Raw genomic sequence first — 90,600 nt, forward strand, 5'->3', positions numbered from 1 at the left:
CATGAGGCGGTCGTTGATCTCGGGCGGTCGCACGTGAATGCTGACCATGTCGGGAATCGCCCCTCGCCGATCGGTGCCGCGCGATCGCGGCAGGCGTTTGTTGCGGTGCTGGCGCAGGCAGGCAATCAGTTCGCGGCGCAACTCACCGCGAGGCTGGGCGTAGATGGCGTTGTAAATCGTTTCGTGGGACACGTGCAGACTCGGATCGTCGGGGAAGGTGCGCTTCAGGGTAGCGGCAATCTCCTGAGGCGACCACTGGCATTCGCGCAAGCGCTGGCAAACGACACCCCCAAAGAACCGAATCGCGTGCGAGCTTCAACGGCGGTCGGGCGGCTTGCCGTCGGGCGTTGCGAGACGCTTGGGCTACACGTGGGCAGTACAGACCGTTGGTCTGCGCGTTGCGGGCCAACTCGCGACTCAACGTCGAGGGTGCACGATTGAGCTTGCGGGCGATCGCCCGCAAGCTCAATCCCTCGTCCCGCCAGAAATCGATTCGCATACGTTCTTCAGGTTGCAGTTGTTGGTACGTGCTCTTTGCCATTCGCGGACTTTACCGGCTGGCGAGAGTGTTGCAGTTCAGATTTGAGGCCGCCCTGGCTTCATTTTTCGATCACCGTGGTGTCGTCAAGTCGATCGATCAAGCGTAGATCGTGCGTCGCGTATCTGTCGCATAGTCGACGCAAATCGGGCGGCAGCGCGTTGGAGAGTTCGCGATTTAGTGCGCATGCCGGGAATGTAGCTCTCGCCGCGTTTGTCGATGCCTTGCCGGCGCGCCGCTCGCCCAACGTGGTTGCGCGATGCGGGCGGGCAGCTATCGCCGGAGGCTGTCGGTGGGTTTGACGTCGCGGATTTCGCGGCGGGTCGACCGGAATGACGACGGACCTCGTCGCGTTGCTTGGGATTGCCTTCGGTTTACGTTTTCGGGCTTGGACGATCATTGGCCATCAGCTGGCCGGACCTGCACAGGTTGGCATCGCGACTGCCTCAGTTCGAGCGCTGCGAACGATGGGTGGATTGATCGGTGTTGCGGTGACCGGCGGGCTAACCTACGCCGAGGGAAGAATGCGCTTTGATGCCCGTATCGTCGCCAAGCTGCCGAACGGCGAGCACATGACCTTTGAGGGATTTCCCGGGCTTCGCCTTCAGGTTTCCGCGAGTCGCAAATCGTGGACGTATCGCTACAAATCGCCGGTCGACGGCCGCATGCGGCAGGTGAAGCTCGGCGAGTGGCCCGCGATGGCATTCGCTACAGCGATCTCCGTGTGGGAAAAGAGTCGTGCCGAGCGCGATTCTGGCGCCGAGCTTTCCGTTCCACGTCGAAAGCGGGAAGAGGCGGCTGCTCGTCCGTCACCGACCAGCTACACCGTCAGGGAACTGTGCCGCGACTATCTGGAAGGTCATGTAGAACCAAATCGGAAGACGAAGGGAGCAGTCGAGGTCGCCCGTATATTCAAGGCGATGCTGGGGCCTATTGCAGACGCTAGCGCGGCGACCATCACACGCGCCCAGGCGTTCGATTTTCTCGATTCATATAGGTCGACGCCTGTTCTCGCGGCGCGCCTTCGCATGGAGCTTGGTGGTGCCTGGAACTATGCGCTTGATGCCGGGCGCCTTCCCGACACCACTGCGAATTGGTGGAAGGATGTTTTAAAGGGGCGATTGAAGAGCAAGGGCCGCAAGGTCGAGGGAAAATACACGGGGACGCAGAAACGAGTGCTCTCGGTGGATGAACTCGGCACATTGATCCGCTGGCTGCCGAATTTCAGTTTGACTGTCGCTGATGCGCTGACGCTCTATCTTTGGACCGGCACGAGGGGTGGCGAGATCGTCGCCATGGAGAGTTCCGAGGTGGCGGAGGAAGCGGACGGTCTTGGGTGGACTATCCCGAAACACAAGACCAAGGGGTTGCAAAACGAGAGGGCAACGGATCTGCGCGTGCCGCTCATAGGTCGTGCTGAGGTTGTTGTGCGACGGCGCCTCGATCAGGCGAAGGGAACCTTTTTGTTTCCTTCGTCGCGCGGAACGGCGATGGACCAGACCGTGGTCCAGCACGGCGTCTATTATCATCAACCATATTGCAAGATCGCGCCGAAACATGACCGGCCGCGTTTGCCGGTCACGCATTGGTCAGCCCATGATCTTCGACGTACATCTCGGACTCTGCTTGCAATGCTGGGATGTCCCAATGAAATCGCCGAGGCGGTCCTCGGTCATGTACAGCCTGGAATCATCGGCGTCTACAACCGACACACGTATGACGGCGAACGGCGCGAGTGGCTCACGCAGTTGTCGCTTCGATTGGAATCTATCGCAGTGACGTATCCTGCTGGAGGTACACCGCGCGTCGATTGCCAGGCTTGAACTGGCAAGACATTCGTGTATTTAGGTCAATATCCCGAATACGCCAGGTATGCTCGAAGGACCATGACCCGCCTGGGGATCGGGCGTTGCGGCCGATATTGGATTGCCGCTGAGCCCAATATGGGTAGGATGGTGGGTAGGAGGCTATCTGCAACTGCGGGAGTCTTACCTGGCGGGGCTGCGCGAGCGATCGTTGTAGTCGGCTGCCTTCCGCCAAGGCTCCCGACAATCTCCCGATGAAACATGGGTAGCGGGTTGGGTTTTGTGGGTAGGAAAGGAGAACGACATGTCGGGACGACACTTGCATCGGCTTAGCGCACTGCGCGGTGTCTCCTCGACCGTGCAGTTGTCAATGGCACATGCGTCTGAGCGGCCGGAACGAGACCGCATCACTTTTTTGTGCGCGGCTCTGCAGGCGCGAAGCGAGGCGCACGCCTTTCGAGATTCGCTGCCACCGCTTCGCGTTGGTTTGCACCGCCGATCAGCATTTCCTGTTCGGCGGATTCGGCCAGCAGAGTCGCTGCCGCGTCGCCGCGCGAGGCCACCTGCATCAGATGCTTCGCGGCGCGAATTGCGTCGGGGCTCTTCTGCGCGATCTCCCGTGCGGCGTCGAGTGCGAGCGCAAGGGGATCACTGGTCACGCGCGTGGCGAGCCCCAGTTCGACGGCTTCCGCGGCCCCGACGATACGTGCGGTATAGATCAGTTCGCGTAACCGGTCGTCGCGGATCAGATCGCGAGTGAGCACCATGCCGCCCATATCGGGGACGATGCCCCATTTCGTTTCCATCATCGAAAGGCGGGCGTCGGGCGCCACATAGCGCAAATCAGCGCCCAGCGCGAGTTGCAGCCCTCCGCCGTACGCCACGCCGCGCAAGGCGGCAATGACTGGCACGGGCAGTTCGCGCCATAGCGTGCAGAGATACTGGAAATCGTTGCTGACGCCGTGCGTTCGTTCGACCAGCGGCGTCTTCCCGCTCGCTTGCGCAAGTGCGGCCATGCTCTCCAGGTCGAGGCCCGCACAGAAGGCTTTGCCATTTCCCGAAAGCACGATCGCGTGCACGTCGGGCGCCTTCGCAAGATGTTCACCCACCGCGATGATTGCGTCAAACATGGCGGGATTCAGTGCGTTCATCTTCTCGGGGCGGTTCAGGCGCACATCGGCCACGCTATCCGCGATCGTGATATTGACCAATGCGCTGCTACCGATACTGCTTATGCTCATGGCGTGGCTCCTGATTGCTTACCGTGTTGGATGTCTAAATTAACTGCGCCGTGTCGTGAAGCTCGAAGGCGTCGATTGCTTGTGCAGTTGCCCTGGCTTGATCCTCGAGCAATCGCGCGGAAGCTGTAGACCCCTCAGCCAGCGTGGCATTCTGCTGAGTCCTCCTGTCCATCAGCGCGACCGCTAGCCAATTTGATCGATGCCCCGGCTTTTCTCAATGGAAGCGGCGGCGATCTCGTGCATGATCTCGGTAACGTGAGATATTGAAACGCTGAGTTCCTGCATCGTTACACCGGCATCGCTGGCCAACTCGCGCCCATACTGAGCTGGCTTACAGGCGCATCGATTCATTCCCGAGGTTATGCGGTGCGCAGGGGCATTGACGTCGCGCTCAGATAATTGCGGAGACGCCGCCGTCGATCGCCAGCACTTGGCCGGTAATGTGCTTGCCTGCATCCGACGCAAAAAGGGCGGTCGCGCCCTTCAGATCTTCTTCGTCGCCGAGTCGCTGGAGCGGCGAGCGCGCCACCAGTGAACCATTCGCGCTGTCTTCGAGAAAGCCGTGGGTGAGCTTGGTGGGAAAGAAACCAGGCGCCAGCGCATTGACGGTGATGCCATATTGGCCCCATTCGCCAGCCAGCGTGCGCGTGAAGTTAATCAGCGCACCCTTCGAAGTGTTATAGGCGAGCGTTTGCATCGTTCCCGGTGCATTGCCGCCAAAACCGGTAATGGAGGCGACGTTGATGACGCGTCCATACCTTCGGGGAATCATCGTGCGCTTTCCGATCTCCTTGGATAGCAGAAAGACGCTGCGCACGTTGAGGTTCATCACCTTGTCCCACGCCTCGGGAGGATAGTCTTCCGCCGCGGCATTCCAGGTAGCTCCCGCGTTGTTGACCAGAATATCGATGTGCCCGATCTGTGCGAGCACGGCATCGACCAGCGGCGTAATCGATTGCTCGTCGCCCAGATTCGCGGAGATCGAGCTGGCGTGAATGCCCTTCCGCGTGAGATGCGCCACCGCTTCGTCGAGGTCTGCCTGCTTGCGTGACGTCACGACGAGCCGTGCGCCTTGCTCGCCGAGCGCTTCGGCAATTTGAAGCCCGAGGCCGCGTGAGCCACCCGTCACTAACGCTGTCTTGCCGGTCAAATCAAACAGCTGCTGCACTGCTCTCATGCTGGAGCTCCACTCGGTTGTATCGGATCATTAAATGAGAATGAACGCGTTCGACGTATAGTGGTCCGGGTTAAGGACCGTCCTGGCAGGCCAAACCGTATGTGCCTTCGCGTCAGAACCACTCGATCGCCATGGTGAGCGGTGTCGTTTCCACGGGATCGAGGACGGCAAGCCAAGATTCGACCTTGGGCATTTCCCAGCCAAAGTAATAGTCGCAGCTTGCAAGCTTTCCGCGATAGAAGTCACTGTTCGCGGTATCGTCCATAAGCTGCGCGGCCGCGATAGCCTGATCGAGTAAAAGCCATCCGACTACGACGTGACCATATGCTTCGAGATAAGGTGCGGCGTTAGCCAACCTCAGGTCAATGTCTTCGAGGCAATTAAGCTTCTCGGTGACTTCACTAAGCCGATTCCAGATTGCACTCAGCTTTTCGGCGTGTGCCTTAAGGGACGCCGTTGTCGAGGCAGTCGCGATCGTCTCGAACACGCGTGCTTGGAGCAGACGTACGGCAGCCCCATCGCGAATCTGTGTTTTTCGCCCGAGCAAGTCGAGCGCGTGGACGCCGAAGGTACCCTCGTGAATGGGGTTGAGCCGGTTGTCCCGATAGAACTGTTCGACGTTGTACTCACGCGTGTAGCCGTAACCACCATGGACTTGGATGGCAAGGTCGTTCGCCGCCAAGCCCCATTCGGACGACCAGCTTTTAACGATCGGCGTGAGAAGATCCAACAGCAACTGGGCATCTTCGCGCGCTTTGACATCGTCCAGCGAATGAACGTCGTCGTTCAGTTTCGCCGCGTAGAGGCACAACGCAAGCGCGCCGGACGCGTATGTCTTCTGTGCGAGCAGCATCCGACGGACGTCGGCATGCTGCACGATTGCCACCGGCTTCGTGGCCGGATCGCGTTCACTGCGCAGGCGGCCTTGAAGGCGGGTCTTGGCGTAATCGAGAGCGTGAAGAAAGCCGGTATAGCCGAGTGCGGCTGCACTCAGGCCGACGGTAATCCGCGCCTCGTTCATCATGTGGAACATATAGGCCAGTCCCCGGCCCGGTTCTCCCACGAGATCGCCAATTGCACCTGCCTCGCCGTCGGGTTGATAACGGCCTTCTCCGAAGTTCAGGAGGCAGTTCACTGTGCCCCGGTACCCCATCTTGTGGTTGATACCGGCCAGGGTAACGTCGTTACGCTGGCCCAGCGTGCCGTCCGCATGGAACAGACGGCGCGGAACGGTGAAGAGCGAAATACCTTGCACCCCTGGCGGTAGTTTCCCGTCTTCGTCGGGAATCTTCGCCAGCACGAGGTGGACGATGTTCTCCGAAATCTGGTGATCGCCACCGGAGATCCACATCTTGTTGCCGAAGAGCCGGTAGCGACCGTCTGCAGAGGGGACCGCCTTCGTGCGGATATCAGCGAGGCTGGAGCCAGCTTGCGGCTCAGAGAGGCACATCGTACCGAAGAATCGGCCCGCGGCCATGCCGTCGATGTACGGCGCCACTTTGTGGCGATCTCCATACGTCATGAGCAGGTTGGCGTTGGCGATCGTCAGAAACGCGTACCCGGCCGTACCGGGATTGGCGGCCATCAGATAGGCCATGCCCGCACGTTCGACAACGGAAGGCAGGCTCATGCCGTTCCACTCCGATGGGAAACCCGCCGAAACGAGGCCCGCTTCGGCAAATGCCTTCAGCGCCACTCCAACTTCGGTATTGACGGTGACGTGCTCGCCGTCAAACGAGGGTTCTACGTGGTCGTTCTTTTTGTTATGCGGCGCGAAAAGCTCCGAGGCCAGCTTGCTATAGACGTCGAGAACCGATTCGTAGTCGAAGCGGTCCTGCCCTGCGTATCGGGCTCGCTGGCTGAGCGAATCAATACGCAGCCAGTCGAACAGAATGAAATCGAGGTCTCGACGCGAGAGAATCAGATTGCTTGACATGGTGTCCAATGATGGAGGTTCATGCGGGGCCGGTCGATGCCGTGAAACTGGCGGTAGCTAGCCGGCCGTCGGCCCTGCAATCGGCTTAGACGTTGGCAATAATCACCCACTCGCCGACGAGTGCGGGTTTTACTTTCTGCTCGGTTTCGACGGAGACGTTCACAGTTAGCTGGTAGCTGTTTTCGCTGCGGCGGGTGATCGCTTTCAGACCAAATCGGCCTCTGATGTGTTCGCCGCTCCTCACGGGGCTGACGAACCGCAGGCTGTTGAAGCCGTAGTTCACGGACGAGGTTGTACCCGCAAGCTTCGGGATGATCCCGGCGGACATAGCCGATAACAACGACAAGGTCAGAAACCCGTGTGCGATCGTCCCGCCGAATGGGCCAGTGCGGGCCGCCTTTTCGTCCACGTGGATGTATTGCCAATCCCGAGTCGCATCAGCAAAGGCATTAATGCTCTCTTGGCTTACCAGTATCCAATCGGATACGCCCAGTTCCTTTCCCTCTAACGCGGAGAATGCTTCCAGAGTCAGTGTGTTCATCGCCAGCTTCCCAATTGCAGTGCGACAAGACGCGGATAAGCGCCGTGAAAGCGTTTATGCGCGAACAAGTTCCGCTCCAGCACTCTGCATAGAGAAGCCGGCCTTGGAAAGTTCGACATCGCCCTGAACAGAGCCCGCCGCAGGGACGATTTCACCGTGACGGTCCAGGATTTCCGGCAGGCGCTGCGCGAGCTCATGGGTGACGTCGTCACCCATGCCGAGATGAAGGCCTGGTGTCAGCGTGATATTGGCAGTTTCGAAGCTGCCGGCGCCGGCGCAGAGAATCATACGCGTGGGGGCGTCTTCGCCGACGAGAACACCGATGGCAGGGCTGACCGCGGCAGGCGAGAGTGCGTCGAGCATCGCCTGCGGCATGAGGCCCTCGAGCATGCGCGTGCCGGCGGTGGGCGCAATGCAGTTGACGCGGATATCGTACTTTGCGCCTTCGAGCGCGAGTGTTTGCATCAGGCCGACGAGCGCGAGCTTCGCTGCACCATAGTTCGCCTGCCCGAAATTGCCATACAGACCCGACGAGGAAGTCGTCATGACAATGCGTCCGTATTTCTGTTCACGCATCAGATCCCAGACCGCCTTTGTGCAATTGACGGCCCCCATCAGGTGGACTTCGAGGACGTCGCGGAAATCCGCCAGCTCCATCTTGCTGAAGGTCTTGTCGCGCAGGATGCCGGCATTGTTGACCAAAATGTCGACACGGCCCCAACGCTCGACGGTGTCGTCAATCATTTTCCGAACGGCTTGGAAGTCAGTGACCGACGCGCCGTTGGCAACCGCTTCGCCCCCGAGTGCCTTGATTTCTTCCACGACCTTCTGAGCAGCCGACCCCGAGCCGCTCTTGCCGTGGACATCACTACCCAAATCATTGACCATGACTTTGGCGCCCAAGCGCGCCAATAACAGCGCATGTTCACGTCCCAGCCCTGCGCCCGCGCCGGTAACGACGGCGACCCGATTGGTCAAATTGATTGTCATGGTACGAACCTATGGTGAGAAGTCGACGTGCACTGGCCTGAAGATTGGCCAGCTCTCAAATATCCATCCGATCTTCGCGCCATCGAGCCAGGTAATGAGGTCAACGCTAGGCCAGCTCTCATTCGGAGAGTCAATCTCAGCGAAAACTGCTCGTTTGTACCAATTTCAAAATGATAGATGACCGGTGAATAACGGCACGCAATTGTGCGCGCCGATGCATGAATCGTAGGCGCACATCAAACGACGGTCAACACATTTATGATCGTTTGTACGAATTTATGGCGTGCCCGAATGGTCTACCGGGCATGCGGCTGAAGCCCCAGCCAGAATTCCGAGCGCACTTGGGAGATCGCTAGAGAGTCCGCGCCGGTGGAGAGCAGTCGAACCGCGATGCCGTTGTAGAGTGCGCATGCCTTCAGTGCATCCGCCGGTTGCGTGCGGACATCGGTATGCGAGAGCAGGCGAAGCCACCCGCGGGTCCTGTCGATGAACCATTTGCCGACCATACTTCTATGCGCCGGCTGGCGGGCGGCTTCAACCTCGACAGACAGCGTTGCTATGTTGAGTCCACTGTATTGAGTGACCTCTCGCACAAGAACCGCCGCACTGAGGTCGACCACTTGCTCGAACGACAGGGGGCGTGGGTCGATTTGCGACACCCCCTCTCGATATCGCGCTTTGGCCGCCTCATAGAGTTCTTCTCTGGCCGCGTCAACGAGCGTCGATATGGGCTTGAAGTAGTTCGCAGGCGTGCCCGCCGCGAGCCCGGCCTCAGCGGCTACCGCGCGACCGGTCACGGCGGCGGCACCCTGCGTCGCCATGATGCGCTTCGCGGCGTCAAGCAGTTGCTCTCTTGTCTCACGGGCTTTGCGGCTTTCAGTGGCGGGCGCAATGGGCGGTGCGGGTGGCAGTGAATCGATCAGGGCTGGATCCAGGCCCATCCTCAGTGCCGCTTCGGCTTGCTCTGGGGGTAAGCCCAGTGGCACCACGATGAACAGCAGACCAACAGTGCGGTCGATGGCGGTCTGCACGTCGAGCGGATCCGTGCTGGCGCCCAGCACCGCAAAGATCTCGGTCCAGATCTCTTGAAGATTGGCATACCACGTTCGTGCGAGTGCCCGCGTTTCGGGGTGGCGGGCGCACGCCAGCAAGATCTCGCACCAAGCGATCGTGAGTAGCCGGTCCTTGCCGGTCGCACGACGCAACAGACGTGCGAAGAACGCTTCCAGGGAGACACGTCCCTCGACTTGCGCAAGTTGCCTTGCCGCGAACTGGTGGAATCTGTCCACATAGTTCGTCAATAGCGATGCGGACGCATCGGCTAGCAAACTGTCTTTCGAATCGTAGTAGTAGGTGGTCGAGGCAAGGGAAACGTTGCCGCGCTCTGCAACGGCACGATGGGTCACACCCGCTTCGCCCACCTCGCCGAGCAGTTGTACCGTCGCTTCGGTCAGCCGTTCCTTGGTCGCGAAAGAGCGTTGTTGCTTCGGGGTCTTGGACGTTGAACCGGTGGCGGGCATGTCGGCGAGGCAATGAGAATAGGGGCGCTTGCTGCTGACGGATTGTACCTCGGCAAGGCTGCCCGCCTCCTGGGGGAACGGGAAGGCGGAAACAACGAAACGCTCCTTTATCTAGGGAAAGCCCGCGATTGACGGAAAGGTGTCAGGGGGCCTAATCTCGTTCGATCTTAGCATTGTTAAGATTGAAGGCAAGCTGCTGGATGCCGGTGAGGGAAGACCTCTGAAGCAGGGCTGGCTCCATAGAGATCACGCAATCAGATAAGGATCACCATGAGCAAGGACATCGTTATTTGCGCGCCAGTTCGTACGGCTATCGGCAGTTTCGGAGGCTCGCTGAAGAGCACATCGGCCGCGATGCTGGGTGCGCATGCCATTGCTGCGACGCTGCGCCGCGCCCGACTCGATCCCGAGCGAGTGGACTCGGTCGTGATCGGCAATGTCGTGCAAGCCGGCAACGGGATGAATATCGCGCGGCAAGCCGCCATTCATGGGGGCTTGCCCGTGACAGCTCCCGCGATGACGGTCAATCGGGTGTGCGGTTCGGGCGTGCAGGCGGTGGCGACGGCCTATGCCGAAATCGCAAGTGGTCTTTCGCGGCTGGTTATCGCTGGCGGGACCGAGAACATGGAGCGAGCGCCGTACTTATTGCCCGGACTGCGTTCCGGGGCGCGCATGGGCAACACGGAGGCCGTGGATTCGATTCTGTTCGACGGACTGAACGATGCATTTTCGGGCAAGCATTCGGGCTGGCACACCGAGGATCTCGTGCTGAAATTCGGGATCACGCGCGAGGCCCAAGATGCATTCGCGGCGCAAAGCCAGCAGCGTTTCGCCAAAGCCAAGGCTGCCGGCTGGTTCGAAGCCGAGATCGAACCGCTGACGGTGAAGGGGCTCAAGGGGGCCGCGATTCAGTTCTCGGAGGATGAAGCCAACCGGCCCGAAACGACGCCTGAGACGCTTGCCAAACTTAAGCCGGCCTTCCGTCCGGATGGGACGATTACCGCGGGCAATTCTCCCGGCGTGAACGCGGGTGCTGCCGCGATGATCGTTTGCGACGAGAACGTGGCTCGCGCGCACGCGTTACAGCCTATGCTCACGATTCGCGGTATCGGCATCGCAGGAGTCGAACCGGGCTTGTTTGGACTTGGGCCGCTTCCTGACGTGCGGCTGGCACTCGGCCGGGCAGGGTGGAATGCGCAGGACGTTGATCGTTACGAGGTCAATGAGGCCTTTGCCGCCGTAGGGATCGCCGTGCGTGACGAGCTCGGCATCGATCCGTCGAAATTCAATATCGATGGCGGCGCGATTGCACACGGACATCCAATCGGCGCCACCGGCGCGATCCTCATCACGAAGGTTGCGCACGCGCTCGAGCGCACCCGCGCGCGCAAAGCGGTGGTTTCGCTATGCATTGGCGGTGGACAGGGGATCGCCCTGTGCCTGGAGCGATGCTGACTTCAAAGGTAGTAGCTGCGCATTGGCTGCGTGTTGGCCGCCGCCTTCGGCGCGGCTGCAGCGGCCGGGGCTTGGCGTCGTCTGCCGGAATGCTAAACAATAGGAATTTCTCATGAAGACACGTATCACCGAACTCTTCGGCATTGCCTATCCGATCATCCAGGGAGGCATGCACTATGTCGGGTTTGCGGAACTCGCCGCCGCCGTCTCCAATGCAGGCGGCCTTGGGCTTATCACGGGATTGACGCAGAAGACACCTGAACTGCTCGCCAAGGAGATTGCCAGATGCCGGGATATGACCGATAAGCCGTTCGGTGTGAACCTGACCTTTCTGCCTTCCTTTTCCGCGCCGCCGTACCCCGAGTACATTGCCGCCATCGCGGAGAGTGGCGTGCGGATCGTCGAGACGGCCGGGCGCAGCCCCGAGGAGCATATGCCGGCCATGAAGGCGGCCGGCATCAAAGTGGTCCACAAGTGCACGTCGGTTCGACACGCCTTGAAGGCTGAACGCATCGGTTGCGACGCCGTAAGCGTGGACGGCTTCGAGTGCGGGGGGCATCCGGGGGAAGACGACATACCCAACATGATTCTGTTGCCGCGGGCCGCTCAGGAACTCAAAGTCCCGTTCGTGGCTTCAGGGGGCGTGGCCGACGGACGGGGCCTTGTCGCGGCACTGGCGTTGGGTGCCGACGGGATCAACATGGGTACGCGTTTTGTTGCCACCAAGGAAGCGCCTGTGCATGAAAGCGTCAAGCAGGCGATTGTCGGGGCAACTGAACTCGATACGAGACTGGTCATGCGCGGCATGAAGAACACTGAGCGCGTGCTCAAGAATGCCGGTGTCGATCGTCTGCTGGAAATCGAGCGGGAGAAGGGTGACAAGCTCGTCATCGGCGATATCTACGAGCAGGTGGCGGGCGTCTACCCCAAAGTGATGGTCGAAGGGCAGATGGATGCGGGCGCGTGGAGCTGCGGCTTGGCTGCCGGCCTGATCAACGATATACCCACGGTCAAAGAACTCATCGAGCGGATCGTGTCGGAGGCGGAGAAGTTGATCCACGGCCGCCTGACGAGCGCGCTCCCCCGGTCGTCAGAAGCGGGCGCTGTGGCGACGCTTTGATAGGATGCGCTGGAGCGGCCGTGCAAGGGCCGCTCCGTTTCAGCAGGCTCCCCCCACCCTTCACCCCTGAACCGCATCTAGCGGGATAACCCGGATTGTTCTTAATCTTAGCGGTGATAAGATTAGGTTACGTTGCTCCTATTCAGATGTCGTCGGAGCGTGGTCTTCCGATAGTGCTGCGGTGAAGGGGAATATCGTGGATAAAGGCGAGCGGTCGTTGCGCCTGCTGGTTCAGAAGTGGTTGGCGCTGGCTTCGGCGAAGCCGGCGAGGGTGACCAGAGGCAATTGTCGCGAGGGCGGCCGGTATGTGTCGGTCGAGGTGCACCGCCCGTCGGGACCTTTGGTGATCCTCTTTTTTCAAGCGCCTGATGGCACGTGGAGCGTGGTGCCGTCTCAGCCGCAATACCAATGTCTTAAAGCCGCGTAATGCCAATTGCGCGGCGTCTTGAGCCGGCTAGCATCTTGGCGATGCCGGCGTGGGCGCCAGTGGTGCCTCATCGTAGAACACCCTTCTCCGTTGCATGAGCTCGACTCGTTACCGAGTCTTTCGGTTCGTGGGGTCGCGGTCGAGAAGCCGCTTTCCAGCCGGCCCGAGCTGGCTTGCGATGGTGGCCAGGCTCTTCGGGCCAGCGGCGATGCCGTTCAGCAATAGCGAAATAGAGAACGGGAGCGCCATTTTTTTGATATCCATTTTGTATCCCCAAGTGGGAATGCGATCGTTCAGCAGCAGCATCGCGAGGCCATGCTCGACGGACCACGCGGCGTGAACCACCAGATCCAAGTCGTTTTGCGCCCATCCCTGGGTGCGCGCGTAGTCGCAGACTGCAGACGCAAACAAGTCGAACGACGACATGACCGACTCGACCAGCTCTTTAGCGTCTTCCCGTTCGAGGATTCGCGGCCCGACCATCAGATTGAACAGTCCCTTGTGCCGCTCGGCGAAGTCGACATAACACTCCATCGTTCGGTACGTCCGTTGCAGCGGATCTGCCGTGGATGCGGCGATTGCGCTGCGTAGCGCGGCCAATTCGGTGAAGCCGTTCGCTGCGATCGCTGCGAGCAAGCCTTCCTTATCCCCGAAGTGATGAAACGGTGCCGCGACCGACACCCCCACCGAGCGCGCTACCTCGCGCAGGCTCAAACCTTGAAGCCCTACCTCCTCGAGTACGCGGCGGCCCTCGGTGATCAACGCGTTGCGCAAGTCGCCATGGTGATACGTGGGCGCGGGCGCCTTGGGCGGCCGCGACGTTTTCCTGACGGCACCTGTCGCGCGCTTCGCCGAGGAATTGATCGGCTCAAGTGCAGTAGGGTCAGCGGTAGCCTTTTTCTTTGATTTATCCATGACGAAAAATGTCTGGGCATTTCTGCCGAAGGAGTGCGCATCTTGACCGACAGCGTTCGAAGAACGGCTCCTCGCCAGTCGAGCGGATGGGTTGAATCTTAGCATCGGTAAGACTCCCAGACCAATGCTCGCGGCTTTCCGTATGAGCAAATAAAACAAGGAGAGGCGCGGTTGTTTAGGGAAAGCCCGTGGTTGACGTCGGTCTACCGAAAACCTAACCTTCATCCAATCTTAGCAGCGATAAGATACTCGAAAGACAAGGAGAAATCGGATGAGCGAGGACATTGTTCTTAAGGAAAAGCACGGGTACGTGACGGTGCTGTCCATGAACTACATGCCGTACAACCTAATGAACGAGACGTTGCTCGCCCCCTTGGTGGCGGCGATGCGTGAGGCTGTCGAAGCAGGCAGCCGCGCCATCGTGCTTCGCAGCAACTTGAGGCACTTCTGCGCAGGTGCGGACGTCGACCAATTCAACGGTCTCATTCAAGCCGCCAAAGGGTTCGAGCCGGAGGGGCAGGCAGGCAGTGCAGAGGAGGCGATGACGCCCATCGATGTACTGAGCGCGTTCGAATCGCTTCCGGTCCCGATCGTGGCGAGCGTCAACGGCGCCTGTCTGGGAGGGGGGCTTGAATTGGCACTCGCTTCCGACTATGTGATCGCGGCGAGATCGGCCAAGCTCGGTTCGGTCGAAAGCGCGCTGGGATTGAATCCACTGATGGGCGCGATCCAGCGGCAGGTACAGCGCATCGGTCTCGCACGTGCCAAGGAGATGTCGATGCTCGGACGCCGATACGACGCGGAAACACTCGAACGGTGGGGCCTCATCAATTTGGTCGTTGCGGACGACGACCTGGAATCGGCAACCCTTTCGGTGGCTCAGGAATTCGCAAATGGGCCGACGGTTGCGCATAGGGTAACCAAGCAGATCGCAGCCATTGCAGCCAACGAGGGTGTACGGGCGGCTGACTTGGCGATGGGCGAATTGCAGAAGGCGATTTGGGCATCCCGGGACGTCGAGATCGGGCTCAAGTCCTTCCTGGCGGAAGGACCCGGCATGGCTAAATTCGAGGGGTGCTGATCATGGCCGGACCACTGCAAGGGCTGAAGGTCGTCGATCTGTCGCGCGTATTGGCGGGGCCGCTGTGTGCACGCACGTTGGCCGACCTAGGCGCGGAAGTCATCAAAGTCGAACCGCCGCGGCCCGATGTCTCGCGCTTTTCCTTTCCCTGCACCGATGGCATGTCGGGCTACTACGCGCAGCAGAATGTCGGCAAGCGCAACGTCAGCATCGATCTCAACGTGCGCGGCGCGCGCGAACTCGTGTTGAAGCTCTGCGAGGATGCGGACATCTTTGTCGAGAACTTCCGCGCGGGCACCCTGAAATTCTTTGGACTCGACTACGAGGAAATTTCGAAGATCAACCCGAGGTTGATCTACGTGTCGATCTCCGGGTATGGCCAGGCGGGACCCTGGGCATCACGCATGGCCTATGCGCCAACCGTGCAGGCAGAGATCGGCTTCACGCACAACACATTGCGCCACTATGGCGATGCGCTCGCCAGGCTGAGACCCGACCCGCTATCGCATGCCGATGTCTATGCGGGCCTGCAGGCCACCATTGCGGTGCTGGCCGCTGTGCATCGGAGGGAGGTGACCGGGCACGGTCAGTACATCGACGTCGCAATGGCTGCCGTCATGATGGCGATCAATGAGCGCGCGCACGTAGACATTGCGGGCATCGATACGGGCGCGGAACCGGCCATCCTCGGCGCCACCGATGGCGCATTCTTTGTCGGCCCGCAGGGCGAGCGTTTCCTCACGCCGGCAAGCCTGGTCGGGAGCCTGACGTTCACGCAGTATCTGCGTGCGATGCGCCGTAATGATCTCGGAAGCGATCCCCGTTTCGCGACTGCGGCACTTCGTGCTCAGAACTACGACACGCTTCATGCCATCGTCCAAACATGGATGTTGACCTTTCGCGACATGGCCTCGCTTGATGCCCAGCTGGACGAGTCGAAGATCGCGATCGGTGAGATCCGCACCATGCAGGATGCGGCGGAAACTGAATGGGCGGAGTACTGGGGCGCCGTCATCGACGTGCCTGACCGCCACGGCGGCACCTATCGCCTGCATGGGCGGCCATGGCGATTCTCCTCGGACGAGCTGGATGCGCCGTCCGCTCCTGCATTTCGCGGCGAACACAACGCCGATGTATTCGCTGAGCTGGGCATGAGCATGTCGGAGATCAATGCCTTGGTCGAGGCGGGGGCCCTGGTCGAGCACCCGCATCAACGTCCGAGCGTGGAGAGCCACGTATCGCCAGCCACGTTGGCGGCCGATGCGGCTGCCGGCACCGTCGCGGCATGCGCTCAATAGGCAACGTCATGAATCAAGCGATCGATCATACCCACGACCCGGCTGCATCCAGTTGGGTGGATGGCGCCCATTCGCCGAATACGGAATTCCCGATTCAGAATCTGCCGCTCGGCGTATTCGAGTACGGCCTGTCGACGCAGCGCCGGATCGGTGTGGCAATCGGCGACCACGTTCTGGATATCGCCGCTGCCGTGGATAGCAACCTGTTACCCGAGCTGGCCGAGTTCGCAACCGAGTTGCGCATGACGGACCTCAATGCGCTGATGCGGCATGGCCGCCGTGCGAGCGGCGCACTGCGGCACGCCCTGTTCGGGCTGTTGCGGGCGGACAGCCAGCAAAAGGAGGCGGCCGCCACGTGCCTGCGTCCCATGCGCGAGGTGCGCATGCGGCTACCCGTACAGATCGGCGACTTCACAGATTTTTTCACGTCGATTCACCATGCGCGTCGCGCTGGGGAATTGATGCGGCCCGATATGCCCGTGGCGCCGAACTTCAGGAACATGCCGATCGCCTATCACGGCCGTGCGTCCAGCGTGGTCGAGAGCGGAGTCCCGTGTGTACGGCCCCGCGGACAAACCGCGCCTGCCGAGGCGGCGGTGACGGCGCAGCGGTACGTGCCCACCCAATCGCTCGACTTTGAACTTGAAGTGGGGTGTCTGATCGGGCGCGGCAACGCTCTGGGATCGACGATTTCAATCGACGAGGCCGAGGACCACCTGTTCGGGCTCTGCCTCGTCAACGACTGGTCGGCGCGCGATATTCAGTTCTGGGAAAGCTACCCCTTGGGGCCGTTCCTGGCCAAGAGCTTCATGACGACGGTGTCGCCGTGGCTGGTCACGCTGGAGGCATTGGCGCCTTTCCGCGTAGCGGCGCCGGCTCGGGGCCCGGAAGACCCGCCGCTGCCGCCTGCGCTCACTTCGCCGAGGCATGCGGCCGAAGGGGCGATTTCGATCTCGCTCGAGGTGCATCTACAGACTGCCGAGATGCGGGAAAAGGGTTTGGAGCCGGTGGTGCTCACGCGTCCGCAGTTCAGTGAGCAGTACTGGACGCTGACGCAGATGGTCGCCCACCACGCCAGCAATGGATGCAACCTGCGCACGGCGGACTTGCTGTCCAGCGGAACCGTCTCGGGCATCGAACGTGAGAACAGCGGCTGCATGTTGGAACTCACCGACGTGGGCAAGACGCCGCTGCGCTTGCCGTCGGGGGAAACGCGCCGCTTTCTTGAAGACGGCGACATCGTTTGGCTGCGCGGCGTCTGCCGTCGCGACGGCTACAAGTCCATCGGTTTCGGTGCATCGACTGCGCAAATTGAGGGGGCGAGATGACGCGGCAACCAGTCACCATTACGGTCAACGGCGCACCGGTAAGCGCAGTCATCGAGCCGCGAGAACTGCTTGTGCATTTTCTGCGGGACCACGCGGGCATGACGGGAACGCATATCGGCTGCGACACCTCGCAATGCGGTGCCTGCACGGTTCGAATGGACGGTAAGACAGTCAAGTCGTGCACGGTCCTGGCGGTTCAGGCGCAGGGGCACAGCGTGACGACCATCGAGGCCCTGGGCACGCCGAAGAACATGACGCCGCTCCAACAAGCTTTCACCGAAATGCACGGGCTGCAATGCGGCTTCTGCACGCCCGGGATGATCTTCGCCGCACAGGCGCTGTTGGATCGGGTTCCCAACCCGAGCGAAGATCAGGTACGCGACGCATTGCACGGCAATCTGTGTCGCTGCACCGGGTATCAAAACATCGTCGATGCGGTTCTGCTGGCCGCGAGCCGTCGCAATGAGGCGGTCGGCGCATCCGGCAAGCCGCAAGAGGGGACGCTATGACCAAGTTCGATCATGCAGCGACACCGACACGCTTCGTCGGGCAACCGGTGATCCGCCGCGAGGATCCGCGGTTGCTGACCGGTCGCGGGCGGTTTACCGACGACATCGCGATCGACGGGTTGACCTGCGCAATGGTTTTGCGCTCGCCCCACGGACACGCACGAATCAAATCGATCGATACTTCACCGGCGCTCGCCATGGAAGGCGTGGTAGGCGTGTTGACCTATGCGGACCTTCGCGGCAAGGTCGGCGACATCCGACCGAATTGGGTTGTGGGGGACGCGAAGGTTCCACCCCATCCTCCGCTTGCCGATGACCGCGTGCGTTATGTCGGCGAAGCGGTGGCGTTCGTGGTGGCTGAGACACGCCAGCAAGCGGCCGATGCGCTCGAAGCCATCATCATCGATTACGACGTGCTGCCGGCCGTGGTCGACGAAGAGGCCGCGCTCGAGCCGCAGGCGCCGCAGCTGCACGACAACGTGCCGGGCAATCTGATCGGTGTGTACCGGGCAGGCGGCGGCAATTATGCTGCTGCGGCCGCCTCAGCCTACAAGCTGGTCAAGGTGCGGCTGGTCAACAACCGGCTGATTCCGAGCCCGATCGAGCCACGCGCGGTCCGGGCGGTGTTCGACACGAATGACGACAGGCTCACGATCTATCTGCCATCGCAGGTTCCGCATATGTCCCGGCGCTGGCTAGCGGAAACGCTGGACTGGCCGGAGCACAAGATTCATCTTGTCGCGCCCGATATCGGCGGCGGGTTCGGGGCCAAGATGCACTTTTACGCCGAGGAGATCCTTGTTGCATTCGCCGCGAGGCATTTCGGGCGGCCTGTCGGCTGGACCGAGACGCGCAGCGAGGCGCACATGGCGACCACCCACGGCCGTGCACATATCGAATATATCGAAGCGGCCGTCAGGAAAGATGGGCGCGTGCTCGGCATCAAGATGCGCTCGTTGGCCAACCTCGGTGCCTATCTGTCGAACATGGGAACCGGTATCCCGACCATTAACACGGTGTCGTTCGCGTGCGGAAACTACGACATACCGGCGCTCGACGGCGAGATGCGCCTGGTGACGACGAACACGACGCCGGTGGACGCATACCGCGGCGCCGGTCGGCCGGAGGCCAGCTATCTCATCGAAAGAACGATGGACGCAGTCGCGGCCGAGCTCGGCATCGATCCGGTCGAGCTGCGCCGGATCAATCTGATCCGAAAGCATCAGTTTCCGTATCACCCGTACGAGCATCCCGTTTTCACATGGGACACCGGTAACTACGAGGGTTGTCTCGAAGCCGCGGTGAAAGCCATCGGTTACGGCGAATGGCGTGAGCGGCAGGCCGCCTTGCGTGCGCAGGGGCGCTATGTGGGCATCGCTGTCACCTGCTACATGGAGATGGTCGGCATGGGCAGTTCGATCGCGCTCAAGTGGATTGGATTCGATCGTGGCGGGTGGGAAAGCGCGCTGTTGCGTGTCCATTCCGATGGCAAGGTGACGCTATTCACTGGTTCGATGCCGCAAGGGCACGGACATGCCACGTCGTACGCCCAGATCGTGGGCGACGCCCTGGAGTTGCCGATGGATCATATCGACGTTGTCTACGGCGATACCGATCGCGTCCCGGCCGGGCATGGCACGTTCAATTCGAGGTCCATGCCGGTTGGCGGCTCGGCAGCGCATATGGCGGCCAAGAAGGTGATCATCAAGGCCACGGCGATCGCGGCTGAAATGCTCGAAGCGAAACCCGAAGAGGTGCGCTATACCGCGGGAGCGTTCTTTGTGAGTACACAGCCCGAGCGCTGCGTCGAATTCGCACGGGTCGCGCGCATGGCATACGTGAGCTCAGTTCTGCCGCATGGCATGGATCCGGGCCTGGAAGAAACAGTGTTCTACCAGCCGGAAAACGGCGTCACGCCGTTCGGCAGTCATGCCGCCGTGGTGGAGGTCGACATCGAAACCGGCGTCGTGAGCATTCTCGACTACGTCGCCGTCGACGATATCGGCAACATCATCAATCCGTTGTTGTGCGATGGGCAAATGCACGGCGGCATAGCACAGGGCATTGGCCAGGCGTTGTATGAGGGCGCCGAATACGACGAAAACGGACAACTGCTGACGGGGTCGCTACTCGACTACGCGGTGCCCAAGTGCGAGCAGATTCCACGGATGCGCACCCGCTATCAAGTCACTGCGACGCCATTGAACCCGCTCGGCGTCAAGGGTGTTGGCGAAGCCGGTTGCGTGGGCGCGCCGACCGTCATCGTCGGCGCAGTTTGCGATGCGCTCAAGGAATTCGGCATTACCCACATCGATATGCCGTTGACACCGCCGAAAGTGTGGCGCGCCATCCGCGCCGCATCGGCAGAAAAAGGAGGCCAGCGTGATTCCGCGTGCATTTGACTACGTGCGTCCGAGCAGCGTGTCGGAAGCAATTGCCTTGCTGACCGGAGGGGGCGAGGGCACCAAGTTGCTTAGCGGCGGGCATTCGCTTCTCCCGATGATGAAGCTGCGCCTCGCGGATCCGAGCACGCTGGTCGACGTCAGCGAGTTAGCCGATCTCCGTGGCATCACGATCGGCGCGAGCGAGATCGTCGTCGGCGCCGCGACCACTCATGCGGAGCTCGAGCACCATGCCGAGCTGGCCAGCGTCGCACCGATGTTTGCGGTCGTTGCTCACCAGATCGCAGATCCCACGGTGCGCAACCGCGGGACGCTCGGCGGCTCTCTTGCGCACGCCGATCCTTCCGCGGATTGGCCGGCCGCCATGCTAGCCCTGGACGCGACGATCGACATCGTCGGTGCAAAGGGACCGCGTTCGATTGCGGCAGATTCATTCTTCAAGGGTCTCTTCGAAACCGATCTGGCTTCCGACGAAATCATAGTGCGGGTGCGCGTTCCGGTGGTCACCGCCCAGCGTGTTGCGTATCGCAAGTTTCGCCACCCTGCGTCAGGCTACGCGGTCGTCGGCGTGGCGGTTGCCCTCGGCATGCAGGCGGGGCGATGCACAGGAGGGCGCATTGCGGTGACAGGGTTTGCCGACCACGTCTACCGCGCGAAAGAGGCTGAGGTAGCGCTGGCTGGATATACAGGACAGTCGGAGCAGACCGGACATTTGCTGGATTTGGCGTTCGACGGGATCACCGCGCTCGAGGATCGCTTTGCGGATGCGGATTACCGGACACAGCTCGGCCGAACGATGCTGCGGCGGGCACTGGCTGACGCGATATCGACGGATGGATCTCATTGATTTCCGCGGGAGAAACGAATGGAACTGACTGGGGAAAGATTGATCCCTGCGCCGATTGCTTCGACGTGGGAGGCATTGAACGATACGGAAGTGCTGAGGTCGTGCATTGCCGGATGTGAGTCGCTGGAACGGGTAGAGCCCGACGTGATGATGGCTGTACTCGCGGCCCGGGTCGGGCCCGTTAGTGCGCGCTTCAAGGGAACGGTGAAATTAAGCGACGTGCAAGCGCCGAATCGCTATGTATTGTCTTTCGAAGGACAAGGCGGAATCGCCGGCTTTGGCCGAGGCTCGGCGGACGTCCTCCTGACGGAGCGCGGCGATCATACGCTGCTGCGTTACTCGTCCCGGGCGCAGGTCGGGGGACGCCTGGCACAGGTCGGTTCGCGTCTGATCAATGCCGCCGCATCGAAGATCACGGAAGACTTCTTCTCCGCGTTCGAAGCGCGCTTGGGACCGGCAGGGGGCGATGCGACCGCCGATGATATCGATGCCGGCCACAAGAGCGGTGAGCCCAAGACGTTGCGGCTGATCGCGGATACTTCAGCTGCGCGGACGGCTGACCTCGCGTCGGTGCTCGAGGCTGGAACGCGTCCGAAACGGATCGAGCAAAAGGACATCCGAGATGAGGTGAAGGTTGAACCTTCAAGGGAGAAACACTCCGCGAAACCGCGTCGCATCGATGCCGGTACAGCGGTGAAACTTGTCGGAGAACAATTGATTCCGGCGCCGATTCTCCCGACCTTCAATGCGCTCACCGATCACGAGGTGCTCAAGGCATGCATTCCCGGGTGTCAGTCGTTGGATCGGGTGCGGTTGGATACCTTGGCAGTCGTCCTCGCGCCGCTCGGGCCGCTGGGTATGCGGTTCGGGAGCACGCTTCGAATCAGCAACGTCCACATGCCGACACGGTACACCGTGTCGTTCGTCGGGCAGCGGGGGACAACGGGCTCGGCCACCGTCTCCCTGATCGATGAAGGCTCGCGGACGCGCGTGCGATATGAGCTGCACGCCGAGGTTCGCGGTTACGTTGCGAAGGCCGGATCAAGGGTGATCGAGGCGATCGCGTTAAGGATCGGCAAGGCCTTCTTTTCGGCGATCGAGGCGCAGTTGCGGGCGTCAGTGGAGCGCATGGCGGAGGAGCGATCTGACGTTCCTGGCACACATCGATCGCCGGACGCCAAAAAATTGTGGGCTTTGATGGCGCTAAGCGCGGCCGCAGTGACTGCATTCGCGCCGTGGGTTCATTGATCATGGACGCCGACGATCTGCACGTCTTGCGGACCTGCGTCGCTTGGCTCGAAGGGCAGCACGCAGTCTTGCTGGTTACCGTCGTCCGTACGTGGGGATCGTCGCCCCGTCCCATCGGCGCAATGATGGCGTTGCGCGATGACGGCCGTGTGGCCGGATCGGTTTCGGGCGGTTGCATCGAGGACCACCTGATCGCCGCCGTGCAGGAAAGCGGTTTCGATTCGTTGGTCCCTGATGGGTTGCCGTGCTCTGTCAGCTTCGGTGTTGCGGCGGAGGAAGCTCACAAGTTCGGCCTGCCATGCGGCGGAACGCTGCAACTCGTGCTTGAGCCATTGGCGGAACGCAGTGCGGTCGCGCAATTGCTGAGCCGGGTGTCGGCGGGGCAGCTGACGCGTCGCCGGCTCGACATGTCGACCGGCGCAGTGGAGATGAGCGTCCCGATCCACGTAGCCGAGCTCAGCTTCGATGGCCGCTATCTCGATCAGGTAATAGGCCCGGCCTTTCGGCTGCTTGTCATTGGAGCAGGGCAGTTGTCTCAGTACCTCTGCGAATCGGCGATCGGCCTAGGCTTCGACGTCACGATCTGCGATCCGCGCGCCGAATACGCCGACGGGTTCGAGGTGCCTGGCGCGACGCTATTGCGTTGCATGCCCGATGACGCGGTACAGGCGATGCAGCTCGACGAGCGATGCGCCGTCGTCGCCTTGACTCACGACCCGAAGCTGGACGATCTGGCGTTGATCGACGCCTTGAAAACTCGCGCGTTCTATGTCGGTGCGCTGGGCTCGCGAGCCAATAACGCGCTACGGCGCGCACGCCTCAAAGAGTACTTCGATTTGGCCGACGAACAGTTGGACCGGCTGCGCGGGCCCGCCGGCATTTACATCGGCAGCCGTACTCCATCGGAGATCGCGCTGTCGATTCTTGCCGAAATCGTGGCGACGAAGAATGGCGTCGAGGTGCCGAGCTTGCTTTTGGTGGCCGGTGCGAAAGAGGCCAGGACCTTGCCGGCGTCCCCCCATGTTTGCGCTCCTCGCTGCGATGCGGCTTAGCGCAATACGACGGCCGACTTAAGAGTGCAACACGAGGAAGCTGCCCGGACAAGGCATTGAGGCATGCCTTGCGGTCAGTCACATACATAGACGGAGATAGGTGGAGACACATGATGGAACGCAGCCAGAAAATCACTGCACTGCTCACGGGGTTATCGATTGCTTGCGCATGCGTCAGCGCGCGAGCCGACGAATCGGAAAACGGCCAAACCGACGAATTCTCGAATACGGTGAAGCTCGGGGTGGCTCTCGCCCGTTTCAACACTCAATCGGGTGATCTATCGGGGCCGCCGGGTACCACCCCTCCCGGTGTTCAGGTTGGTTTAAAGAACCCGACCATGGTGGCGTTCAGCTATCAACGGTGGCTGTCCAATCACTGGTCGATCATGTTCCAAGGAGGTATTCCGCCGACCGTGCATATGCAAGGAGCCGGCAGTGCAGCGGGATCGGGGGATATTGCCACGGCCAAGGTCTGGTTTCCGGCGCTGTTTGCAACGTACACCTTCACAGACTTCCATGGAATTCGGCCTTACGTAGGGCTCGGTGTGCACTACACATTCATGACGAACGGCAGTGTCACGTCCACCTATACGAATGCATTCCACGGGACGTCCAGTTCGATCAAGTTTAAAGATGCTTGGGGACCCGTCGCGAGACTCGGAGCGGAATATCTGATCACCAAGCGTTGGGTGCTCGATCTCTCGTATATCCACTACTGGATGAAATCGACCGCCACGATCACCACGGCCACCCCCGGTTTCGGCAACATCTCCCGAACCATCGATGTCAAGGCCAACCCCGACGTATTCGGTGTGATGATCGGATACCGGTTCTGACGGCGCCCGCCTCACATGCTTGATTCCGGGCCAACGAAATAGAAATGACTCAATCAGATTAAGGATCACCATGAGCAAGGACAGCGTCATCTGTTCCGCCGCTGACACCATGTCGCGCTATCCGAAGAGCCCGGTAATGGGCCAGATGATGAGCCAGCCGCTGCTCATCTCTAACATCATTCAGCACGCGGACCGCTATTTTGGCGGTAACGTGATCGTGTCACGGTCGTCCGGGCGCGACTTTCATCGGTACACCTATCGCGACTGCCACCGGCGTTCGCGCCAGATGGCCAATGCACTCGAGGGTCTGGGCGTACGCATGGGGGATCGCGTGGCCACGCTGGCGTGGAATGGATACCGGCATTTAGAGTTGTATTACGCGATTTCCGGCTCAGGGGCGGTGATGCACACCATCAATCCACGCCTGCACGCTGACCAGATTGCGTACATTGCGAATCATGCGGAAGATCAGTATCTGTTCTTCGATGCCGCCTTCCTGCCGCTAGTCGAAGCGTTTGCTGAGCAATGCAAGACGATCAGAGCTTTCGTGATGATGTGCGAGCGCGCAAGCATGCCGGTGAATAGTAACATTGCTAACCTGCTGTGTTACGAAGATCTCATCGCGCAGGGCTCAGACAGGTACGAATGGCCGAAGTTCGATGAGCACTCCGCCTCGAGCTTATGCTACACGTCGGGCACGACAGGCAATCCGAAGGGCGTGTTGTACTCCCATCGCTCTACTATTCTGCACTCCTACTCCTCGGCGATGCCGGACGCATTGTGCGTCTCCTCGCGCGATGTCATCGCACCTATCGTACCGATGTTTCATGTAAACGCCTGGGGCCTCGCGTATTCCGTGCCTATGGCGGGGGCCAAGCTTGTCCTTCCCGGTGCCGCGCTCGATGGAAAGTCGATCTATGAGCTTTTTGAGCAAGAGGGCGTCACGTTCTCCACCGGCGTGCCCACTGTTTGGCTGGGCCTGCTTACGTACATGAGTGAGAACAATCTGAAGTTCTCAACGCTCACACGCGTCAACATCGGCGGCGCAGCTTGTCCTTCTGCCATGATCAAGACGTTTCGTGACGAATTCGGCGTGGATGTCTGGCACGGATGGGGAATGACCGAAATGTCACCGTGCGGGACCATGTCCACGCTGCAGAATCGCCACTTGCCACTTTCGCAGCAGGAAAAGGATGCTGTTATCGCCAAGCAGGGACACGTGCTGTTCGGCGTCGATATGAAAGTCATCGGCGATGACGGCAGCGAACTGCCGTGGGATGGGGCGGGTTCCGGCCATCTTTTGGTCAAGGGTCCCTGGGTCGTCAACAGCTACTTCAAGGGCGAAGGGGGCGACGTGTTGGTGGACGGGTGGTTCCCTACCGGGGATGTCGCAACGATCGATGCGGATGGCTACATGCAGATCACCGACCGTAGTAAGGACGTCATTAAGTCCGGGGGCGAGTGGATCGGCTCCATCGACCTGGAAAACATCGCGATGGGGCACCCGGCGGTGCATCAAGCGGCATGTATCGCTGTAGCTCATCCCAAGTGGGAGGAGCGCCCGGTATTAGTCGTGGTGAAGAAGCCCGGCATGGAAGTCAGCAAGCAGGAGTTGATCGGATTTTATGAAGGCAAGATCGCCAAATGGTGGACGCCGGACGACGTGATATTCGTCGAAGAGCTGCCGATCGGCGCAACAGGTAAGGTGCTGAAGAACCGTATTCGAGAGCAGTTCGGGGGCCTAGAGCGACCGACGGCCTAAGTGCCGACCCTGTAACGGATGCAATGACGACTATTTCGATTACACATCAAATCATACCGGTCGATGTGGAGCATGTTTGACCAAGCTCCGCGTGCGCCGGTACTTATAAATAGGAATGCAAAATGAAAGAAGCAGTGATCGTATCGACCGCGCGTACGCCTATTGGTAAAGCATTTCGCGGATCGTTAAACAACATTAAATCGCCAACGATGCTCGGCCACGCCATCCGCCATGCCGTAAGCCGTGCCGGTGTTGACAGCGAGGAAATCGAGGATATCGTTATCGGGTCTGCGCTGCCCGCCGGAACCGCGGGAATGAACCTCGCGCGGATCGCCGGGGTGGCTGCAGGCCTTGGCGTCGGTGTGGCTGGGCAGACCATCGATCGCCAATGCGCGTCCGGATTAATGGCTATCGCCACTGCGGCCAAGCAGGTCATGATCGACGGCATGGATGTCGTGGTTGCAGGGGGGCAAGAGAACATCTCGGCATTGAATGGTCCCTATATCGAGTGGGTTTATAAGGAGCGGGACGAGAACGCCATTCGTAATGCTGACCATATGTACATGGCGATGTTGCAAACGGCCGAGGTCGTTTCGATGAAGTACGGCATAACTAGAGAAAGGCAGGACGAGTATTCGCTGCAGTCCCAGCGGCGCACTGCGGCGGCTAAGGCAGCGGGGAGATTCGATGACGAGATTGTCCCCATCACGACCACGATGAAATCCTTGGAGAAGGCAACAGGTGCCGTGTCGTACAGAGAGGTGACACTGTCCGAAGATGAGGGAAACCGTCCTGATACGACGCTGGAGGGGCTCGGCGGACTGAAGCCGGTGGTGGACGGCGGCGTCGTCACCGCCGGAAATGCCAGCCAGCTGTCAGATGGCGCATCTGCATGCGTCGTCATGGACGCACAACTTGCCGAACGACGCGGTCTTGAGCCACTGGGGATCTATCGTGGCATCGCCGTAGCGGGCCTTCCGCCCGAGGAAATGGGCATCGGTCCGGTCTTTGCGGTTCCTAAGCTGCTGAAGCAGCATGGCTTGAGAGTCGACGATATTGGGCTTTGGGAACTGAACGAGGCCTACGCATGCCAGGCGATCTACTGCCGTGACGTGCTCGGCATTGATCCCGATACGTTCAATGTCAATGGAGGAGGGATTTCGCTCGGACATCCCTACGGGATGACGGGATGCCGTCTCGTTGGGCATGCCCTAATCGAAGGGAAGCGACGGGGCGTGAAATATGTGATCGTCACCATGTGCGTCGGCGGTGGCATGGGCGCAGCCGGCTTATTTGAAGTCGCGTGATAGTTCCGGGCGCCTTCATGGAAAACCGGTTGCCGTTGCGGCTTGCGTATCCTCCGCATGGGCCGACGCATAGGCGGCTCGGCTGGTACGAACTAGAACCGACCCACTCCTAAGCGCGGCCGATATGGTGTGGACGGTAGAGGACATCGGTCTTGGCTGCGCCGGCGTGCAAATCAGCGAAGCGGCGCATGGCCAGTCAGGGCAGATATAGGCTGCGAATACGCCTTCAGCCCGGGCGGCGGCTACAGGAAGCGCACCTATGGTGGAGGGCTGATTGACGACGAGCAGCAGTCGACCGTGAGTCTTGAGTTCGGCGATGAGGGCGCGCGGATTGGCCTCGTCGTCTGGCGGCGATAATCAAGCCGGGCTTGCTGGCCAAAGCCCCGATTATCGGGGCGTGAAGACAGTAACGGGGCCGAGAGAAAACTGCTGCCGTGGAAGCACGGGCGGGGAGGCTCAAAGCAGAAAGTACGATCAAGTCGACGGCGGCGGCGATGTAACTATATTCAATATGGACACCGGTCGTCCAACAACCTTCTGGACATTCAGCTTGCCATGAACAGGTTCTCCTCATCACCCCGACCGTCCCCGTTCCCCATGGAACATGAGATTCGTGTCCAGATCGTCAACGCAGCCACGGATTACTTTAGTAGGTACGGTTATGAGAAGACGACCGTTTCAGACGTCGCGAATGCAATTGGCTTCTCGAAATCGTATATCTACAAGTTCTTCGAGTCGAAGCAGGCTATCGGTGAGGTGATCTGCGCGAACCGGCTTTCCGCCATCGTGGTTGCAGCTCGTGACGTCGTCGCCGAGTCGCACGCTGCGACCGTAAAATTCAGCCGCTTCTTCACGATCTTGGTTATGGCCAGCAGCGAACTATTCTTCGCCGACCGCAAGCTTTACGACATCGCTGCCGTCGCCGCAGCCGAATCCTGGCCGTCCGTTGGAAGCTATGAGGCGCAAATTCGGGACATCTTGACGCAGATTGTCCGTCAGGGGCGCGAATCCGGTGAGTTTGAGCGCGAGACCCTCCTGAACGAGACGGTGAACTCGATGTTGCTTGTGATGAGGCCCTACTTTAACCCCCTGATGCTGCAGTACAACCTCGATTCTGCGGTAGATTCGACGATACAACTTTCAAACCTCGTGCTGCGTAGTCTCGCGCCGTGATCAGTCTCGCGACGTCGTCGGGGTGAGACACGCGAGGCTGGCCACGCTTGATGCGGAGTGTCGGCAAACCCGTCAGAATGTCGCGATGACCGCCGGACGTGCCGGGCGCGCATCATCGTGCTAGCCACCCGGCGTCGCTTTACCATTAGGCAGCAATGTTTTCAGATAGGTCGCCACGTCGGCGATCGCCGCGTCGCGCCTGCGCATTACCTCCAACGTGCGGGCCCGTCTCAACGCAACCGTCGTCGAAGCAAAAAGGGAACGCCGGTCGCTTCGTTGACCAGCTCGCCGCGTTCGTTCTCGAAGATGCGGCATGCCCGCACCCTTTACGACGATAGTGGGCATGGCGTACGGCATGTCGAACGCATGCGATGCGTGCGGAAAGGCTGTCATGGTGGCGTCTCTGCCAGCCTTTTGCAGCCGCTCGACGTAAGTCGCACAGGAAGACAAGACTTTGGTGAATCCCGCGCATCCCGACGCCATGCGAATCGTCGTGACGCTATGCCGCGATCAATTTGCGGTAGGCCGCAGGGATTACGCCGTCTCCGAGAGAACGTCAGCTTTCGCGCCCAACTTCCGTGGTATCTCCAATCGCAACAATCGCTCCAGCCTCGAAAGACTCTCGCCGTAACCGATGCGTCGATCGGCGCGTTACGTAAGGCGGCCTGGGCCTAGCGGTGTAGCCGTGGGATCGAGAATCGGCAGGCTGGCGCTGGAATCGGCGTGCCGTGCGTCGAATCCAGCGTTTGCCCGTCAGGCGCCGTCCGCATCACGCGATAAGTACTTTCAATCCCTTGGCTTCGAGGTCGTGCCGGTATGCGTCGGGGATTCCGGAATCCGTGACGACCGTGTCGAAATTGTCCACTCCGGCAAAGTTGCACGTCGACACCTTTCCGAACTTCGACGAATCGACGAGCAGGATTCGCTCGACGCTCGATTGCATGGCAGTCTGTTTCCACGAGCAGTCTTCAACGTAGCTGCACGTGAGGCCGTGTTTCAGCTCATATCCCGTCGCGCCGATGAAGGCCTTGTTTGCGCGATAGCGCTGCAACGCCTGAACTGCATCGGGCCCGGAAAATGTATACGACTTCGGAGACAAAACGCCGCCCAGCGAGATCACGGTCGTGTTCTCGCGCTTTGCGAGGACGTTGATGGTGTTCAGGCTATAGCAAATGAAGGTGTATGCGCCGTCGGCTGGCAGGCTTTCGGCGAGCTGCTGAATGGTCGTGCCGGAGTCGAGGATGACGACGTCGCCGGGGCTCAGCAACTTGGCGGCCGCGTTAGCGATTCGCTTCTTCTGCTCCGCATGCTGACTTCGTTCCGTTTGTGCGTTGTAGCTCGCAGTCGCCCCGGCGTTCTCCAGGGATGCGACTCCACCGTAGACGGCCCGCAATTTGCCCGTGTCCGCGAGCTCGCGAACGTCACGGCGGATCGTCATTTCAGATACATCCAGCGCCTTGGCGAGATCCCCGATGCTCATGAAATTGCGGGCGCCGACCATCTCGAGGATGTGATCCGTCCGTTGCGTTTTGCTCGTCATATCGTGACTGTGCCCTATGGATGTTCCAACCGGGTGCTGTCGGCGTACTGCCTGGATCCTTGCCCATAACGCGTATCGTCCGGAGCAAAATGTTAAAACAGCACGCCGAAATGTGCGACATCGAACATTTTAACGTATTTGTTGGTGGACTGTGTAAGGAATTCGATACCGTTCCGTCCGCTCGGCTTCCGCGGTTCTGAAGGCGCGAGCCGGGTGTCGCGACCGGTGCACCTCTGCGGCGAGACGCTTTTCCGCGTTTCGAAGCGGCCCGCAGGTCGTGCCTGATCTGGGCGCGGCCTTCTTTCCGCCGGACGCCGCTGCGTCGCACACGCAGCCGTCGGCTCAGCGCAAATCGGGATGCTGTCCGATCTCGCTGTCGATCAATCGTCGCGCCGCATCGACGAGTTCGCGCTTCAGGTCCGCACTGCCGTATGTCAGCGCGGACGCATAGGCGCCTTCCATCAACAGCGAAAGCTGGTTGCCCAGGCGAACCGGGTCTCCGGCGCCGAGATCCCGGCACAGCGCATGCAACCGGCTACGGACTTCCGACTTGTTGGCGCACGCAATGGCGGTGCCGGGATGTTCGCGATCGGGAAACTCCGTCGCGAGGTTGACGAACGGGCACCCGCGGAATCGCGGGCTCGAGATCAAACCGGCAACGCCCGCGAACAATGCATCGATCTGCTCACGCGTGCGGCCGACATGGGCGGCAACGATCGCATCCCACCACACCCAGAAGCGGCGGTTCTGCTCGTCGGCGAATGCCGCGATCAGTTCATCCTTCGACGCGAAGGTGCGATAGAGCGACGACTTCGACACGCCCGAGCGTTCGAGCACCGCGTCGATGCCGATCGCGCGAATCCCGTGCTGATAGAACAGCTCGATCGCGGTCTCGACCAGCCGCTCACGCGCGGAAGGCTCGCCGCGCCTGGGTGCGCCGCGTCTTGTGGTCGTGCTCGTCTTGCTCACCGGATTCTCCGCGCAATTGTGGTTGACAAAAGTACACCAGACATCCATTCTGAGTAAAGGAACAGATCAGTACCTTTATCGGGCAGGCCACGGCACCCGAATTAATGCCATCACGGATCGGAGCAGCGAAATGACGACAGCAGAGAAGGCGGCGGCAAACAAGGCGTTGGTGCTGGAAGCGATTACGGGCGTGTTCGTCGACCGCGATCCCGCCGTGCTCGACCGGTTGTTCAGCGATGACTATCGACAGCACAACCCGCAGCTTCCGAACGGAACGGCCGCGATCAAGGCGCTGTTGGGCAAACTGCCGGCGGATTTCAGGTATGAGCCGGGGCTCGTCGTGGCGGAGGGCGATTACGTCAGTATCCACGGTCGCTATGTCGGCTGGGGACCGGAACCGATGGTGGCCGTCGACATATTTCGCGTGGATAACGGCAAGGTCGCCGAGCATTGGGACGTCATGCAACAGGAGGTGCCTGCGACACAAAGCGCGAACGGGAACAGCATGTTGACGTCGGTGCAGGATTAGCCGAGCGCGGGAGCAGGCCGTCGCCGTCGCCTGACGGCACGGCGATCGGTCCGACTCGCGGTCGGCAGGCCGCGGCGCGCTACCTCGACCGTCATGGAGGAGCAGGTGGCTGGATGGGGGCGTCGCGTGCTGCGGCGTTTCATACCGCATCGACGCAGCACGCCTCTTGCAACTCGCCGCCGCACTACGCCGTCAGCGCGTGAAGGGCCGGGTAGTCGGTATAGCCGTCGGCGCTCGCGCCATACACCGTCGGCCAGACGACTTCGGCCAGCGGCGCATCGATCGCGAAGCGTTCCGGCAGGTCCGGATTGGCGATGAATGCGCGGCCGAATGCCACCATGTCGACCAGCCCCGCGCCGATGAGCCGATTGCCGTTCGCGCGGTCGAAATCGACGTTGGCGATGATGTTGCCGCGGTAGAGGTCGCGGAAGTGGCGGAACATGCCGTCGCCGGCGAGCCCCGCCAGCGGCGTTGCCGACAGGTCCGACATCGCGCCCATCAGCAGCAGATGCGAAAGGTCGAATTCGTTGAGCCTGCCGATCACGTATTCGGAAGTCGCCAGGGTCTCGTCGGTTGAAACGAAGGCGCCCGTCTCGGACGTTGCCGGGCCGGTCTTGATGCCGGTCCGATGCGAGCCGGCCACTTCGACGACGGTCTCGACAACTTCGAACAGGAAGCGCGCACGGTTCTCGACCGAGCCGCCGTATTCATCCGTGCGCAGGTTGGTGCGGACGTTGAGGAACTGGTTGAACAGGTAGTGATAGCCGCCCTGGATCTGCACGCCGTCGAAGCCGGCCGTGATCGCGTTGCGGGCCGCCCGGCCGAAATCGGCCACGGTGCGGCGGATCTCGTCCTTTTCCATCGCGCGCGGCACGACGGTGTCCTTGCGGCCGGACGCGGTGACGCTCTGCTGCCCGGGGTTGACCGCCGACGCAGACAGCGGCGCCTTTCCGTCATGAAAATCCGGATGCCCGATCGAACCGGTATGCCAGAGTTGCGCAACGATGCGGCCGCCCGCGCGATGCACGGCATCCGTCACCAGCCGCCAGCCGCGCACCTGCGCGTCGCTCCACAAGCCGGGAACGTCGGCCCATCCGAAACCGGCGGGACTCACGAACACGCCTTCGCTGATGATGAGTCCCGCGGACGCGCGCTGCGCGTAGTACTCGGCATGCAGCGCGGTCGGCGCGTGCTCGGGATTCGCCGCGCGCATCCGCGTGAGCGGCGCCATCGCGATGCGGTTGGGTAGATCAAGCTCGCCGATGCGGATCGGTTCGAGCAACGGCTGGTTGTCCTGCTTCTTCATTTAGTGCTCCTGCAATGTAAAGGGCGTCGCGCGCTTATTCGGTATGAAAATCGATGCTGCGGATGTCGATGGACACGAGCAGCGGTTCGTCGATCTTGTCGCTTGCATCGTCGTAGGCAAAGACGCGGCGCGCCATCGGCACCATCACGCCGCGGACATTGCGATAGCCGCACGCATAGTTGGCACCGCGCGCTCCGCCCATCACGTCGACCGTGTAATCGTGGCGGCGCAGCAGTCCCTCTTCGCCAAAATAGGAAACCTGCTCGCGACTGTGGCTCGCGATCGCATCCGGGAACGTGACTTTCAGGCGCCGCCAGGTCTCGCCGTTCTCGTGCCAGTCCGGCAGTTCTTCCGTATGGAAGCCCGGGCTGGCGTAGAGGAACGGAATGGTCAGGTAGGTCCACAGCGCGTAGCCGGTGAAGTACAGCGCATGCAGGCGATCCCAGCGGGTTTGCTGCGTGTGGCCTCGATAAGTGTCGCGCGGCGCGCGCCGTGTTTCGAGTTCATCGCCATTCACGGTGCCGATGCCGACGGCGTCCGGCTCGAACGTGCCGCGCCAGCCGCCGGCCGGCGACACGATGGCGACGTGCTGGCGCCGCAGATCGCCGACGAGCTCGATCCCATGGAACAGGCCAGGCTGTTCCTTCAGGTGCCAGACGGCGCCACCGATGTCGAGTTCCGCCGAAACCGTGCGGAATCTGTTCCAGTTTTCAATCCCGCCGTGGGCCTGGATCGCCTGTTCAAGCAGCGTACTCATTGCGTCCTCCGTGTGTCGAGCGGTCGCCGCATGCGCGTCAGCGCTCGTCGCCGAACGTGTCGCCGAACATCGGATAGCCGCCGGCGGATTCGCCGCGCACCGCTTCGTCTTGCAGCACATCCCAGTGTTCGACCAGTTTCCCGTCCTCGATCCGCACGATATCCACGCCGATCAGTGCGGTCGGCGACGCGGAGTGGCTGTAGCGGCTGTGGATCCAGACGAACTCGCCGCCGGCGGCCACCATGTCGTATTCGAAACGCACGTCGGGCATCGAGTCGACGAGGCCGAACAGACCATCGCGGCCTGCCGGTACGACCCGGCTGTGCTGGATGTAGGTGTCGGACCAGAACTGCGCGGCCTTCTCGTAATCCTTCTTGTTGAACAACGTGTCGAGCGCGTCGAGCACGAGCGCGATGTTCTTGTCTTCCAGTTCCTTGATCATGATTTGGACTCCGATGGTTTTGGGTGTCGTTCAGTTCAGGGATGGTCCGGAACGACACGCCAGGGTGAGGGTGAACGCAACTCCGATACGGCTTCTTGCCGCGAACTCGGAGCGCTTGCCGCAGTCAAGCGACGGGAATCGGGTTCTCGACGATGAACTGATTGAATTGCTCGACGAACGCGTGTTCGTTCGGCCCCGCGTTGTCGCGCAGCGGCCTGGCAGCCTCGACGACGACTTCGGTCGTCGCGGTTTCCAGCAGCTTCAGCGTTTCCGCGACGAACGCGTCGACCGGCATCGCGCGAGGGTCGCCGCTCTTGTGCACGAGATCGGTATCGACCCACGGCGGCGCGATTTCCAGCACGCGCACGCTGGTGTCGCGCAGCGCGAAACGTTGCGACAACGTGTACGAATGGATCGCGGCCTTGGTCGCCGAATAGAGCGCCGTCGCGGCGAGCGGCACATACGCGAGCACCGAGCTGTTGTTGATGAGCGTCGCATCCGGCTGCTGCTTCAGATGCTCGACGAATGCCGCACTCACGCGTACCGGCCCGAGCAGGTTCGTGGTGACGAGCTTGACAGCCTGTTCGTCGTCGAGCGGGCCGCCGGCATCGTCGAACGGCATGATGCCGGCGTTGTTGATCACGACGTTCAGCGTCGGATAGCGCGCGATCAGTCGCGCGGCGACCGTGCGAATCTGCGCGGCGTCCCCGACATCGAGCTCGACGGTGTCGATGCCCGGGTTCTGCTTCGCGACCTCGTCGAGCAGTGCCTTGCGGCGGCCGGCGACGATGACCTTGTTGCCGAGCCGGTGAAACGCTTCCGCCAGCGTGCGGCCGATGCCCGACGTGCCGCCGGTGATGAAGATCGTGTTTCCGTTGAGTTTCATGATGCGCGCTCCTGGGTGGGTGGAAGGCAGTGACATGCATTCGCGGCTGTCAGCCGCCCGCGAGATGGCGTTGGAGGAAGCCGCCGACGGCGAGCAGCACGGGCGCGTGCGTCGCGATGCCGGCGCGGGTCGTGCCGGCGTAGCGCGCACATTCCGTCGGCACGCCCGCGGCGATCAACGACGCGGCGTAATGTTCCGCTTCGAGATGCAGTGGATCGTGCTCGACTGTCGCAATGAACGTGGCCGGCAGATGGGTCAGGCGGCGCGATTCGAGCGGCGCGGCGTACGGATGCACGCGCTGCGACAGCGTGGGCAGATACGCGCGGTAGCTGGCCGTCAGCGTGTCCATCGCAGGTGTCGCGTGGACGGCCGACTGCCCGATGCGCGTCATGCTCGGATCGAGCAACGGCGCGAGCAGCACCTGCGCACGGACGCCCGCGGTGCCGCGGTCACGCGCAATGGCGGCAAGGCCCGTGGCGATGTTGCCGCCGGCATCGTGGCCGGCGACGGCCATCTGCCGCTTGTCCGCGCGCCTGCCCCTGGCTTCCGAGCATGCCCACTGCAGCGCGCGATACGCGTCTTCCACCGCATGCGGGAAAGGAAAGGCCGGCGCGAGCGAGTAGCCGACGGACAAGACCCACGCACGCGCATGCGACGCGAGCGTCTCGCAGACGACATTCGTATCGTCGAGCGAGCCGGCGGTGAACAGGCCGCCGTGGAAGTACAGGACGATCGACAGCGGATGCTTGTGCGTCGACGGCCGGAAACTGCGCACATCGATCGGTTGGCGATAGCCGTCGATGCGAGCATCTTCGACCAGCAAACCGGAAAGGGAAACGGTAGACATACCAGTCAACGCAGTGCGTTCTCGTTTGCTTGAACAATGAACGCATTCTGGTTGTTACCGCAAAGCGGATAAATCGCGTACTTGCCTCAACAGTGTTCTCTCGACGAGAACAATGCTTCGCCGTTGCGGGGCGGGGCTCGCTTACGCGATCGGCGCTTCGCCGTCGCCCGGCAGGTCGACCATGTCGTCATCGTCGACCTCCGCGCTCGCCGGGCGGTACCATGCTTCGGATTCCAGGCTGCCATGCAACGACGGGTTGTCGCGAAAGAGTTCCGCGATCCAGTCGATGAATGCGCGGACGGTGGCGGACAGATGGCGGTTATGCGGATAGACGGCGGAAATGGGTTGCGGCGGCGGCTTCCATTGCGAAAGGATCTCGACCAGCTCGCCCGATTCGAGGTAGGGCTGCGCGAGGAAACGGGCGCTCTGGGCGATCCCCAAGCCTTTCAGCGCGCCGACGGTCCAGGCTTCGAAATCGTTCACCGCAATGGCGCCGCGCATCCTGACTTCGACCGCCTTGCCATCGACTTCGAACGTCAGCGGTGCGATTCGGCTCGTGCGGCTCCAGTAGTAGTTCACCGCACGGTGATTGGCGAGTTCGTCCAGCGTCTGCGGCGTGCCGGCGCGGTCGAGATACGCGGGACTCGCGACGGTGATGCCCTGGTACATGCCCACCCGCCGCGCGACGAGCGACGAGTCCTGCAACGCGCCGATGCGCAGCACGCAATCGACGCCTTCCTGGATCAGGTCGAGCGGCTTGTCGCCGAGGCCGAGCATCAGGTCGATTTCCGGATAGCGCTCGTTGAAATCGCTCAACGCGGGCATCACGGCGATGCGCCCGAGCGCACCCGGCATGTCCACGCGCAGCTTGCCGCGCGGTGTGCGCTCCTTGCCGAGGAACGAATTCTCGAGATCGTCGATGTCCGCGAGGACGCGCACGGACCGCTCGTAGTAGGCCGCGCCGTCTGCCGTGAGGTTGAGGCTGCGCGTGGTGCGCTGCAGCAGGCGGGTTTTCAGGTGCGCTTCGAGGCCCTGGACGATGACGGTCACGCGGCCGCGCGGCATCTCCAGCGTGTCGGCCGCGCGCGTGAAGCTCTTCGTCTCCACGACGCGCGCGAACACTTTCATGGCCTGCAGGATATCCATTTGCCCACACCTCATCGAGACTGCGCGTCGACCATGCACACGACCGCCAGCGCGCGGCGGGCGCGCTCGCGGCAGAGGTTGGCGGGCGCGTGAGGCGTCGATCGACGTTGCGGCGCAACGTGCGATGCGGTTTCGCCGGTACGCCCGGCGAGCCAGTCTATATCGGGGCAAAAAATGCCGCCAGAGGCTCGTGCGGACCGGTTACCCGGTCGCGCGGCCGGTGGCGACAACCTGTCTCATGCCGCGACGGGCTCCTCGGCGTAGGCCGGATAGTCCGTATATCCGGCGTCGGTACCGCCGAAGAAGGTCGCGCGGTCGTACGCGTTCAGCGGCAGCTTGCGACGCAGACGCTCCGGCAGGTCCGGGTTGGCGATGAAGTGCCGGCCAAACGCGACGAGATCGGCATCGCCGGTCTGCAGGATGGCTTCGGCGCTGTCTCCATCGAATCCGCCGGCTACGATGATGGGCCCGTGGAAGCGCGCGCGGAGCATCTTTGCGGCGACCGGGTTCTGGTCACGTGTCTCGTCCTCCGACGCACCGGCGATGCGCGGCTCGATGAGATGCAGGTATGCAATGCCAAGCGTGTCCAGCTCCGACGCGACGTAGGTAAACAGCGCGTGCGGGTCGCTGTCGGACATGTCGCCGAACGAGCCGCTCGGCCCCAGACGAACCGCGACCCTGTCCGCACCCCATATCGGGATGACGGCGCGCGCGATATCAAGCAGAAGACGCGCACGATTGGCGATCGGGCCGCCGTATTCGTCGGTGCGTTTGTTGCTGCCGTCCTGCAGGAACTGGTCGAGTAGGTAGCCGTTGGCGGAGTGGAGTTCCACGCCGTCGAAACCGGCCTTTACGCCGCGTTCCGCAGCCGCGCGGAAATGCTCGACGATGCCGGCAACTTCCCCGGTGGTCAGTGCGCGGTTCGGCGTGTTGGGGACCCAGCCGGCGTCGGTATGGGCGACGCCGCTGTGCGGCACTTCGGACGGACCCACGGGGCGTGCGCCATCGGGTTGCAGATCGGCGTTCGACTGGCGGCCCGCATGGTAAAGCTGCAGGAAGATCCGGCCGCCCTTCGCGTGCACGGCGTCGGTCACGACTTTCCAGCCCGCAATCTGGCTGTCGTCGTAGAGGCCGGGCGCGCCGAGATAGCCGTTGCCGTTCGGCGCGACGATCGTGGCTTCGCCGATCAGAAGCGCGCCGGGCGAAGTGCGCTGCGCGTAGTACTCCGCCATCAGCGGGCCGGGGCGAGCGCCGGTTTCGGCGCGCATGCGGGTGAGCGGGGCCAGAACGACGCGGTGCGCGAATTCATGCGGCCCGACCGCGATTTTTGAAAAGAGCTTGGACATTGTCATTCTCCACGACAGGGTAGTCGGAAAGGACCTGATGAACTTCGGCCGAACATGCCGACGACCGGCGACGTCTGGCGACAATGTAGAGGTCGACCGGCGCAAGAAAAACGGCCCGGCGGTTCACTCATCCCGGACCTGCGTGTCCGCAATCGCCGGGGCACGCCCGGCGGCCGCCGGCGTTCGGCGTGCCGGTCATTGTTCCGTGGGGGAGAATTGTTCTGTCCTTTTGCGTGGATTTATTCGCTGAACGTCGGCACCGATAATTCGAGCCATTCTGCGCGGCGCGCCGCGGTTCGAACCGTGACGCGGCTGTGTTCCGCAGGATCGAACCAAGACTCCTCTTTTTCGGAGATGCGCTGTGACGACCCAGATGGATACCGCCTCGCGGGATTCGATTCATCGCGACCTGTCCGCCGCGACCGGGCGCACGAGCGGCGCGATGGATCGCATGAGCGGCATCGCGATCTTCACCCGCGCGGCAGAGGCGTTGAGCTTTGCCGAGGCGGGGCGCCAGTTGGGGATCTCCGCGTCCGCTATCGGCAAGGCTGTTGCACGGCTCGAGGCGCGCCTCGGTCTTCGATTGTTTCATCGCAGCACCCGCAGTGTGCGTCTCACGCCTGAAGGCGAACTCTTTCTGGCGCGGTGTCAGCGCATCCTCGGCGAGATCGCCGACGCGGAGGCCGAGCTGGCCGTTTCGCGCGCGACACCCACGGGCCGCCTGCGCGTGAGCGTTCCGCTGGTCGGCATGCTGTTGATGCCGGTGCTGGCGGCGTTCATGCGCAGGTATCCCGAGGTGCAGCTCGACATCGACTTCAGCGACCGCATCGTGGATGTCATCGAGGACGGTTTCGACGTGGTTCTGCGAACCGGCGAGGTGGTCGACTCGCAACTGACCACGCGCACGCTCGGCCATTTTTCCCATGTCGTCGTGGCGTCGCCGGCGTACCTGGCCACGCATGGCACGCCGGTATCTCCGGAAGACCTGGCCGAGCATGCGTGCCTGCAACATCGCTTCCTGCGAACCGGACGCCTGCGGCCGTGGTCGTTCATGCGAGACGGTGCGCCGTTCGAGGTCGAGCTTCCTGCCACGGCAATCGCAAGCGCGGTCGGACCGCTCATCGCATTGACCGAGGACGGGCTCGGCCTTGCCAGCCTGCCGGACTTCTCGGTGCGCGCACAGCTCGCCAGCGGTTCGCTCGTGGCCGTGCTGCAGGACTTCACGGCAGACCGCATTCCGTTTCGCGCGCTCTGGCCGTCGGGGCGCATGATGCCGCCGAAGGCGAGAGTCTTCGCGGATTTTCTGAGCCAGCGCCTTTTCCCTGACACCGGGGAACGCGCGACATCGCTGCTCGCGTGAGTGCGTCATGACCATCAATCGGGTGAATCGAGAAGGAGCGAGAACGCCGCAGTGATCGGTCTTGCGCGATCGCAGGAGTTCGGGCCGTCCCGGGAGCCCGGGGCCGCATTCGTGATGGATTGCGGCTCGATCTGGATGGCTGTCGTCCCGACGTAACGAGGGCTCGTGTATCTGTGCTGGATTACGCGGCTGTTTCGCCACGCACCGCCGGAAGTGGCGATCTGAACGGGGCCGGCATCCGGTCCCGGTATTGGAAAAACCGCCGTGCCGGCCGGGCCGGCGAACTACTTGCGGCTGCGCGGCGCTCGCCTGGCTTTTGCCGGCGGCGGCGCGCCGTCGGCATCAGCGGCCTCCGGCGCCACCAGCTCTTCCATCAATGCCAGCATGCGCAGGCAGAATTCGTTGCCGGCCGAGCGCTCGGCTTCCGAAAAATGCGCCATCGCGGGGGCGATCGACGATTCGTTCGCCAGTTTCACGACGGCCTTGTCGACGACGTCGAGCCCTTTCCGGGTCAGGCGCACGATGAATCCGCCCGCATGGCCCGGGTCCGGTTGACGCTCCACCATCCCGAGGCTCGCGAGCCGGTCGATCTTCTTGGTGATGGCCCCCGACGTCACGAGCAGCGCGCGGTACAGATCGGTCGGCCGTTTCGCGTACGGGTGCCCGCTGCGGCGCAACGCGAGCAGCACCCGCATGTCCGACCCGCTGATGCCCCACATGCGTTGGCACATCTTGTCGAACGACTGTTCGACGAGCGTGCCGATCCGCATCAAGTAGATCGCCATCAGGAAATTCGACAGATCGAGATCGCTGTGCTCGTGCTGCCACTGCAGCGTGATGAGTTCGATCAGGCTGTTGCGCGGCAGACTCGCCTTCGGCCTCGATTCAGCCGGTGCCGACGGTGTTTTCGTGCCGGGTCGGCTGCGGGCGGGCTGCTTCGCGTCTGCGGTGCTCATCTTTATGGCTTCCTTGGAAGGGCATCCGCCCCGATCGATCGGGGCAGGTGCGACCGGCGTCGCTGCCGCCATTGTACGGAAGTTACCCGGTCGCACGTTCTTCTGTATCGCTACGCGGCCAGCACGGCGGTACGCAGCATGTCGGCGACCTGCCGCTGGGCCAATGCGGCGGCATCGACCTCGCCGCGCATGCCGTAGAACGTGTGCAGCATGCCCGCATAGCGCACGCAGGCCGTCGGTACGCCCGCCTCCGCGAGCTTGCGCGCATAGGCTTCGCCGTCGTCGCACAACACGTCGCACTCGGCGGTGATGACGAGGGCCGGCGGCAGGTCCGCGTGGCTGTTCGCATGGAATGGCGACAGCGTCCACACCGATGGCGACACGCCGTGATCGAGCGCGTACTCGCGAAACGCATGCGCGACATCCGCGCTGCGCTGCAGGAAGCCTTCCGCGTAAGGCGACTGCGACGCGTGGTGTTGCTCGGCGTCCGTGGCCGGATACACGAGCGCCTGCGCGAGAACGCGCGGCCGGGCATTTTCCCGCGCGAGCAGACACACGGCGGCGGCGAGATTGCCGCCGGCCGACTCGCCGAATACCGTCAGGCGCTCGGTCGGCAGCCCGTGCTCGTGCCCGTGCTCCGCGGCCCAGCAGGTGGCCGTCCATACGTCCTCGAGCGCGGCCGGGAACGGATGCTCGGGCGCGAGCCGGTAGTCGACGCTGATCACGGCCAGACCGGCGTCGTTGGCGAGGTGCCGGCACACGGCGTCGAAGCTGTCGAGATCGCCCATCCGCCATCCGCCGCCATGAAAGGCCAGCGCCACGCCGGCGGCGCCGTCGGGATGGTAGATCCGCACCGGAATGCCGCCGCCCGGGCCCGGAACCGCGACGTCGAAGACCTTGTCGATGCGCGGGCCGGGCGCCCGCGTGGCGGTGCGTGCGGCGATGCCGGCGCGTGCTTCGTCCGCGCTCATCTGTGCGAGGCTCGGCCGCCGGGCGGCCGACTCGGCGAGCGCGCGCAGCGACGGATGGAGCCGCTCGTACGGGGTGGGCTCTTTCATCGTGCTCATGGCGTGGGCGTTGCCGACGGGGCAAACGTGATCGCGGGAATGGCGGCCTTCACGCTGAGCCCGCCATCGACCGTGACGATCTCGCCGGCCATGTGCGCACTCAGGTCGGACGCGAGGAACAGCAGGTGTCCGGCGATTTCCGCCGGGGTGGCCGCGCGGCCGATCGGGATTGCGTCGCCGACGCGCGCCCAGGTCGCCGCATCCAGCCGCTGGTTCAGTCGCGGCGTGCGCACGAACCCCGGCGACACCGCGTTGATGCGCACGTTGTACGGCGCGTACTCGACGCCCGCGCAGCGCACGAGGTGATGCAGCGCCGCCTTCGAAGCCGCATACGCGACCTCGCTGGGTACCGCGCGATCGCCGGCGAGCGAGCCGACGAACGCGAACGTGCCGCCGCCGTCCGCCTTCATCATCTCCCCGCCGATCTGCAGCGCGAGATACGCATGACGCACGACGATGTCGAACTGCTGGTCCCACGATGCATCGTCGACGGCGGCCAGCGGCTTGATGCCGGCGACGCCGATGATGTCGACCACGCCGTGGATGCGGCCGAATTGCTCGCGCGCCGTGTCGAACACGCGCTGCATGTCGTTGCGCGACGTGGCGTCGGCCACGCACGGGATGCCGTCGACGGCCTCGGCGATGCGGCGGGCAAGGGTTTCGTCGCGGTCGACGCAGAGCACGCGTGCACCGGCCTGGGCGAGTGCGTAGGCCGTCTGCTCGCCGATGCCCTGGCCGGCGCCGAGCAGGACGAAACCGCGTCCGTCGAGGCGCAGCAGGGACAGGTAGTCCGGCGTGTGGCTGCGGGTGGAGTCGTTCGTCATCAAGGTTCTCCTTACGCTTCGGCGGCTTCGATGGTGTCGCGATGCGCGGGCAGCAGGTCCTGCCACGCCGCATCGTCGGCGAGTGTCCGGTCGCACGCGCTGACGCCGCGCAGATCGAGCCCGAGCGCGGGCGGCTGCTCGTCGTTCATCACACGCTTGACGGCTGCCAGCAGTGCGCGGCGCACCCGCACGACGGCCTGGTCGGCGGGCACCAGATGCTCGCGCGAGCGGTCGTAGAGCGGGCCCTGGGACAGCCCGATCGTCGCGTCCTCGACTTCGACGCCGCGCAGCCCGGTCCAGTTTTCCTTCATCCGCTCGCGGCTCTGGCCGAACGAATCGGCCCAGCTCGCGTTGAACGTGCAGTTCTTGCGATCGTAATACTTCGGGTCGTCGAGGCCCAGCAGCTCGATGATCTTCTCCTCGGTGACCGGCGATTCGCCGTGTACGACGATGTAGGTGCTCGTGTGCATGTCGTCTTCGGGCACTTCGAGCACGGTGAAGAGGAACGCCGGCGCGGGAATGATGCGACCGTACGGCACGATGAACGGCACGACACGCGCGTTGCGCACGCCCGGCTCGTCGGTCTTGCGCAGTGCGACATAGTGAAAGCCGAACGCCGTGTCCTCGATCTTCAGCGACGGCTCGAGGTCATTCGATGCGAGTGCGGCCGGATTCACGACGTCCGGATTGCGTGTAAACGAGTCGTCCTTCCAGCCCGGCCGCGCCATGTTGGTGTGCAGCACGCCGACGTGCGAGCTGTCCTCGCCGCCTTCGACCAGCTGCAGGTAGTTGCACGCGACATTGATGCGCAGCACGACGCGGTGATCGGGCGCCGCGTCCATGAACGCGTAGCGCGAGAACGCGGGCTCCAGTTCCTTCGGGCCGACGTAGGCCCACACGATGCCGCCCGCCTCGCGCACCGGGAACGCGGGTGCCGTCATCCGAGCCGCATACTTCGGGTCCGCATGGTTCGGTGTTTCCAGCACCGCGCCGGACACGCTGAATTTCCAGCCGTGATACAGGCAGCGGATGCCGCCTTCCTCGACGCGGCCGAGCGCGAGCGATGCGCCGCGGTGCATGCAGAGCTCCTCGAGCAGGCCGACCTGGCCGTTCGAGTCGCGGAACGCGACGTACTGTTCGCCGAGCAGGCGTACGCGCAGCGGTGCGCAATCGGGCGCCGGCAGTTGCGCGGACGTGCAGACCGGGTGCCAGTAACGCCGCATCAATGCGCCGCCGGGCGTGCCCGGGCCGACGCGGCACAGCATCTCGTTATCGTCGTGGCTCAACATATCGAACTCCTGTTTCGAATGGGGTTATGTATTGCGGTGCGTGCGTGCGCTCGAGGATGAAACGATCCGGTGATGCGGAACCAGCCGCCGCCAGTCGTCGCCGGGGCCGATCTCGCCGGACACGCCGATCGCGCGGCCCGATTCCGCGCGCAGCGCCGGAATGTCCTGCTGGTCGCGCGCCGCACGCGCACACGCGAGCAGCGTGCGATGAAGGCGGCTGATCGCGAGATCCGCCGTCGACAGCATTTCCCGCGACCGGTCGCGGATCGCGCCGCTCGAGATGCTGCACGCGGCGTCTTCCTGCGTGATGCTGTCGAAGCCGGTGAAGTGGCCGTCGCGCTGCGCGCGGCGATCCTGACGGTAGCCGTTGACGAACGACATCGCAGCCGGTGAGTCGCAGGTGTCGAGCGTCATTCCGTATTTGCGCAGCGTCGGCTCGTCGAGGCCGACGAACTGGAGCTGCGCGCTGCGCAGCGGTTCTTCGCCGACCGGCTTCTCCGCATCCCACCACACGTGGAAGAAGTAGCAGCGCTCGTCGTTGATCGGCACGGCGGCGAGCCACACGTCGCCGTTCGCGTTCGCGATGAAGCTCGGTGCGATGAAGGACGTGACGCGGGCGATGCGATTGTCTCCGGCCTGGCGGATCGCGACATAGTGAAAGCCGAAATCCGTCTCGTCCGCCTCGATCGTCGGAGCGGCATCGAACTGCATGTGCGTGATCTTCCCCGCGTAGTCCAGGTCCGAATCGTTGGTCCGGGCCAGCGCGGAGCTGTGCAGCACCGTGAGATGCGACGAGTCGACCAGCCCTTCGATCACCTGCACGAAGTTGCAGTTGACGATCGCGCAGGCGTTGATCCGATGGGCATCCGGCAGATCCATGAACGCGCGGTGCGGGAACGGCGGCGCGTTGCCTTCGGGGCCGAGGTAAGCCCACATCAGGCCGCCCGCTTCGCGTACCGGATACGTTCGGCCGCGGATGCGCGCCTTGAACTTCGGATCGGGAACGTTCGGCGTGTCGAGCACCGTTCCGTCCACCGCGAATTTCCAGCCATGATAGATGCAGCGCAAGCCGTCGCCGTCCGCGCGGGCGAGCTGCATCGACGCGCCGCGGTGCAGGCAGGCTTCGTCGTAGAGGCCGGGCCGGCCGTCACGGTCGCGCCAGACCACGAAGCGTTGCCCGAGCAACTCGATCGCTCGCGGGTCGCCGTCCGGCTGCGGAAGATCGGCAGACTGGATCACCGGCAGCCAGAAGCGGCGCATCGCATCGCCCATCGCGGTGCCCGGGCCGGTTCGGCACATCAGTTCGTTATCCTGCTTGGTCAGCATGTTGAGTTCCTCGTTTCAGTGTTCGGCGCGGTGGCATCAGAGTTCGAGCACCAGCCGCGCGGTCTTCGCACGCGAGCAGCACGGCATGAAGCTGTCGTTGCGCGCCTTCTCTTCGTCGGTGAGATACAGATCGCGATGGTCGGGCACGCCTGCGAGCACACCGGTCATGCAGGTGCCGCACACGCCTTGTTCGCACGACAGCGGCAGATTGAAACCCGCGTCCAGCAGCGCATGTGCGGCAGTCTGGCCGGCCTCCACCCTGATCACTTCGCCGCTGCTCTGAATTTCGATTTCGAACGGGCTGTCTTCGTCGGATGACTCGACAGGCGGCCCCGCGAAGTATTCGCGGTGCAGATGCGCTTCGTCCCACCCGAGCGTGCGCGCGGTCTGCAGGATGTGATCCATGAAGCCCGTCGGCCCGCAGACGTACAGATGCTTGTCGGCCGACGCCGGACCGATCGCGGCGCGGGCATCGAGGTGCTGGTCGGACGGGCCGTCGTCGACGTGAACCTGCACGCGCGTGCGGGGCGCGTCGATGGACGACATGCGCTCCACGCGGTCGACGAATGCCATCCGTGACAGCGAGCGCCCGCAGTAGTGCAGCGCGAACGGCCGGCCCTCGCGTACCAGCTGCTGCGCCATCGCGAGGAGCGGCGTGATGCCGATGCCGCCCGCGAACAGCAGCGAGCGCTCGGGGCCGCGATGCAGCGCGAAGTGGTTGCGCGGCGCGCTGATCGACAGCGTATCGCCGGCGCGCACGTCGTCGTGCAGGCTCGCGGATCCGCCGCGCGAGTCGGGGTCGCGCAGTACACCGATACGGTAGCGCGATGGCAGGTCGGGCAAGTCGTACAGCGAGTACTGCCGCACGATGCCGGAAGGCAGCTGCACGTCGATATGCGCACCCGCTTCGAAGTCTGGCAACCGGTCGCCGGATATCGGCGCGAGGTCGAAGCCGACGATGCCGTCGGCCAGCCACGTCTTCGCGGTGACGCAGACTTGCAGCGATGCGTTCGACGGGGAGATGTTCAGTTCCATGATGACCGCTCGTATGAAATGGAGGGCGCGCGTGCGTCAGGCCGCGACGGCAAGGCGGCGCCGGATGACGACCGGCGCCGCGCCCAGTTGTTGCTGAACGAGCCAGCGCGCGAGCCCCTGGTCCATCACGCGCACATGCTCGGGAAACCACCCGGCCAATGCGCGGGCAAATGAACGGACGACTTCCGGCCGCCCGTCGGCCAGTGCGGCGCGCACCTCGTCGGTCGACTGCAGCACGGCCGCGTGCTCGTCGATATGGCAGCCCGCGGACGCGTAGGCCGTCTCGCGCATCGCGGCATCCTCGTCCGCGAAATGGCTGCGCGCGTGCGCGGCAAAAGCATCGAGCGCGCGTCCGAGATCGTCGTCCGGCGTCATGAGCAATGCGTTCACGCATGCGACGAATTCGTGGTGCGTGTCGTCCATCGCGCCATGACCGAGCGCGTAGTCGTCGCTCCAGACGAAGCCGGCGGCTTCCGCCGGCGGCGGCACAGGCCCGTTTCGGGCCGCCGTACGATGATCTTCCGATGCCTTCATTCTCATGCCTCGCTCAATGAACTCGATCAGACGAATTATTGTTGTCTTCCACGGAAGATAAATTGTGGCGAACCGGAAGTCGAGGTAGGGAAAACTATGACGCCCGTTAGTTTCCTTCGATAGCCCCGTGTGCGGGGCGTGTCGGGTCAGCGTAGGGGTAACCCACGATCCGTCGATCGGTTGACATGGAAGATGCGAGATTACTATCTTCCATGGAAGAAGAGAATTACATGGAGGTTGAAAATGAGGCGGTGGAAAAATGGGTTTGGAGAAGGGTTGGTGCGCGGCAAGGCGATGTGTCTCGGACTTTCGACGCTAGCGATGTTGGCATCGGGAGCGTCATATGCGCAGTCGAGCGTGGCGCTGTACGGGATCATCGATACCGGCGTCGAATACATCACGAACGTCGGTCCCCAGAAGCAGAGCGTGGTCAAGGTGCCGCAACTCACCGGTTCGCTGCCGTCGCGATGGGGCATACGCGGCAAGGAGGATCTCGGCGGCGGCCTGAGCGCCGTCTTCGTGCTGGAGTCGGGTTTCTCGCCGGGGCAAGGGACGCTGAACCAGAGCGGCCGCCTGTTCGGCCGGCAGGCATACGTCGGGTTGTCCGGGCGCTGGGGCACGCTGTCGTTCGGTCGCCAGTATTCGCAGATCTACTGGGCGATACCGGGCGACACGATGGGGCCGAACATCTACGCGGCGGGGCTGCTCGACACGTATCTGGCACAGGCGCGTCTCGACAACACGATCGTCTACAGCATTACGGCGTCCGGCTTCACCTTCGGCGTCAGCTATTCGCTCGGGCGGGACGCGGTCGCGCCCGCGGCCGCCGGCGGATGCGCGGGCCAGTCGCCCTCCGATTACCGCGCGTGCAAGACGATCGCCGCAATGCTGAAGTACGAGTCGGACAACTGGGGCATCGCGACCGCGATCGACCGCAACAATGGCGGAGGCGGCACCGGCTCGCCGCTGCCGAGCAGCTCGCAGACCGACACGCGGGCCGTCATCGACGGCTATGTGAAGTTCGGCACCGCAACGATCGGCGGTGGCTTCCTGCACCGTATCAATCACGGAGAGCTCGCACCGGGCGTCGTCGATGCGAACAGCAACTACTGGTGGCTCGGCGCGACCTATCTGCCGGTGCCGAGCGTCGTCCTCGACGCGCAGTTCGGCCACCTCACCGTGAGCGGGCACGATGCCGGCGCGTCGGTCATCGCGGCGCGCGCGATGTACCTGCTGTCGAAGCGCAGCTCGGTGTATGTGACCGCGGGGCGCATCTTCAACCAGCGCAATTCCGTGCTGACGATCGATGGCGGCACCGCGGGCACGTCGTCGTGGCCGGCCGCCGGCGTGGATCAGACCGGCGTGATGCTCGGCATCCGTCATATGTTCTGAAGGAACGGCGCGCGCGTTGCGGCGCGTGCGCCGGTGATGATCATTGCCAGTTCGCACGACCGACGCGGGGGCTCGGCAAACTGCTTCCTTGGATGACAAATGCCGGAAGCGTGTGGTGAATCCGCGCAGGGTTCTACGCCATTCCATCGGAATGGAGTTCGAGATGTCCAGTTTTTCCCAAGAAAGATGGGATGTTTTGCGTATTTCATGTTCATGGAAGATCAGGCCAAGTTCGCATTGACGTCTTCCGGGGAAGATGAAATGATGGTTTACGGGAAAGGCGGCCGAGCGCCACGCACGGCGATCCTTGCGCCACCGAAACTCTGGAGACACGCATGAAGATGGAGACTGGAACACCCGGGCCGGGTGCCGACCCGACGCTGCCGGTCGGTGGGCTGTCCTACGTCCGGGGCATCACCGATTCCGCGTTGAGTGAACTCACGGTTCCCGCGCTGCTCGCCGATACGGTGAAGCGCCACGCACAACGCCCCGCGGTCGTGTTCCGCGAGCAGGGTGTGCGCTGGAACTGGCAGGCATTTGCCGACGAGGTCGATGCGATGGCGGCCGGCTTGCATGCAATGGGCCTGCGCCGGGGCGAACGTATCGGCATCTGGTCGCCCAACCGTTTCGAATGGACGGTCACCCAGTTTGCATCCGCCCGGCTCGGCCTGATTCTGGTCAACGTCAATCCGGCGTATCGGCTCGCGGAGCTGGAATATGCACTGAACAAGGTCGGCTGCAAGGCCATCGTTGCGCCCGAGTCGTTCAAGACGTCGCGCTACCTGGACATGCTGCAGACCCTTGCCCCCGAACTGCGGCACTGCGAGCCCGGCGAACTGCATGCGGCCCGGCTGCCCGCGCTGCGATGGGTGATCCGGATGGAGGATGTGCCCACCGCGGGCATGCTGACGTATCGGCAGGTGCTCGCGCGCGGCGCCGACGTGTCGAAGGACGAGCTCGATCGGATTGCCGCGACGCTCGACGCCAACGATCCGATCAACATCCAGTTCACGAGCGGCACGACCGGTGCGCCCAAGGGCGCGACGTTGACACACCGGAACATCGTCAACAATGCCCGCTTCGTCTCCGCGGCCATGAACCTGCGGGAAGCCGACCGACTGTGCGTGCCGGTGCCGCTGTATCACTGCTTCGGCATGGTGATGTCGGTGCTGGCGTGTACGGCGAGCGGCGCGTGCATGGTCTTTCCGGGAGAAGCGTTCGATCCTCTCGCCACCATGGCGGCCGTAAGCGACGAGCGCTGCACGGCGCTGCACGGCGTCCCGACAATGTTCATCGCGCAGCTCGATCATCCGGATTTCGCCCGGCACGATTTCTCCAGCCTGCGCACCGGCATCATGGCCGGCGCGCCGTGCCCGATCGAGGTGATGAAGCGGGTCGTCGCGAACATGCACATGACGGAGGTCACCATCGCCTACGGCATGACCGAAACCAGCCCGGTCTCGTTTCAGAGTGCGACGGACGATCCGCTCGACAAGCGCGTGTCGACGGTCGGTCGCATTCAGCCGCATCTGGAGTGCAAGGTCGTCGACATGGACGGGAACCTCGTGCCCGTCGGTCAGACGGGCGAGCTGTGCACGCGCGGCTACTCGGTCATGCTCGGCTACTGGGACGACGAAGGGCGCACGCGGGAATCGATCCGCGATGGCTGGATGCACACCGGCGACCTCGCGACGATCGACGCGGACGGCTACTGCAACATCGTCGGGCGCGTGAAGGACATGCTCATTCGCGGTGGGGAGAACGTCTACCCGCGCGAGATCGAGGAATTCCTCTTTCGCCATCCGAAGGTGCAGAGCGTGCAGGTGTTCGGTGTACCGGACCAGAAGTATGGCGAGGAGATCTGCGCGTGGATCGTGCTCAAGCCGGGCCAGGATGCGTCCGAGGACGAGATCCGCGCGTTCTGCCGCGATCAGATCGCGCACTTCAAGATCCCGCGTTATATCCGCTTCGTCGACGACATGCCGATGACGGTGACCGGCAAGGCGCAGAAGTTCGCGATGCGCGAAAGCATGATCCGCGAACTCGAGTCGCACGCACGCGGCACGAACTGAACCCCGCACCATCCCCCATCAAGGAGACAACACATGACATCCGTCCGTTTCGAGCGCCACGGCTCCGTTGGCCACATCGTGCTTGCCAACCCGCCGCTCAACCTGATTGCCGCGGCGTTTTCCGAACACCTGAGCGACGCGATTCACGCAGCCAGCGAATCGGATATCCGCGTGCTGCTCGTGCGCGCGGAAGGTCCGAACTTCAGCCAGGGCGGCGATATCCTCGACTTCATCGACAAGGAGTTCAACGCGTGGCGGACCTTCATCAGCGACATGCATCACAGCTATCGCAAGATCGAGGCGCTGCAGATTCCGACCGTATGTGCCGTGCGCGGCCGCGCGTGGGGCGGTGCATTCGAGCTGGCGCTCGCATGCGATCTGGTCGTGGCGGCGGAGAACGCGTCGTTCCGCTGCATCGAGCCGTCCGTCGGCACGATCCCCGTGTGCGGTGCCGTTCAACGGATCGCGGAACGGGCAGGGCCGGCGCGTGCGGCGCGCTACGTGATGTTGAGCGAGATCATGACGGGGGCGACGGCCGGTGATCTCGGCATCGCCGCATTCGTGGTGCCGGAAGGCGACGTGGAGCAAGAGGCGCTCGATCTGGCGAACCGGCTCGCGAACGGGCCGACGCGCTCGTATGCGGCGATTCGCGCGCTGCTGAAGGCCTGGGCGGCGGGCGGTGTGCCGGGCGCCGACCAGGTGGTGCTCGATCTCGGGATGCCGCTGCACAACACCGAGGACGCGCGGCGCGGACGGACGGCGCGCGTCGAGGCGATGAAGCGCGGTGTGGAGCCCGAACCGGTAGCCTTTTACGGCCGCTGATACGCGCACTTCGCGCGCAGGCCGAGCCGGTGCGGGAAGCAGCGCTATCGGGAACGATTCAGTGCTTCGAACCCTTCGACGAGCGCGTCGAGCAGATGACGAACGGCGGGGACCATCCCTCGCCGTGTCGGAAAGATCGCATGCACGAGCCCCGGCGTCGTGGAGAGTTCGGGCAGCAGATGCAACAACCGGCCGGCCTGGATGTCGGCCGTCACCAATTCCCGCGGCAGCAGGACGACACCGACGCCGCGCATTGCGGCTATCCGTAAGCTGGCTAGATCGTCGGTCACCAAGCGCGGCCGATGTGCAAAGGACATTTCCCGGCCGTCGGCCGAGACGAGATTCCAAACGTACTTCTCTGCGCCGCTGCCCATCGAGAGCGTCGGCCAGTCCTTCAGCGATTCGAGCGACGTCGGGGGCCGATGGCGTGCGACCAGCGCCGGGCTGGCGACCAGGATGTGTACCGACAGGCCCAACTGACGGACGGCCAGATCGGTGTTTTCCAGCGGCGGCAGCCTGACCCGCAGCGCGAAGTCCAGACCTTCCTCGACCACGTCCACACGGCGGTTGGTCGCGTCGACCCGCACCTGCACCTGCGGATTGCTTTCGATGTACCGCGCAAGGATTTCGGACACGCCGGAACTGAGTAGCGCGACCGGACAACTGAGGCGCACGGTGCCCTGCGGCTCGGCGCGTGTGCGATCGACGATGTCTTTCGCAGCGTGCGATTCCGCGACGAGCGCAACGCAATGTTGGTGGAACTGTCGGCCGGTTTCCGTTAGCGACAGACTGCGGCTCGTGCGATTCAGCAGTCGCACACCCAACTCGTCTTCCAGCGCGCGGATTCGCCGACTGAGCTTCGACGTCTGCGCGCCCAGGCTGCGGGCAGCAGCCGTAAAGCTTCCATGTTCGACCACTTCCGCGAATAGCCGGAGATCGTTGAGGTCGGTGATTCGATTCATGGACACGGCTCCACTGAGTGAGATCGTTCTGTCAGGAGCAATGATACGTTGCGAAGCAGGAGATATGCAGACGATCGTTGCGAAAATAGCATTCTCACATGGCTCGGCGCTGCACGGAGGTCGATGTGGCTGACCGGGAAACGGCTCGCGCGGCGAGCGACTGGAAAAGGACGGAAACATGCTCACCCATCGACGCTGGACATCACTGGACGCACGAGCCAGCGGCTGGCTGCGCGCGAAGCACCATTTCGCGGTCGGTGCGGACGGCAATCCCGAGCATCGCGCGTTGGGTCCGCTGATCGTCTGGAACGACGACGAGATTGCCGTCGGCGCGGGTTTTCCGATGCACGGCCATCGCGACATGGAAATCATCACGTATGTGCGTCAGGGCGTGCTCGGCCATCGGGACACGCTGGGCTCCGATGGAACGATCGACGCGGGCGACGTGCAGGTGATGAGTGCCGGCACGGGCATTCGCCATGCCGAATTCAATATGGGCGACATCCCGCTCAAGCTTTATCAGATCTGGCTGCTGCCGCGCGTACGCGGCGGGATGCCCGGATGGGGAACAAAGCGTTTTCCGAAGCACGATCGGTCCGGCCGCTTCGTCGTACTGGCGAGCGGCTTTCCCGACGACGAGGGTGCGCTGGCGATCCGTGCAGATGCGCGTGTGCTCGGCGCGACGCTGAAGGCGGGCGAGCAGATCCGGCAGCAATTGAGCGCGGCTCGCCGTGCGTATCTCGTGGTTGCGTCCGGAAGCGTGGCAGTGAACGGCGAACGCGTGGGGCCGCTCGACGGCGTCGTGATCGCGCATCTGGCGGCTGCAGACATAGCCGCTCTCGAAGATTCTGAGCTGGTGCTGGTGGACGCCGGCTGAGTGCCATTCCTTCTCAGTCCACCTGTTCATGTCATTTCAGGAGTTGATCGTGGATCGTTACAAGTTTCTTCCGTTGCTGGGCCGCATGCTGATCGGTGCGCCGTTTCTCATGAGCGGCTTGAGCAAGCTCGGTGCGCACGATGGAACCGTCGCATACATCGCGGCCGCGGGCCTGCCCGCACCGTCTCTCGCGTTCATCGCCGCCGTGCTCGTCGAGGCGGGCGGCGGCCTGTTGTTGATGTCGGGCTATCGCGCGCGCATCGTCGCGCTGGCAATGGCGGTCTTCTGCTTGGTCACCGCGGTGTTCTTCCATCACAACTTCGCGGACCAGAATCAGATGATTCACTTCCTGAAGAACGTGATGATGGCCGGCGGGTTGCTGCAGATCGCCTACTTCGGCGCAGGCGCGTTCAGCCTCGATGCGCGTGCATTGCGTGCGACGTCACGCACGGTCACGGCGTAAAGCGGACGACGCGACGGATCGAGTCGATCACCGGGCCGACCACCTGGATCGGCTCGCCCACGCCGGTGTCTCCAGCTCGTTGCCGCCGCGACGCGGGAAGTGCCGTGTCAGCTCCGTGCAGGCACCAGGCCCGCCTGACATGCCTCGGCGCATCCTCGCGTCGAGGCCGCTATTCCGCCCCGGAATGATTGCTATTGCCTCATGGCCTCTACCGAGCAAGCAACGGCAAAGCCAATATGGCCACACCCCATACCTTGTCAGGATGATGTCATGAGCAAGCTTTTCAGTCGTACGAGAGTCGGTCATTTCGATTTGCAACACCGCGTGGTTCTTGCTCCACTCACGAGAATGCGGACCGAGCCGGGCAACGTTCCGGGCGATCTCATGGTCGAGTACTACACCCAGCGCGCGACGGACGGTGGCCTGCTCATTTCGGACGCGACGGCGGTGTCGCAGCTCGGTATCGCGTACGTCGATGCGCCCGGGATCTACACCGACGAACAAGTCGACGGCTGGAGGCGAGTAGTCGACTCCGTTCATGCCAGGGGCGCGCGCATCTTCCTGCAGTTGTGGCACGCGGGGCGTCAAGCGCATCCCGCCAACACCGGCGGAATCACTCCGGTTGCGCCGTCGGCATTGCGTTCACTGGAGCATGCCGCGATTCGCGACGAGAACGGTCAGATCGCCGAGGCGGAACTGATCGTGCCGCGCCCGCTCGAAACCTGCGAAATACCCGCTATCGTCGAGCAGTTCCGTCGCGGCGCCGAACTTGCCAAGCGGGCCGGCTTCGATGGCGTGGAACTTCATGGCGCGAACGGCTACCTTTTCGAGCAGTTTCTCCTCGACGGCACGAACCACCGCACTGACGAATATGGCGGCTCGATCGAGAACCGCGCACGGTTCCTGTTCGATACGCTTGACGCGGTCGTTTCGGTTTGGGGGCCCGGGCGCGTCGCGGTTCGCCTTTCGCCGAGCGGGACCTACGGCACCATGTCCGATAGCGATCCGCATGCGACCTTCGGTCATGTCGCGGAACGCCTGAACGGTTACGATCTCGCGTACGTCCACGTGATCGAACCGCGTATTCGCGGCACGATGGAGCAGGCGACCACCGACGCGGATGTGTCCGCGAAGGACATCCGGCGAATCTATCGTGGCACGATCATTGCCGCCGGCGGCTTCACCGGCGAAACCGCGGAGCGGATCGTCGTGGATGGTCACGCGGATCTCGTCGCGTTCGGCCGGCTGTTCATCTCGAACCCGGATCTGCCGCAGCGGCTGCGTACCGGCGCCCCGCTCAATCGCTACGATCGAACGACGTTCTATGGGGGTGACGCGCGGGGCTATACCGATTACGGATCGATCTCCGAAGGCATTGCAGCCTGAGCGCATGCGCGGGCCGGGGAGTGCGATACCGGTATGGCTCGCGTGCGTCGCGTCCGCTTCCCGCGCGATAATTCCGATCGCAACCGGAAGCGGTCCGCCGCGTACAACGACCTTCACCGATCTGCCTCGCCGAATCCATCATGACGATCGACTCCGACTGGCTCAGCCGCTTCATGGCGCTCGTCACGGTCACGGGAAACCTCGAAATCCGTTGCGCGTTCGGTGCGCCGTGGGCCGTCGCCTACGAGCGCTCGCCGGCGCGCGAGATTCCGTACCACGTCGTGCTGCGCGGCCGCGCGATCCTCGAGAATCCCGAAGACGGCACGATGCGCGAACTCGGCAGCGGCGACATCGCGCTGCTGCCGCACGGCGCCCCGCACCTGCTGCACGACGGCAGCGGCCTGCCGCCGGTGCCGGCGGTCGCGCGGCCGGGCGGCCATGTGCTGATCGGCGAGAACGCGGGAACGGGCGAGCGGCTGGACATGCTGTGCGGGCGCTTCTACGTGGCGCCGCCGCATGATCGTCTGATCCGGCGCCACTTGCCACCGAACCTCGTCGTGCGTGCGACGCCGGACGGCGGCACGGCCGATCCGGCCGGCTCGCTCGACGCGGCCGCACGTCTGAGCGCGCTCGTGGAGCTGATGCGAGCCGAATCGCTCGCCCAGCAACTGGGGGGCATCGCGATCCTGAACGCGTTGTCTGCGGCCTTGTTCGCGCTCGCGCTGCGGGCCGTCAGTGAGTCGGGCCACGCGCCGGCCGGTCTGCTTGCGTTGGCCGGCCATCCGCGTCTCGCGCCGGCGATCGCTGCGATGCTCGACGATCCCGCGAAGCCGTGGACGCTGCCGGAACTCGCGGCCCGCTGTAGCATGTCGCGCGCGACGTTCATGCGTCACTTCCAGGCGAAGCTCGGGCACTCGGCGCTCGATCTGCTGACGGATATCCGGATGAGCGTCGCAGCGAATGCGCTGCGCAGGCCGTCGGCGAGCGTCGAGGCTGTCGCCGGCGATGTCGGTTACCAGTCGGTCTCGGCATTTCGCCGCGTGTTCACGCGCTGGATGGGCATGACGCCCGGCGATTGGCGGCGGCAGGCGTTCGACGGCGCGGCGCCCGCCGATCCGTCTGACAAACTGCACGGCGACGCCGCAGCCGGCGCCGGATAGAAGCGGCCCATGTGCGGGCCGCCGCGGTGTAGCGCAGAGCACGGTTCGCGGCGACAGGCATTATTGCCGCAGCCCGATGGGCCGGCGGCGCGCGCGACGATCGCGGCGTACTACAATTTGCGCCGACGCCCCCGAACCTGGAGATGCAGCCGATGGACCGCCTCGCGGCAATGGAAACCTACGTCAGCGTCGTGGAAGCCGGTTCGTTCTCGGCCGCGGCGAAGCGGATGAATCTCGGCCAGCCCGCGATCTCGAAGTCGATCGCGCAGCTCGAGGCGCGGCTCGGCGCGCGCCTGCTGCTGCGCTCGACGCGCGGGCTCACGCCGACCGACGCCGGCCAGCGTTTCTACGAACATGCGAAGCGCGTGATCCGCGAGGCGGATGAGGCCGAACACATCGTGCGCGATGCGTCGTCGAGCCTGTCCGGCAAGCTGCGCATCAGCGCGGCCGTGTCGTTTACCTGCCTGCATGTGCTGCCGCTGCTCGACACATTTCTGAGCCGTCATCCCGATCTGGAGATCGACCTCGTGCTCGACGACCGCAACATCGATCTGCTGGAAGAGGGCACCGACGTCGCGCTGCGCATGGGCACGCTGATCGACTCGTCGATGATCGCGCGCCGCATCGCACGCAGTCCGCGGCTCGTTGTCGGCACGCCCGCGTATTTCGAGCGGGCCGGTGTGCCGAATGCGCCGGCTGAACTCGCGCGCCACCAGGCGATCGTCTATTCGCAGCGCGGCGGCGGGGAAGCGTGGTCGTTCAGCCGCAATGGCACCGAAGTCGCGGTGGCCGTGTCCGGCCGGTTGCGGGTGAGCGCGGCCGAAGGGATGCGGACCGCCGTGCTGTCCGGCATGGGGCTCGCGGTCGCGTCGCGCTGGATGTTCTCGCCGGATCTCGCATCGGGCGCGGTGCAGGCCGTGCTGACCGATTGGGAATTGCCGCCGATCGACCTGTGGGCCGTCTTCCCGGCCGGCCGGCTCGTGACCGCGCGTGCGCGCGCTTTCGTCGAATTCGTCGAGCAGGTGCTCGCCGGGCAGGACGTCGCGCCGGCGGCCTGAAACCGTGCATCGCGCGCGCGGTTGCGCGCGCGTCGTTCAGAACGGTGCCTTGCCGATCGACGCGCCGCCGTCGACGTAAAGCGTCTGCCCGGTCATGAACGCTGCGTCGTCCGACAGCAGGAACGCGATCGTCGCCGCGATTTCGTCGGGGCGGCCGAATCGCCCCATCGGTACCGCGGACAGATAGCGGCGCTCGCCTTCGCTGCCCGGCGCATTGTTGGCACGGAACAGTTCGGTTTCGGTCGGCCCCGGTGCGACCGCGTTGACCGTGATGCCCGTGCTCGCGAGCTCCAGTGCCCACGACCGCGAGAAGCTCACGAGCGCGGCTTTCGCGGCCGCGTATGCGGTGCGTTGCACGATGCCGAGCACGGTCAGGCTCGAAATGTTGACGACGCGCCCCCAGCCGCGCTCGCGCATGCCGGGCAGCAGCGCCTGCACCGTCTGGACCGCCGGGTGGAGGTTCAATCGCAGCACGTCGTCGAGGTCAGCAAGCGTCACATCGCTGATCAGTTGTGGTCGAACGAGGCCGACGTTATTCACGACGCCGTCGATCGCGTGCCGCCGCAGCAGCGCGGCCAGGACGGCATCGGTCGCTGCGCGGTCGCCGAGATCGACGCGGACGAGCTCACCGGGAAAATCCGCGTCGTCGCGCGCGAGGCCGATCACATGGTGGCCGCCGCGCACCAGACGTTCGGAGAGGGCGCGTCCGATCCCCTTGGTCGCGCCGGTGATGAGAAAAGTGCGTGAAGTCATGAAGGAATCCGTATCGATGGATGAACTCGAACGCGCCGCTGGTGCGTCGCTCACGCGTGCGTGGCGTTTTCGATCACCGGGAACATCTCCGACGGATCGGGACGATGCGTATAGTCGGGATTGACTTCCGAATACAGCACGATCCCGTTCTGGCCGATCACGTAGCGCGCGGGCATCGGCAACGTCCAGCTCGGGTCGTTGTTGAAGGCCGGCAAATCGTTCTTCAGTGCCTTGTACAGGTCGACGAGATAGTCCGGCAGCGCGAAGCGCAGCCCGAACGCGGCGCCCGTCTCGCCGTTCACGTCGCTCAGTACCGGGAAGCCGAGCTGGTTGGTGCGGACCGACTTGCGGCTGTTGACGGCCGTCTGCGGCGAGATCGCCACCACGTTTGCGCCGAGCTCGCGGAGCGCCGGCAGCGCTTCGTTCAGTGCCTGCAATTCGAGGTTGCAATACGGGCACCATACGCCGCGATAGAACGTGACGACGAGCGGCCCTTTGGCGAGCAGGTCCGCCGACGATACGTCGTTGCCGTCCTGATCCTTCAGGCGGAACGTCGGTGCGAGGTCGCCGGCTTTGATCGCGCGCGCGGCCTGGCCGCTGGCAATCAGCTCGGCCGTCGCGCGCTCCATGATCGGGTGGATGTCGGGCGGTGCATTGTACGGCGGCTTGCCCGCCTTGAAGTCGGCCTTGAATGCGTCGAGTTTGTCCTGGAGCGACATGGCGAATCTCCTGTGTGTGGAAGGAGCCGGTTGGTCCGGCCGGCGAGCGGTGGCTCGTCGTGGAACCCATCTTCGTCGACGCCCGAGCGTGTCGGTAGCAGGGCGGGGTGAATAACTCCCATTCCCGGCAGGCATGGGGGTGTCGTGACGTTTGTGGGCGCGCGATGCCGGGTAGCTGTCGAACGCGCGCGCCCGTCGCGGCGAGGCAGGTGGGAACGGGCATCCGGCGACGGGCGTCCGGCGACGGGCATCCGGCGACGGGCGCGATTGATGCCGTGGCGTCGAACCGCGTCCGGACCGGATGCCGCTACCGCTTACTTCACGGGCGGGAAATCGACGACTGTGTCGTTGATGCGGTTGAACGTGTTGGTGAAGATCGTCAGCGCGATGGCCAGCGAGATTTCGGCCAGCTGCGTGTCGGTGTAGCCGGCTTCGCGGATCGCGTCGACATCGTCTTCGGAGAGCGTCCCGCTCGTGCGCTGCAGGGCGGATACGAAGCGGATCAGTGCATCGCGCTTCGGGTCGCCGGTGTTCGCGTGGCCCGAGCGGATCGCGCGCAGCGCATCGGCCGATAGCCCGGTCATCTTGCCGAGGAGGTTGTGTGCGGCGACGCAGTAGTCACACCCGGTCTCCGCGCTGACGAGCAGCTTGATCGTTTCGAGATCCTGCTTGCTCAGCGAGCCGCCCGCGAGCGCGCCTTCGGCATTGAGCACGGCGGCGAGCGCGTTCGGCGCGAGATGGCCGACGGCGGCGAACAGATTGGGGACGGTTCCGCCGGCGATCTTGCGGACTTGTGCGTAGACGTCGGCGGTGGCACCGGTAGCGGACTCGACGGCGGGGATGGCGATGCGGCTCATGACTGGCTCCTTGATCGGAAAGTAGAGGCCCGTTGGTTCGGGGTGACTCCACTTTAGAAGCGCAGGCTGATCCGGATAAGCCGCAAAAGTCGCATTTCGATGCTCAAAAAGATCAAAGGCGGCGGCGCAGGCTCATGGCAAGCGGTGCGCCCGGCGTATCGTGGTCGTAGTACGGGATTCGCGAAGTGTGCCGCCGCGCGGCCTTGGCCGATTCATGTCGTGACCTGGGCCCGGAATCTCGCGGGAAGGGGGCCGATCACTCCGGCTGATGATTTGGAACACGCGTTGACTGGGATCGATTCGACCGCAGCCCGGGTTTGAAGAACGGCTTGCTGTCCGGGTTCATTGCGGTTCTGGAGACGCGTCGTCATCGGGTGATGACGGAAAGCGCTCGCGTTGCTCCGCCCATTTCAGCATCGCATCCAGGGCAGGGCACAGAGCCTGTCCCCAATCCGTGAGTCGGTACTCGACCTTCGGCGGCACCTGCGCATAGAGCTTTCGCGAAACGATTCCGTCGGCTTCCAGTTGCCTCAGTTGCTGCGCCAGCATCTTTTGAGAAATACCGGGAATCAACTTCTCGAAATCAGAATAGCGTTGCACTTTCCCGCCGAAGAGATGGAAAAGAATAATCAATTTCCATCGGCCTTCGAGCAGCTGGATCGCTTGTTCTACCCCCAGCGCGGCAGTCGCTGGCGTGTATTCCTTTCCCATGGTTCAGTAGCTTACTTTTCAGTGCGTTCTTGTGGAATGGTTAGTCTATGACGAGAATACCCGGCAGGATAGCTCACAGCGAGAATGCAGCCATGATCCTTTCACTACCGGATTCAATTCGCACCTACTTCGATTTCAGCAATGGCTCCGACACGGCTCGGGCGGCTCAATGCTTCACGCAGGACGCGGTCGTCGTCGACGAGGGGCACACGTACCGCGGGCACGACGCGATCGAGTCGTGGAATCTCGAGTCGCGGAAGAAATACGCGTTCACGGTCGAGCCTGTCGCCGCTTCCGGAAGCGGCGAGCGATTGACGATTGCGGCCCGGGTTGCCGGCAACTTTCCCGGCAGCCCGGTGCAACTCGACCATGTGTTCGATCTGGCGGGCGACAGGATCAGCGCACTGGAGATCCGCTGATGTCGATGACTTTGGAATTGAAGGACAAGCGTGTGTTGGTGACAGGCGGCACCATGGGTGTCGGAAAGGCCGTCGTCGGCTTGTTTCGCGAACTCGGCGCGCGGGTACTCACCACGGCGCGAAAACAACCGGCCGATACGCCGGCCGACATCTTCGTCGCGGCGGATCTCGCGACGGTCGAGGGCTGCGACGCCGTGGCCCGGGCAGTGCAGGAAAACTTTGGCGGCGTTGACGTCATGGTCCACGTCGTGGGCGGTTCAAGGGCACCGGCCGGAGGCTTCGCCGTATTGGGCGAAGACGAGTGGCAGAACGAGTTGAACCTCAATTTGTTGCCCGCCGTCCGACTGGATCGCGCATTGTTGCCGGGCATGCTGGCACAACGCGCGGGGGTCATCATTCATGTCACGTCGATCCAGCGCGCGCTTCCGTTGCCGGAATCGACCACGGCCTATGCGGCGGCGAAGGCCGCGCTTTCGACCTATAGCAAGAGCTTGTCGAAGGAAGTCTCGCGCAAGGGCATTCGTGTCGTCCGGGTGGCGCCCGGGTGGGTCGAAACCGAAGCCGCGGTCGCTTTCGCGGAGCGGCTCGCCGAGCAGGCGGGCACCGACTACGAAGGCGGTAAGCAGATCATCATGGATTCGCTTGGCGGCATTCCGCTCGGACGGCCATCGACGCCTGCCGAAGTGGCGAATCTCATCGCGTTCCTGACGTCCCCGCACGCTGCGGCGATTACAGGAGCCGAGTATGTGATCGATGGCGGCACGATTCCGACTGCATGAGCATGCGAGCGCGTATCGACAACAACGGACGATAAACGAATGATCGACAAGAGACCGGTCACTCGCTGCGAGTGGGCTGACGGCGATCCGCTGATGCAGGCGTATCACGACCACGAGTGGGGCGTGCCGATTCGCGACTCGCGTCTCATGTGGGAAACGCTGATGCTTGAAGGATTTCAAGCCGGGCTGGCCTGGATCATCGTGCTGCGCAAGCGCGATGCGTTCCGCAATGCGTTTGCGGGCTTCGATCCGGCGACGGTCGCCCGCTACGGTGAGCACGACATCCTGAGGTTGATGGCCGATCCTGGCATCATCCGCTCCCGGGCAAAGATCGAGGCCACGATTCGCGGAGCGCAGATTTACTGCGAAATGGAAGGTCGGGGCGAGCGCTTCAGCGACTTCTGTTGGTCATTCACCGATGGCAAGAGCTTGCAGGGGGATGGGAAAAGCTGGATATCGCGTTCGCCTCTTTCCGAGCGAATCTCGAAAGATCTGAAGAAAAAGGGATTCAAGTTCGTCGGGCCGACCATCGTGTACGCATGGATGCAAGCCGTAGGCATCGTCAACGATCATTCGGCATGCTGCTACAGACGGACGGCAGCCCGTCATAAAGCAGTCAGTTGACGAACGGCCCGGCGAAACGGCACAGCCAATGTGGGGCGTGCCGGCGATGCAGCGTGTCGACAGGATCGTGCCGATCGCACTGCCTGGCGCCATGGGCGGTCATGTCCCGCTCAAAAAACACTATCGGTCGGACGGGCGCTTGGACATCGATGACGCCGCGTCTCGACGCCGTCCCGACTGGCGGGCAGCGCTGACCAGAATGACGTCACGCGCCATGGCTGCCGGCAGATCTGCCTTCAGCAACTCGATCCACGCGTGCGTCTTTGCTTCGAGAAACTTGCGTGATGGCATCAGCACATAGACGCCGACGTCCGGCGAGCGCCATCGCGGCATGACGTGCACGAGTTCGCCGCTGCGCAACGCGTCGACTACCGCGAAGCCCGGCAGCAGCGCAATGCCCAGCCCGCGGCATGCCGAATACAACACGGCCTCGGGATGATCGCCCACCAGTGGCCCTTCGGGCTCGATCGAATAGCTGGCCTTTCCGTCGGTCAGCTCCCAATGCGGCGTCGTGGATGGATTGACGAGGCGCAGGCAAGCATGGCGAGCGAGATCCTCGGGGGTCTTGGGCGAGCCGTGGCGTTCGAGGTAGTCGGGCGCTGCGCACAGCACGCCGTGAATCGCGCCGAGCTGCTGCGCCACCATGCTGGAATCCGGCAGCTTCCTTGACAGATAGACACTGACGTCCACCCCCTCGGCCAGCAGATCCGGCACATATTGCGACGCACTGTATTCAACCGTGACAGCCGGATACATCGCGCAATACTTTGCCACGAGCGGCACCACGTAGCGGTCGCCGAAACTCGCCATGCACAGCACGCGCAATCGGCCGGTCGGTTGAATACGTGCTCCGCTTGCTTCGTCTTCGGCTTCAGTGACCAGTTCCAGGATGGTGCGGCACTGATTGGCGTAGCGCTCGCCGGCACTTGTGACCGAGAGACGCCGGGTCGTCCTCTGCAGCAGTTTGGTCTGCAAACGGTTCTCCAGCTCTGAAACGAGCCGCGACACCTGCGCGGTCGTGAGCCCCATGTGTTCCGACGCAGCCGTGAAGCTTCCGGCGTCCACGACCCGCAGGAATGCGGTCATCGCGTGGAGTAACCCATAGTCGAGATTTTTGCGCATGACGTAACAATATTTCGGATCTGGCCGTATTTTTGCAGAATATCCGAAAAGTTAGGATCAGCGCATACGGTGTTGCACGCAGTCCGGCGCGGTGCGGTTCGATGCTGGTCGAGGCCGTCATCCAGGCCCCGCAGTATCGCAGTCGGTCGAACGTTTCCACCTACGGCGATCAGGATATGTATTCCTGATCAACCTGAAAAAGGTCCGCCACCTGGCGTGACGCTGAACGATCGGAGTCCTGTATGCCAATGACGCACGTTTCGATGCGCAAGGGAAAGTCGCCGCAGTTTCGTACCGCGGTTATGAAGGGAATCCACGCGTCGCTGCAGGCAGCCCTCGGGGTTCATCCGCAGACGTTCTTCATGACCGTCACCGAACATGAGGACGCCGATTTCCTCGCGAACATGACGTTTCCGTTCGAGCGCAGCCCGGGTCTCCTGCTGATCCAGATCACGCTGACCGCCGGGCGCGGCGCCGAGGACAAGCAACGCTTTTACCAGCACCTCGTCGAGACGCTGCAGTCCGATCCGGGCGTCGAGCCCGCGGACGTGTTCGTCAACCTCATCGAAGTAGCGAGCGAGAACTGGTCGCCCGGCAACGGGCTCGCCGGCCGCAATGCAGTGATCCGGGGCGACAACGCTCGCACCACCCCGGACGCCAGCTGACGCACATGCGTCGATTATTTTTGTTCACTCATCCTGGAGTCATCATGTCCAAGCCGTATGCCGTTCCTTTCTCGCCCCGCGGTCTGTCGAGCATCGCACCGCCGCCGCCGTGGCACTACTCGGGCGACTTTCTGCTCGTCGAGTTCTGGGCCGATCCTGCTGCTGTGGCGGCCGTGCTGCCGAAAGGGCTGACGCTCGACCCGGCATCGCCCGGCCACGCGACAGCGCTTTTCATCGACTGGCAGTTCACCGGCGAGAACGATGAAATGCTTGACCCGGCGCGCTACCAGTACCGCGAATTCTTCGTGCTGGTCGACGCGATCTACGATGGCAAGCCGGTTTCGTTCTGCCCGTACATCTTCGTGGACAACGATTCGGCGATCATGCGCGGCCTGATTCAAGGCTTCCCGAAGCGCTACGGGCAGGTGCATCAAACGCGCTCGTTCGCGGCGCCGAGCCCGGCGGCCGCACCGGTGGCAGCGGGTACCCGCTTTGGCGCGACGGCGTCGACGGCAGGGCAGCGCATCGCGCGGGCGGAGGTCAAGCTGCAATCGGTGGTGGAAGACGTGTCGACGCTCAGCATCGCCGGGAGACCGGTGGTGAACCTGCGGTACTTCCCGCGTCTTGCCGCGGGTCAACATGACGCGCCGGCAGTGAACGAGCTGGTGCTGTCGGTGACGGACAACGCGCAGATCGCGAACGTGTGGGCCGGGGAGGGCAAGCTGGTGTTCCCGCTCGTGGATGGCGAAGAGATTTCGGATCTCCAGCCGCTGCGCGTGGGTGCCGGCTTCCGCGGGTCGCTGGCTTACAGCGTGACGGATCTGAAGCTGCTCGCTGACAACACGAAGTAACGCGCCGGTTGAGTCGGGATCGAGACGCTCGGCGATCGGTGTTGGGGGCGCGCGTGCGGCGAAGCTTTGCGTGGACCGCGTTCAGGCGGCGCAATTCAGTGCCTACGATGGCCCCCGCTTGACCGACACGCGCTTGATCTCGACCAGCGAGCCCGTATGTGCGAGCACACGCAGTGCGCGTCTCTCACGACAGCGGGTTCGAAGCCGTGGATTCAAGGAATTTTCCGACTTCATGCCTGAGAAGTACGTCGGCCGACGTATCGCCTTGATTGGGGATGCTGAAGCGCTGGCGAGGCCCCACATAGGCTTGGGAACATCAAAGGCCGCGGGAGATGCAGTTGCGGCGCTCGCGACCGCTCTTGAGACTTCATCGTCGGTGGACGCTGCGCTTGTACGGTACGAGCAGGCACGCCTTTCGTCGGCGAGAGCTCTCGTCCAGCGCAGTATCGATATTGGTATATCACTTGCGCTGGCCGATGAGGCAAACGCGTGATGGCTGAATGTGTCACCACGCCATATGCGAAAACAGTTCCGACTGCGCAGTGAGCAGATTATGTTTGTATCTGCTTCATCTGCTGATCGAATGCGGCGGGGTCGAAATAGTCACGCCATACGGTAATGATGCCGTTCTCTATGGTCAGCGTACCCATCACCGGAAGCGTGATTCTTCCGCCGCGTTCGTGAACGAAGACGTCGATACGCTCGTTCAGTACAACGTTGCCGTTCGCGGCAATTTGTGTAACCTTCCAGTCTACGGTGAAGGTGCTTCCAATGCCGAAATCCTTGTGGAATTTACGCACATTCTCACGTCCAGTGATGTCGGGGAAAGGCACGTTATCGTAGAGCACGTCCTCCGCTAGCATTGAAAGTGCCTCGTCGATTCGATTGGCACTCCAGCGATTAAAGAATTCGATTGCGACTTCGATAGGTTTGGCTAGCATGGTTTCTCCGAAGCGAGCGCGCTCGAATCGCATCAACAGTCGATTCGATTGGCGCGCCGTTACGCGGTAGCCCGCGCAAGTTGTGAAGTTAGGCTTTGCTGAAGGCCAGCAGTTCGGCGTTAAGCACGTCCGCATTTGCAGTCGGCATGCCGTGCGAGAATGTGCTGCATCGTCTGAAACGTGGGTTGCGGATCAGCCGAACTTCACGAGATTGAGAGATGGCAAGGGGCCGCCGGGGAATTGAACAAGGCGCACCCATCGCGAGAGAGCCCAGGTCAATGCCGAAAAAACCAAGTCGCTCAATCAATGCACCGACGACGTGCTTGGCTGCCAAATCGTCGCCGGAATAAAACAACACGCGCTTGCCTCCCTCACTTGAGGGGTCGCCAGACAACAGGTGTGGTTGGAGATGGTTGAATCCTTTAACCACCCGGGCACCGGGAACCAAATCGGCGACAACTTCGCTCGATGCGCGTGTTCCAAGGTCTATAGGCTTGAACAAAGGTGCTTCAATCGGATTGTTGGTGTCGACAACGACCCGTCCTTCGAAGTTGGGCAGTCCATCAAGTGCAACTGGCAGTCATGCGGAAAGTGCTGGCATCATCCTTTGCCGATCGAGTTCGAAAGGCAAAGGCGATTGGAGTAACGCACCCACCCCGATAGCGCACTAGCGGGCAAGTCGGGTGCGATTGATTCCGTAGTCGTCCGCGCAGCGTTCACGTGCCCGTGGATCCCACGCATCCCGACGCCACGCGAATCGCCGTGACGGATCCGCAACCCGTGGTGTGGGATGAACGCCTCTTTGTGATGCCACCGCCCGGGCAGTCATAGATTCACGATGGTGGTCCGCACGTGGCCGCAGGAGGGAGCGGAAGGGTCGGGCGGCGCGGGCCGGAGGCAGAAATTGCAACGACGCCAGAAAAAACACGGCGCCGGAAGCGCGGCCCGTCGCGGCGTCGCACCGGATGAGACACGCGCACTCGGAAGGCTGGCGACGAAGCGTGACGAAGGCAAGCTCGGGCGATCGCACCACACCGCAACGCCCCGCAATGCCGAGGCGCTCGGCAAGCCGGCACACGCGTATCGGTCGCGTGCCCGACCCGAGAGTGGAAGAGGGCGTGTCGCGCATCGGCGGCACGCCGTTCCTGACGCTCAGCGCGTCGAGCCGGAGGCGGGCGGTTTCACTTCGGACAGGTCGTCCTTGCGAACCTCGGCCTGACGTACCGTCGTGCCTTCGTCGTCGGTTTCGGAAATATCGGTTTCGAACGTGGATTGCGCATCGTCGCTGGACTGCGCATCGTCGCGCTTCTCAGCCGACTTCGCACCCGACTTCTCAGCCGACTTCTCGCCGGACTTCTCACCCGACTTCTGAGCCGACTTCTCAGCCGACTTCTCAGCCGACTTCTCGCCGGACTTCTCAGCCGACTTCCCGCCGGACTTCTCACCCGACTTCTCGCCCGGCCTCTCACCCGACTTCTCGCCGGACTTCGTGCCGCCTGCAGGTTTGCCCTTCTGTTGCTCTTGGTTTGCCATTTCAAGCTCCTGATCGCAACCTGGGATGTTGCGCATCCAGCGGGGAGCAAGGCGCGGGCCGCGTGTCTTCGTGTCACTTCCCGATCGGATCGGTATCGCGCTACTTCAGGTCCCGTGCCACGCGAAACCCGTTCGCGGAATAACGTACGCTGCTGTCGTACTTGAAGCGTGTCGAGACGGGCATGTAGCCGGCACCGTCCCGCCACGAGCCGCCGCGAATGACGCGGACCTGGCAGTTCGGCTCGTCCCACGAGCGGCCGTCGGCAGGCGCGTTCTTGTACGTGGCGTGCCAGCAATCGCTGACCCATTCCCATACGCCGCCCGCCATGTCGTAAAAGCCAAGCGGATTGGCCGCGAACGAGCCGACGTTGTCCGGTGCATCGGCGTGCCACGGTGAACCGCAATCCTTGCAGTTCGCGTTGCCCGGGCGCATCTCGTTGCCCCACCAGTAGCGCGTCGCGGTGCCGCCACGGGCCGCGAACTCCCATTCAGCCTCGGTCGGCAGCCGGTAAGGCTTGCCGCTTATCTTGGACAGCCACTTCACGTACAGTTGCGCATCGTCCCAGCTCAGGTCGCGCGCAGGCGCATTCGCTGCCGCATTGCTGTCGCTGGACAGGCGCGGACACGCGCCCGCATCGCGGCACGCGTTCCATTGCGCGACCGTCACCACATACTTGCCGAGCGCGAAGGAATGATCGAGCGTCACGCGATGCGCAGGTTTTTCCGATGGATCGCCCGAGTTGCTGCCCATCGCGAAGGCCCCGGGATTGACCGTCAGCATGGCGGGGCATGCAGGGCAATCCCGGAATTCACCGGCGGCCGTCGCACCGCCTTTCTGCGGTGCTGCCGATGGTGCGGCGACTACGGCGGCAGGTGCAGCCTTCGTCGGTGATCCAGGCGTATGCGCAGGCGGTGCCGACGTCGATGCCGACGGCGGCGGCACGTGCGCCGGCGCCGGAACGGGGGCAGGGGCCGGTGCGGGACTCGCCGTCGGTGCGGGTGCGGACGCCGCGGATGCCGCGGGCGCCTTCGGCGCGGTCGCGCGCAGTCGTGCGAGGCGCGCCTGCGCCAACTGCGCGAAGCGCCCGTTCGGGTAGGTCTTCAGATAGGCTTCGTAGTCGCCTGCTTCCTTGCTGTCCTTGATCGACTCCCAGAAGGTGATTTCATACTGTTCGGTACTGTCTTTCGGCATCACGCCACGGCTATCGAGCGCGATGGCACCGACATCGGCCAGCACGGCGGATCGTGGTTCGCTGCTGCCGGCTCCCGAGCGACGCGACCCGCTGAACGCCAACGTCGCCGCGGCACCGGAAAGGGACGACGCGACCCACGGCATCTGCCGATGCCCGGTGGCATGGTCGACCATCGCGCCCGCACGGTCGAAGACCTGCGCGATACCGAGCCCCGGCATCGCGAGCGTCTGCAGCAGCGCTGCCGTGTAGACGCCATGCGTTGCACCGTCGGCCGCGCCTTCGCCGGGCGCCGCCGCGTATGCGACGAGCGTATGCGGCGGCGGCTTGTCGACCGCCGCGCTGCTGGCGCCGGCGAGCGCAGTCAGGCAGGAATCCAGAATGATCAGATCAATGCGCTCGCGGTGCGGCCGCAACGTCGTCGCATCGAACACGGTCTGCAGGTCGATCCCCGTTCGCGACAGGCCGGCCGCGGAGCCCACGTCGGCATCGACCGGTGCGAGCCACGTCGTTCCACCGACGCGCGCGCCGTGGCCCGCAAAATAGACGAGCCCGGTGCCGCTGGCCGCGATGCGGTGCTCGAACGCGGCAAGCCCGTCGAGCATCTGCTGACGGGTCGCGTCTTGCAACGTGATGACATCGAAGCCGAGCGCCTGCAGCGCATGGCCCATCGCATCGGCGTCATGAACGGGATTGGCGAGCGGATGGTCGCGATATGCACCGTTGCCGATCACGAGCGCGACGCGATGCGGCTCGACCGACCGCGCGCGCGCGGAAGCGGCGGGCGCTGCTGCAACAGGATGTACGTCTGCCCCGGAGCAGTTGCTCGACGCCACCGTGATCGACGCAAACAGGCATGCGGGCAAGAGTATTCGCCACATATTCAGCCCCTCGAGATGCGCCGTCGGACGAGGTGCCGAAGGCGGAGCGCAGCCGTTGCCGGGTGTCCGGCCGCGGGCGGGCAATGCCGGCTTGCGGCGGGCCCGGGCACGGCAGGACACATTCAAGATAGCACGTGCAATTGGCGGCGATCACCGGATCCACCCGCGGCTTTTGCAAAAAACAGACATGTGCGCACCCGCATCGCTATCCGCCCATCACCATTCGCGATCCGTTTGTGTGTTCCGCCGATTACGTCCTAAGCTGTTAGACACGCTCCACTGTCCGACGCCGCGAGCCGCCACCCACGCGAGGAGCAACACGATGCGAAGAAGAGCTACGTTGTTGGCTTTGGCCGCCACCGTCCTGACGCCGAGGATCGCGTTTGCCGCCGGACGTACGCCTTCGCCGCCCGGCGCCGAGGTGTACATCATCTGGCCGTCGGACGGTGCGACGATCACGGGCGGCAAGTTCTGGGTACGCATGGGCTTGCGCAACATGGGTATCTGCCCGAAAGGCATCGAGCGGCCCAACGTGGGCCATCATCACCTGCTGATCGATGCCGATCTCCCGCCGCTGGACCAGCCGATACCATCGGACCGGAATCATCTCCATTACGGCGCCGGTCAAACCGAAGCGCGCATCGAGCTGCCACCGGGCAAGCATACGCTGCAGCTGCTGATGGGCGACCACGATCACGTGCCGCACGATCCGCCGGTGTACTCGAAGAAGATCACGATCACGGTCAAGTAGCGCGCGACGCCGCGCCTGCCGCCCGAACCGGGAATTGACGCCATGAACAAGCTCATCCTCTTCGCCGTTGCCGTGACGCTGCTATGGTCGGGGCCAACGACCGCGCAGACCGGCGCGCAGTCCGCGAAGGCCGTCGTCTACATCGGCTGGCCCAACGACGGCCAGGTGCTGCCGGCCGGACGTCCGTTCCGGGTGTGGTTCGGCTTGCGCGACATGGGCGTCGCGCCGTCGCACGTGCAGTTTCCGAATACGGGCCACCATCACCTGCTGGTCGATACGGACCTGCCGCCGATGGACCAGCCGATTCCGTCCGACCGGAGTCACCTGCATTTCGGCGCGGGCGAGACCGAAACGACGCTGGAGCTTCCGCCAGGCAAGCACACGCTGCAGCTGTTGATGGGCGACGCCAACCACGTACCGCAAAAACCGCCGGTCTACTCGAAGAAAATCACGATCTACGTGAAGTGACGTCGCGCCCGGCGATCGATGCTCGCGCAGCCTGCGCGTGCGCGTGCGCGTGCTCGCGCGAGCGAATAGGCGCCGCACGGCAACGCGGCCGCCCGTGGCACGAGTGTCGGTGCGTACGCGACGTCCCGAGCCCGAACCATCTGCGACGAACCATCACGCACCGTTGATCCGGGTGTGTCGCGCACGTCGACAAAACCGCTCCGAGTGTCGGTGCGTACACGACTTCCCGAGCCCGAACTGTCTGCGACGAACCATCACGCACCGTTGATCCGGGTGCGCCACGCACTTCGACAAAATCCCATCGTCGCCACGCGGGCCCGCGTCTGCACGCCGCCCCGCGCGATTCCCGCCGATCCCGCGCGCGGCTGGCATGCCTCATGCGAGATGAGACGCGAGCGTGCCACGCTGCCGTACCGACACCAACACTTCCATCCGTGTCCAGCGTCGCCGCCGCGTTCCTCCAAGGAGTCGATCGTGAACACTCATCCGTCGCCGACTGCCACGCACAACTGCCGCGGCCTCATACGTTCGCTGGCCCGCATTGCGGGTTCCGCCGGCGCATGTGCGGCGTTGCTGTCCGGCTGCATGGACCTGAACATACCCGCTTACCAGCGCCCGGAGATGCCGGCAAAAGCGACGTGGGCGCACGCGCACCAGCCGGTGTCCGCGTCGGACGCGGTCAACGCCGAATGGTGGAAGAGTTTCGACGATCCGACGCTCGACGCGCTCATCGACAAGGCCATCGCAGGCAACGTCGATATCAAGGTGTTGGCCGCACGCATCGGCGTGGCCGGCGCGCAGGTCGGGGAAGTCCAGGCCGGCGCGCTGCCGAGCGCCGACCTCGGTGCGGGCGTGGACTTCGAGAAGAACACGCATCAAACGCTGTCGAAGTCCTACAACCTCGGCAGCCAGGTGAACTGGGAGATCGACGTCTGGGGCAAGGTCGAGAAAGGCGTGCAGGCGCAGAAGGCCGAATACCGCGCGACCGAGGCGGACTGGCGCGCCGGCTACCTGACGCTCGTCGCCGACGTGTCGAGCACGTATTTCCGGATCCTCCAGTTCGACGACCAGATCGAGCAGGAGCAGCGCACGCTCGACAAGAACCGGAAGATCCTCGCGATCTACCAGTCGATGCTGGCGAACGGCGTCGCGCCGCAGACGGAAGTGCTGCGCCAGAGCGCGGAGATCAACGGGCTCGCGAACGAACTGATCGAGCTGCAGCGCTCGCGCGACACGGCCGAGAACGCGCTCGCGACGCTGCTGGGCGTGCCGGCCGGCGAATTCAGGATGCCTACGGGCCATCTCCGGCAGCGCGTCAAGCTGCCGGACGTGCCGATGGGGCTGCCCGCGCAACTGCTCGCGCGCCGGCCGGATGTCGTCGCCGCGCAGTATCGCGTGCTCGAATCGTATGACGAAGTGGGCGCGGCGAAGCTGGCGCAACTGCCGTCGATCAGCCTGACGGGGCGTGGCGGCACCGCGGCGTTCGCGCTGTCGGATCTCTTCAAGGCCTTCACGTTCAGCTTCCTGCCGAGCATCAACCTGCCGATGTTCGACCCGGGCGTGCGCGCGCACATCAAGACGACCGAGGCGCAGACCAAGGTCGCCGAGCAGCAGTACCGGCAGACCGTGTTCACCGCGTTCAAGGAGGTGGAAAATGCCCTCGTCGATCTCGACGCGCACAAGCAGCAGCGCGTGCAGCTTCAGCAGCAGAGCGCGCGGCTGCGCACCGTCGCCGCGCAGGTCGAGGCGCAGCTCAAGGAAGGGCTCGTGTCGCAGCTCGAAGTGCTCGAATCGGAACGCTCGGTGGCGTCCGCGGAACTCGCGCTGCTCGCGAATCATCAGCAGATTCTGACCGACACGGTCACGCTCTACAAGGCAATCGGCGGCGGCTGGCGCGCGGTCGAAATCTCGAATGCGGACAGCACGCCGGTCGGCCACGCGATGCAATGAACACGCCAGCCCTGCGCAGCCGTGCGATCGATGCCGGCCGATTGACTACCGCCATCCGTCGCCTAAACTTTTTTCACGATCGTGCTGCCGCGTGCCTCGGCGGCACGGCTTCACACGGGTGGTTCGAAAGCGCGTCGCGTTTCTTGCGCCGCATGTCCATTGGCGGGCGCATGTCGATCGTTGGCCGAATCATGGTTCCAGACGCCGCTTCGATTGCCGAGAAACAAGCCGCGGTCGAACGGCAGTTCGACATCGTGCTCAAGCCGGTTTCCCATCCGGAGCTGAGCGAGATCCGGATCGACAACGCGCTGTTTGCCGTCGGGCGGACCAACACGCCGTTCGCGTCCGCGCGGCCGGAGTGGGTGGCCGACCTGTCGCGGCGGCACGCGCGCATCTTCTTTGAAGGCGGCGCGGCCTACGTCGCCGATCTCGGCAGCAAGAACGGGACGGCCGTCAACGGCGTCGATGTCGGCGAGAAGCCGCACCTGCTGCGCGACGGCGACGAACTGCGCTTCGCCGGTGCGCTGGCGTACCGCGTCGCGTTCGTGCCGCGCGCGACGCATCAGCCGGTGCGGCCGGCCGTCGTCACGCTGGCGCCGGAGCGTGCCGATCTCGGCCTGCAACCGGTCATCATTACCGCCTTCCCGTTCCTCGTGAGCAAGACCGACGACACGTTCGCGTGCTACCGGAACGCGTATCCGCATCAGGTCAACTATCTGTCGCGGCGTCATGCACATATCTACGTGCAGGACGGCGACGTGTTCGTGGAAGACCTCGGCAGCACGAACGGCACGTTCGTCGACGGCCGGCGCCTCGACGAGCATGCGGTACCGCTGGCCGACGGCGCGATGCTCGCGTTCGGCGGGGATCATTTCGTCTATCGCGTCGGTGTGCAGCGCGAGCCGGGGCCGGACTCCACCGTGACGGCGTCGTCGGCGCCTGACGGCGCCGCGCATGCGGCTGCCGTGGACCCGGACCGGACCACCTTCGTCGATACCGCGCATTCGTTCCTCGACATCTTCTGCACGGTGCCGGCCGTTCAGCAGGACGACGAGGTCAATCCGCAAGCCGCGCATGGCGCCGCGGAAACCGCGCATGACGCACGCCACCGGCGCGGCAGGATCGAAGTCTTCCTGTCGGAGCTGAGCGAGGCGGTCGGCGGCAGCGGGCACGTCAACCTGCGCCGGCTGGGCTGGTGGAGCGGCGGGCTGCTCGCGGCGGTCGTCGTGCTGTTCGCGACGCTGTATTTCCGTGATGCGCCGCTGCGCGAGATGCACGCGCTGCTGGCGCGCGGCGACACCGCGCAGGCGGCCCAACTCGCCGACCGCCAGCTCGTCAGCCATCCTGACGATCCGGCGTTCGTCGCGCTCGGCACCGAGGCGCTCGTCCGGTCGAAAGTACCGGAGTGGATCGCCGCGATGAACGCGCGCGCGTTCGACCGCGCCCGTGCCGTCGTGCAGGACATGCGCACGCTCGCGCGCCACAACGCCGACGCGCGGCCGCTCGTCGACGAAGTGGCGTGGATCGGCGAGCTGCAGGCGTTCGTTGCCGGGCGCGGCGGCCCGGAAGCGCCGATCCGCATCTACCGCGACGAGGCGCCGATCAAGGCGCTGACCGGCCGCTGGAACGATGACCCGGGCGCGCATCAGCGGCGCCTCGACCGGATTTCGTCATACGTTCCCGCGTTCGCCGCGCCGTATGCCGACGCGCTCAGTGAGCTGCGCCGGCTGCAAAGCGACAACGCCGTCTACGTGGCCGCGCTCGAGCGGTTGCAGCGCGCGATCGGCTCGGCGCTCGACGACGACCGGCTCGACGGTCTCCCGGCGCTGCTCGCCGACGACGAGCAGCGCTATCCGCGCCTCGCCGGCCTCGACGCCGTGCGTGCCGATCTGCAGCAGTATCTGCAGTTCGAGAGCGACGCGCGGGCCGGGCACGGGCGGGCCGTACTCGATCGTCTCAAGCAGTTCCGCTTCGCGACGCCGCAATTCGCTGCGCATGTCGCGACGCTGGAACGGCTCGCTTCGTCGGGAGGGCGCAGTGAAGCTCGACAATCTCCTTAAGCGCGCGCGGCAGCCGGCACCGCCGGAGCCGCCACGCTCGCTGGGCGAGGCGCTGGAGGATCACAGCGCCGAAGGGATCGCGATCCTGACCGCGCGGCCATGGCGGCTCACGCAGGCGACCATCCTCGCGATGGTAGGGCTCGTGGTATGTGCGCTGCTGTGGTCGTTCGTCGGCCGCGCCGATGTCATCGTGACGGCGCAGGGTGCGCTCGCGCCGGAGTCCGAGGTGCGCCGAATTTACGCGCCGGTCGACGGCGAGCTGGTGGACATCTATATCGCCGAAGGCCAGCCGGTCGAAAAGAACGACGTGATCGGCCGGATCAACGCGCGCGGCGCGATCGAGGCGGCGACCAACGCGCTCGATGCGCGCCTCAAGCTCGACGACGCGGAGCGCGAATGGAAGCAGTTTCCGGACAAGAAGCAGCTGATGGAGCGCAAGGCCGACGCACTGAAGCAGCAGATCGAGGTCGAAGAGCACCTGCATCAGAACCGCATTGCCGAAGGCACCAGCAAGCTCGCGCAATCGCAGCGCGCGCAGATCGACGAAGCGCGCAGCAATATCGACAACGCTCGCCACGCACTCGATCTCGCGCGGGACGAACAGGACAAGTACGCGCGCCTGTTCGCGCTGCCGGGCGGCGGCGGCGTGTCGCAGAGCCAGGTGGAACAGAAGCGCAGCGCGTACCTGCAGGCCCAGGACAGCTACCGCGTCGCGCAGGCGCGGCTCACGCAGCTCGACGCGCAGCAGAGCCACGAGTTCGCGCAGGCGAAGGCGCAACTCGAAGGCAGCGGCGAAACGCTGACCGGGCTGCGCATCCAGTACGACGCAACGGTGCGCGACATCGCGAACACCGAGGAGAAGCTGCGTCTGCAGGTGCAGACGGCCCGCCTCGCCGCGGATGCCGCCGCGCGCATCCGCTTCGAGAACATCGACAAGGACAATTTCCTGCTCGTGCTGGCGCCCGTCTCCGGCGTGATCACCGATGTGACCACGACGCAGCCCGGCGACAAGATCCTCGCCAACACACCGCTCGGCAGCATCGCGCCGTCCGATGCGCGGCCGGTGGTGAAGGTCGCGATTGCGGAGCAGGACCGCGCGTTCCTTCATGAAGGCTTGCCCGTGAAGCTCAAGTTCAATGCGTTTCCGTATCAGCGCTACGGCGTGATCGACGGCACGCTCGAATACATCTCGCCGGCGACCAAGCCGCAGGCGCAGACGAAGGAACCCGTGTACGAAGGCCGCGTGGCGCTGGTGCGCAACGCGTACACGATTGCCGGCACGAAATACCCGCTGCGCTACGGGATGACGGCCACGGCGGAAATCGTGGTGCGCGAGCGCCGCCTGATCGGGTTTGCGCTGGACCCGTTCAGGCAGATCGCGGGCTGATGGCGACGGCCACGGCGTTGTGGAACGCAGGCAGGCGGTGACAGGTGACGTGAGGCATCGGCGGCGCATCAGGGCGAACCGCCGCTGACAGGATCAAGGGGAACGAGATGACGGCAATAGTGCGTATCGACGACGAGGTGATCGGCACCGACGATTTCATCCGCGTGCTGAAGCTCACCGGGCAGTTCGAGAGCCTCGTCGAACAGCAGGTCCGCGACCGGCTGACGGTGATCGCGGCGCGGAAGATGGGCGTGCAGGTGACGCCGGAGGAAATCCAGGAGCGCGCCGACCAGTTTCGCCGCGTGCACGGACTGCACCGCGCGGCGGACATGAATCGCTATCTGGACGTGTTCGGCGTCAGTCTCGACGAGTTCGAGCGATTCATCACCGATACGCTGTACCAGGAAAAGACGCTCGACACGGTGTGCAGCGATGCGGCCGTCGAAGCGTACTTCAAGCTCAATTCGCCGAAGTTCGACAGCATCGAGGTCAGCCACATCGTCCTCGATTCGGAAGGCAAGGCACGCGAAATGATGGCGATCCTGGAGGACGACCCGAGCGCCTTCGGCGACATGGCGCGCGAGCATTCGATCGCCGATACGAGCGAGCGCGGCGGCGTGATCGGCAAGGTGCTGCGCGGCTCGCTGAAGACGGATATCGAGGCCAAGGTGTTCAACGCGCGCGTGGGCGACCTGCTCGGGCCGTTCGCGGCGCCCGACGGTTCGTTCTTCGAAATCTTCTCGGTGACCGCGAAACATCCGGCCGCGCTCGATGCCGACGTCGCGTCGGAGGTGCGCCGCCTGCTGCGCGAGGCGTGGCTCGCCGCGCGCGCGCAGGAACACATCATCGACGCACGCTGATCACGGAGAACCGCAGCGATGGACGCACAAGCTCCCGCCCCGGCCAGCACCCCATCGCTCGCGGCGTTTCTCGCGTCGGTGGAACCGCTGTCGCTCTTCTCGCCCGACGAACTCGACCGCATGGCCGCACACGCGCAGGTGCGCACCTACGCGTTCGGCGACACCGTCTGCAATCGCGGCGAACCGGCCGAGGGCCTGTACGTGCTGCGATCCGGGTCCGTGCGGCTGATCGCCGACGAGCGCGGCAAGGAAACCAGCGTCGGCGTGCGCAAGGAACGCGAGGTGTTCGGCGAAATGGCGATGCTGCGCGACTACTGGCACGAGGTGTCGGTGCGCGCGTCGACGAAGACCGAGGTGCTGTGCATCCCGCGCAGCGCGATCGAGCCGATCCTGCGCGAGAATCCCGCCGCGCAGTCGTTCGTGACGAGCTATGTCGCGATCAGCTCGGCCGGCGGCTTCGTGACGCGGCTGTTCGACCTGCGCGGCAAGCTGACGCGCGCCGAGCTCGAGGAGTACGTGTCGAGCGTCGGCGTGAAGCGCGTGGCGGCCGGCAAGGAGATCGTCCGGCAGGGCCCGGGCGGCGACCTGCGGCTCTATGTCGTGCGTCAGGGCGAGGTCAGTGTCTCGTGCCACGAGGACGGCAACGACTATCCGCTCGCGACGCTCGGCGCAGGCGAGATCTTCGGCGAACGCGCGTGCCTGTTGCGGCAGGAGCAGGCGGCGACCGTCACCGCCGTCACCGATACGCGCCTGCTCGTGATTCCGGAAAAGACCGTGCACGTCATGCTCGAGCGCAACCCGAAATTGCGCGAGGTGCTCGAGGAGCGCATCCGTTTCGTCGATCAGGAACTGAAGCGCCAGAAGAAGCTCGCCGAACGGCGCCGCCACCCGCTGCAGATCGATATCGGCGCCGACGCCGCGTTCGGCGAGCGCATGATCAAGCGTTTCGTACTGGTCGAGCAGGCGGAGGAAATGGATTGCGGGGCAGCGTGCCTCGCGATGATCTGCCGTCACTACGGCGTCGCGATGACGCTTGGCAAGCTGCGCGATCTGGCGAACGTGACGACGCAGGGCGCGACGCTCGACAGTCTCGCGCGCACCGGCGAGGCGGTCGGCTTCGCGACGCGCGGCGTGCAGTGCACGTACGAGGCGCTGCTCGGGTTCGACCTGCCGTTCATCGTGCACTGGGAGGGATACCACTACGTCGTCGTCTACGGCGTATCGAAGTCGTGGGTGCGTATCGCCGATCCGGCGCTCGGCTTCAGGAAGCTGAGCGTCGAGGCGTTCGAACGCGGCTGGAGCGGCACCTGTCTGTTGTTTACCGCGAGCGGGCCGGCCGCGGCGCCGGCCGAGTCACGTTCGCCATGGGTACGCTTCATCGGCTATCTGCACCCGTACCGGAAGATCCTCGCGTATCTGTTCCTGGCGACGTTCGTGATCCAGGTACTGGGCGTGATACCGCCGCTCATCATCCAGAACATCCTGGACGGGGTGGTCGTGCACCAGAACGTCAGCCTGCTGCACCTGCTGATTGCCGGGCTCGTCATTTCCAACGTGTTCACCCAGCTGATGACCACGATCCGCGCGCATCTTTCCAACTTCATGGTGCGCAGTCTCGACTTCGCGATGATGTCGCAGTTCTATAAACATACGATGTCGCTGCCATATTCGTTCTTCGCGCGCCGCAAGAGCGGGGACGTGTTCGCGCGCTTCCAGGAAAACCAGACGATCCGGGCGTTCCTGACGGAGTCCACCGTGACCACCGCGCTCAATCTTCTGATGATCTTCATCTACTTCACGATCATGTTTCTCTACAACGTGAAGATGACGCTGGTGCTGATCGCGTTCGTGATTCCGATCATGGCGCTCACGGCACTCGCGACGCCGAAGCTGAAAGGCTATGCGCGCGAGGTGTTTGCCGCGTCCACCGATGCGAAGTCGCTGCTGATGGAGACGCTCGGCGGCGTCGAGACCGTGAAGGGCATGGGCATCGAGCGCTCGGTCAGGCTGAAGTGGGAGCGCAAGTATGCGAAGGCCCTCGACGTCCAGTACCGTGCGCAGGCATTCAATATCGTGGTGGCGCTGGGCAGCCAGCTGCTGAATGCGGCGACCACCATCGTGATCCTGTGGGTCGGTGCGAACCTCGTGCTCGCGCATGAACTCAGCATCGGGCAACTGATCGCCTTCAACGCGTTCATGGGCAGCGTGCTGGCGCCGCTGATGGGGCTCGTCGGGATGTGGAGCCTGATGAACGACGCGGCGGTGGCGATGGAGCGGCTCGGCGACGTGCTCGACATCGAGCCCGAGCAGCAGCCGTCCGAACTGGCCTCACGCGTGTTGCTGCCCGACCTGCAGGGCGACATCAGTTTCGACGGCGTGTATTTCCGCTATGGCGGCAACGAAACGCCTTACGTGCTCGAGAACATCAACTGCACGATCAGGCGCGGCGAGATGGTGGCCATCGTCGGGCGCAGCGGTTCGGGGAAGACCACGCTGGCGAAGCTGCTCGTGGGGTTCTACGCGCCCACGGACGGCAAGATCATGGTCGACGGCTACGACATGAGCGCGATCGACAAGGCTTTCTACCGTGCGCAGATCGGCTACGTCATGCAGTCCAATCTGGTGTTCTCGGGCTCGATCGCCGAGAACATCGCATGCGGCGACACGAGCCCCGACTGGCGCCGCATGGAGGAGGTCGCACGGATGGCCGACGCGCATGCATTCATCAGCAAATTGCCGCTCGGCTACGAGCAGGTGGTGGGCGAGCGCGGCGTGGGCCTGTCGGGCGGGCAGATCCAGCGGCTGTGCATCGCGCGCGCGCTGTATCACGATCCGCGCCTGCTCGTGTTCGACGAGGCGACCTCGTCGCTCGACACGCAGTCGGAGAGCAACATTCTCGCGAACATGCACGAAATCCTGCAGGGGCGCACGGCGGTGATCATCGCGCACCGGCTCAGCACCATCATGCGCGCCGACAAGATCCTCGTCCTGTACGAAGGCGCGATCGTCGAACAGGGCTCGCACGACGAGCTGGTTGCCCTCAACGGCATGTACTACCAGCTCGTGCAGAAACAGCTGGGTGCCGCATGAAACTCTTCGACCCGCACGGATTCGGCAATTCTGCGATCTCGTATGCCGGCCTGCTCGAGAAGATCGAGATCCTGCGCTCGATGTTGCGCTGGGCACCCAAACTCGAGCGTGTCGACATCGAGAAGCTGCTCAACCAGGCGAATGTCCTGCGCGACGAAGTCATGCAGATGTCGCGCAAGGAGCGCTTCGTCGAGGCCGCCGTGGCCGCGCCGCAGACGTCCGATGCGGCCGATGCATCCGGCGCACCTGAGGCGCCCGATGCGCCGGAAGCGGCCGCGCCCCCGGCGCAACGACGCCGACAGGCACTGATCGAGCGCAGTTTCATTTTCGAGGGTATTTTTGGCGACAATCCAAAGCTGCTCGCCGCGCTCGAAATCGCCGAGAAGGCCGCGCCGACCGATCTGCCCGTGCTGATCGACGGCGAGAGCGGGACCGGCAAGGAATTGATGGCGAAAGTCATCCACGCGAACGGTGCGCGCGCCGACCGGCCATACATCTCGGTGAACTGCGGCGCGATTCCCGACAACCTGCTCGAGTCGGAACTGTTCGGCCATCGGCGCGGCGCGTTCACGGGTGCCGCAAACGATCGCAAGGGCAAGTTCGAGAGCGCGCACACCGGCACGATCTTCCTCGACGAGATCGGCGAATTGCCGCTGTCGGGCCAGGTCAAGCTGCTGCGCGTGCTGGAGTCGCACGAGATCCAGCGGGTCGGGTCGGACGAGCCGATCACCGTCGATACGCGCATCGTCGCCGCCACCAACAAGAATCTGCGGCAATTGAGCGAACAGGGGCTGTTTCGCGAGGACCTGTTCTATCGGCTGAGCGTCATTCACCTGACGTTGCCGGCGCTGCGCGAGCGGCGCGACGAAATTCCGCTGCTGCTCGCGTACTTCGGCGACGAAGCGGCCGGGGCACTGAAGCGCAGGCCGATCAGGACGACGCCGAAGCTGCGCGACTTCCTGCTGACCTACGCGTATCCGGGCAACATTCGCGAATTGCGCAACCTCGTCTACCGCCTGTCATGCCTCGCCGGCGAGGTCGCGGATATCGAGCACCTGCCCGAAGACATCCGCCCGAAACTCGCGTCGAGCGCGTTGCGTGCGACGAGCGACGGCACGTCGGGCAGGCCGATGTCGCTCAGCGACGCAAAGCGCGCCGCGAGCGACGAAGCGGAGCGTGCATTCCTCGAGCGCGGGCTGCAGGAGACCGGCGGAACCGTGGCCGAGCTCGCGCGCCGTTGCGAGATGAACCGGTCGCACCTGCAGATGCTGCTCAAGAAGCACGGCATCCGTTCGAAAGCGTTCCGTCATCCGGACGGCACGGCGACCGACAAGGACGCGTGAGCGTCGCGCGCGTCCGCTCGCTGCCCGATCGATCAGCGTTGCACGGCAGGGTTGGCGAGCGTGCGGTCCGACGCATCGGGATCGTCGGCGCGGATCACGATACAGGTGACGTTGTCCCGGCCGCCCTCGCGCAACGCGAGCTCGACCAGCGCGTCCGTTGCGCGCGCGCAATCGCCGCAGGCGAGGGCGGCCGCGATGTCGGCTTCTTCCATCTCGTTGCTCAGGCCGTCGCTGCACAACAGGAACATGTCGCCGTCGCACACGTCGATGCGCCGTTCGTCGAGATGCAGTTGCTCGGCCGCGCCGACAGCGCGCGTGATCAGGTGCTGTGACGGGTGATGGCGCGCCTGCTGCGCGCTCAGGTGGCCCTGCGCCTGCAGTTCCGCGACGTGGCTGTGGTCGAGCGTGAGTTGCGTCAGGTGCGCGTCGCGGTACAGGTAGATCCGGCTGTCGCCGGCCCAGAGCCAGCCGCATTGACGGCCGCTCGCAAGCAGCACCGCTACCGTGCTCCCGATCATGCGCACGCCGCGCTGGGCGGCCGCTTCGCGCAGGTGCGCGTTGACGGCATCGAGCGCGGTGCGCGCTGCGTCGACGAAGTCCGCCAGCGTGGCCGGTGCGGCCAGCCGCTCCAGCGCGTGCACGATCATCCGGCTCGCGAGATCGCCGGCCGAATGTCCGCCCATGCCGTCCGCCACGGCCCACAGGCCACGGTGCGGCAACGCGAGGCACGCGTCTTCGTTGATTTCGCGAACCAGGCCCACGTCGGTGCGTGACGCCGAAGTCCATTGCAGTTCTGCGCTCACGGCGCGCCATTCCTTTTCGTCCAGGGCGTGTCGATGCCGATCACGGGCTTGCGAACCTGCGTTGCCGATTGGCGGGAACCGGCGCTAGACGAGCCGGTTCCTGCCGTCTGCGCCGACCCCGACCACGATGTTCGCGCCGGGCGCCGAATTCGCGACGTCGATGTTCTGAACCTGGTTGAGGACCTGGTTCGCGTAGAACGTGTTGTACGTCTGATAGAGGTTGACGACCGGCCCGAACGCCGGAGCCGGCGGCGCGTAGGGCTGGATCCAGCCGAATACCCACGGCGCGCCTGCGCCGCGGATGAACGACATCGTCTTGCGGTCGAGGTCGTGCTGCATGTGAAGGTCGGTAATCGCGAGCGTGGTCATGATGAGTCTCCGGATGGGCTTGCCGACGGATCGGGTAAGCCGATACGTGCAAACCTCGTGCCATGCGTGACACAACCCGCGTGCGTCGTGCGTCGATCCGGTGAGCGCCGCATGCGGCAAGGCACGGCGTCATCGACACGCGTTGCTTGCATGCTAGTGCGTCGCGGCCTGGTCCTGCAATGGTTGGATGCACGACGACAGTCGGGTGCGCGAACGTGGTCGCGAAACCGACACATGCGCTGGCGAACGCGGACGGCTGCCCGGCGCGCCAACTGGTGTTGCCGCACGAACGAAATCATCGGCAAATGGTTGGCCGCGCGCCGACAGCGCGGCGCCCGGCTCGCCGGGCATGCCGCGCCAGCATTGCGCGGCGGGCGCCGGGCCATTGGCATGCTTGATGCAGGTTAGTTGGCAACCGGCTGACCCTTCGGCAACACGGGCGGCCGCCAACCTGCAGACGGAGCCCGCCATGGAACGCGACCTTCAACCCGTGAACAGCACTGTGTCGCGCACGGCAGCCTGCGCCGCGGACGCAATCGCGCATGCGGCTTCGCTTTCCGGCGGCATCGACACACTGCCGCTCGGCGCACACCTGGTTTCAGATCGCGACGGCTACAGCCATCACGGCATCTACGTCGGCGACGGGCGCGTCGTCCACTACGCGGGGCTGTGCACGTCACTGCATCGCGGCCCGATCGAGGAAGTCACGCTCGAACGCTTCGCCGCCGGTCACGCGGTTCGCGTCGTGCCGCATCCGTACGCTGCCTATGCGGGGCGCACCGCGGTGCTGCGCGCGCGTTCCCGTCTCGGCGAAAACCGCTACCGCCTGCTGACGAACAACTGCGAGCACTTCTGCACGTGGTGCGTGGAAGGCACGGGCCACAGCGAGCAGGTTCGCACGTGCGTCATGCATCCGCGCACCGCATTTCGGTTCGCGCTGTCCGTATGCCGCGCGTTGCTCGCGGCGCGGCATGCGGACGGACGGTGCGCCGCAGCCGCCATCGTCGTCGCATGAGCGACGTGCCGACGCGTTCGCCATCGCCACCAGGGGGCTCAAATGAACGGAATCGAATCATCGCTGCGCATGCAGGTCGACAAGTGGCTCGCGCCGAGCGCGCGCGTGCCGGCGCGCGTCGTGCGCTTCAGCCGCATGCCCGCGCAACGGCGGCGCTTCGTCTGCGTCGAGGCCGTGCATCCGGCCGGCACGATCGCGATCTTCTTCTTTCGTCACGACGACGGCTCGTGGTGCGTATTCCCGCCGGCCGATCGGCGGCCCGCGATGATGGCGCGTGCCGCGTGACCGTGCGCCGGGCCGTGTATGGGTCAGCGCAACAGCGTCGGACGCGCCGGGAAAGCTGTTGCTTCGGCCACCGGTGCACGCGCGGGCGTCGCGGCGCGGGCGTCGGTGTGCAGGAAACGGAACGCCGGCGGCGCGAGCATCGAATGATGCGCACGGACGCGCGCGCCGCCGGTGATGGCGGCCATCGCCTGTTTGTCGAGGTCGACGCTTTCGGGAAGATCGTTGATGACGAGCACACCCATGGTTGGCTCCGCGAAATCGGATGGAAGTGAGGCCGCCGCGCAACATCATGCGATGCGACGACGTAGCGGGAATCTGTCCAGTATAGGATTCGCCGCACGGCCGCGCGCCCCGGAAAATCGGCGATGCGCACGGCCACGCGCCGACGGCGAAAACCTGAAGCCGATTCGCAACGCATCGACGCGGATTCTAGTTCCGGCACCGATTGCGCAGGGCGTCAGCGCAGACTAGTATGATTTGTTAGACGTCCTGTCAGAGAGCCGCGCGGGTGCGGCGCGCGGTCCGATTCGTCTGACGATGGCGTGCCGACGGGTGCGACGGTGCCAAGTGCATCACCGATACGTCGCGCGGCATGGGTGCGATGGAAGTCCTTGCCCTGGCGGCGCCATGACGCGCCGAAGCGGGTCGGCAAGCTGAAGCTGAGTAAACGGCATACGAATGATGAGCTTTGCGCGGCTGATTCAGACATTCCAGAGCGGGACGCTATCGCAGGAAGCGTTCTTCTCGGAGATCGACCGGGTGCTGGCGACCGATCAGGTCGATTGTGCACGGCTGCGCGAAGTGCTCGACGAGACGCAAACCACGCAACCGCTGTCGGACGATATCTATGCGGAAGTACTGAAGCGCATCGAACGCTGTCACGACAGAACGGCATCCGCGGACGATGCCACCCGCATCCACGAGAGCCCGCTTCGGCCGGCGCCGGGTTCCGACACCCCGGCCGGGCCGGCGAGTGACGCGATGTCCGTCGGCGGCGAGCGCGTGAAAGGCATCGGCGATACGCTGAACGGGCGCTTCGTGCTGGAGGAATGCCTTGGCGTTGGCGGGATGGGTACCGTGTACAAGGCGCTCGACCTGCGCAAGCTGGAGGCCTCGGATCGCCGGCCGCACATCGCGATCAAGGTCCTCAACGTGCAGTTTCGCGGCCAGCCGACGTCGCTGATCGCACTTCAGCGTGAAGCCCGCAAGGCGCAGGCGCTCGCGCATCGCAACATCGTCACCGTCTACGACTTCGACCGGGACGGTCCGCTCGTCTACCTGACGATGGAGTACCTGTCGGGCCAGCCGCTCAGCAGGGTGCTGCGTGCGCCGGGCTTTGCGGGCATGCCGCTCGACAGCGCGTTGCCGATCATCGCCGGCATGGGGCACGCGTTGGCCTACGCGCATGAACGCGGCTTCGTCCACTGCGATTTCAAGCCCGCGAACGTGTTCCTCACTGACCGCGGCGAAGTGAAGGTGATCGACTTCGGGATCGCACGCGCATTCCAGCGGCGCGACGAAGATCCCGACGTCACCGTGTTCGATCCGGCGAGCCTCGGCGGCATCACGCCGGCCTACGCGAGCCCCGAAATGTTCGAGCATCTCGAGCCGGATCCGCGCGACGACGTCTACGCGCTCGCCTGTGTCACCTACGAATTGCTGACCGGACACCACCCGTTCAATCGGCTGTCGGCGACCCAGGCGCGCCACGATCACCTGCGGCCCGAGCGCCACCCAGGCCTCGATCGCACGCAATGGCGAACCTTGAGCGCCGCGTTGTCGTTCGAGCGCGCGACGCGCACGCCCAGCGTCAATCTGTTCCTGGAAGGCATGGGCGTGTTCAAGCGCCCCGCGCGGGCCTCGGGCGCACGGTTGGGGGCGGCCGTGGGTGCTTGCACGGTGGCGGCGGCCGCCGTGCTCTGGTACGGCTTTCAGGCATTGTCGCGCGGCGGCGACAGGCGTCCCGCCGCTGACACGGTCGTGCAAGCGTCAGCGGGCGGAGGAAATGGCGCGACGGCGGGCGTTGCAGCCGGCAGCGCGCCCGCGGCCAGCGCGAGCGCCGTGTCCGCTACTGCCGGCGAGCCGCCGTCGGCACAGGCACAGGCATCGACACCGACACCGGCGCCGGCACCGGTGATCTCGGCGGCATCCGCGATGGCTGCGCTCGCGCGCATCCCGTGTTCGGCGCTGGATGCGTCGGTGCAGGACCACGTGCTGCAGGTGCGCGGTTATGTGGAAGCCGGCGCCGGTATCGCGCGTTTGCGCACTGCGCTCGGCGGGATCGCGGGTGGGCAGACGGCCCGTGTCGACGTGCATCCCGTCGATACCCACAATTGCGAGGTCGTGAACGCGCTTGCGCCGTACTGGCGAGCGAACCGGGCTGCATCACACGCCGCGTCGATCCGCACGCGAGCGCCTGATGCGCAACTCGCGGAAGGCAACCCGCTCGTGATAGACATCACGACACCCGGTTACGACTCGTACGTGAACGTGGATTATTACGTGCTCAACGGAAGCGTCGTGCATCTCGTGCCCAGCAGCCGCGAACGCGACAACCAGGCGCCGCCGAATTACACCGCGACGATCGGCAGCATGGGCGAGTGGGTGATCGGCAAGCCGTTCGGGACCGAGATGATCGCGCTGCTCGTCACGCCCGCGCCGCTGTTCGACGGTATGCGGCCGCCGTCCGAGCCGCGCGCCGCCTATCTCGCGGCCATCGATCGGCAGTTGAAGCTGCTCGAGGCCAAGTACGGCGAAGGGCGCATTGCAGCGGATTTCATCCAGATCACGACGCATGCCAACGGCAACTGACGAGTGCGAGCGGATGCGTCGCAGTCAGCGGCCCAGCGATTTCGCCGCTGCGTGAATGGCCTTGCGGATGCGCGGAAACGTGCCGCACCGGCATGCGATGTTCTTCATCGCCTCGTTGATCTGGTGGTCGTCGGGGCGAGGGCAGCGCATGAGCAGGGCCGTGGCGGCGATCAGCTGCGCGCTCTGGCAATAGCCGCACTGGACGACGTCGACGGCAATCCATGCGGCCTTTAGCGCCCGCGCTTCAGCGCCGTCGAGCCCTTCGACAGTCGTGATGCGCGCGCCGTGCAGCGTCCCGACCGGGAGCTGGCAGGCTGGCACGGCCTGATCGTTCAACAGCACCGTGCATGCACCGCAGACCCCGACGCCGCAGCCGAATTTCGTGCCGGTCAGCTTTCGTTCGCACCGGATCACCCAGAGCAGCGGTGTGTCGGGATCGGCATCGAGGTGAGCGGTTTCCCCGTTGATACGGACTGACACCATCGGTCGTCTCCTTGCTGGGGCGGGCTCGGCGTGCCGAACGGCAGCGTGCGATGGCGCACGCCCGTGAGCGCATGCAGTGCATTCGCCACGGCCGCCGCGATCGGCGGCGTGCCCGCTTCGCCGATGCCGTGCGGCTCGCTACCGCCGGCCACGACGTGCGTGACGATCTCGGGACACGTCTCCATGTTGACGAGCGGATAGCTGTCGAAATAATGCTGCGCGACTTGCCCGTTCTCGATCGTGATCGCCTGCTCCAGCGCGGCCGACAAGCCGAACACGATCCCGCTTTCCATCTGCTGCTCGACCAGGTTCGGATTCACGGCCAACCCGCAGTCGATCACGCAGACCACGCGCGTCACGCGAAAGCCGTCACCTTCCTGCAGGACTTCAGCGACTTGCGCGACCACGCTGCCGAATGATGCGTGCATCGCCACGCCGCGTGCGCGCCGCGCGCCGGTCTCGTCACGCCATGCCAGCGGCGAACGCCAGCCGGACAGTGCGACGAGCGCCCGCAACACGGCCGCATGGCGCCGGTGCGCGGGCTGCGTCAGCATGTCGAGGCGGAACTGGATCGGGTCTTTCCGTGCGAGCACCGCCATCTCGTCGATGAAACTCTCGACGAAGAACGCCTGATGCGAGTGCCCGACGGAGCGCCAGTAGCCGACCGGCACCGGGAGCGTCACCGTATTGTGCTGGACGAGCACGTTCTCGCATTCATAGGGCAGGTCGAATGCGCCTTCGGCCGTGGTGGCGTCGGGCAACCATTTGGCCGCGAGGCTCGGCATGCCGAAGGTGCGAGGCATCGCCTGCGCGCTGATCGACTGGCTCGCCGACATGCCTTTCCATGCGACGAGCCTGCCGCTCGCATCGACGGCGCCGCTGTATCTCGCCACGCAGGCCGGACGGTAGAAGTCGTGCGTCATGTCCTGCGGGCGCGACCAGATCGTCTGTACCGGCCGCCCCCGCGCATGCAGCGCGATGGCGGCGGCCTGCGCGATGAAGTCGACCTCGAGCCGCCGGCCGAATGCGCCGCCGATCAATTGCTGATTCAGGATCACCTTGTCTTCGTCCAGCCCCAGCAGCGCCGCGACGGCCTTGCGGGCCACCATCGGAATCTGCGTGCCGCACCAGACCGTTGCCGAGTCGTGTTCGACGAGCACCGTGCAGTTCATGACTTCCAGCGGCGCGTGAGCCTGATAGGGCACTTCGTACTGCGCGACGAGCGGCTTCGCGTGACTCAGCGCTGCATCGGCGTCGCCGGCAGCGTAGAACACGTGACGGCCCTCGTCGCCGTCGAGCGCGCGCGTCAATGCCGTGTGGACATCCGCGGAGTTCACGCCGGCAGCCGGCCCGTGGTCCCATGTGATTGACAAGCGGCACAACGTCCGCATCGCGATGAAGGGATTGTCGGCAATGACGGCCACGCCGCCGGTTCCGCCGTGGTATGGCTCCACCGTGAAAATGTCGGTCACGCCTTTCATCCCGGCAACGCCGGACTTGTCGAAACCCAGCGCCTTTCCGCCGAGTGTCGGACACATCGTGACGCTTGCATACAGCAGCTTGTCCGGAAGCACATCGATGCCATAGCGCGCGCTGCCATCGAGCTTCGAGTGCGCCTCTATACGACCCAGCCGCTTGCCGACCAGCGTGAACGCCGTCGGGTCCTTCAGGGCGACCCGTGTCGGGCGCGGCACGTCCTTCGCGAGTTCAACGAGCTCGCCGTATGTCGCCGAGCGTCCCGACCGATGCAGCACCATGCCGGCTTTCGTCTCGCATTCCGAGACGGGCACCTGCCAACGTTTCGCGGCAGCGCTGCACAACATCGCGCGGGCCGTGGCCCCTGCCTCGCGCATGGGCGCCCACAGATCGATCATGCTGGTCGATCCTCCCGTTGCCATCGAACCCAGATAGCGGGCGCCGTGGCGCACCAGCGCCTCGGCGCTGCGCGCGAGCGGGCTGTCGTCGTCGGGGCGAAACGGAAGGCCTTCGGCCAGCGATTCACGGTCCTTGTAGATCGCGTCGAGCGGGGACATCACGACACGGATCCTGGCCCAGTCCGCATCGATCTCTTCCGCCAGCAACATCGCCGCGCCGGTATGTATTCCCTGGCCCATTTCGGCTTTGCTCATGACGATCGTCACGTCGTTAGACGAACTGATCATCACCCAGCCGTTCAGCGGGATATCGACACGCGACGCCGCGAGCTGCGCGGGTATGGCCAGCCGATCGTCACGGCGCCGCCATGCCCAGCCGACCACCAGCATGCCCGCCGCGCCCGCACTGCCCAACACGAAGGTTCTGCGCTTCAACATGAGGTGGCCGCCGACGTGTGTCGATCGAGTTACGGCGCATCCGGCGACTCGCGCCACGCGCCTCGAGCATTCAACGTTTCGAACACAATCCGATATTTCATTGCTGCTGCAATCACCTATATTAGTCACTGATATCGGCAATCGAGAACCTGAATGTGATGTTGGTTTAAAACGAGCGCTGCAGGCTCCGGCCAGCCGCACCGGGATCGACATGTGCGGCTGCCGGGATGCGAAGCGCATCGTGCCGACCGCGCGTCACCCGAGTCGGCGAGCGTGCTGGCCGCGCACGACGGCGACTCGGCGATGCAAAGCGACGAACACCACGCAGCCGTGTTGGTGCAGCGTGACACGCATGCGGGGCTCGATATCGGATGGCGCGACGCAGCCCGCCGCCCGGCCGGGATGCGGGATGAGCGCCGGTCGCGCTGTCCTACATACGAGGAAGCCCGCCACGTGAGCGTGGCGGGCTTGAAGCGCCGCGAGAACGAACCCGCGGCGAACTGGAGCGCTTCGGTTCAACGCTATCGTGCACTGCTGCCAGTGCAAGGAAGCATTGCGAAGCTTACAGGCCCAGCTTCGCAATGACCTGGCCGCCGAGATTGTTGATCGTGTTGGTCACGCTGGTGAGATCCTGATGGGTCGATGCGTCGACCTGCGTCACCGGAGCCGTAATGGTATTGGCGCTGGCGAACGAGAAGCCACCGCCGGTCGCGATGTTGTTGATACCTGCATTCTGGAACACGCTACCGCCGCTGACGGAAGCCATTTCCTTGCGGCTGAGTTCGTGGGCGTGGGACAGATCGTTGATCATCAGTGCGGACATGGTGAATCTCCTTGAGTTTGCTGCGGTTTGGGTGGGAGCACGTTTCGTTGCGCTCGCAGGTATAAATGCACGGGGCGTGCCAGCCTGTGCGCATGCGGGCCGGATGCTCGTCCAACCTCATGAAAACAAACGCAATTCAATTTTCTTGACGCCATTTCACGCGGTTCGCCGGGCACGACCGACGCACGGCGATGTCGGGTTCTTCCAAACGATTTCGTGGCGGGTGTTTTATCCCGGCCAACACGAAGGGCGCTTGCGATTCGCGTCGAAGGCGTCGAAGGCGTCGATAGGCAGCGGCATGGGACCGCCTGCGCGAAATAGTCGTCAGCGCGATGGTGCGCCGACCGTCGGCTGCAACTTCCATCGACACAAATATCTCTGTTACATACTTCGGATAACTGAGTTCGCTGCTTACCATTCGGAAGGCGGTTTCAAGAGTGAAGTGCAACACCTCGCGGGTTACTGAACAGGAACTCGGTCCGTGGGGTTAGCCAGAACCTGAGCGAGGATTTGCAGAGGCGTGTGCCAGTTCAGCGTGGCGCGCGGTCGCGTGTTGAGGTTGTCAGCAATCTCGTCGAGGTCCTCTTGAGAGTAGACGGACAGATCGGTGCCCTTGGGCAAGTACTGGCGCAGCAGCCCGTTGGTGTTTTCGCACGTGCCGCGCTGCCAAGGGCTGTGCGGGTCACAGAAGTAGACACGCACGTTGGTCGCGGCCGTCAGTTCGGCATGTCGCGCCATTTCGCGACCTTGATCGTAGGTCAGCGTTTGACGCAGCGGCTCGACGAGCGATTGCAGTTTGGTCGTGAAGGCAGCGAGCGCCGATGCAGCAGTCGCATCGGGCATCTTGGCCAGCAGCACGGCGCGGCTCATGCGTTCGACGAGCACG

Annotated in this window: 83 protein-coding genes and 3 pseudogenes; 42 read left to right on the forward strand and 44 right to left on the reverse strand. The window is 63.9% G+C overall.

The window, feature by feature from the left end; translation table 11 throughout:
* Positions 1–541, reverse strand: a pseudogene (locus O1Q03_RS23365) (IS30 family transposase); the annotation flags it as partial.
* Between the two features lie 521 nt (positions 542–1,062).
* On the opposite strand from O1Q03_RS23365, the gene O1Q03_RS23370 reads away from it, so the two are divergent.
* Positions 1,063–2,361, forward strand: coding sequence for a tyrosine-type recombinase/integrase (locus tag O1Q03_RS23370; protein WP_269506469.1), 1,299 nt, complete (start codon positions 1,063–1,065; stop codon positions 2,359–2,361).
* Between the two features lie 389 nt (positions 2,362–2,750).
* Here the strand turns inward: O1Q03_RS23370 and O1Q03_RS23375 are convergent, their stop codons facing one another.
* The 6 genes from O1Q03_RS23375 to O1Q03_RS23400 form a co-directional block, all read right to left on the reverse strand.
* Positions 2,751–3,584 carry a crotonase/enoyl-CoA hydratase family protein gene (locus tag O1Q03_RS23375; protein WP_269506394.1) on the reverse strand — a complete coding sequence of 278 codons (834 nt, stop codon included), beginning with the start codon at positions 3,582–3,584 and terminating at the stop codon, positions 2,751–2,753.
* Positions 3,585–3,975: 391 nt separating this feature from the next.
* A complete protein-coding gene (locus tag O1Q03_RS23380) occupies positions 3,976–4,761 on the reverse strand; it encodes an SDR family oxidoreductase (protein WP_269506395.1) in 786 nt (261 codons plus the stop codon).
* 112 nt (positions 4,762–4,873) lie between these two features.
* Entirely contained in the window at positions 4,874–6,697 is a 1,824-nt protein-coding gene (locus tag O1Q03_RS23385) for an acyl-CoA dehydrogenase (protein ID WP_269506396.1), read from the reverse strand.
* An 85-nt stretch (positions 6,698–6,782) separates the two neighbouring features.
* Positions 6,783–7,238 carry a MaoC family dehydratase gene (locus O1Q03_RS23390; RefSeq protein WP_269506397.1) on the reverse strand — a complete coding sequence of 152 codons (456 nt, stop codon included), beginning with the start codon at positions 7,236–7,238 and terminating at the stop codon, positions 6,783–6,785.
* 54 nt (positions 7,239–7,292) lie between these two features.
* Positions 7,293–8,228 carry an SDR family NAD(P)-dependent oxidoreductase gene (locus O1Q03_RS23395; protein ID WP_269506398.1) on the reverse strand — a complete coding sequence of 312 codons (936 nt, stop codon included), beginning with the start codon at positions 8,226–8,228 and terminating at the stop codon, positions 7,293–7,295.
* A 296-nt stretch (positions 8,229–8,524) separates the two neighbouring features.
* Positions 8,525–9,748: a TetR family transcriptional regulator gene (locus O1Q03_RS23400; RefSeq protein ID WP_269506399.1), complete on the reverse strand. Its 1,224-nt coding sequence runs from the start codon at positions 9,746–9,748 to the stop codon at positions 8,525–8,527.
* Positions 9,749–10,018: 270 nt separating this feature from the next.
* On the opposite strand from O1Q03_RS23400, the gene O1Q03_RS23405 reads away from it, so the two are divergent.
* Together O1Q03_RS23405 and O1Q03_RS23410 are read left to right on the forward strand one after the other, a co-directional pair.
* Positions 10,019–11,203: a thiolase family protein gene (locus tag O1Q03_RS23405; RefSeq protein ID WP_269506400.1), complete on the forward strand. Its 1,185-nt coding sequence runs from the start codon at positions 10,019–10,021 to the stop codon at positions 11,201–11,203.
* 112 nt (positions 11,204–11,315) lie between these two features.
* Positions 11,316–12,323, forward strand: a complete 1,008-nt coding sequence (locus O1Q03_RS23410; RefSeq protein ID WP_269506401.1) for an NAD(P)H-dependent flavin oxidoreductase — start codon at positions 11,316–11,318, stop codon at positions 12,321–12,323.
* Positions 12,324–12,858: 535 nt separating this feature from the next.
* Here the strand turns inward: O1Q03_RS23410 and O1Q03_RS23415 are convergent.
* Positions 12,859–13,770, reverse strand: coding sequence for a TetR/AcrR family transcriptional regulator (locus O1Q03_RS23415; RefSeq protein WP_269506402.1), 912 nt, complete (start codon positions 13,768–13,770; stop codon positions 12,859–12,861).
* 166 nt (positions 13,771–13,936) lie between these two features.
* Between O1Q03_RS23415 and O1Q03_RS23420 the strand changes: the two genes are divergently transcribed.
* From O1Q03_RS23420 to O1Q03_RS23470, 11 genes are all read left to right on the forward strand, one after another.
* Positions 13,937–14,746 (forward strand): enoyl-CoA hydratase/isomerase family protein, encoded by an 810-nt coding sequence (locus O1Q03_RS23420; RefSeq protein WP_269506403.1) that lies wholly within the window; start codon positions 13,937–13,939, stop codon positions 14,744–14,746.
* Between the two features lie 2 nt (positions 14,747–14,748).
* Complete coding sequence (locus O1Q03_RS23425) at positions 14,749–16,044, forward strand: CaiB/BaiF CoA transferase family protein (protein WP_269506404.1); 1,296 nt, start codon at positions 14,749–14,751, stop codon at positions 16,042–16,044.
* 8 nt (positions 16,045–16,052) lie between these two features.
* On the forward strand, positions 16,053–17,372 hold the full coding sequence (fahA, locus tag O1Q03_RS23430; RefSeq protein ID WP_269506405.1) for a fumarylacetoacetase: 1,320 nt from the start codon (positions 16,053–16,055) through the stop codon (positions 17,370–17,372).
* The gene (locus O1Q03_RS23435; RefSeq protein ID WP_269506406.1) at positions 17,369–17,881 is read left to right on the forward strand and encodes a (2Fe-2S)-binding protein; all 513 of its coding nucleotides are present in this window, start codon (positions 17,369–17,371) and stop codon (positions 17,879–17,881) included. The genes fahA and O1Q03_RS23435 overlap by 4 nt, the downstream gene beginning before the upstream one ends.
* Positions 17,878–20,283: a xanthine dehydrogenase family protein molybdopterin-binding subunit gene (locus O1Q03_RS23440; protein ID WP_269506407.1), complete on the forward strand. Its 2,406-nt coding sequence runs from the start codon at positions 17,878–17,880 to the stop codon at positions 20,281–20,283. The genes O1Q03_RS23435 and O1Q03_RS23440 overlap by 4 nt, the downstream gene beginning before the upstream one ends.
* A complete protein-coding gene (locus O1Q03_RS23445) occupies positions 20,264–21,130 on the forward strand; it encodes an FAD binding domain-containing protein (protein WP_269506408.1) in 867 nt (288 codons plus the stop codon). The genes O1Q03_RS23440 and O1Q03_RS23445 overlap by 20 nt, the downstream gene beginning before the upstream one ends.
* Before the next feature lie 18 nt (positions 21,131–21,148).
* On the forward strand, positions 21,149–22,378 hold the full coding sequence (locus O1Q03_RS23450) for a CoxG family protein (RefSeq protein WP_269506409.1): 1,230 nt from the start codon (positions 21,149–21,151) through the stop codon (positions 22,376–22,378).
* A 2-nt stretch (positions 22,379–22,380) separates the two neighbouring features.
* Positions 22,381–23,430, forward strand: a complete 1,050-nt coding sequence (locus tag O1Q03_RS23455) for an XdhC family protein (RefSeq protein ID WP_269506470.1) — start codon at positions 22,381–22,383, stop codon at positions 23,428–23,430.
* 113 nt (positions 23,431–23,543) lie between these two features.
* Positions 23,544–24,266, forward strand: a complete 723-nt coding sequence (locus O1Q03_RS23460) for an OmpW/AlkL family protein (protein WP_269506410.1) — start codon at positions 23,544–23,546, stop codon at positions 24,264–24,266.
* Positions 24,267–24,375: 109 nt separating this feature from the next.
* Positions 24,376–26,028 (forward strand): 3-(methylthio)propionyl-CoA ligase, encoded by a 1,653-nt coding sequence (locus tag O1Q03_RS23465; RefSeq protein ID WP_269506471.1) that lies wholly within the window; start codon positions 24,376–24,378, stop codon positions 26,026–26,028.
* 122 nt (positions 26,029–26,150) lie between these two features.
* Positions 26,151–27,335 (forward strand): acetyl-CoA C-acyltransferase, encoded by a 1,185-nt coding sequence (locus tag O1Q03_RS23470; protein WP_269506411.1) that lies wholly within the window; start codon positions 26,151–26,153, stop codon positions 27,333–27,335.
* A 145-nt stretch (positions 27,336–27,480) separates the two neighbouring features.
* Here the strand turns inward: O1Q03_RS23470 and O1Q03_RS23475 are convergent.
* Positions 27,481–27,683 (reverse strand): annotated as a pseudogene (locus O1Q03_RS23475) (IS110 family transposase); the annotation flags it as partial.
* A gap of 207 nt (positions 27,684–27,890) precedes the next feature.
* Here O1Q03_RS23475 and O1Q03_RS23480 point away from each other — a divergent pair.
* Complete coding sequence (locus tag O1Q03_RS23480) at positions 27,891–28,508, forward strand: TetR/AcrR family transcriptional regulator (protein WP_442865826.1); 618 nt, start codon at positions 27,891–27,893, stop codon at positions 28,506–28,508.
* A 120-nt stretch (positions 28,509–28,628) separates the two neighbouring features.
* On the opposite strand, the gene O1Q03_RS23485 is transcribed toward O1Q03_RS23480, so the two are convergent.
* The 3 genes from O1Q03_RS23485 to O1Q03_RS23495 form a co-directional block, all read right to left on the reverse strand.
* Entirely contained in the window at positions 28,629–28,901 is a 273-nt protein-coding gene (locus tag O1Q03_RS23485; RefSeq protein WP_269506413.1) for a hypothetical protein, read from the reverse strand.
* Between the two features lie 376 nt (positions 28,902–29,277).
* Positions 29,278–30,048, reverse strand: a complete 771-nt coding sequence (locus tag O1Q03_RS23490; RefSeq protein ID WP_269506414.1) for a DeoR/GlpR family DNA-binding transcription regulator — start codon at positions 30,046–30,048, stop codon at positions 29,278–29,280.
* Between the two features lie 342 nt (positions 30,049–30,390).
* On the reverse strand, positions 30,391–31,017 hold the full coding sequence (locus O1Q03_RS23495; protein WP_269506415.1) for a TetR/AcrR family transcriptional regulator: 627 nt from the start codon (positions 31,015–31,017) through the stop codon (positions 30,391–30,393).
* A gap of 130 nt (positions 31,018–31,147) precedes the next feature.
* Here O1Q03_RS23495 and O1Q03_RS23500 point away from each other — a divergent pair, with 130 nt between their 5' ends.
* Positions 31,148–31,546: a nuclear transport factor 2 family protein gene (locus O1Q03_RS23500; protein WP_269506416.1), complete on the forward strand. Its 399-nt coding sequence runs from the start codon at positions 31,148–31,150 to the stop codon at positions 31,544–31,546.
* A 184-nt stretch (positions 31,547–31,730) separates the two neighbouring features.
* On the opposite strand, the gene O1Q03_RS23505 is transcribed toward O1Q03_RS23500, so the two are convergent.
* From O1Q03_RS23505 to O1Q03_RS23535, 7 genes are all read right to left on the reverse strand, one after another.
* On the reverse strand, positions 31,731–32,852 hold the full coding sequence (locus tag O1Q03_RS23505; protein ID WP_269506417.1) for an alkene reductase: 1,122 nt from the start codon (positions 32,850–32,852) through the stop codon (positions 31,731–31,733).
* A gap of 34 nt (positions 32,853–32,886) precedes the next feature.
* Entirely contained in the window at positions 32,887–33,609 is a 723-nt protein-coding gene (locus O1Q03_RS23510; protein ID WP_269506418.1) for a hypothetical protein, read from the reverse strand.
* A 37-nt stretch (positions 33,610–33,646) separates the two neighbouring features.
* On the reverse strand, positions 33,647–34,051 hold the full coding sequence (locus O1Q03_RS23515; RefSeq protein WP_269506419.1) for a nuclear transport factor 2 family protein: 405 nt from the start codon (positions 34,049–34,051) through the stop codon (positions 33,647–33,649).
* A gap of 124 nt (positions 34,052–34,175) precedes the next feature.
* Complete coding sequence (locus tag O1Q03_RS23520) at positions 34,176–34,937, reverse strand: SDR family oxidoreductase (protein ID WP_269506420.1); 762 nt, start codon at positions 34,935–34,937, stop codon at positions 34,176–34,178.
* A gap of 49 nt (positions 34,938–34,986) precedes the next feature.
* Positions 34,987–35,784 carry an alpha/beta hydrolase gene (locus O1Q03_RS23525; protein WP_269506421.1) on the reverse strand — a complete coding sequence of 266 codons (798 nt, stop codon included), beginning with the start codon at positions 35,782–35,784 and terminating at the stop codon, positions 34,987–34,989.
* 141 nt (positions 35,785–35,925) lie between these two features.
* Positions 35,926–36,930 (reverse strand): LysR family transcriptional regulator, encoded by a 1,005-nt coding sequence (locus O1Q03_RS23530; protein WP_269506422.1) that lies wholly within the window; start codon positions 36,928–36,930, stop codon positions 35,926–35,928.
* Between the two features lie 236 nt (positions 36,931–37,166).
* A complete protein-coding gene (locus O1Q03_RS23535) occupies positions 37,167–38,276 on the reverse strand; it encodes an alkene reductase (protein WP_269506423.1) in 1,110 nt (369 codons plus the stop codon).
* 361 nt (positions 38,277–38,637) lie between these two features.
* Here O1Q03_RS23535 and O1Q03_RS23540 point away from each other — a divergent pair, with 361 nt between their 5' ends.
* Positions 38,638–39,636, forward strand: coding sequence for a LysR family transcriptional regulator (locus tag O1Q03_RS23540; protein WP_442865827.1), 999 nt, complete (start codon positions 38,638–38,640; stop codon positions 39,634–39,636).
* A 284-nt stretch (positions 39,637–39,920) separates the two neighbouring features.
* Here O1Q03_RS23540 and O1Q03_RS23545 read toward each other — a convergent pair whose 3' ends face one another.
* The 7 genes from O1Q03_RS23545 to O1Q03_RS23575 all read right to left on the reverse strand — a co-directional run bounded on the left by O1Q03_RS23545 (position 39,921) and on the right by O1Q03_RS23575 (position 46,673).
* The gene (locus tag O1Q03_RS23545) at positions 39,921–40,592 is read right to left on the reverse strand and encodes a MarR family winged helix-turn-helix transcriptional regulator (protein WP_269506424.1); all 672 of its coding nucleotides are present in this window, start codon (positions 40,590–40,592) and stop codon (positions 39,921–39,923) included.
* A gap of 110 nt (positions 40,593–40,702) precedes the next feature.
* Entirely contained in the window at positions 40,703–41,650 is a 948-nt protein-coding gene (locus O1Q03_RS23550; protein ID WP_269506425.1) for an alpha/beta hydrolase, read from the reverse strand.
* 5 nt (positions 41,651–41,655) lie between these two features.
* On the reverse strand, positions 41,656–42,483 hold the full coding sequence (locus O1Q03_RS23555; protein WP_269506426.1) for an SDR family NAD(P)-dependent oxidoreductase: 828 nt from the start codon (positions 42,481–42,483) through the stop codon (positions 41,656–41,658).
* A gap of 11 nt (positions 42,484–42,494) precedes the next feature.
* Positions 42,495–43,772, reverse strand: a complete 1,278-nt coding sequence (locus O1Q03_RS23560) for a Rieske 2Fe-2S domain-containing protein (protein WP_269506427.1) — start codon at positions 43,770–43,772, stop codon at positions 42,495–42,497.
* 24 nt (positions 43,773–43,796) lie between these two features.
* The gene (locus O1Q03_RS23565) at positions 43,797–45,098 is read right to left on the reverse strand and encodes a Rieske 2Fe-2S domain-containing protein (RefSeq protein WP_269506428.1); all 1,302 of its coding nucleotides are present in this window, start codon (positions 45,096–45,098) and stop codon (positions 43,797–43,799) included.
* A 36-nt stretch (positions 45,099–45,134) separates the two neighbouring features.
* Complete coding sequence (locus tag O1Q03_RS23570; protein WP_269506429.1) at positions 45,135–46,133, reverse strand: PDR/VanB family oxidoreductase; 999 nt, start codon at positions 46,131–46,133, stop codon at positions 45,135–45,137.
* A gap of 36 nt (positions 46,134–46,169) precedes the next feature.
* Positions 46,170–46,673 carry a bacteriohemerythrin gene (locus tag O1Q03_RS23575; protein WP_269506430.1) on the reverse strand — a complete coding sequence of 168 codons (504 nt, stop codon included), beginning with the start codon at positions 46,671–46,673 and terminating at the stop codon, positions 46,170–46,172.
* 315 nt (positions 46,674–46,988) lie between these two features.
* On the opposite strand from O1Q03_RS23575, the gene O1Q03_RS23580 reads away from it, so the two are divergent.
* From O1Q03_RS23580 to O1Q03_RS23590, 3 genes are all read left to right on the forward strand, one after another.
* Positions 46,989–48,059 (forward strand): porin, encoded by a 1,071-nt coding sequence (locus O1Q03_RS23580; RefSeq protein WP_269506431.1) that lies wholly within the window; start codon positions 46,989–46,991, stop codon positions 48,057–48,059.
* 335 nt (positions 48,060–48,394) lie between these two features.
* On the forward strand, positions 48,395–50,131 hold the full coding sequence (locus tag O1Q03_RS23585) for an AMP-binding protein (protein WP_269506432.1): 1,737 nt from the start codon (positions 48,395–48,397) through the stop codon (positions 50,129–50,131).
* Positions 50,132–50,164: 33 nt separating this feature from the next.
* Positions 50,165–50,953 carry an enoyl-CoA hydratase/isomerase family protein gene (locus tag O1Q03_RS23590; protein ID WP_269506433.1) on the forward strand — a complete coding sequence of 263 codons (789 nt, stop codon included), beginning with the start codon at positions 50,165–50,167 and terminating at the stop codon, positions 50,951–50,953.
* 44 nt (positions 50,954–50,997) lie between these two features.
* Here O1Q03_RS23590 and O1Q03_RS23595 read toward each other — a convergent pair whose 3' ends face one another.
* Complete coding sequence (locus tag O1Q03_RS23595; RefSeq protein ID WP_269506434.1) at positions 50,998–51,915, reverse strand: LysR substrate-binding domain-containing protein; 918 nt, start codon at positions 51,913–51,915, stop codon at positions 50,998–51,000.
* Between the two features lie 178 nt (positions 51,916–52,093).
* Here O1Q03_RS23595 and O1Q03_RS23600 point away from each other — a divergent pair, with 178 nt between their 5' ends.
* From O1Q03_RS23600 to O1Q03_RS23620, 5 genes are all read left to right on the forward strand, one after another.
* Entirely contained in the window at positions 52,094–52,792 is a 699-nt protein-coding gene (locus O1Q03_RS23600; RefSeq protein ID WP_269506435.1) for a pirin family protein, read from the forward strand.
* 49 nt (positions 52,793–52,841) lie between these two features.
* Positions 52,842–53,255 (forward strand): DoxX family protein, encoded by a 414-nt coding sequence (locus O1Q03_RS23605; protein ID WP_269506436.1) that lies wholly within the window; start codon positions 52,842–52,844, stop codon positions 53,253–53,255.
* A 270-nt stretch (positions 53,256–53,525) separates the two neighbouring features.
* Complete coding sequence (locus O1Q03_RS23610; protein ID WP_269506437.1) at positions 53,526–54,641, forward strand: alkene reductase; 1,116 nt, start codon at positions 53,526–53,528, stop codon at positions 54,639–54,641.
* Between the two features lie 140 nt (positions 54,642–54,781).
* The gene (locus tag O1Q03_RS23615) at positions 54,782–55,801 is read left to right on the forward strand and encodes a cupin domain-containing protein (RefSeq protein WP_269506438.1); all 1,020 of its coding nucleotides are present in this window, start codon (positions 54,782–54,784) and stop codon (positions 55,799–55,801) included.
* A gap of 152 nt (positions 55,802–55,953) precedes the next feature.
* The gene (locus O1Q03_RS23620; RefSeq protein ID WP_269506439.1) at positions 55,954–56,859 is read left to right on the forward strand and encodes a LysR family transcriptional regulator; all 906 of its coding nucleotides are present in this window, start codon (positions 55,954–55,956) and stop codon (positions 56,857–56,859) included.
* 36 nt (positions 56,860–56,895) lie between these two features.
* Here O1Q03_RS23620 and O1Q03_RS23625 read toward each other — a convergent pair whose 3' ends face one another.
* The 4 genes from O1Q03_RS23625 to O1Q03_RS23640 all read right to left on the reverse strand — a co-directional run bounded on the left by O1Q03_RS23625 (position 56,896) and on the right by O1Q03_RS23640 (position 59,899).
* Positions 56,896–57,612 carry an SDR family oxidoreductase gene (locus O1Q03_RS23625; RefSeq protein ID WP_269506440.1) on the reverse strand — a complete coding sequence of 239 codons (717 nt, stop codon included), beginning with the start codon at positions 57,610–57,612 and terminating at the stop codon, positions 56,896–56,898.
* 50 nt (positions 57,613–57,662) lie between these two features.
* A complete protein-coding gene (locus O1Q03_RS23630) occupies positions 57,663–58,331 on the reverse strand; it encodes a peroxiredoxin-like family protein (RefSeq protein WP_269506441.1) in 669 nt (222 codons plus the stop codon).
* A 314-nt stretch (positions 58,332–58,645) separates the two neighbouring features.
* Positions 58,646–59,188 (reverse strand): carboxymuconolactone decarboxylase family protein, encoded by a 543-nt coding sequence (locus tag O1Q03_RS23635; RefSeq protein WP_269506442.1) that lies wholly within the window; start codon positions 59,186–59,188, stop codon positions 58,646–58,648.
* Positions 59,189–59,530: 342 nt separating this feature from the next.
* Positions 59,531–59,899: a winged helix-turn-helix transcriptional regulator gene (locus O1Q03_RS23640; RefSeq protein WP_269506443.1), complete on the reverse strand. Its 369-nt coding sequence runs from the start codon at positions 59,897–59,899 to the stop codon at positions 59,531–59,533.
* Between the two features lie 92 nt (positions 59,900–59,991).
* Between O1Q03_RS23640 and O1Q03_RS23645 the strand changes: the two genes are divergently transcribed.
* Genes O1Q03_RS23645 through O1Q03_RS23655 form a run of 3 tightly spaced genes read left to right on the forward strand, consistent with a single transcriptional unit; the run spans position 59,992 to position 61,721 of the window.
* Positions 59,992–60,318 (forward strand): nuclear transport factor 2 family protein, encoded by a 327-nt coding sequence (locus O1Q03_RS23645; RefSeq protein WP_269506444.1) that lies wholly within the window; start codon positions 59,992–59,994, stop codon positions 60,316–60,318.
* Positions 60,318–61,097 carry an SDR family oxidoreductase gene (locus tag O1Q03_RS23650; protein ID WP_269506445.1) on the forward strand — a complete coding sequence of 260 codons (780 nt, stop codon included), beginning with the start codon at positions 60,318–60,320 and terminating at the stop codon, positions 61,095–61,097. The genes O1Q03_RS23645 and O1Q03_RS23650 overlap by 1 nt, the downstream gene beginning before the upstream one ends.
* Positions 61,098–61,136: 39 nt before the next feature.
* Entirely contained in the window at positions 61,137–61,721 is a 585-nt protein-coding gene (locus tag O1Q03_RS23655; RefSeq protein ID WP_269506446.1) for a DNA-3-methyladenine glycosylase I, read from the forward strand.
* A gap of 120 nt (positions 61,722–61,841) precedes the next feature.
* Here the strand turns inward: O1Q03_RS23655 and O1Q03_RS23660 are convergent, their stop codons facing one another.
* Positions 61,842–62,843, reverse strand: coding sequence for a LysR family transcriptional regulator (locus tag O1Q03_RS23660; RefSeq protein WP_269506447.1), 1,002 nt, complete (start codon positions 62,841–62,843; stop codon positions 61,842–61,844).
* A gap of 302 nt (positions 62,844–63,145) precedes the next feature.
* Between O1Q03_RS23660 and O1Q03_RS23665 the strand changes: the two genes are divergently transcribed.
* From O1Q03_RS23665 to O1Q03_RS23675, 3 genes are all read left to right on the forward strand, one after another.
* The gene (locus tag O1Q03_RS23665) at positions 63,146–63,508 is read left to right on the forward strand and encodes a tautomerase family protein (protein ID WP_269506448.1); all 363 of its coding nucleotides are present in this window, start codon (positions 63,146–63,148) and stop codon (positions 63,506–63,508) included.
* 44 nt (positions 63,509–63,552) lie between these two features.
* Positions 63,553–64,359 carry an acetoacetate decarboxylase family protein gene (locus tag O1Q03_RS23670; RefSeq protein ID WP_269506449.1) on the forward strand — a complete coding sequence of 269 codons (807 nt, stop codon included), beginning with the start codon at positions 63,553–63,555 and terminating at the stop codon, positions 64,357–64,359.
* A 232-nt stretch (positions 64,360–64,591) separates the two neighbouring features.
* Positions 64,592–64,852, forward strand: a complete 261-nt coding sequence (locus O1Q03_RS23675; protein WP_269506450.1) for a hypothetical protein — start codon at positions 64,592–64,594, stop codon at positions 64,850–64,852.
* Positions 64,853–64,910: 58 nt separating this feature from the next.
* On the opposite strand, the gene O1Q03_RS23680 is transcribed toward O1Q03_RS23675, so the two are convergent.
* The 5 genes and pseudogenes from O1Q03_RS23680 to O1Q03_RS40245 all read right to left on the reverse strand — a co-directional run.
* Entirely contained in the window at positions 64,911–65,300 is a 390-nt protein-coding gene (locus O1Q03_RS23680) for a limonene-1,2-epoxide hydrolase family protein (RefSeq protein ID WP_269506451.1), read from the reverse strand.
* An 88-nt stretch (positions 65,301–65,388) separates the two neighbouring features.
* Positions 65,389–65,802 carry an NADPH-dependent F420 reductase gene (locus O1Q03_RS23685; protein ID WP_269506452.1) on the reverse strand — a complete coding sequence of 138 codons (414 nt, stop codon included), beginning with the start codon at positions 65,800–65,802 and terminating at the stop codon, positions 65,389–65,391.
* A 650-nt stretch (positions 65,803–66,452) separates the two neighbouring features.
* A complete protein-coding gene (locus O1Q03_RS23690) occupies positions 66,453–66,833 on the reverse strand; it encodes a hypothetical protein (RefSeq protein ID WP_269506475.1) in 381 nt (126 codons plus the stop codon).
* 100 nt (positions 66,834–66,933) lie between these two features.
* Complete coding sequence (locus O1Q03_RS40240) at positions 66,934–68,169, reverse strand: formylglycine-generating enzyme family protein (protein WP_442865830.1); 1,236 nt, start codon at positions 68,167–68,169, stop codon at positions 66,934–66,936.
* A pseudogene (locus O1Q03_RS40245) lies at positions 68,155–68,904 on the reverse strand (caspase family protein); the annotation flags it as partial. The pseudogene O1Q03_RS40245 and the gene O1Q03_RS40240, both read right to left, overlap by 15 nt.
* A gap of 322 nt (positions 68,905–69,226) precedes the next feature.
* Here O1Q03_RS40245 and O1Q03_RS23700 point away from each other — a divergent pair.
* The 8 genes from O1Q03_RS23700 to O1Q03_RS23735 all read left to right on the forward strand — a co-directional run bounded on the left by O1Q03_RS23700 (position 69,227) and on the right by O1Q03_RS23735 (position 80,813).
* Positions 69,227–69,655 (forward strand): DUF4399 domain-containing protein, encoded by a 429-nt coding sequence (locus O1Q03_RS23700; RefSeq protein ID WP_269506454.1) that lies wholly within the window; start codon positions 69,227–69,229, stop codon positions 69,653–69,655.
* Between the two features lie 42 nt (positions 69,656–69,697).
* Positions 69,698–70,123, forward strand: a complete 426-nt coding sequence (locus tag O1Q03_RS23705; protein WP_269506455.1) for a DUF4399 domain-containing protein — start codon at positions 69,698–69,700, stop codon at positions 70,121–70,123.
* A gap of 474 nt (positions 70,124–70,597) precedes the next feature.
* The gene (locus O1Q03_RS23710; protein WP_442865828.1) at positions 70,598–72,073 is read left to right on the forward strand and encodes an efflux transporter outer membrane subunit; all 1,476 of its coding nucleotides are present in this window, start codon (positions 70,598–70,600) and stop codon (positions 72,071–72,073) included.
* Positions 72,074–72,264: 191 nt separating this feature from the next.
* Positions 72,265–74,133 (forward strand): FHA domain-containing protein, encoded by a 1,869-nt coding sequence (locus O1Q03_RS23715; RefSeq protein ID WP_269506456.1) that lies wholly within the window; start codon positions 72,265–72,267, stop codon positions 74,131–74,133.
* Positions 74,111–75,520, forward strand: a complete 1,410-nt coding sequence (locus O1Q03_RS23720) for an HlyD family efflux transporter periplasmic adaptor subunit (protein ID WP_269506457.1) — start codon at positions 74,111–74,113, stop codon at positions 75,518–75,520. Before O1Q03_RS23715 ends, O1Q03_RS23720 begins: the two co-directional genes overlap by 23 nt.
* 107 nt (positions 75,521–75,627) lie before the next feature.
* Positions 75,628–76,380: a peptidylprolyl isomerase gene (locus O1Q03_RS23725; RefSeq protein WP_269506458.1), complete on the forward strand. Its 753-nt coding sequence runs from the start codon at positions 75,628–75,630 to the stop codon at positions 76,378–76,380.
* A gap of 18 nt (positions 76,381–76,398) precedes the next feature.
* Entirely contained in the window at positions 76,399–79,470 is a 3,072-nt protein-coding gene (locus tag O1Q03_RS23730) for a peptidase domain-containing ABC transporter (protein ID WP_269506459.1), read from the forward strand.
* Positions 79,467–80,813 carry a sigma-54 interaction domain-containing protein gene (locus O1Q03_RS23735; RefSeq protein WP_269506460.1) on the forward strand — a complete coding sequence of 449 codons (1,347 nt, stop codon included), beginning with the start codon at positions 79,467–79,469 and terminating at the stop codon, positions 80,811–80,813. Before O1Q03_RS23730 ends, O1Q03_RS23735 begins: the two co-directional genes overlap by 4 nt.
* A gap of 32 nt (positions 80,814–80,845) precedes the next feature.
* On the opposite strand, the gene O1Q03_RS23740 is transcribed toward O1Q03_RS23735, so the two are convergent.
* Positions 80,846–81,616 (reverse strand): PP2C family protein-serine/threonine phosphatase, encoded by a 771-nt coding sequence (locus O1Q03_RS23740; RefSeq protein ID WP_269506461.1) that lies wholly within the window; start codon positions 81,614–81,616, stop codon positions 80,846–80,848.
* 84 nt (positions 81,617–81,700) lie between these two features.
* Positions 81,701–81,985, reverse strand: coding sequence for a hypothetical protein (locus tag O1Q03_RS23745; RefSeq protein WP_269506462.1), 285 nt, complete (start codon positions 81,983–81,985; stop codon positions 81,701–81,703).
* A gap of 469 nt (positions 81,986–82,454) precedes the next feature.
* Here O1Q03_RS23745 and O1Q03_RS23750 point away from each other — a divergent pair, with 469 nt between their 5' ends.
* Both O1Q03_RS23750 and O1Q03_RS23755 read left to right on the forward strand, forming a co-directional pair.
* On the forward strand, positions 82,455–83,000 hold the full coding sequence (locus O1Q03_RS23750; RefSeq protein ID WP_442865829.1) for a lecithin retinol acyltransferase family protein: 546 nt from the start codon (positions 82,455–82,457) through the stop codon (positions 82,998–83,000).
* A 42-nt stretch (positions 83,001–83,042) separates the two neighbouring features.
* Positions 83,043–83,285, forward strand: coding sequence for a hypothetical protein (locus O1Q03_RS23755; protein ID WP_269506463.1), 243 nt, complete (start codon positions 83,043–83,045; stop codon positions 83,283–83,285).
* A 23-nt stretch (positions 83,286–83,308) separates the two neighbouring features.
* Here O1Q03_RS23755 and O1Q03_RS23760 read toward each other — a convergent pair whose 3' ends face one another.
* Positions 83,309–83,527, reverse strand: a complete 219-nt coding sequence (locus O1Q03_RS23760; RefSeq protein ID WP_269506464.1) for a hypothetical protein — start codon at positions 83,525–83,527, stop codon at positions 83,309–83,311.
* Between the two features lie 436 nt (positions 83,528–83,963).
* On the opposite strand from O1Q03_RS23760, the gene O1Q03_RS23765 reads away from it, so the two are divergent.
* Complete coding sequence (locus O1Q03_RS23765) at positions 83,964–86,096, forward strand: serine/threonine protein kinase (RefSeq protein ID WP_269506465.1); 2,133 nt, start codon at positions 83,964–83,966, stop codon at positions 86,094–86,096.
* Between the two features lie 24 nt (positions 86,097–86,120).
* Here O1Q03_RS23765 and O1Q03_RS23770 read toward each other — a convergent pair whose 3' ends face one another.
* The 4 genes from O1Q03_RS23770 to O1Q03_RS23785 form a co-directional block, all read right to left on the reverse strand.
* A complete protein-coding gene (locus O1Q03_RS23770) occupies positions 86,121–86,579 on the reverse strand; it encodes a (2Fe-2S)-binding protein (protein WP_269506466.1) in 459 nt (152 codons plus the stop codon).
* Positions 86,507–88,891: a xanthine dehydrogenase family protein molybdopterin-binding subunit gene (locus O1Q03_RS23775; protein ID WP_269506467.1), complete on the reverse strand. Its 2,385-nt coding sequence runs from the start codon at positions 88,889–88,891 to the stop codon at positions 86,507–86,509. The genes O1Q03_RS23770 and O1Q03_RS23775 overlap by 73 nt, the downstream gene beginning before the upstream one ends.
* Before the next feature lie 562 nt (positions 88,892–89,453).
* Positions 89,454–89,714, reverse strand: coding sequence for a hypothetical protein (locus tag O1Q03_RS23780; RefSeq protein WP_269506468.1), 261 nt, complete (start codon positions 89,712–89,714; stop codon positions 89,454–89,456).
* Between the two features lie 459 nt (positions 89,715–90,173).
* Positions 90,174–90,600, reverse strand: a 427-nt coding sequence (locus O1Q03_RS23785; RefSeq protein WP_269506325.1) for an IS30 family transposase, incomplete at its 5' end; no start/stop codon positions are given.

Origin of the sequence: Burkholderia sp. IMCC1007, assembly GCF_027257875.1 — a bacterium.
Lineage (GTDB): Bacteria > Pseudomonadota > Gammaproteobacteria > Burkholderiales > Burkholderiaceae > Burkholderia.

What these genes read in the sequence shown, in the direction of transcription:
- O1Q03_RS23520 (WP_269506420.1), bottom strand. Translation starts at nt 34,937, where the DNA reads ATGAAACTCAACGGAAACACGATCTTCATCACCGGCGGCACGTCGGGC.
- O1Q03_RS23565 (WP_269506428.1), bottom strand. Translation starts at nt 45,098, where the DNA reads ATGCTGACCAAGCAGGATAACGAACTGATGTGCCGAACCGGCCCGGGC.
- O1Q03_RS23560 (WP_269506427.1), bottom strand. Translation starts at nt 43,772, where the DNA reads ATGTTGAGCCACGACGATAACGAGATGCTGTGCCGCGTCGGCCCGGGC.
- O1Q03_RS23465 (WP_269506471.1), top strand. Translation starts at nt 24,376, where the DNA reads ATGTCGCGCTATCCGAAGAGCCCGGTAATGGGCCAGATGATGAGCCAG.
- O1Q03_RS23405 (WP_269506400.1), top strand. Translation starts at nt 10,019, where the DNA reads ATGAGCAAGGACATCGTTATTTGCGCGCCAGTTCGTACGGCTATCGGC.
- O1Q03_RS23640 (WP_269506443.1), bottom strand. Translation starts at nt 59,899, where the DNA reads ATGGGAAAGGAATACACGCCAGCGACTGCCGCGCTGGGGGTAGAACAA.
- O1Q03_RS23525 (WP_269506421.1), bottom strand. Translation starts at nt 35,784, where the DNA reads ATGTCTACCGTTTCCCTTTCCGGTTTGCTGGTCGAAGATGCTCGCATC.
- O1Q03_RS23420 (WP_269506403.1), top strand. Translation starts at nt 13,937, where the DNA reads ATGAGCGAGGACATTGTTCTTAAGGAAAAGCACGGGTACGTGACGGTG.
- O1Q03_RS23555 (WP_269506426.1), bottom strand. Translation starts at nt 42,483, where the DNA reads ATGACGAACGACTCCACCCGCAGCCACACGCCGGACTACCTGTCCCTG.
- O1Q03_RS23625 (WP_269506440.1), bottom strand. Translation starts at nt 57,612, where the DNA reads ATGACTTCACGCACTTTTCTCATCACCGGCGCGACCAAGGGGATCGGA.
- O1Q03_RS23765 (WP_269506465.1), top strand. Translation starts at nt 83,964, where the DNA reads ATGATGAGCTTTGCGCGGCTGATTCAGACATTCCAGAGCGGGACGCTA.
- O1Q03_RS23515 (WP_269506419.1), bottom strand. Translation starts at nt 34,051, where the DNA reads ATGATCAAGGAACTGGAAGACAAGAACATCGCGCTCGTGCTCGACGCG.
- O1Q03_RS23690 (WP_269506475.1), bottom strand. Translation starts at nt 66,833, where the DNA reads ATGGCAAACCAAGAGCAACAGAAGGGCAAACCTGCAGGCGGCACGAAG.
- O1Q03_RS23675 (WP_269506450.1), top strand. Translation starts at nt 64,592, where the DNA reads ATGCCTGAGAAGTACGTCGGCCGACGTATCGCCTTGATTGGGGATGCT.
- O1Q03_RS23780 (WP_269506468.1), bottom strand. Translation starts at nt 89,714, where the DNA reads ATGTCCGCACTGATGATCAACGATCTGTCCCACGCCCACGAACTCAGC.
- O1Q03_RS23760 (WP_269506464.1), bottom strand. Translation starts at nt 83,527, where the DNA reads ATGGGTGTGCTCGTCATCAACGATCTTCCCGAAAGCGTCGACCTCGAC.
- O1Q03_RS23545 (WP_269506424.1), bottom strand. Translation starts at nt 40,592, where the DNA reads ATGAGCACCGCAGACGCGAAGCAGCCCGCCCGCAGCCGACCCGGCACG.
- O1Q03_RS23400 (WP_269506399.1), bottom strand. Translation starts at nt 9,748, where the DNA reads ATGCCCGCCACCGGTTCAACGTCCAAGACCCCGAAGCAACAACGCTCT.
- O1Q03_RS23370 (WP_269506469.1), top strand. Translation starts at nt 1,063, where the DNA reads ATGCGCTTTGATGCCCGTATCGTCGCCAAGCTGCCGAACGGCGAGCAC.
- O1Q03_RS23450 (WP_269506409.1), top strand. Translation starts at nt 21,149, where the DNA reads ATGGAACTGACTGGGGAAAGATTGATCCCTGCGCCGATTGCTTCGACG.
- O1Q03_RS23635 (WP_269506442.1), bottom strand. Translation starts at nt 59,188, where the DNA reads ATGAGCCGCATCGCCATCCCCGCCGTCGAGTCCGCTACCGGTGCCACC.
- O1Q03_RS23485 (WP_269506413.1), bottom strand. Translation starts at nt 28,901, where the DNA reads ATGACAGCCTTTCCGCACGCATCGCATGCGTTCGACATGCCGTACGCC.
- O1Q03_RS40240 (WP_442865830.1), bottom strand. Translation starts at nt 68,169, where the DNA reads ATGCCGTGGGTCGCGTCGTCCCTTTCCGGTGCCGCGGCGACGTTGGCG.
- O1Q03_RS23380 (WP_269506395.1), bottom strand. Translation starts at nt 4,761, where the DNA reads ATGAGAGCAGTGCAGCAGCTGTTTGATTTGACCGGCAAGACAGCGTTA.
- O1Q03_RS23745 (WP_269506462.1), bottom strand. Translation starts at nt 81,985, where the DNA reads ATGACCACGCTCGCGATTACCGACCTTCACATGCAGCACGACCTCGAC.
- O1Q03_RS23725 (WP_269506458.1), top strand. Translation starts at nt 75,628, where the DNA reads ATGACGGCAATAGTGCGTATCGACGACGAGGTGATCGGCACCGACGAT.
- O1Q03_RS23775 (WP_269506467.1), bottom strand. Translation starts at nt 88,891, where the DNA reads ATGTTGAAGCGCAGAACCTTCGTGTTGGGCAGTGCGGGCGCGGCGGGC.
- O1Q03_RS23395 (WP_269506398.1), bottom strand. Translation starts at nt 8,228, where the DNA reads ATGACAATCAATTTGACCAATCGGGTCGCCGTCGTTACCGGCGCGGGC.
- O1Q03_RS23425 (WP_269506404.1), top strand. Translation starts at nt 14,749, where the DNA reads ATGGCCGGACCACTGCAAGGGCTGAAGGTCGTCGATCTGTCGCGCGTA.
- O1Q03_RS23435 (WP_269506406.1), top strand. Translation starts at nt 17,369, where the DNA reads ATGACGCGGCAACCAGTCACCATTACGGTCAACGGCGCACCGGTAAGC.
- O1Q03_RS23650 (WP_269506445.1), top strand. Translation starts at nt 60,318, where the DNA reads ATGTCGATGACTTTGGAATTGAAGGACAAGCGTGTGTTGGTGACAGGC.
- O1Q03_RS23665 (WP_269506448.1), top strand. Translation starts at nt 63,146, where the DNA reads ATGAAGGGAATCCACGCGTCGCTGCAGGCAGCCCTCGGGGTTCATCCG.
- O1Q03_RS23660 (WP_269506447.1), bottom strand. Translation starts at nt 62,843, where the DNA reads ATGCGCAAAAATCTCGACTATGGGTTACTCCACGCGATGACCGCATTC.
- O1Q03_RS23385 (WP_269506396.1), bottom strand. Translation starts at nt 6,697, where the DNA reads ATGTCAAGCAATCTGATTCTCTCGCGTCGAGACCTCGATTTCATTCTG.
- O1Q03_RS23455 (WP_269506470.1), top strand. Translation starts at nt 22,381, where the DNA reads ATGGACGCCGACGATCTGCACGTCTTGCGGACCTGCGTCGCTTGGCTC.
- O1Q03_RS23680 (WP_269506451.1), bottom strand. Translation starts at nt 65,300, where the DNA reads ATGCTAGCCAAACCTATCGAAGTCGCAATCGAATTCTTTAATCGCTGG.
- O1Q03_RS23590 (WP_269506433.1), top strand. Translation starts at nt 50,165, where the DNA reads ATGACATCCGTCCGTTTCGAGCGCCACGGCTCCGTTGGCCACATCGTG.
- O1Q03_RS23705 (WP_269506455.1), top strand. Translation starts at nt 69,698, where the DNA reads ATGAACAAGCTCATCCTCTTCGCCGTTGCCGTGACGCTGCTATGGTCG.
- O1Q03_RS23410 (WP_269506401.1), top strand. Translation starts at nt 11,316, where the DNA reads ATGAAGACACGTATCACCGAACTCTTCGGCATTGCCTATCCGATCATC.
- O1Q03_RS23460 (WP_269506410.1), top strand. Translation starts at nt 23,544, where the DNA reads ATGGAACGCAGCCAGAAAATCACTGCACTGCTCACGGGGTTATCGATT.
- O1Q03_RS23755 (WP_269506463.1), top strand. Translation starts at nt 83,043, where the DNA reads ATGAACGGAATCGAATCATCGCTGCGCATGCAGGTCGACAAGTGGCTC.
- O1Q03_RS23415 (WP_269506402.1), bottom strand. Translation starts at nt 13,770, where the DNA reads ATGCTAAGATTCAACCCATCCGCTCGACTGGCGAGGAGCCGTTCTTCG.
- O1Q03_RS23580 (WP_269506431.1), top strand. Translation starts at nt 46,989, where the DNA reads ATGTTGGCATCGGGAGCGTCATATGCGCAGTCGAGCGTGGCGCTGTAC.
- O1Q03_RS23505 (WP_269506417.1), bottom strand. Translation starts at nt 32,852, where the DNA reads ATGAAGAAGCAGGACAACCAGCCGTTGCTCGAACCGATCCGCATCGGC.
- O1Q03_RS23700 (WP_269506454.1), top strand. Translation starts at nt 69,227, where the DNA reads ATGCGAAGAAGAGCTACGTTGTTGGCTTTGGCCGCCACCGTCCTGACG.
- O1Q03_RS23585 (WP_269506432.1), top strand. Translation starts at nt 48,395, where the DNA reads ATGAAGATGGAGACTGGAACACCCGGGCCGGGTGCCGACCCGACGCTG.
- O1Q03_RS23645 (WP_269506444.1), top strand. Translation starts at nt 59,992, where the DNA reads ATGATCCTTTCACTACCGGATTCAATTCGCACCTACTTCGATTTCAGC.
- O1Q03_RS23375 (WP_269506394.1), bottom strand. Translation starts at nt 3,584, where the DNA reads ATGAGCATAAGCAGTATCGGTAGCAGCGCATTGGTCAATATCACGATC.
- O1Q03_RS23615 (WP_269506438.1), top strand. Translation starts at nt 54,782, where the DNA reads ATGACGATCGACTCCGACTGGCTCAGCCGCTTCATGGCGCTCGTCACG.
- fahA (WP_269506405.1), top strand. Translation starts at nt 16,053, where the DNA reads ATGAATCAAGCGATCGATCATACCCACGACCCGGCTGCATCCAGTTGG.
- O1Q03_RS23510 (WP_269506418.1), bottom strand. Translation starts at nt 33,609, where the DNA reads ATGAGTACGCTGCTTGAACAGGCGATCCAGGCCCACGGCGGGATTGAA.
- O1Q03_RS23490 (WP_269506414.1), bottom strand. Translation starts at nt 30,048, where the DNA reads ATGACGAGCAAAACGCAACGGACGGATCACATCCTCGAGATGGTCGGC.
- O1Q03_RS23470 (WP_269506411.1), top strand. Translation starts at nt 26,151, where the DNA reads ATGAAAGAAGCAGTGATCGTATCGACCGCGCGTACGCCTATTGGTAAA.
- O1Q03_RS23595 (WP_269506434.1), bottom strand. Translation starts at nt 51,915, where the DNA reads ATGAATCGAATCACCGACCTCAACGATCTCCGGCTATTCGCGGAAGTG.
- O1Q03_RS23735 (WP_269506460.1), top strand. Translation starts at nt 79,467, where the DNA reads ATGAAACTCTTCGACCCGCACGGATTCGGCAATTCTGCGATCTCGTAT.
- O1Q03_RS23535 (WP_269506423.1), bottom strand. Translation starts at nt 38,276, where the DNA reads ATGTCCAAGCTCTTTTCAAAAATCGCGGTCGGGCCGCATGAATTCGCG.
- O1Q03_RS23440 (WP_269506407.1), top strand. Translation starts at nt 17,878, where the DNA reads ATGACCAAGTTCGATCATGCAGCGACACCGACACGCTTCGTCGGGCAA.
- O1Q03_RS23715 (WP_269506456.1), top strand. Translation starts at nt 72,265, where the DNA reads ATGGTTCCAGACGCCGCTTCGATTGCCGAGAAACAAGCCGCGGTCGAA.
- O1Q03_RS23730 (WP_269506459.1), top strand. Translation starts at nt 76,399, where the DNA reads ATGGACGCACAAGCTCCCGCCCCGGCCAGCACCCCATCGCTCGCGGCG.
- O1Q03_RS23575 (WP_269506430.1), bottom strand. Translation starts at nt 46,673, where the DNA reads ATGAGAATGAAGGCATCGGAAGATCATCGTACGGCGGCCCGAAACGGG.
- O1Q03_RS23670 (WP_269506449.1), top strand. Translation starts at nt 63,553, where the DNA reads ATGTCCAAGCCGTATGCCGTTCCTTTCTCGCCCCGCGGTCTGTCGAGC.
- O1Q03_RS23550 (WP_269506425.1), bottom strand. Translation starts at nt 41,650, where the DNA reads ATGAAAGAGCCCACCCCGTACGAGCGGCTCCATCCGTCGCTGCGCGCG.
- O1Q03_RS23750 (WP_442865829.1), top strand. Translation starts at nt 82,455, where the DNA reads ATGGAACGCGACCTTCAACCCGTGAACAGCACTGTGTCGCGCACGGCA.
- O1Q03_RS23630 (WP_269506441.1), bottom strand. Translation starts at nt 58,331, where the DNA reads ATGTCGCTCCAGGACAAACTCGACGCATTCAAGGCCGACTTCAAGGCG.
- O1Q03_RS23655 (WP_269506446.1), top strand. Translation starts at nt 61,137, where the DNA reads ATGATCGACAAGAGACCGGTCACTCGCTGCGAGTGGGCTGACGGCGAT.
- O1Q03_RS23570 (WP_269506429.1), bottom strand. Translation starts at nt 46,133, where the DNA reads ATGGAACTGAACATCTCCCCGTCGAACGCATCGCTGCAAGTCTGCGTC.
- O1Q03_RS23610 (WP_269506437.1), top strand. Translation starts at nt 53,526, where the DNA reads ATGAGCAAGCTTTTCAGTCGTACGAGAGTCGGTCATTTCGATTTGCAA.
- O1Q03_RS23500 (WP_269506416.1), top strand. Translation starts at nt 31,148, where the DNA reads ATGACGACAGCAGAGAAGGCGGCGGCAAACAAGGCGTTGGTGCTGGAA.
- O1Q03_RS23620 (WP_269506439.1), top strand. Translation starts at nt 55,954, where the DNA reads ATGGACCGCCTCGCGGCAATGGAAACCTACGTCAGCGTCGTGGAAGCC.
- O1Q03_RS23530 (WP_269506422.1), bottom strand. Translation starts at nt 36,930, where the DNA reads ATGGATATCCTGCAGGCCATGAAAGTGTTCGCGCGCGTCGTGGAGACG.
- O1Q03_RS23480 (WP_442865826.1), top strand. Translation starts at nt 27,891, where the DNA reads ATGAACAGGTTCTCCTCATCACCCCGACCGTCCCCGTTCCCCATGGAA.
- O1Q03_RS23390 (WP_269506397.1), bottom strand. Translation starts at nt 7,238, where the DNA reads ATGAACACACTGACTCTGGAAGCATTCTCCGCGTTAGAGGGAAAGGAA.
- O1Q03_RS23600 (WP_269506435.1), top strand. Translation starts at nt 52,094, where the DNA reads ATGCTCACCCATCGACGCTGGACATCACTGGACGCACGAGCCAGCGGC.
- O1Q03_RS23770 (WP_269506466.1), bottom strand. Translation starts at nt 86,579, where the DNA reads ATGGTGTCAGTCCGTATCAACGGGGAAACCGCTCACCTCGATGCCGAT.